General features: G+C 71.6%; 86 protein-coding genes and 1 pseudogene. 43 read left to right on the top strand and 44 right to left on the bottom strand.

Annotated elements, in window-relative coordinates; translation table 11 throughout:
* From AB0C26_RS44945 to AB0C26_RS44930, 4 genes are all read left to right on the top strand, one after another.
* On the top strand, positions 1-100 hold a 100-nt coding region (locus AB0C26_RS44945; RefSeq protein ID WP_139338182.1), incomplete at its 5' end, for an integrase core domain-containing protein.
* 512 nt (positions 101-612) lie between these two features.
* Positions 613-942, top strand: coding sequence for a transposase (locus AB0C26_RS44940; protein ID WP_360261088.1), 330 nt, complete (start codon positions 613-615; stop codon positions 940-942).
* Between the two features lie 442 nt (positions 943-1,384).
* A complete protein-coding gene (locus tag AB0C26_RS44935) occupies positions 1,385-2,578 on the top strand; it encodes a VWA domain-containing protein (RefSeq protein ID WP_360261097.1) in 1,194 nt (397 codons plus the stop codon).
* Positions 2,578-3,279, top strand: a complete 702-nt coding sequence (locus AB0C26_RS44930; RefSeq protein WP_360261086.1) for a peptidase — start codon at positions 2,578-2,580, stop codon at positions 3,277-3,279. Before AB0C26_RS44935 ends, AB0C26_RS44930 begins: the two co-directional genes overlap by 1 nt.
* A 17-nt stretch (positions 3,280-3,296) precedes the next feature.
* On the opposite strand, the gene AB0C26_RS44925 is transcribed toward AB0C26_RS44930, so the two are convergent.
* Together AB0C26_RS44925 and AB0C26_RS44920 are read right to left on the bottom strand one after the other, a co-directional pair.
* Positions 3,297-6,044 (bottom strand): AAA family ATPase, encoded by a 2,748-nt coding sequence (locus AB0C26_RS44925; protein ID WP_360261084.1) that lies wholly within the window; start codon positions 6,042-6,044, stop codon positions 3,297-3,299.
* A gap of 43 nt (positions 6,045-6,087) precedes the next feature.
* Positions 6,088-6,675: a TetR family transcriptional regulator gene (locus AB0C26_RS44920; RefSeq protein ID WP_360261082.1), complete on the bottom strand. Its 588-nt coding sequence runs from the start codon at positions 6,673-6,675 to the stop codon at positions 6,088-6,090.
* 96 nt (positions 6,676-6,771) lie between these two features.
* Here AB0C26_RS44920 and AB0C26_RS44915 point away from each other — a divergent pair, with 96 nt between their 5' ends.
* Both AB0C26_RS44915 and AB0C26_RS44910 read left to right on the top strand, forming a co-directional pair.
* Positions 6,772-7,899: an NAD(P)/FAD-dependent oxidoreductase gene (locus tag AB0C26_RS44915; RefSeq protein ID WP_360261080.1), complete on the top strand. Its 1,128-nt coding sequence runs from the start codon at positions 6,772-6,774 to the stop codon at positions 7,897-7,899.
* A gap of 42 nt (positions 7,900-7,941) precedes the next feature.
* Complete coding sequence (locus tag AB0C26_RS44910) at positions 7,942-8,544, top strand: DUF402 domain-containing protein (RefSeq protein WP_360261078.1); 603 nt, start codon at positions 7,942-7,944, stop codon at positions 8,542-8,544.
* Here the strand turns inward: AB0C26_RS44910 and AB0C26_RS44905 are convergent.
* The 4 genes from AB0C26_RS44905 to AB0C26_RS44890 form a co-directional block, all read right to left on the bottom strand.
* The gene (locus AB0C26_RS44905; protein ID WP_360261076.1) at positions 8,489-8,797 is read right to left on the bottom strand and encodes a hypothetical protein; all 309 of its coding nucleotides are present in this window, start codon (positions 8,795-8,797) and stop codon (positions 8,489-8,491) included. The genes AB0C26_RS44910 and AB0C26_RS44905 overlap by 56 nt on opposite strands.
* Before the next feature lie 18 nt (positions 8,798-8,815).
* On the bottom strand, positions 8,816-10,873 hold the full coding sequence (locus AB0C26_RS44900; RefSeq protein WP_360261074.1) for a M1 family aminopeptidase: 2,058 nt from the start codon (positions 10,871-10,873) through the stop codon (positions 8,816-8,818).
* 240 nt (positions 10,874-11,113) lie between these two features.
* Complete coding sequence (locus tag AB0C26_RS44895; RefSeq protein ID WP_360261072.1) at positions 11,114-11,767, bottom strand: PhoU domain-containing protein; 654 nt, start codon at positions 11,765-11,767, stop codon at positions 11,114-11,116.
* A gap of 54 nt (positions 11,768-11,821) precedes the next feature.
* Complete coding sequence (locus AB0C26_RS44890) at positions 11,822-13,003, bottom strand: helix-turn-helix transcriptional regulator (protein ID WP_360261071.1); 1,182 nt, start codon at positions 13,001-13,003, stop codon at positions 11,822-11,824.
* 110 nt (positions 13,004-13,113) lie between these two features.
* Here AB0C26_RS44890 and AB0C26_RS44885 point away from each other — a divergent pair, with 110 nt between their 5' ends.
* A complete protein-coding gene (locus AB0C26_RS44885) occupies positions 13,114-14,424 on the top strand; it encodes an SGNH/GDSL hydrolase family protein (RefSeq protein ID WP_360261069.1) in 1,311 nt (436 codons plus the stop codon).
* On the opposite strand, the gene AB0C26_RS44880 is transcribed toward AB0C26_RS44885, so the two are convergent.
* From AB0C26_RS44880 to AB0C26_RS44865, 4 genes are all read right to left on the bottom strand, one after another.
* On the bottom strand, positions 14,417-14,968 hold the full coding sequence (locus tag AB0C26_RS44880; protein ID WP_360261066.1) for a GNAT family N-acetyltransferase: 552 nt from the start codon (positions 14,966-14,968) through the stop codon (positions 14,417-14,419). The genes AB0C26_RS44885 and AB0C26_RS44880 overlap by 8 nt on opposite strands.
* Positions 14,969-14,984: 16 nt before the next feature.
* Entirely contained in the window at positions 14,985-16,091 is a 1,107-nt protein-coding gene (locus AB0C26_RS44875) for a hypothetical protein (RefSeq protein WP_360261063.1), read from the bottom strand.
* A 113-nt stretch (positions 16,092-16,204) separates the two neighbouring features.
* On the bottom strand, positions 16,205-16,396 hold the full coding sequence (locus AB0C26_RS44870; RefSeq protein ID WP_360261061.1) for a hypothetical protein: 192 nt from the start codon (positions 16,394-16,396) through the stop codon (positions 16,205-16,207).
* Between the two features lie 298 nt (positions 16,397-16,694).
* Positions 16,695-19,490, bottom strand: coding sequence for a glycosyl hydrolase (locus tag AB0C26_RS44865; RefSeq protein WP_360261058.1), 2,796 nt, complete (start codon positions 19,488-19,490; stop codon positions 16,695-16,697).
* A 148-nt stretch (positions 19,491-19,638) separates the two neighbouring features.
* Between AB0C26_RS44865 and AB0C26_RS44860 the strand changes: the two genes are divergently transcribed.
* Entirely contained in the window at positions 19,639-20,829 is a 1,191-nt protein-coding gene (locus AB0C26_RS44860; RefSeq protein WP_360261055.1) for a SpoIIE family protein phosphatase, read from the top strand.
* Positions 20,830-21,053: 224 nt separating this feature from the next.
* On the opposite strand, the gene AB0C26_RS44855 is transcribed toward AB0C26_RS44860, so the two are convergent.
* On the bottom strand, positions 21,054-22,349 hold the full coding sequence (locus AB0C26_RS44855; protein ID WP_360261052.1) for a hemolysin family protein: 1,296 nt from the start codon (positions 22,347-22,349) through the stop codon (positions 21,054-21,056).
* A gap of 114 nt (positions 22,350-22,463) precedes the next feature.
* Between AB0C26_RS44855 and AB0C26_RS44850 the strand changes: the two genes are divergently transcribed.
* The gene (locus tag AB0C26_RS44850; protein WP_360261049.1) at positions 22,464-22,727 is read left to right on the top strand and encodes a GlsB/YeaQ/YmgE family stress response membrane protein; all 264 of its coding nucleotides are present in this window, start codon (positions 22,464-22,466) and stop codon (positions 22,725-22,727) included.
* Here AB0C26_RS44850 and AB0C26_RS44845 read toward each other — a convergent pair.
* Both AB0C26_RS44845 and AB0C26_RS44840 read right to left on the bottom strand, forming a co-directional pair.
* Positions 22,693-24,027, bottom strand: coding sequence for a HAMP domain-containing sensor histidine kinase (locus tag AB0C26_RS44845; protein WP_360261047.1), 1,335 nt, complete (start codon positions 24,025-24,027; stop codon positions 22,693-22,695). The genes AB0C26_RS44850 and AB0C26_RS44845 overlap by 35 nt on opposite strands.
* The gene (locus AB0C26_RS44840) at positions 24,024-24,686 is read right to left on the bottom strand and encodes a response regulator transcription factor (RefSeq protein ID WP_360261044.1); all 663 of its coding nucleotides are present in this window, start codon (positions 24,684-24,686) and stop codon (positions 24,024-24,026) included. Before AB0C26_RS44840 ends, AB0C26_RS44845 begins: the two co-directional genes overlap by 4 nt.
* 99 nt (positions 24,687-24,785) lie before the next feature.
* Here AB0C26_RS44840 and AB0C26_RS44835 point away from each other — a divergent pair, with 99 nt between their 5' ends.
* The 4 genes and pseudogenes from AB0C26_RS44835 to AB0C26_RS44820 all read left to right on the top strand — a co-directional run.
* On the top strand, positions 24,786-25,889 hold the full coding sequence (locus tag AB0C26_RS44835; RefSeq protein WP_360261042.1) for an LCP family protein: 1,104 nt from the start codon (positions 24,786-24,788) through the stop codon (positions 25,887-25,889).
* A gap of 24 nt (positions 25,890-25,913) precedes the next feature.
* Positions 25,914-27,251: a potassium transporter TrkG gene (locus AB0C26_RS44830; RefSeq protein ID WP_360261039.1), complete on the top strand. Its 1,338-nt coding sequence runs from the start codon at positions 25,914-25,916 to the stop codon at positions 27,249-27,251.
* A complete protein-coding gene (locus AB0C26_RS44825; protein WP_360261037.1) occupies positions 27,244-27,906 on the top strand; it encodes a TrkA family potassium uptake protein in 663 nt (220 codons plus the stop codon). Before AB0C26_RS44830 ends, AB0C26_RS44825 begins: the two co-directional genes overlap by 8 nt.
* A 347-nt stretch (positions 27,907-28,253) precedes the next feature.
* A pseudogene (locus tag AB0C26_RS44820) lies at positions 28,254-28,370 on the top strand (transcriptional regulator); the annotation flags it as partial.
* A gap of 303 nt (positions 28,371-28,673) precedes the next feature.
* Here AB0C26_RS44820 and menC read toward each other — a convergent pair.
* The 10 genes from menC to AB0C26_RS44770 form a co-directional block, all read right to left on the bottom strand.
* Positions 28,674-29,780, bottom strand: a complete 1,107-nt coding sequence (gene menC / locus AB0C26_RS44815) for an o-succinylbenzoate synthase (RefSeq protein WP_360261034.1) — start codon at positions 29,778-29,780, stop codon at positions 28,674-28,676.
* The gene (locus AB0C26_RS44810; RefSeq protein ID WP_360261031.1) at positions 29,777-30,634 is read right to left on the bottom strand and encodes a GNAT family N-acetyltransferase; all 858 of its coding nucleotides are present in this window, start codon (positions 30,632-30,634) and stop codon (positions 29,777-29,779) included. Before AB0C26_RS44810 ends, menC begins: the two co-directional genes overlap by 4 nt.
* Entirely contained in the window at positions 30,627-31,712 is a 1,086-nt protein-coding gene (locus tag AB0C26_RS44805) for a M20 family metallopeptidase (RefSeq protein ID WP_360261028.1), read from the bottom strand. The genes AB0C26_RS44810 and AB0C26_RS44805 overlap by 8 nt, the downstream gene beginning before the upstream one ends.
* Positions 31,712-34,942, bottom strand: a complete 3,231-nt coding sequence (locus AB0C26_RS44800) for a serine hydrolase (RefSeq protein WP_360261025.1) — start codon at positions 34,940-34,942, stop codon at positions 31,712-31,714. Before AB0C26_RS44800 ends, AB0C26_RS44805 begins: the two co-directional genes overlap by 1 nt.
* A gap of 335 nt (positions 34,943-35,277) precedes the next feature.
* The gene (locus AB0C26_RS44795; protein WP_360261022.1) at positions 35,278-36,870 is read right to left on the bottom strand and encodes a helix-turn-helix domain-containing protein; all 1,593 of its coding nucleotides are present in this window, start codon (positions 36,868-36,870) and stop codon (positions 35,278-35,280) included.
* 10 nt (positions 36,871-36,880) lie between these two features.
* Complete coding sequence (locus tag AB0C26_RS44790) at positions 36,881-37,576, bottom strand: ATP-binding cassette domain-containing protein (RefSeq protein ID WP_360261018.1); 696 nt, start codon at positions 37,574-37,576, stop codon at positions 36,881-36,883.
* Complete coding sequence (locus AB0C26_RS44785) at positions 37,564-38,850, bottom strand: serine hydrolase domain-containing protein (RefSeq protein ID WP_360261015.1); 1,287 nt, start codon at positions 38,848-38,850, stop codon at positions 37,564-37,566. Before AB0C26_RS44785 ends, AB0C26_RS44790 begins: the two co-directional genes overlap by 13 nt.
* Entirely contained in the window at positions 38,847-40,670 is a 1,824-nt protein-coding gene (locus AB0C26_RS44780; protein WP_360261012.1) for a dipeptide/oligopeptide/nickel ABC transporter permease/ATP-binding protein, read from the bottom strand. The genes AB0C26_RS44785 and AB0C26_RS44780 overlap by 4 nt, the downstream gene beginning before the upstream one ends.
* The gene (locus AB0C26_RS44775) at positions 40,670-41,614 is read right to left on the bottom strand and encodes an ABC transporter permease (RefSeq protein WP_360261009.1); all 945 of its coding nucleotides are present in this window, start codon (positions 41,612-41,614) and stop codon (positions 40,670-40,672) included. The genes AB0C26_RS44780 and AB0C26_RS44775 overlap by 1 nt, the downstream gene beginning before the upstream one ends.
* A gap of 4 nt (positions 41,615-41,618) precedes the next feature.
* Positions 41,619-43,130: an ABC transporter substrate-binding protein gene (locus AB0C26_RS44770; protein WP_360261006.1), complete on the bottom strand. Its 1,512-nt coding sequence runs from the start codon at positions 43,128-43,130 to the stop codon at positions 41,619-41,621.
* Positions 43,131-43,283: 153 nt separating this feature from the next.
* On the opposite strand from AB0C26_RS44770, the gene AB0C26_RS44765 reads away from it, so the two are divergent.
* The 5 genes from AB0C26_RS44765 to AB0C26_RS44745 all read left to right on the top strand — a co-directional run bounded on the left by AB0C26_RS44765 (position 43,284) and on the right by AB0C26_RS44745 (position 48,073).
* Positions 43,284-44,474: an EAL domain-containing protein gene (locus tag AB0C26_RS44765; RefSeq protein ID WP_360261003.1), complete on the top strand. Its 1,191-nt coding sequence runs from the start codon at positions 43,284-43,286 to the stop codon at positions 44,472-44,474.
* A gap of 73 nt (positions 44,475-44,547) precedes the next feature.
* Positions 44,548-45,162: an ECF RNA polymerase sigma factor SigK gene (gene sigK, locus AB0C26_RS44760; protein ID WP_360261000.1), complete on the top strand. Its 615-nt coding sequence runs from the start codon at positions 44,548-44,550 to the stop codon at positions 45,160-45,162.
* A complete protein-coding gene (locus AB0C26_RS44755) occupies positions 45,159-45,887 on the top strand; it encodes an anti-sigma factor (protein ID WP_360260997.1) in 729 nt (242 codons plus the stop codon). Before sigK ends, AB0C26_RS44755 begins: the two co-directional genes overlap by 4 nt.
* 72 nt (positions 45,888-45,959) lie before the next feature.
* A complete protein-coding gene (locus tag AB0C26_RS44750) occupies positions 45,960-46,601 on the top strand; it encodes a fasciclin domain-containing protein (protein WP_360260995.1) in 642 nt (213 codons plus the stop codon).
* Positions 46,601-48,073, top strand: coding sequence for a molybdopterin-dependent oxidoreductase (locus AB0C26_RS44745; RefSeq protein ID WP_360260993.1), 1,473 nt, complete (start codon positions 46,601-46,603; stop codon positions 48,071-48,073). The genes AB0C26_RS44750 and AB0C26_RS44745 overlap by 1 nt, the downstream gene beginning before the upstream one ends.
* Here the strand turns inward: AB0C26_RS44745 and AB0C26_RS44740 are convergent.
* The 5 genes from AB0C26_RS44740 to AB0C26_RS44720 all read right to left on the bottom strand — a co-directional run bounded on the left by AB0C26_RS44740 (position 48,070) and on the right by AB0C26_RS44720 (position 52,455).
* Positions 48,070-48,528 (bottom strand): hypothetical protein, encoded by a 459-nt coding sequence (locus tag AB0C26_RS44740; RefSeq protein WP_360260991.1) that lies wholly within the window; start codon positions 48,526-48,528, stop codon positions 48,070-48,072. The genes AB0C26_RS44745 and AB0C26_RS44740 overlap by 4 nt on opposite strands.
* A 50-nt stretch (positions 48,529-48,578) precedes the next feature.
* A complete protein-coding gene (locus AB0C26_RS44735; protein ID WP_360260989.1) occupies positions 48,579-49,355 on the bottom strand; it encodes an amino acid ABC transporter ATP-binding protein in 777 nt (258 codons plus the stop codon).
* 7 nt (positions 49,356-49,362) lie between these two features.
* Positions 49,363-50,157 (bottom strand): amino acid ABC transporter permease, encoded by a 795-nt coding sequence (locus AB0C26_RS44730; RefSeq protein WP_360260986.1) that lies wholly within the window; start codon positions 50,155-50,157, stop codon positions 49,363-49,365.
* Positions 50,157-50,975 (bottom strand): basic amino acid ABC transporter substrate-binding protein, encoded by an 819-nt coding sequence (locus tag AB0C26_RS44725; protein WP_360260984.1) that lies wholly within the window; start codon positions 50,973-50,975, stop codon positions 50,157-50,159. Before AB0C26_RS44725 ends, AB0C26_RS44730 begins: the two co-directional genes overlap by 1 nt.
* A 613-nt stretch (positions 50,976-51,588) precedes the next feature.
* Entirely contained in the window at positions 51,589-52,455 is an 867-nt protein-coding gene (locus AB0C26_RS44720; protein WP_360260981.1) for a winged helix-turn-helix domain-containing protein, read from the bottom strand.
* A gap of 134 nt (positions 52,456-52,589) precedes the next feature.
* Here AB0C26_RS44720 and AB0C26_RS44715 point away from each other — a divergent pair, with 134 nt between their 5' ends.
* From AB0C26_RS44715 to dhaK, 5 genes are read left to right on the top strand one after another with little or no spacing between them, the layout of a single operon-like run.
* The gene (locus AB0C26_RS44715; protein ID WP_360260979.1) at positions 52,590-53,315 is read left to right on the top strand and encodes a LuxR C-terminal-related transcriptional regulator; all 726 of its coding nucleotides are present in this window, start codon (positions 52,590-52,592) and stop codon (positions 53,313-53,315) included.
* A 20-nt stretch (positions 53,316-53,335) separates the two neighbouring features.
* Positions 53,336-54,196 carry a class II fructose-bisphosphate aldolase gene (locus tag AB0C26_RS44710; protein WP_360260976.1) on the top strand — a complete coding sequence of 287 codons (861 nt, stop codon included), beginning with the start codon at positions 53,336-53,338 and terminating at the stop codon, positions 54,194-54,196.
* Positions 54,193-54,954: an HAD-IA family hydrolase gene (locus AB0C26_RS44705; RefSeq protein WP_360260974.1), complete on the top strand. Its 762-nt coding sequence runs from the start codon at positions 54,193-54,195 to the stop codon at positions 54,952-54,954. Before AB0C26_RS44710 ends, AB0C26_RS44705 begins: the two co-directional genes overlap by 4 nt.
* A complete protein-coding gene (gene dhaL / locus AB0C26_RS44700) occupies positions 54,951-55,586 on the top strand; it encodes a dihydroxyacetone kinase subunit DhaL (protein ID WP_360260972.1) in 636 nt (211 codons plus the stop codon). Before AB0C26_RS44705 ends, dhaL begins: the two co-directional genes overlap by 4 nt.
* Entirely contained in the window at positions 55,583-56,578 is a 996-nt protein-coding gene (gene dhaK / locus AB0C26_RS44695) for a dihydroxyacetone kinase subunit DhaK (protein WP_360260970.1), read from the top strand. The genes dhaL and dhaK overlap by 4 nt, the downstream gene beginning before the upstream one ends.
* A gap of 12 nt (positions 56,579-56,590) precedes the next feature.
* Here dhaK and AB0C26_RS44690 read toward each other — a convergent pair whose 3' ends face one another.
* Complete coding sequence (locus AB0C26_RS44690) at positions 56,591-57,193, bottom strand: response regulator transcription factor (RefSeq protein WP_360261095.1); 603 nt, start codon at positions 57,191-57,193, stop codon at positions 56,591-56,593.
* 47 nt (positions 57,194-57,240) lie between these two features.
* Positions 57,241-58,575 carry a sensor domain-containing protein gene (locus AB0C26_RS44685; RefSeq protein WP_360260968.1) on the bottom strand — a complete coding sequence of 445 codons (1,335 nt, stop codon included), beginning with the start codon at positions 58,573-58,575 and terminating at the stop codon, positions 57,241-57,243.
* Positions 58,576-58,684: 109 nt separating this feature from the next.
* Between AB0C26_RS44685 and AB0C26_RS44680 the strand changes: the two genes are divergently transcribed.
* From AB0C26_RS44680 to AB0C26_RS44670, 3 genes are read left to right on the top strand one after another with little or no spacing between them, the layout of a single operon-like run.
* Positions 58,685-59,407 (top strand): hypothetical protein, encoded by a 723-nt coding sequence (locus AB0C26_RS44680; RefSeq protein ID WP_360260965.1) that lies wholly within the window; start codon positions 58,685-58,687, stop codon positions 59,405-59,407.
* Entirely contained in the window at positions 59,407-60,285 is an 879-nt protein-coding gene (locus tag AB0C26_RS44675) for an ATP-binding cassette domain-containing protein (protein WP_360260962.1), read from the top strand. The genes AB0C26_RS44680 and AB0C26_RS44675 overlap by 1 nt, the downstream gene beginning before the upstream one ends.
* A complete protein-coding gene (locus tag AB0C26_RS44670; protein ID WP_360260960.1) occupies positions 60,282-61,874 on the top strand; it encodes a hypothetical protein in 1,593 nt (530 codons plus the stop codon). Before AB0C26_RS44675 ends, AB0C26_RS44670 begins: the two co-directional genes overlap by 4 nt.
* Positions 61,875-62,068: 194 nt before the next feature.
* Here AB0C26_RS44670 and AB0C26_RS44665 read toward each other — a convergent pair whose 3' ends face one another.
* A complete protein-coding gene (locus AB0C26_RS44665; RefSeq protein ID WP_360260958.1) occupies positions 62,069-62,857 on the bottom strand; it encodes a maleylpyruvate isomerase family mycothiol-dependent enzyme in 789 nt (262 codons plus the stop codon).
* Between the two features lie 9 nt (positions 62,858-62,866).
* On the bottom strand, positions 62,867-63,487 hold the full coding sequence (locus tag AB0C26_RS44660; RefSeq protein WP_360260956.1) for a hypothetical protein: 621 nt from the start codon (positions 63,485-63,487) through the stop codon (positions 62,867-62,869).
* A gap of 212 nt (positions 63,488-63,699) precedes the next feature.
* Between AB0C26_RS44660 and AB0C26_RS44655 the strand changes: the two genes are divergently transcribed.
* The 3 genes from AB0C26_RS44655 (at position 63,700) to pepN (ending at position 69,052) form a co-directional block, all read left to right on the top strand.
* The gene (locus AB0C26_RS44655; RefSeq protein WP_360260954.1) at positions 63,700-64,878 is read left to right on the top strand and encodes an anti-sigma factor RsbA family regulatory protein; all 1,179 of its coding nucleotides are present in this window, start codon (positions 63,700-63,702) and stop codon (positions 64,876-64,878) included.
* Between the two features lie 189 nt (positions 64,879-65,067).
* Positions 65,068-66,582: a cellulase family glycosylhydrolase gene (locus AB0C26_RS44650; protein WP_360261093.1), complete on the top strand. Its 1,515-nt coding sequence runs from the start codon at positions 65,068-65,070 to the stop codon at positions 66,580-66,582.
* A gap of 55 nt (positions 66,583-66,637) precedes the next feature.
* Positions 66,638-69,052, top strand: a complete 2,415-nt coding sequence (gene pepN, locus AB0C26_RS44645) for an aminopeptidase N (protein WP_360260952.1) — start codon at positions 66,638-66,640, stop codon at positions 69,050-69,052.
* A gap of 2 nt (positions 69,053-69,054) precedes the next feature.
* Here pepN and fxsT read toward each other — a convergent pair whose 3' ends face one another.
* Both fxsT and AB0C26_RS44635 read right to left on the bottom strand, forming a co-directional pair.
* Complete coding sequence (gene fxsT / locus AB0C26_RS44640; protein ID WP_360260949.1) at positions 69,055-71,433, bottom strand: FxSxx-COOH system tetratricopeptide repeat protein; 2,379 nt, start codon at positions 71,431-71,433, stop codon at positions 69,055-69,057.
* Between the two features lie 22 nt (positions 71,434-71,455).
* Positions 71,456-71,827: a hypothetical protein gene (locus AB0C26_RS44635; RefSeq protein ID WP_360260947.1), complete on the bottom strand. Its 372-nt coding sequence runs from the start codon at positions 71,825-71,827 to the stop codon at positions 71,456-71,458.
* A gap of 380 nt (positions 71,828-72,207) precedes the next feature.
* Between AB0C26_RS44635 and AB0C26_RS44630 the strand changes: the two genes are divergently transcribed.
* Both AB0C26_RS44630 and AB0C26_RS44625 read left to right on the top strand, forming a co-directional pair.
* Complete coding sequence (locus AB0C26_RS44630; protein WP_360260945.1) at positions 72,208-75,330, top strand: N,N-dimethylformamidase beta subunit family domain-containing protein; 3,123 nt, start codon at positions 72,208-72,210, stop codon at positions 75,328-75,330.
* A gap of 157 nt (positions 75,331-75,487) precedes the next feature.
* The gene (locus AB0C26_RS44625) at positions 75,488-75,844 is read left to right on the top strand and encodes a nuclear transport factor 2 family protein (protein WP_360260943.1); all 357 of its coding nucleotides are present in this window, start codon (positions 75,488-75,490) and stop codon (positions 75,842-75,844) included.
* Here AB0C26_RS44625 and AB0C26_RS44620 read toward each other — a convergent pair.
* Positions 75,841-76,446, bottom strand: a complete 606-nt coding sequence (locus AB0C26_RS44620) for a TetR family transcriptional regulator (protein WP_360260941.1) — start codon at positions 76,444-76,446, stop codon at positions 75,841-75,843. The two genes, AB0C26_RS44625 and AB0C26_RS44620, sit on opposite strands and share 4 nt — an antisense overlap.
* 85 nt (positions 76,447-76,531) lie before the next feature.
* Here AB0C26_RS44620 and AB0C26_RS44615 point away from each other — a divergent pair, with 85 nt between their 5' ends.
* The 4 genes from AB0C26_RS44615 to AB0C26_RS44600 all read left to right on the top strand — a co-directional run bounded on the left by AB0C26_RS44615 (position 76,532) and on the right by AB0C26_RS44600 (position 80,857).
* Positions 76,532-77,683: a glycosyltransferase gene (locus tag AB0C26_RS44615; RefSeq protein ID WP_360260939.1), complete on the top strand. Its 1,152-nt coding sequence runs from the start codon at positions 76,532-76,534 to the stop codon at positions 77,681-77,683.
* 12 nt (positions 77,684-77,695) lie between these two features.
* Positions 77,696-78,004, top strand: coding sequence for a helix-turn-helix transcriptional regulator (locus AB0C26_RS44610; RefSeq protein WP_360261090.1), 309 nt, complete (start codon positions 77,696-77,698; stop codon positions 78,002-78,004).
* Complete coding sequence (locus AB0C26_RS44605) at positions 78,001-78,603, top strand: hypothetical protein (RefSeq protein WP_360260937.1); 603 nt, start codon at positions 78,001-78,003, stop codon at positions 78,601-78,603. The genes AB0C26_RS44610 and AB0C26_RS44605 overlap by 4 nt, the downstream gene beginning before the upstream one ends.
* A 247-nt stretch (positions 78,604-78,850) precedes the next feature.
* Positions 78,851-80,857, top strand: coding sequence for a glutamate decarboxylase (locus tag AB0C26_RS44600; protein WP_360260935.1), 2,007 nt, complete (start codon positions 78,851-78,853; stop codon positions 80,855-80,857).
* 11 nt (positions 80,858-80,868) lie between these two features.
* Here AB0C26_RS44600 and AB0C26_RS44595 read toward each other — a convergent pair whose 3' ends face one another.
* The gene (locus AB0C26_RS44595; RefSeq protein WP_360260934.1) at positions 80,869-82,386 is read right to left on the bottom strand and encodes a hypothetical protein; all 1,518 of its coding nucleotides are present in this window, start codon (positions 82,384-82,386) and stop codon (positions 80,869-80,871) included.
* Between the two features lies 1 nt (position 82,387).
* Positions 82,388-84,424 (bottom strand): hypothetical protein, encoded by a 2,037-nt coding sequence (locus AB0C26_RS44590; protein WP_360260932.1) that lies wholly within the window; start codon positions 84,422-84,424, stop codon positions 82,388-82,390.
* A 120-nt stretch (positions 84,425-84,544) separates the two neighbouring features.
* Between AB0C26_RS44590 and ligD the strand changes: the two genes are divergently transcribed.
* Positions 84,545-85,495 (top strand): non-homologous end-joining DNA ligase, encoded by a 951-nt coding sequence (gene ligD, locus AB0C26_RS44585; RefSeq protein ID WP_360260930.1) that lies wholly within the window; start codon positions 84,545-84,547, stop codon positions 85,493-85,495.
* Positions 85,496-85,499: 4 nt separating this feature from the next.
* Here ligD and AB0C26_RS44580 read toward each other — a convergent pair whose 3' ends face one another.
* From AB0C26_RS44580 to AB0C26_RS44560, 5 genes are all read right to left on the bottom strand, one after another.
* On the bottom strand, positions 85,500-86,801 hold the full coding sequence (locus AB0C26_RS44580) for a lipase family protein (protein ID WP_360260928.1): 1,302 nt from the start codon (positions 86,799-86,801) through the stop codon (positions 85,500-85,502).
* Between the two features lie 98 nt (positions 86,802-86,899).
* On the bottom strand, positions 86,900-88,066 hold the full coding sequence (locus tag AB0C26_RS44575; protein WP_360260926.1) for a cellulose-binding domain-containing protein: 1,167 nt from the start codon (positions 88,064-88,066) through the stop codon (positions 86,900-86,902).
* A gap of 73 nt (positions 88,067-88,139) precedes the next feature.
* Entirely contained in the window at positions 88,140-89,099 is a 960-nt protein-coding gene (locus tag AB0C26_RS44570) for an ABC transporter substrate-binding protein (protein ID WP_360260923.1), read from the bottom strand.
* A 54-nt stretch (positions 89,100-89,153) separates the two neighbouring features.
* A complete protein-coding gene (gene murQ / locus AB0C26_RS44565) occupies positions 89,154-90,059 on the bottom strand; it encodes an N-acetylmuramic acid 6-phosphate etherase (RefSeq protein ID WP_360260921.1) in 906 nt (301 codons plus the stop codon).
* Entirely contained in the window at positions 90,056-90,937 is an 882-nt protein-coding gene (locus AB0C26_RS44560; protein ID WP_360260919.1) for a MurR/RpiR family transcriptional regulator, read from the bottom strand. Before AB0C26_RS44560 ends, murQ begins: the two co-directional genes overlap by 4 nt.
* 38 nt (positions 90,938-90,975) lie before the next feature.
* Between AB0C26_RS44560 and AB0C26_RS44555 the strand changes: the two genes are divergently transcribed.
* Positions 90,976-92,007, top strand: coding sequence for a BadF/BadG/BcrA/BcrD ATPase family protein (locus AB0C26_RS44555; RefSeq protein ID WP_360260916.1), 1,032 nt, complete (start codon positions 90,976-90,978; stop codon positions 92,005-92,007).
* Here the strand turns inward: AB0C26_RS44555 and AB0C26_RS44550 are convergent.
* Together AB0C26_RS44550 and AB0C26_RS44545 are read right to left on the bottom strand one after the other, a co-directional pair.
* Positions 91,947-93,239 (bottom strand): DUF1343 domain-containing protein, encoded by a 1,293-nt coding sequence (locus AB0C26_RS44550; RefSeq protein WP_360260914.1) that lies wholly within the window; start codon positions 93,237-93,239, stop codon positions 91,947-91,949. The genes AB0C26_RS44555 and AB0C26_RS44550 overlap by 61 nt on opposite strands.
* Complete coding sequence (locus AB0C26_RS44545; protein WP_360260912.1) at positions 93,236-94,954, bottom strand: glycoside hydrolase family 3 N-terminal domain-containing protein; 1,719 nt, start codon at positions 94,952-94,954, stop codon at positions 93,236-93,238. Before AB0C26_RS44545 ends, AB0C26_RS44550 begins: the two co-directional genes overlap by 4 nt.
* 109 nt (positions 94,955-95,063) lie before the next feature.
* On the opposite strand from AB0C26_RS44545, the gene AB0C26_RS44540 reads away from it, so the two are divergent.
* The 6 genes from AB0C26_RS44540 to AB0C26_RS44515 all read left to right on the top strand — a co-directional run bounded on the left by AB0C26_RS44540 (position 95,064) and on the right by AB0C26_RS44515 (position 101,593).
* Positions 95,064-96,713 (top strand): serine hydrolase, encoded by a 1,650-nt coding sequence (locus tag AB0C26_RS44540; RefSeq protein WP_360260910.1) that lies wholly within the window; start codon positions 95,064-95,066, stop codon positions 96,711-96,713.
* Positions 96,714-96,722: 9 nt separating this feature from the next.
* The gene (gene ngcE / locus AB0C26_RS44535) at positions 96,723-98,123 is read left to right on the top strand and encodes an N-acetylglucosamine/diacetylchitobiose ABC transporter substrate-binding protein (RefSeq protein WP_360260907.1); all 1,401 of its coding nucleotides are present in this window, start codon (positions 96,723-96,725) and stop codon (positions 98,121-98,123) included.
* A 1-nt stretch (position 98,124) separates the two neighbouring features.
* The gene (locus tag AB0C26_RS44530) at positions 98,125-99,030 is read left to right on the top strand and encodes a sugar ABC transporter permease (protein WP_360260905.1); all 906 of its coding nucleotides are present in this window, start codon (positions 98,125-98,127) and stop codon (positions 99,028-99,030) included.
* Positions 99,031-99,912: a carbohydrate ABC transporter permease gene (locus AB0C26_RS44525; RefSeq protein ID WP_360260903.1), complete on the top strand. Its 882-nt coding sequence runs from the start codon at positions 99,031-99,033 to the stop codon at positions 99,910-99,912.
* Positions 99,913-100,156: 244 nt separating this feature from the next.
* Positions 100,157-101,029 carry a PLP-dependent aminotransferase family protein gene (locus tag AB0C26_RS44520; RefSeq protein WP_360260900.1) on the top strand — a complete coding sequence of 291 codons (873 nt, stop codon included), beginning with the start codon at positions 100,157-100,159 and terminating at the stop codon, positions 101,027-101,029.
* Between the two features lie 225 nt (positions 101,030-101,254).
* Complete coding sequence (locus AB0C26_RS44515; RefSeq protein WP_360260897.1) at positions 101,255-101,593, top strand: DUF6082 family protein; 339 nt, start codon at positions 101,255-101,257, stop codon at positions 101,591-101,593.
* Positions 101,594-101,665 lie beyond the last annotated feature (72 nt).

The following is a 101,665-nucleotide window of genomic DNA, read 5'->3' as shown; positions in this document are numbered from 1 at the left end:
GGCCTTCCTGCATCACTACAATCACCACCGACCCCACTCAGCAATCGGTGGCCTACCACCCATCACCAGGTTGACCAACGTCCCTGGACAGCACACCTAGCCCGTGTTTCGTAGTGCGTGGAGCCATTGGTTGACGGCGGCGATGGTGAGGGTGGCTTCGTAGCGGACGGCAAGGTTGTCGTACCTGGTAGCCATGGCGCGGTGTTGTTTGAGCCGCGCGCTACTCGGAGTTTGGTCGGCACAGCAACGAATGCCGGTCAGGTCGTGTCGCCTCGCTGCCCCTACGCCCGGCACGAGGTCTCCGGTGTGCACCCGGTAGGCCGCTGACGGGACGTGGGCGCGGATGAAGGCCCAGGTCATCGCACTCGCCGAATTCGACGACGACATTGGGGCTGACCGTTGCCGAAGCGCGGGCACGTGAAAGCATCGGCCGGTCCCGCGGCGGGCTGACCACGAAGGTCCACACCCTGGCCGACGGGCGCGGCCGGTCCCTGGCCACGCTGATCACGCCAGGCCGGGCAGCCGACACCCGGCAGTTGATTGCCCTGCTCGAGCAGGTCCGCGTGGCCGGGCCCGGCGGAATCGGACGGCCCCGTACCCCGGCCGAGCTCGGTGACCGGCGACAAGGCGTATTCGTCACGCGTAAATCGGCAGGCCCTGCGCGGCAAGCGGATCCGCACGACAATCCCGGAGCCCAACGACCAGATCGCCAACCGGAAACGCCGAGGCTCGCACGGTGGTCGGCCACCTGCGTTCGGTCCCGGCGCCTACCGGCACCGCAACCAGGTCGAACGTGACTTCAACCGGCGCAAACACTGGCGCGGACTGGCCACCAGATTCGACAAGCTCGGCGTCAACTATCAAGCCACCCTCGACCTGGTTGAGATACTCGACTGGCTACGCGCCGTCCCCGACGAACATGATCCGCGAGACAGAACCTAGACGAGGTCACCCACGCGCAAGCCCGGGCAGACGAAGGCAAGGCGAGGATGCGTACAGCAAGCCTTGCCCTACAAACCCGCGCAACCGGCCTGGAATTGCCGCCCAGCCCCCCACCCAGCAGGCCCGCCCGACAAACGCACCCACCCGAACCCCCACGCGGCAGCGAACCCCACCCCGCACCCAGGCGCAAGGTGACCACCCACCCCTCGTACCACCAAGCAGCCCCCAACCCACGACTGGCCGGCACCGAAACCCCACGCAAGGTTGAGGGCCGGGTGTGGCCGACCCAGACGTCAAGCGCTCCCCAGCCAGTCAGGGTCGGCCACACCCGGCCCTCAACCGTCCCAGCGCAACCAAGCCCCCCACCACACCCCCAGAAACAAAGCCTTTATGATCTTGCCGCGTGATCCATAAAAGACTGTCCATATTGGCATTAGTCGGGATGATCGCTACATCCTGGTTAATGGGCGCAACGCCCGCCCAGGCCGACGAAACCGAAGTAGCCCCCCAAGTGGAGCTGGTCCTGGACGTCAGCGGCTCCATGCGCGCCAAGGACATCGACGGCCAAACCAGGATCGCCGTAGCCAAGCGGGCCTTCGGCCAGGTAGTAGACGCCCTGCCCGAGACCACGCAGCTAGGCATCCGCGTGCTGGGCGCCACCTACCCCGGCGACGACAAGAAGAAAGGCTGCCTCGACACCCAGCAGATCGTCCCCGTAGGCCCCGTCGACCCCACCGTCGCCAAGGCTGCGATCGCCGCCCTCAAACCCACCGGCTACACCCCCATCGGCCTGGCCCTGCGCGCCGCCGCCAACGACCTCGGCACCGGTGAAGGCGCCCGGCGCATCGTTCTCATCACCGACGGCGAGGACACCTGCACCCCGCCCGACCCGTGCGCTGTTGCCCGCCAGCTCGCCGCCCAGGGCACCAAGCTGGTCGTCGACACCCTCGGTCTCACCCCCGACGAGAAGACCCGCAAGCAGCTTGTCTGCATCTCCACCGCGACCGGCGGCACCTACGCCTCGGCGCAGAGCGAGCAGGAACTGACCGACCGGGTTCAGCAGCTTGTCGATCGGGCCGCCGTGCCGCCGCCGGTGACGCCGGCCGTGGTCACCGGCACCGAGTCGTGTGACAAGGCGCCCGTGCTGTCCCCCGGTGTCTACAGCGACCGGGAGCGGATCGGCGAGCACCGTTACTACCGGGTTCCGTTGCGGGCCGGTGAGGAGCTGCGGGCCTCGGTCAGTGTGGCCCTCGACCGTCCCGTGAACCGGGACTACGGCGTACTCCTGAAAGCAGCGACCCCGAACGGCCGTGAGCTGGTACGGGGTCTGGACGCCGCCAGCGGGCGGGCCGATGTCATCTCGGCCGGGCTGCGCTGGTCGTTCGCCGAGGACGAGGAGACGGCCGCCGTCTGCCTGATCGTCAGCAACTCGTTCGCGTCCGCCACTTCGGCCGGCGCCCCCGGCATGCCGCTCGAGCTCAGCATCGACACCGTCGCCGCCTCGACCGCGCCGGACGCTCCCGGTCTGGGCCGCGGCTGGCTGCTTCTGCTGGTTCTGGCCGTGGCCGGACTGATCGCCGGCGTGCTGGCCGGCTGGCTGACCCGCTGGTGGGTCGCCACCTGGAGGGAGAACTGATGTCCATCATCCTCGCCGCGCTACTTCTGGCGCCCGGCAGCGCCGGCACCTCCTATTTGACGGCGACCCCGGTCGACGCCACGAAACCGGTCCAGGTCTCGGCGGTCACCGGCGACTACCTGTACTGGTCTTTCCCGGCCACCGCCGGGCAGCAGCCCGAGCTCAGCGCCAAGGTCACGCTGCCGCCGGCGGCCGACCGGCACGGCTACCAGGCGTGGACGATCGAGGTCTTCGACGGTCTGCGCCGCCGGCAGCCGTGTGTGGCCGGGGAGCAGAGCCCGGTCGTGGCCGGCAATGCCACCGAGGTCGCCCTGGGCTGCAAGCTGCGGCAGGTGCGTTCGTGGGCCGAGCCGTCGGATCAGGACCCTCTTCCCGGTACGTACTACGTGCGCCTGTCGTCGACGGCGCTGCCCGAGCAGGATCTGGGCCTGCCGGTGAAGGTGGATCTGACGCTCACCGCCGAGAACGGCGACACGGGCGCCGACCAGGGCAAACTGGCCGCTCCCCTGAACCCGGTCGACCAGCCCGGCCGGGTGGTGACCGAGGTGCCCACGCCGACGGCTTCGGCGGCGCCGAGTGAGGCGTCGGACTTCGTGCCCGAGTTCTCGTCGCGCTGGGTGTGGACGGCCGCCGGCGGTGTCCTGGCCGCGATCGCCGGCCTGGTCGGCTTCTCGTTCACCCGCCGGCGGCGCCGGGCCTGACCGTCCGCTCGCCCGGGCTACGGCCCGGGCGAGCTCGCCGGGTCGCGTGGGAGGGCTTCGCGCAGCTGGCGGCGGGAGGTGACGCCGAGCTTGGCGAAGACCTTGCGCAGGTGCCATTCGACAGTGCGCGGGCTCAGGAACAGCCGCTCGCCCACTTCGGGGTTGGAGAAGCCGTCCCGGGCCAGCACCGCGATCTGCCTTTCCTGAGCGGTCAGTTCGTCATGGACGGAGCTTTCGCCGGTACGCTTGCGGACCGCCTCGCCCGTGCCCAGGAGCTCCCGCCGGGCGCGCTCCGCGAACGCCTCCAATCCCATCGCGGCGAACATCTCGTGTGCCGTGCGAAGGTGGTCGCGGGCCTCGCCCGGCTGCCGGTCGGCGCGCAGCCGTTCGCCGTACAGCAGCTCGGCCCGGGCCAGCTCGGCGCGCAGGCCGGTGCGCCCCAGGTGCTCGATGGCCGTACGGAAAAGGGCTGGAGCCTCCGCCGCGTCGCTCAGAAGGGCCCGGCACCGGGCCAGCGTGGCCTGCGCCCAGTCGGTGTCGCACGGCTCCGTGACCTCGGCCAGCCTGGCCAGCGCCTCTCTCGCGACGTCGAGCTCGCCCGCCCGTACGGCCGCCTCGACCAGCTCGGGCAGTGACCACTCGGCCACCCAGATCACGGTGGTGCCGGCGGCGACCCGGGCCGCCGCCATCGCCTCGGCGAACCGGCCCAGCCCGTTGTTCAGCACCGCCGCCGACCACTGGGAGATCGCCACGCCCAGCGCCTCGCCTTTCGCCTCGGCCCGGGCCACCGTCTGTGCGAGCAGTGCCGACGCCTGCGGTTCGCGGCCGCGCAGGGCGGTCAGGCGCAGCCGGACGAACGGGGAGAGGGGCAGGCCCAGCGCGCCGGCCACGGTCTCGGCCTCGGCGGCGAGCGAGGCGGCCCGCTCGAGGTCGCCGGTGAACGAGGTCGCCATGCCCGCGGCGGTCAGGTCCAACGGCAGGTGGGCCAGCGCGCCGGCGGCCCGGACGACCTCGACCTGACGGTCGGAGAGCGCGCACATGGCGGCGTCGTCCCAGATCGACGGTGGTACGGCGTTGGCCACCCACCCCCACAGCATGGCGTCGGCCACCGGCAGGCCGATCACCAGGGGCGTGGCCCGGCGCAGCAGCCGCACCGCCTCGGACCGGCGGCCGATCAGCAGTTCGGCGTAGCCGTCGAGGACCAGGTCGAGCGCGCGCGGCCCGCCCTCGCGCGGCGGCAGCAGCGCCGTGGACCGGGCGGTCGCCTCCAGCGTCGGCCGGTCGCCCGCCATCAGGGCCGCGCCCCAGGCCAGCAGGTACGTCTCACGGGCCAGGTCCAGGTCGTACGGCTCGAGCCGCTGGGCCGCGGTCAGCAAAGCTCGGGGCGCCTCGCGCGTACGGCCGGAGGAGAACGCGATGTGGCCACGGATCAGCTCGGCCCGGGCCCGCGGGAAATCGTCGTCGGCGTCGCGCCGGGCCAGGCCGGCGAAGCGGCTCGCGGCCTCGAAGTCGCCGGCGGCCAGGGTGGCCTCGGCCGCCGCCAGCGCCCGCCGGACACGCTGCCGGGGGTCGAGGGTGAGCTGCACCGCCCGCTGCCGGAAGGCGGCCGCCGCGGCCTGCCCGCCGCGCGCCTGGGCCCGGCCGGCCGACCGTTCGAGCTCGGCCGCCACCTCCTCGTCCGGGCCGGGCGCGGCCGCCGCCCGGTGCCAGGCCCGGCGGTCCGGGTCGGTCGTCTCGTCGGTGACCTCGGCCAGGGCCAGGTGCACGGCCCGGCGCAGCCTCGGCTCGCCCGCCTGATAGACGGCCGAGCGCACGAGCGGATGCCGGAAGGTGACCCGCTCGTCGATGGCGAGCAGCCCGTCGGTGCCCTCGGCCAGCGCCGCCGCCGGGTCGACGCCGAGCCGCTCGGCGGCCGCCCACAGCAGCACCGGATCGCCGAGCGGCTCGGCCGCCGCGATCAGCAGCAGGGTCCGGGCCGCCTCGGACAGGCCGCCGATCCGGTTGAGGAAGCTCTGCTCGATGTGCCCGGGCAGCGACGCGCCGGATCGCAGCAGGCCCAGGCCGCCGGCGATCTGGGTGAGCGACAGCCCGCGCGGCAGCTCGACCAGGGCCAGCGGGTTGCCGCGGGTCTCGGCCACGATCCGGTCGCGGATGGACCGGTCGAGCCCGGCGTGGGTCAGCGAGCTCAGCAGGGCGTGGGCGTCGTCGTCGCGCAGGCCGGTGATCTCCAGCTCGGGCAGGCCGATCAGCGCCGGCTCGCGGTCGCGGCTGGCGAACAGCAGGGCCACCGACTCGGCCAGCAGCCGCCGGGCGACGAAGCTGAGCGTCTGGGCGGAGGCCCGGTCGAGCCACTGCGCGTCGTCGACGACGCAGAGCAGCGGGGTCTTCTCGGACGCCTCGGCGAGCAGACTGAGCACGGCCAGGCCGACCAGGAACCGGTCGGGCGGGGTGCCGGAGCGCAGGCCGAGCACCGTCTCGAGCGCGTGGCGCTGCACCTCGGGCAGCCGGGGCAGCAGGTCGAGCAGCGGGCCGCAGAGCTGGTGCAGGGCGGCGAAGGCCAGCTCCATCTCGGATTCGACGCCGGCCGCCCGCAACACCCGCATCCCGGCCCGGTCGCGGCGGGCGTATTCGAGCAGCGCGGTCTTGCCGACGCCGGCCCCGCCGCGCAGGACCAGGACGCGACTCTCCCCGGTCCGCACCGCGGCGATCAGCCGGTCGATCGTTTCGCATTCCTGGCGCCGTCCCAGCAGCTCCACCCGGATCATCCTCGCCGAGCTTCGCCGGGATGAGAATCGTGCGTAAGGCGGATCACACGCCGGACCCGGCCTGGGTCTCTTCCGCCACTGTGCCGCTCAGGTAGTGCCGCACGGCGGGCGCGGTCCAGTCCACCAGCTCGGCCCTTTCCATGGCCACGAGGGGCGGAAGCCGCAGCACGTAACGGCACAGGGCGAGACCGAGGATCTGCGAAGCGACGAGCCCGGCGCGGATCCGCGGCCGATCGGGCGAAAGCCGCTCGGCGACCGGCACGAGCTGCGCGGCGAAGATCTCCCGCATCCGGTCGGCCGCGGCGGGGTTGGTCACACCGGCCCGCAGAAGCGCCATCAGGGTCTCGTCGCCCTCCCAGCGCTCGAGGAAGTGGCCGACGAGGACGGTCGCCACTTGCTCGGGCGGTACGTCCTCGAGGGCCGGCAGGCGCAGATCGAACTCGGCCGCGGCCGCGAACAAGCGCTCCTTGCTGCCGTAGTACCGCATCACCATCGAAGGGTCGATGGCCGCGTCGGCCGCGATGGCCCGGATGGTGGCCCGCTCGTAGCCGTCGGCGGCGAATCGCTCGCGGGCCGCTTTCAGAATGGCCGCTCGCGTGCCGTCGGAGCGGCGAGGCTGTTCCGCACTCATGCCCACAACTGTAGGCCAACGCCTGTTGACTTATCCGTCCGACCGGCGCTACCTTTGCCAACATATGTTGGCAAACAAATGTTGGCAGGTGAGACCATGCTTCCCGCGACCACTGATGTCCTGGTCGTCGGCGCCGGCCCGGTCGGGCTGGCCACCGCGACGGCCCTGGCCCTCAACGGAATCGACGTCACCGTCGTCGACCGGGCGGCGAGCGCCGCCCACACCAGCCGAGCCGCCGTCGTGCACGCCCGCACCCTCGAAGCCCTCGACCGCGTCGGCGCCGCGGCCCCACTGGTCGCGGCCGGTGTCCCGGCCCCGCGCTTCACCATCCGCGACCGCGACCGGGTACTGGTGCCGGTCGACTTCGACGGGCTCGCCACCCCGTTCCCGTACGCGTTGATGGTCCCCCAGTCAACGACGGAAGCCGTCCTGAACGACCGCCTGACCACCGCCGGCGGCACCGTCCTCCGCGGCCGGGAGGTGGTCGGCCTCGACGGCGCCACCGCCACGTTCGCCGGCGGCGCCCGGATCAGAGCGCGCCGGGTGGTGGCCGCCGACGGCATGAACAGCACCATCCGCCGCCTGGCCGGCATCGGCTTCGGCGGCCCGGCGCCCGCGGGCGAGTCCTTCACGCTGGCCGACATCAAGGTCGACGGCGGGCCCCCGCGCGACGAGGTCGTCCTCTACTTCTCGCGCGCCGGCATGCTGGTCTGGGCCCCGCTGCCCGACGGCACGGTCCGCATCGTGGCGGCCGTCGACGACGCACCCGAACAACCGGGCGCCGAGTTCACCCAGGCGCTCCTCTCCGCCCGCGGCCCGGCCCGCGAGCCGGCGCGGGTGGCCGGGGTCGTGTGGGGCTCCCGCTTCCGGGTTCACCACCGGGTCGCCGACGCCTTCCGCGCCGGCCCGATCCTGCTGGCGGGCGACGCCGGGCACGTGCACAGCCCCGCCGGAGGCCAAGGCATGAACCTGGGCCTGCGCGACGCCCTGGCCCTGTCGGACGCCCTCGTCGACGGCTCGGACGCCGCCCTCGACCGCTACGCCGCCGGCCGCCGCCGCGAGGCCCGGCAGGTGGTCCGCTTCGCCGGCGGCCTGACCCGGCTGGCCACCGTCCCGGCCCCCGCCCGGCCGCTCCGCAACGCCGTCCTGTCGGCCCTCGCCGGCGTGCCGGCTTTCCGCTCCAGCCTGGCCCACCGCCTGGCCGGACTGTCCGACCGCCCCTGACCACCCGTCACCCGCCACCCGGCCGGGTCAGAGAATGCTCCCATGCGTTCGGTGCTGCTCCGCTACCTGTATCACGACGGCGCTCCACAGGCGGCGTTCCCCATGCGGGTCGTCGAGGACGACGGCGACCGCGTGGTGGCCTGGCTCGCGCCGGACACCGAGATCATGTACTGGGCACTGCCCGGCGGCGCCGACCCGCGGAGCCTCCCGCTCGACGCGCGATTCTCGGCTCCGCTGACCACCGCGCGGCGCCGCTGGCAGGGAGGCGGAGTACTGCGCGCCGTCCCCCTCGACGAGCCGTTCCAGGTGGTGCATTTCTGGAACGAGAAGGGCGACTTCGCGGGCTGGTACATCAACCTGGAGGCCCCCAAGCACCGCGCCGGCGACCGGATCGATTCCGTCGACTGGCACCTGGACCTCTGGATCAGCCCCGACCGCGAGCCCACCTGGAAGGACATCGACGAGGCGGAGGCCGCCCTGGCCGCCGGCCACATCACCCGCGACGAGCTGGCCACGGCCTGGCGCCAGGGCAACGACATCATCCACAACCTCGCCGACTGGCCCGCCCCGATCGGCGACTGGCGTTCCTTCACCCCACCGCCGCGGTGGGAACCGTTGCCGCTGCCATCGGACTGGGCGTCGTAGTAGCCGTCGCCGCGCCGCCCGACCGGCCCAATTGGCGCCGCCGGCTCCCATACTCGTCGAAGATCTTCGCCACGCCGTTGTGCTTGGCGCGCCGCTGAAGGAACTCGTCCAGCAGCCCGAACAGCGCGCCGACGGCGACCTCGTTGAGGGCGGGGTTCCGCGCCAGCTCCTCGCGGTCCGGTCCGGGCGACTGTTCCGGGAAGGCCAGGCGCATCACCAGCGCCTCCCAGACCAGGTTGTCACCGCCGTCCAAGCGAGTGATCAGCCACTCTCAGGAACGCCGGGCGATCGAGGTCTTGGCGGCGAACGACGCGGTGGGCGCAACGGCGGCGGGCTTGGACGGGGTGTAGAGCCAGGCGGTGAACAGGTCGTCCAGTTGCTGGCCGGAGACGCGTTCGGCCAAGGCGATGAACTGGGCCGTCGTGACGTTGCCGCCGGCGTGGGTGGTGGCCCACTGTTTGATCAGGCGGAAGAACGCCGGGTCGCCGATCCGCCGGCGCAGGGCGTGCAGGGTCATGGCGCCCCGGTCGTACACGGCGCCGTCGAAAAGGTTGTCGGGGCCGGGGTCGCCGACGCGCAGGGTCCAGAACGGGTCGTCGGCCGGTGTGCCGGCGTACGTGGCGTCGAAGATCTGCTGGACGGTGTCGCGGCCCTCGTGTTCGCTCCACAGCCACTCGGCGTAGGTGGCGAAGCCCTCGTTGAGCCAGATGTCGCTCCAGTTCGTGAGGGCCAGGCTGTCGCCGTACCACTGGTGGGCCAGCTCGTGCACGACAACGCTGTCGCCGCGGACCGGATCGGTGAAGAACTCGCGGGCATACACGGGACGGGTCTGGTTCTCCAGGGCGAAGCCCAGACCGGCCACGTCGTCGACGATGCCTCCGGCGGATTTGAAGGGGTACGGGCCGAAGAGGCCGGACTCGAACTGGATGATCTCCGGCTCGCGGGCCAGGGAGCGGGCGGCCAGGTCGCCGGTGGTGGTGGGCTCGTCGGCGACGGTGCCGGCCGTCCACGGGCCGGCGCCGGGCGCGGTGCCGGGCGGCGGGCCGGTCGGGGTCCAGCCGTCGAACTGGTTGCCGTCGGGCTCGAAGGATGTGGTGCCCGGGCCGGTCGAGACCACGATGTCGTCGACGAAGACGCCGGGCGGGGAGTACGACGGGTCGTTCTCGTACGACAGGGAAAGCTCGACGCTCCTGCCGGCATACCGCGACAGGTCGATCGACCACTGCTCGTAGCCGTCGCTGACGCCCGTGGCGCCGTTCCAGGACGCGGTGCCGCTCCCCGAGCAGTTCAGATAGCGCACGAGGAACGGGTGGACGTCGGGCGCGTAGTCGCACAGGTTGCCGGTGCCGGTGCTGGTGTGCCCGTTGGCGTCGGGCAGCGTGGTCCAGTCGTCCCCGCCGGCGGTGCGCGCCTCGACGAAGAAGTAGTCCCAGTCGGTCTCGGTTTCGCGGCTGACCCAGAAGGTCACTTTGCCGCCGCCCGCGGGCACATCGACGGTGCGGGTGAGGCGTTTGTACGCGGGTTCGCCCACCCCGCTGATGGCCAGGTGCGAGCCGGTGCGGGCGGGCGGGCGGACGAACAGGTCCGGGTCGATCGCGTCGAAGAACGTCAGGCCGTTCTTGACGTACGAGGTGGTGCGGAACTCGCCGACATCAGCCGTGGCCAGATAGGACGCCATGGGCGCGCGCTCATCCCACAGCCAGGTGGTCCAGGCGCCATGGGTGGTGTGGCTGATCAGCTTGCCGTTGGACACCGCCTCGAGCCCTTTCGGGACGGTCACCCGCACGGTGTAGGCGGCCTTGTCGCGGGGGTGGTCGTTGACCGGGAACCAGGTGGAGGCCACGAACGGCTGACCGACGATGACCATGCCGTCGTCGGTGTGGAAGACGCCCCCGTCGCCCAGGCTCTCGTTGGTGATGAGGCCGGGCACACCGTCGTACCGGACGACCGCGGTGAAGGCGCGGCCCGCGCGCAGCCCGCGCGCCGGGGTGACGGTGAGTTCGTCGCCGCCGCGGGTCCACCGCGCCGGGCGGCCGTCGACGGTCACCGACCGTACGGAAAGACCGTGGAAGTCGAGGTTGAACCGCGACAGGTCCTGCGTGGCCCGCGCCGTGATGTCGGCGGTCCCGGCCAGGCGATCGTCGCCCGGCGTGTAGCGCAGGTCGAGCCCGTAGTGCCGCACGTCGTAGCCACCGTTACCGGCGAGCGGGAAATACGGATCGCCGATGCCCGGCGCGCCGGGCCGGAACGTGGGCTGCGCCTGGGCAGGCGCACCGTAGAGCAGAAGAGCAAGCACGGCAGCAACGACAAGCGCGAATCTACGGGCCATTTCGTCACGCTAGGCCGCCACCGTGCGGCACCCATCCGCCGAACAGTCATCGACTTCAGCCGATCTTACGAGAGGGGCGCGTCGCATGACGCGACAGGCGGCCCGGGACCGGGTGCCGGTTCCGGCGATCACCAAGTTGCCGACCGCGGCCGCCCTGGTACTCGTTCACCTTCGATCAGATCGACGAGGCGTACGGGGTCTTCGGCAACGCCGCCGCCCACGCGGCCCTGAAGGTCGTCATCACGCCCGCGTGACACCGGCCGGATCGGCGGCCAGGTCCACGACGTGACGGCCGACGTTGACGGCGCGATCCGCGAACCGCTCGTAGTAGCGGCCGAGCAGCGCGCCGTCGATGGCGGCCTCCACGCCCAGCGGCCACTCGGGGCTGAGCATGACGCTGAACAGGCGGGTGTGCAGCCGGTCCATCTCGTCGTCGTCGCCGTCGAGCTGGGCCGCCAGCACGGCGTCGCGCCCGGCCAGCGCGGCCACGATCTTGCCGGCCAGTTCGTCGGCCACCCCGTTCATCGCCTGGAACAGACCGGCCAGTTCGGGCGTGACCGCCGGCGCCGGGTTACGGCGCAGGGTCGCGCGGGCGACGTGCACGGCCAGCTCGCCCATCCGCTTCAGGTCGGCCGCCACGTTCACCGCGGTGATCACCATGCGCAGGCCGGCCGGGGCCGGACGGCGCCCGGCGACCAGGTCGTACGCCCGGTCCTCGGCCACGCGGTGCAGCACACCGATCTCGACGCCGCGGTCGACCGCCTGCTGGGCCAGGGTGGGGTCGGCGGCCAGCAGCGCGGCCCCGGCCTGCCGCATCGTCTCGCGGACGGCCCGGGCCATGATGACGAGGGTGCCGCTCACCCGGGCGAACTCGTCGTGAAGATCCTCGCGCACAGCCCGCTCCCGCCGGTTTCCGTTTCGCAGAGACTCTACGGTGGCGGTGGGGTCTCAGGCGACCTGCATGCGGGCGCTGAGGCCGCGCAGCTCCCCGCCGCCGGCCTGGCGGCGGGAGCGTTCCAGCAGCTCCTGCACGGTCTGGAACACCTCGGCCGAGCGGTGCACGTGCTGCGGGGCGATGCGCTCGGCGGTGAGCAGCAGCCGGATGGCCTCGCGATCCTTGCGCAGGGCGGCCAGCGCGCGGGCCGTGTCGGCGTAGTAGTAGACCTGGCGCAGGCCGATCGGCAGGGCGGCCGGCCTGACCTGGCGGGCGATCTCCAGGGCGTGGCCGGGGTCGCCGTCCTCACCCTCGATGCTGATCCGCCACAGCCCGACGTTCGTCGGCCCGAAGTAGAGGCCGAGCGTGGTGGTCTCGCCGGTGCGCCGGGCCAGCTCGGCCGCCTCGGCTGACCAGGCGCGGCTCTCGTCCAGCCGTTTGCCGCCCTGACTGGCCAGCGCGCACACCAGGTGCAGGCACCCGAGCACCGCGGCCGCGCCGGGCCGGGCCAGATGGCCCCGCAATTCGCCGGCCGCGCGCTCGGCCAGGGTGAGGCCCCGCTGCCAGGAGCCGGCCACCGTGGCCGCGCTGGCCCGCGTGTAGGCCGCGTACCCCCGGAGAACCGGATCGCCGCAGGCGTCCGCGGCCTCCCGGCAGCGTTCGGCGGCCAGCCACGCGTCGGCCGGCAACTCGAGTACGCGCAGCACCGAGGACGCGGTGGAGGCGACGGTGCAGAGCAGCGCCAGGGCCCGGTTCGCGTCCGGCCCGGCCGTCTCCACGTGCAGGTCACGCAGCAGGCCGGGCAGGACCCGGGTGACACCGGCGTAGTCGCACCCCTGCAACAGCGACTCGGCCAGGTCGGCCGTCCGGGCCAGCAGCCCGATCGGCGGCGCCATCCCGTCGCTCGGCTCGGTCAGATCAACATCAATGAGAGCTTGCCGTACGGCCTGAGCCCCGGCCACCGCGGCCAGCACTTCCCGGTCGGCGGCCGGGACCGGCGCCCCCACCAGATCGCCCGGCGAGCATTCGAGGGCGGCCGCGATGCCGCCGAGGGTGATCCGGTTGTCGGCCGTCTGCAGCCCCCGCTCGATCCGGCTCCACGTGGCGTGCGAGACGCCGGCCCGGCTCGCCGCGTACCGGACGCTCCACCCGCGCCCGAGCCGCCGCGCCCGGATCCGCTCACCGACCTCGTCCATGCGCCGACCGTAGCCCGGCCCGCCGCGGGTGCGGTACATCCCCGTACCACCTTGTCCCGGCGCACAGGGCCGCGCATGATAGCGATGACTATCGATGAACGGAGAGTGGCATGCTCCGGAGAACCGCAATCGCCTCGATCGCCCTCGTCCTGCTGACGCCGGTGGCGGCCAGCGCTCATCAGCCCCGGAGCTGGGCCGGCGCGTGGACCGCCTCGGCGCAGGGCGCCTACCCCGACGGTTACGCGGTCGGCCAGCCCGACCTGACCACCGTCCTGCCCGGCAACCAGGCCGAGAACCAGACCCTGCGCCTGATCGTGGCGCCGAACTCGGCCGGCACGAGCTGGCGGGTACGGCTGACCAACGAGTACGGCACCAAGCCGGTCACCTTCCGCAACGCGTACGCCGGCCTGCAGTCCAGCGGCGCCAACCTCGCCCCCGGCACCAACCGGCCGCTGTCCTTCGACGGCCGGCGATCAGTCACCGTCCCGGCCGGACGGACGGTGCTGAGCGACCCGGTCGCGGTACGGGTGACCGACGCGCGGGCGCAGCGCCTCGCGGTGAGCGTGCACGTGGCCGGCGCGAGCGGACCCATGACGTGGCACGCGGCCTCGTTCACCACGTCGTACCTGACCGGCCCGAACGCCGGCGACCACACGGCCGACGTCGCCGACCTGGCCTTCCCGTACACGACGACGTCGTGGTTCTTCCTCTCCGAGGTGCTGGTCCAGAGCCGGGACACGGCCACGGTGGTGGCCTTCGGCGACTCCATCACCGACGGGTTCTTCTCCACCATCAACGGCAGCGACCGGTGGCCCGACGTCCTGCAACGCCGCCTCGAGCTGGCACACAGCGACCTGCGCGTGGTGACCGAGGCGATCGGCGGCAACATGGTCACCCGCATCGGCCGTACGCCGGGAGGCTGCACCCCCTGCGACGGACCGCCCGCCCTGGACCGGCTCGACCGCGACGTGATCAACCGCCCCGGCGCCCGCGTCATGATCCTGCTCGAGGGCATCAACGACCTCGGCGGCGGAGGCGCCACGGCGGACCAGGTGATCGCCGGCTACAAAGAGATCATCCAGCGGGTGCACGCCCGCGGCATCAAGATCGTAGGCGCCACGCTGACCCCGTCCGCGGGCACCGAGTTCGGCCTCTACGGCACCCCGGAGACCGACGCCGAACGCCGAGCCGTCAACAACTTCATCCGAACGAGCGGCCAGTTCGACGGCGTGGCCGACTTCGCCGCGGTCACCGAGGACCCGGCCCGCCCCGGCCACCTGCTCCCCGCGTACGACACCAACAGCAGCGTCGGCGGCCCCGGCGACCACCTGCACCCCAACCGCGCCGGCTTCCTGGCCATGGCCGGCGCCATCGACGTGGCCCAGCTCGAACGCCTGGCCCGGGTCCCCGCCCTCAGGTGAGCGCCTTGACGTAGTACACCAGCGTCCACGTCCACTCCGGCCGGTGTTCGCGGCCGGTCTCGCGGTAGCCGAGGCCTTGGTAGAACGCCATGGCCTCGGGCTGGTTGGTCGCCGTGTCCAGGCGCGCCGACCGCAACCCGTCGCCGGCCGCACACCGTTCCAGCGCGCCCATCAGGGCCCGCCCGATCCCCCGCCGCCGCAGAGCCGGATGCACCCGCACCCGCAGGATCTCGGCGCCGCCCTCACCGTCCGGCCGGTAGCCGCCCATGCCGACGAGGTTCCCGTCCAGCTCCACGACCAGAAACTCGCCGCCCACCGTCAGGAAGCCCGCTTCGATGTCGGCCAGGTCGGAAAACGCGGCCGGCGGCCCGGCCGCCGGCGGCAACGGAACCGGCACGGCCGGATCCGCCGTCCGGCCGATGTTCGGCAGAGCGTTCAACGCCCACAGCACCCGGGCGTCCCCACCCCGAAACCTTCGCACCGTCACCACGTCGCCGACCTTGCCCTGGTCGAGGACACCGAGGCCACCGAATATGCCAACCACCGGCCGGCGTATCGGATCAATCGGTGTCGCTGAGAACGCGCAGTGCTCCTTCGGCGAGGACGTGTCCCGTCCTGACCGCGACGGTCAGATCGGGCGCGTTCAGCCAGTCGGGGTCGTGGCTCTCGTCCCACGCGACGATGTCCGCCGCCGCGTCGAGGGCCTGGCCGTCGCGGGTCCGCACCAGCGCATCGGCGAGCCGCAGGTAGGCGCCCGGTCGGGTGCCGTCGAGCTCGTACGCCATGCTGGTGATCTGATCGCCGATCCGGCGCCCGTGGTGGGGAAACAGGGCGGCCAGGCAGGCCAGCGCGAACCTCACCGCCGGCGGCTCGGTCTCCCAACGGGTGAGCAACGCCGGCACCAGCTCGTCAACGGCGAAGTGAACGTCCAGGCTCCAGGTCGCCGGCCGGGGCGGACGCCCCTCGGCGGCAGCGCGGTCGGCGTCGGCGAGCAGGCCGTCGGCCCACCGGTCAGCGGCGACCAGCAACCACACGCAGAGATCGAGCCGTTGCTTGGCGGGCAGCGCCCCAGAAGTGATCATGCGCGCGAGGAAAGGCAGCGCGGGCGGGGTGGCCGAGTAGCAGGTGCCCTGGTGCAGAAGGTCGTCTCCGAGCAGCTCGTCCAAGGTCTGGTCCCAGTCGCCGAAAGGGTCGGACAAAGCCCGCAGCAAGTCGGGGATGCCCTCGGCGCTGCCGTGGGCGTGGGAGAGCTCCGCCCAGGGGATCCCGTCGAGGCCGGACACGTCGATGGGCGTGTCCTCAGCGTGGTCGGGGATCAGGGAGAGAGGTGCGGACGGCGGCGGCTCGACGACAACGATGGTGGGCGCCGGGGGCCGTGCGCCGGGGTTGGTGAGTACGATCGGCGCGGCGGGACCGTGGAGGATCCGCACCAGGCTCACGTCGCAGCGGCTGCCGCCCTCCGGATAGCCGCCGTACCGGCGGGCGATGTCGGCGGCGGCCCGCCCGACCGCGTCGATCATCCGATGTCCGGTCACGTCGACCGGATACGGCCCTTCGTCGACGGCGCTCACCCTCCATCCCCCGGTCGACGGCCGAGCGGCGACGTAGGCGAAACCGTGCAGCGACAGCGCTTGAGCCAACTCGCGGGCGCGCGTGTCGTCAGGCACGACGAAATCGTGGGTACCCGCCATCGCCGACCAGCCGGTCATGTCGTCGCCTCCGATTGCCGGAATCGCCTCGGCAAGGCTGCCATGACGACCGCGATCCCGGCCGGGCCACCCTAGCGGCCCCTCCCGCCCTCAGCCGCGACAGCCGCGACAGCCGCGACAGCCGCGACAGCCGCGACGACCATCACGACCAGATTCCAGCCGCCCACGCCGCCCACGCCGCCCACGCCGCCCACGCCGCCCACGCCGCCCACGCCGCCCACGCCGCCCACGCCGCCCACGCCGGATGATCCAATATTGTCCACAAAAGAGGCGAAAACTTCGCACTCCTCATAGCGGCGCGCGCTCGGGCTGGGAAGGCGTCGACGAGCTCTCGGGCTGCATCGAGCCCACCACCAGCCGGTTCGACTGGACCTGCGGGACGACATGGTCCTGGGAGAGGCGGCGTTCCAAAGACGCACATCCCAGCGAAGGCAGAGTTCTAGCGAAGGGCGGAGTCTCAGGGAAGGCGGAGTCCCAGCGAAGGCGGAGGCCCAGGGACGGCGGAAGCCCAGGGAAAACACGGCCCCGCCGCCGTGGAGGTGGGGGCGGGGCCGGTGGGGGTCAGCAGGTGTAGACGCGGAACTCCCAGAGGGAGTAGCCGTATGGAGTGGCTCGTTCGGTGCCGAACATGCGGATGTAGCGGGCGGTGCCGCTGAGGGCGTGTGTCGTCTGGCCGCCCGCTCCGGTGCCGGTCACCGTGACGGCCGGGGTCCACGTGGTGCCGTTTGCGGAGGTTTCGATGCGGTAGGAGCGGGCGTGGGCCGCCTCCCAGGTGAGTTCCGCGCGAGTCAGGGTGCGTGCGGTGCCCAGGTCGATCTGGACCCACTGCGGGTCGGTGAAGGCGGACGACCAGCGGGTTCCCGTGTCGCCGTCGACCACGTTGGTGGCGGGGAAGGCGGCCGACTCCGTCGAGGACGCGGTGGCCGGGCGGCCCTGGGAGGCCAGGGTGCCGGTGCCGCAGCCGGTCGGGGGCGGGTCGGTCGGGGGCGGGTCGGTGCGGGTGCCGCCGGCGTTGCCGCCCGACCAGTTCGCCGCGCCGCCGGCCACCGTGCGGCCGGGTGGCAGCGACAAGGTTCGGCCGTCGGAGAACGTGACGGTTTGTGCGGCGTTGGTGATGTTCGAGGCCACGTACGTCCTGGCCCCGTTTTTGACGAAGACCTTGGCCAAGGGGTGGTTGGCCGTGACCGTGGTGTCGACCTGGCCGAGCGCCGCCAGGTTGCGGATCCAGTGGAAGGTGTGCGCCTTGCTCTCGCCCTCCTCCGGGGTGTACGACGGGTCGGCCCGGAACCGTGACAGCGCGCCGTCGGGGTCGCCCAGGGCCAGGTACTGCCAGAGCATGTCGCGCCACAGGGTGGGTTCGCCGCCGTTGTTGCGGACCAGTTCGGCGTACGTGCCCCGGACCGCCGCCGGATGGTCGCCCAGGTAGAACTGGCCGCCGGTGATCGGGAGCATGTTGATGCCGACGATCATCTCGTGTTCGCCGGAGAACCAGGTCGCGTACGCGCCGCCCGAGCCCCACACGATGGCCGAGTAGTTGTGGCCCCAGTTCGCCGGGAAGTTCTCACCGCGTACGTCGAACCAGTATTCGTTTATCGCCGCGGCCTGGGTCGTGTAGATCCAGACGCCGGCGTCGCGGACCGCCGTGTTGCCTGTGGCCTGGCCCCACTGGATCAGCGCGTTGGCGAAGTTCTGCCCCTCCGACGAGGACTCCTGGTTGTTGCCGGCGCCGAACGAGCCGTGCCCGGACGCCCAGTCGTGTCCCTCGTAGATGTCGAAGTCGCGCAGGTACGGGAAGCGGCTGTCGGCGCGGTCGTAGTTGTTGGCGTCCCGGATCAGCAGGTCGACCATGCCGCCGTACCGGGCGTTGGAAGCCCAGGCCGGATCGAACTTGGCGAGGGTGGCCGCCGCCGCCACGAAGTAGCCGTAGTGGAAGTGATGGTCGTTGAGTTCCTGGTCGGAGCCGTACGAGGCCGGATAGCCGATCAGCGTGCCCCAGTCGCGGTCGTAGTAGAACACCCGTGACGTCTTGCCGGCCGTCGCGGTGAACCAGTCGGTGAGCCGCGTCCGGATGACGTTCAGCGCCGAGTCGCGCACGGCCGTCAGGTTCAGCTGGTCGGCGATCTCCGCGATTCTCGCGGCCCGGCCGAGACCCTTTCCCGTCCAGTACGTGTCGTCGCCGCGGAAGTCAGCCGGGTTGGTCAGCTCGTTCGTGAGATAGGTCGTGATCGTGGTGAGGTCGGCCCCCGCGGAGTCGCCGGCCGCGGGGATCTCCGGGAGCACCCCGGTGTACGTCATCGACGTACTGAACTGGCCGCCGGTGACGATGCGCATGGCACCCCGGGGTGAGACGTAGGTCGGTGCGAGCGGTGTCGAGCCGGTCAGGTACCGCCACTGATGGGGGTAGAGCGCGATCACCGTGCCGGTGCCGCCGCCCTCGCGGGCGGTGGTCGTCACGGCGTACGTCGAAGTGACCGTGCCGTTGTTCTGGTTGTAGGAGTACGAGAGGCGGCTGCCGGTGACGTGGTTGTGCGCGTACGGGGTGAAGCGGTCGGCCAGCGCGATCTTGTCGGCCGTGCTGGTCCCGCTCGTGGTGGGCAGAACGGCCACCGAGAGGTAGCCGCGACCGGCCAGGCTGGAGCGGATGGTGGTGCCGCTCAGCGACCAGGTGGCCCCGGTGGGCGCCCAGGCGACGTAGTCGTGGCCGCCGATCGAGAAGCCGATCCGGTTGCCGCTGTTCGACCAGGCGGTGGGCGGGCCGGCGATGGTCAGGACGGCGTCGCCGCCGGTCACCTGGTAGTACGACAGGGGCAGGCCGCGGCCGATGGTGGCCCGCAGGGTGCGGCCGCCGCCGCTGAGCAGGGTGCTGACCGTCCAGTCGCTCCAGTCGTCGACCAGGGCCTGGCCGGCGGTGAGGCCGTCGACGCCGACGCGCACGTGTTCCGCGTACGGGTAGTGGTATTCGCCGGTTCCGGTGGCGGAGCCGCTGATCGCGGCGTCGGTCTGGTAGGACAGGCCCATCCCGCCGGCGCCGGGCTGGTAGGCGGCGGGGCCGGCGAACAGCGGCGTCGAGAACTGGCAGTCGACCCGTTTGAACAGCAGCGAGGACCACCAGTCGTTGGTGGGTACGGGGCCGGCCGGGGCGTTGCCGGTCACGTACTGCCGGGGGTTGGTGGAGATCGAGCCGCAGCCGGTGGGCAGGCTGCGCCCGGCCGGGAGGGTTTCGGTGTAGCTGCCGGCGCCGACCGGGGCGGCCGACGCGCTTTCGGTGTGCGCGGCTTCAGTGAGCACGGCGACGCCGCCGGCCGTGACCAGAGCGAGCAGGGCGGCGAGCCCTCTGGGGGGACGAGGTCGTGTCATGGACGGGCCTCCTTGGGGATTCCCGGAGGCGCGAACGGGGGAGAGAGCGCTCTCCGAGTCCCGGAAGGCTAACCGGGGCAGGGAAGTTCGTCAATGTCATGCATCCCGAGGGTGAACAATCGGGGGCCGCGATGGAAGATGGTGGACGATGCTCTCGTCGATGGAGGCCGTACGCCGGCTCATGGATCTGCGGCACCGCGGGCGGGCCGAGGACCTTCCGGCGGTGCTGGCCGAGGCCGCGCCCCTGCTCGGCGCCGAGGCGGCCGGCGTGCTGCTGGTCGACTACGGGCAGGTGGCGCTGCATCCGCTGCGCGGGACGGCGCCCGGCACGGCCACCACCCAGCCGGTGGAGGACACGGCCGCCGGGCGGGCCTTCACGACCGCCGAGCCGCAGTGGCTCGAAACCGACGACGGCGGCAAGCTGTGGCTGCCGCTGCTGCACGGCGCCGAACGGCTCGGCGTACTCGAATTCCAGGTCAAGGCCTATCCCCCGGCGTCCACCCGGCACGACCTCGAGGTGATCGCGGCGCTGGTGGCCGAGCTGATCGCCAGCCGGCGCTTCTACGGCGACGCGGTCGAGCACACCCGCCGCCGGCTGCCCATGCAACTGCCGGCCGAGATCATCTGGAACCAGCTGCCGCCGTTGACGTTCGCGGTCGACGGCACGATGGTCACGGCCGTGCTCGAACCCTGCTACGAGGTGGGCGGCGACGCGTTCGACTACGCGGCCAACGGCGACCTGCTGCACGTGGCGCTCTTCGACACGGTCGGGCACGGGATCAGCGCGAGCGCGCTCACGACGCTGACCCTGAACACGTACCGCAACGCCCGCCGGTCCGGGCTCTCCCTGATCGACACCTGCCGCTCGATCGACAAGTGGGTGCACGCGCAGTACCCGGGCGCGTTCGTCACGGCCCTGCTGTCCGAGCTGGACATACCGACCGGCACCTACCGCCGGATCAGCGCCGGTCACCCCGCGGAGATCTTCCTGCGCGACGGCCGTACGCTGCCGCAGCTACCCACCCCGAACACGCTGCCGCTGGGCCTCGGCCACATGCTGGGCCGCCCGCCCGAGGTCGTCGAGGAGCAGCTGCACCCGGGCGACGCGCTGGTCTTCTACACCGACGGGATCACCGAGGCGCGGGACGCGTCGGGCGCCCTGTTCGGCGTCGAACGCCTCGGCGAGTTCATGCTGGAGGCGCTGGGCGAGGGCCGACCGGCGCCCGAGACGATGCGCCGCTTGATTCAGACCATCGTGTCGTACGAGGACGGCGAGCTCCGCGACGACGCCACGGCGGCCATGCTGCAATGGCGCCGCCACGACAAAGACCCTGGGTAAGGTGGACGCCCGGATGCCGGCGCCGTGGTCAAACCCTCGTCCAAAAGGATTCGGCGCCGGCATCCGTGCGCTGTGATCAGTATTCCGGCGCCCCCACCCCCAGCGGCAGAGCCACATGTCCCGATCCACCCCAACCAAGATCCGCCCCCACGGGCGAATCGGCCATTCCGCCCGGCCATCAGATCAGAAATTTCCGATTTGTCCGCGCGAAGCGGGAGCGGCACTTAGGATGCCGGTTCGGGCTCGGGTTCGGCGGCGTGGATCGGGCGTAGGCGGATCTGGGTGATGGCTCGCCCGGCGATCTGGGTCACCTCGGCGGTGTGGCCGTCGACGGTGACGATCTCGCCGGGGGCCGTGGGAATGTGGCCCAGCTGGGCCAGGACCAGGCCGGCGACTGTCGTGTAGTCGTTGTCGGTCAGCTTCTCGGTGTCCACGCCGATGTCGGGCAGGTCGTGGATCGGGAACGTGCCGGGCAGCAGCATGGCGCCGTCCGGCTCGCGGACCACCGACTGCACGTCACGGTCGGTCTCGTCGTAGATCTCACCCACGACCTCCTCGACCAGGTCCTCCATCGTCACGATGCCGTCGATGGCTCCGCGCTCGTCCACCACCAGGGCCAACTGCTGGCGGCGGCCGCGCATCTGCATCATCGCGTCCGAGACCTTCAGGCTCTCGGGCAGGAACTGGGCGTCGAACATGTGGTCGCGCACCGGGCCGGTCGCGTCGATCAGGTCACGCAGATGCACCACGCCCAGGACGTCGTCGAGGCCCATCGGGCCGGTCACCGGGGCCCGCGAGTGGCCGCCGGCCGCCAGCCGGGCCAGAGCCTCGCGGGCGGGCGTCTCGGCCGGGACCACCAGCACGTCGCGGCGGGGCACCAGGATCTCGCGCAGCACCCGGTCGGCGATCTCGAAGGCGCCGCTGATGATGGTCCGCTGCTCGGGGGTGAACTCCTGCTGCTGGGTCACCAGGTCGCGGATCTCCTCGGTGGTGACCTCCTCCCGGGCGGCGTTCGGGTCGTTGCCGGTCGCCCGTACCAGCAGATCGGTTGACTTGCCCAGCAGCCACACCACGGGGCGGGAGAGGGCCGAGAGCGTGTCGAGCGGGCGGGCCACCATCAGCGCCCAGCCCTCGGCCCGCTGCATCGCGATCCGCTTCGGGGCGAGTTCGCCCACCACCAGCGTGAAGAAGGTCAGCACGATGGTGACCAGCACGATCGAGACCGGCTCGGCGGCGCCGCCCAGGAAACTCAGCGGGCCGGTCAGCGGCTTGGCCAGCGACACCGCGGCCGACGCCGAGGCCAGGAAGCCGGCCAGCGTGATGCCGATCTGAATGGTGGCCAGGAACCGGTTGGGGTCGCGGGCCAGCTTGGCCAGCGTCGCCCCGGTGCGCGACTGCCGTTCGAGGCGCTGCAACTGGCTGTCGCGCAAGGAGATGAGGGCCATCTCACTGCCCGAGAACGCCGCGTTCAGCAGAACCAGAATCACCACGAGGATGATTTGCCACCCGTAGCCGCCCATCCAGGGCTCACTCCTTTGCCATTTCGAATTAACAGGGGTTCCGACTGTAGCCGATGTTTCGGTAATGGTCGCCGATGGTAATTGGCGATCGACACCCCCGAGCAAGGAGCGACCGTGGAAATCTCCGGAATCATCACCGCCGTCATCATCGGCCTCATCGTCGGCGCGCTGGGACGGCTGGTGGTGCCCGGCAAGCAGAACATTCCGATCTGGCTGACGATCGTGATCGGCATCATCGCCGCCATCATCGGCACGTTCATCGCCGCCGCCATCGGCGTGGACGACACCCGCGGCATCGACTGGATCGAGCTGATCATCCAGGTCGTGCTGGCCGCGGTCGGCGTCAGCCTGGTGGCCGGCCTGCGCGGGCGGCGCTGAACCACACGACGGCATCCATCCCCGTGGGAGTGGCGGCGTCCAGCCGGACGCCGCCGCCACCGGCCCGGGCCAGCTTCGACACCAGCGCGAGGCCGAGGCCGGTGCCCCCGCGAGGCGCGCCGGGCGCGCGCCAGAACGGCTCCAGGGCCTTCTCCCGCTGGTCGGCGGGGAGCCCGGGGCCGGCGTCGATGACGTGCACCTCGACCCGATCGGGCGCCGTTCCGGCCGCGGCCAGCGTGATGACGCTGCCGTCCGGGGCGGCGTTCAGCGCGTTCGAGACCAGGTTGTCCAGGATCTGCTCGATCGCCCCCGGCATCGCCGTCGCCGGCAGCGGCCCCTCGACGTCGGCGCGCAGGGTGATTCCGCGTTCGGCCGCGAGGGGCTGCCAGATCCCGGCCCGTTCGGTCACCTCGGCGGCCACGTCGACCGCCTCCGGCGCCTCGTCCCGCCGATCGATCAGGGTGAGGTCGAGCAGCGTGTTCACCAGCTTGTCCAGGCGCTCGGTCTCGTTGAGCGCGGCCTCCAGGCTCTCCGTCCCGGCCGGCCCGACATCCGGTTCCAGGTTCTCCAGGCGCAGCCGCAGGGCGGCCAGGGGACCCTTGAGCTGGTGTGAGGCGTGGTCGGCGAACGCGCCCCGGGCCGACAGCACGCTGTGCAGGCGCTGCGCGGTCCGGTTGAACGTGGCGGCGAGCCGTCGCAGCTCCGGCGGTCCCCCGGTGATCCGTACCGGCGTGGGCCCGGTGTCGTCGGCCAGCTGGCGCGTGGCCTCCTCGAGGGCCTTCACCGGGCGGACGATCCAGCGGGCCAGGGCCAGGGCGATCGCGGCGCCGACGGCCAGCACGAGCAGGCAGGCGGCCGCGAGCAGGGCCCAGACCCGACGCACCTGCTCGTCGGCGGCGGCCGTGGGGACGGTCAGGCGCACCGAGCTCGAGGCGGGCAGGGACACCGAGACGGCCATCACCCGTACGCCGTCGACCTGGGCGAAACCGTGGTGGATCCCCTCGGGCACGGCGCCGGCTCCGGGCACCGTGCTGTACGTCAGCCGGCCGGCGGCGTCGAAGACCGCGATCCGCCCGTTCCAGCGGCGGGCCACGGCCGAGGCGATGTCCTCGACCTGGTCGCCGTCGTCCTCGCCGAGCTCGGCGTCGACGTAGGCGGCGACGATCTCGGCCTCGCGCTCCAGCTGCCGGAACGTCTGGTCCCGCTCGCTGCGCTGGTAGAGGTAGCCGAGCGGCACGGCCAGGCCGGTCAGGACGGCCAGGACCAGCGACAGGTACGTGACGACCAGGCGCCGGGTCACGGGACGACGAGCCGGAAGCCGACGCCGCGCCGGGTCTCGATCCAGGACGGGTCGCCGAGCTTGCGGCGCAGGGCCGCGATGTGGAAGTCGAGGGTCTTGCTGCGCGCGTCGGCCGTGGCCCAGATCCCTTCGAGCAGCTTCTGCCGCAGGATCATCGTGCCGGGCTTGGCCGCCAGCATCTCCAGCAGGTCGAACTCCTTGGGGGCGAGGGCCACCGGCTTGCCGTCCACGGTCACCTCCCGGGTCGTACGGTCGATGACCAGCGACCCGAGCACGCGCGTGTCGGGCTCGGCCGGCTGGGCCCGGGTGGCCCGGGACCGCCGGTCGACGGCCCGGATCCGGGCCACCAGCTCGCGCAGGCTGAACGGCTTGGACAGGTAGTCGTCGGCGCCGCCCTCCAGGCCCCGGACCAGGTCGGCCTCGGCGCGGCGGGCGGTCAGCATGATGATCGGCACGCCCTGGGACCGGCTCAGCGCCCAGCACACGTCGACGCCGTCGATGTCGGGCAGGCCCAGGTCGAGCAGCACCAGGTCGGCCGGCGGCGCGGCCAGCGCGGCCGAGCCGGTGGCCACGTGCTCGGCCTCGATGCCGAAGCGGGCCAGACCCTGCACCAGGGGAATCGCGATCGAGTCGTCGTCCTCGACCAGTAGCACCCGCATGCACCAATGATTATCACGCCGCGGTCCCTGGCGGAAAACTTACTGTTCCCTTTAAATGTCCTTCACTTATTCCCAGAATTGCCGCCGATCATGAACGCCGTGCGCAGGAAATCACCTTTATGGGCCAAACTGACGACCGCTTTCGGCATCGTGCTGGCGTTGACCGGGGGCGGCGGTCTCGTCGCGGTGAAATACTTCCTGAACCAGCTCACGTCGAACATTCAGACCACGTCCAGCGTGCTCGATTCCGCCGGCCTGGGAAACACCGCGGCCACGTCCGGCGAGTTGCCGGCCGGCGCGATGAACCTGCTCCTGCTCGGGCTCGACTCCCGGGCCGGCTGGGAGGAGGAGGGCAAGGCCTCGCGCTCGGACACGATCCTGATCCTGCACATCACCGCGTCGCACGACCGGGCGTACATGATCTCGGTCCCGCGTGACATGGTCGCGAAGATCCCGGCCGACGAGTCGCGGGGCTTCGGCGGCGCCACCACCAAGATCAACGCCGCTTACGCGTACGGGTCGGCGAACGGCGGTGGCTGGCAGGGCGGCGCCAAGCTGGCTACGAGCGCGGTGCACGAGCTGACCGGCATCGAGTTCGACGGCGTCACGGTGATCGACTTCGACGGCTTCCGCGGCATCATCGAGGCCATGGGCGGCGTGCACCTCTGCGTCGACAAGGACATGTGGTCCAGCCACTACGTGGTGAACAACGGCAAGGTCGAGTACGCGCACGGCGCCGACCCCAAGACCCCGCCGAAAAACGCCCTGTGGTTCCGCAAGGGGTGCCGCGACATGAAGCCGTGGGAGGCGCTGGAGTTCTCCCGGCTGCGCCACTCGGCCAACGGCGACTACGACCGGCAGCGCCACCAGCAGCAACTGCTGCGCGCCATGGCGCGCAAGGCCGGCAGCGCCGGCATCATGGGCAACCCGGCCAAGGTCTCCAAGGTCCTGGCCGCGGCGGGCAGGTCGCTGCGGATGGACACTCACGGCGTACCCGTGGAGACCTTCATCTTCGGCCTCAAAGGGCTGGCCGCCGGTGACCTGATCCCGATCAAGACCAACGGCGGCACGTTCGCCACCGGCGCCGGCGGTGGCGAGGGTGTCACCGAGGACACCCGCGGCCTGTTCGCGGCCACGTCGGCCGACCGGCTGCCCGAGTTCCTGCTCCGCCACCCCGAGATGCTGATCTCCGACGGGGCCTGACCGGCCGTACGGTATAAATCTCTGATGCGCCCGGCCCGCCCCCACCCGGCGCGGACCGTGTCGCTGGCCTTCGTGGCCGCGATCGCGGCCGGAGCCGTGCTGCTGATGCTTCCCGTCTCGCGGGCCGGCGACGGCTCGGCGCCGTTGCTGACCGCGCTGTTCACCTCGACCTCGGCCATCACCACGTCGGGCATGTCGACGGTCGACACCGCCACGTACTGGTCCGGCTTCGGCCACGTGCTGATCGCCCTGCTGACCCAGACCGGCGGCTTCGGCATCACCACCGGCGCGACCCTGCTCGGCCTGCTCGTGTCGCAGCGGCTGGGGCTGCGCGGCCGGATGATGGCCGGCGTCGAGACCAGCACCGGGCTGGCCCACGGCGACTTCCGGCGGGTGCTGATCCTGGCCGCGGCGGTGATGTTCGCCTGCGAGACCGTGATCGCCGGCATCGTCACGGCCCGGCTCTGGCTCACCTACGACGTGGCGTTCGGGCCGGCCCTGGCCGAGGGCGCCTTCAACGCCGTGCAGGCCTTCAACAACTGCGGCTTCTCGCTGCGCAGCGACGGGCTGACCGGTTTCGCCGGCGACTGGTGGATGTGCGTCCCGCTGACCCTGGGCGTCATCGCCGGTGGCATCGGCGTGCCGGTGCTGTACGAGATCGGCCGCCAGCGGCGCGGCCCGGCCGCCTGGTCGACGCACACCCGGCTGACCGTGTGGGGCTCGCTGGTGCTGCTGGCGGTGGGTTTCGCCGCGATCCTGGCCCTCGAGTGGCGCAACCCGGGCACGCTGGGACCACTCGGGGTGCCCGGCAAGATCCTGGCCGCCTTCGTCCAGGGCACCATCCCCCGCTCCGGCGGCTTCAACACGGTCGACTACGGCGCCATGAACGAGGACACCTCGGCCATCGTGGTCGGCCTGATGTTCATCGGCGGTGGCAGCGCCAGCACCGCCGGCGGCATCAAGGTGACGACGTTCTTCCTGCTCGGGTACGTCATCTGGACCGAGGTCCGCGGCGAACGCGACGTGGTGATCGGCCGCCGCCGCATCGCCGAGGCGACCCAGCGTCAGGCCACCGCGGTCGCCCTGCTCGGGGTGGCCACGGTGGCCGTCGGCACGCTGACCCTGCTCGCGGTGACCGGCGGGGTGTCCTTCGACCGGGCGCTGTTCGAGGTCATGTCGGCCTTCAGCACGGCCGGGCTGACGAACGGCCTGACCGCCGAGCTGTCACCGGCGCGCCAGCTGATCCTCAGTGTGATGATGTTCGTCGGCCGTGTCGGCACGATCGCCGTCGCCTCGGCGCTGGCCCTCAACACCCGCCACCGCAAGTACCGATACCCGGAGGAGCGACCGATCGTTGGCTGACAACCAGGTGGAGAACGTCGTCGTGATCGGCCTGGGCCGGTTCGGCGGCCAGGTGGCCGAGTCCCTGCTCAAGCTCGGCCACGAGGTGCTCGGCGTCGACGAGGACGCCGAGCTCGTCCAGCAGTGGTCCGACCAGCTCACCCATGTCGTGCAGGCCGACTCGACCGACGGCGACGCGATGGAGCAGGTCGGCATCAAGGAGTTCACCCGCGCCGTGGTCGGCATCGGCAGCGACATCGAGGCCAGCGTGCTGACCGTGCTGACGCTCAGCGAGCTGGGCCTGGGCGACATCTGGGCCAAGGCGGTCTCGGTCAAACACGGCAAGATCCTCCGCTCGGTCGGCGCCCACCACGTCATCTACCCCGAGGCCACGATGGGCGACCGGGTGGCCCACCTGATCGCCGGCCGGATGCTCGACGTCATCGAGTTCGACGACGGCTTCGCGGTCGCCCGCACCCGGATCCCCCGCGACGCCGCCGGGCGCACCCTGGCCGAGCTGGGCCTGCGCTCGAAGTACGGGGTCACGGTGATCGGCTTCAAGACCCACGGCGCCGAGCTTCTGTACGCCGAACCCGGCGCCGTCGTCCCCGACGGCGCCGAGCTGATCGTGGCCGGCCCGCTCGAGGAGGTTCAGCGCTTCACGGCCGACACCTAGCGCCCGTTTCGCACCTGGAGGATCCAGGTCACCCCGAAGCGGTCGGTGAGCATGCCGAAGCCCGGGCTGAACGGGGACGGCCCGTACTTCTCGACGATGACGGCACCGTCGGCGAGCCGGTCCCACAGGCCGCCGACCTCGTCGGGGTCTCGCCGGCGGCTACCGGCTGCGCGCCGGCACCGAACTGCCGCCGCTGCTGTTCGACGACGAGCAGGCGGTCGCCCTCACCGTCGCCCTCCAGGTCGCCGCCACCACCTCGGACGACGCCCTGGCCGACGCGGCGGGCCGGGCCCTGACGACGATCTGGCAAGTCCTGCCGGCTCGTCCTCGACCTGCCGGCCGCCACGGTGGCCCTTCACACCCGCGACGGCGTCGTCGAGGAGGCCGGCCCCGGCCGCTGCCGCCTCACCACGGGCTCCTGGTCGTGGCCGGCCCTGGCCGCCACGATCGCCCGCTTCGACGCCGACTTCGAGGTGATCGGCCCGCCCGACCTGGCCGAGGCCTTCGCCCACCTGGCCGCCCGGTTCACCCGTCGGCAGACGCCTCCTGCGGACGGCTTGCTCGACGAGCCGCGGCCGGGCCGGCCGCGGACGGTCACCGACGACCAGGTCGAGCAGGTGATCGCTCGGACACTAGAGTCGTCGGACTGTATCTCGACCCACCCGAACGGGCGGTAGATCCAGGCCATCGACCGCACCGCACCGATGCTGCCGATACCGCCCGGCGGGCCGGCCCGCGCGGCACCCGACCACCAGCTGGGTGACGACCTACAACGGCAGCCACTCCGAGTTTGTGGTGATCTCGGTGAGGACGTCGGGCAGGGGCTCGACGCCGAGGCCGGGGCCGGTCGGTACCGGCAGGTGGCCGTTGTCCAGGATGAAGGGGGGCGTCACGTCCGTACGGAAATAGCGGTCCGAAGCCGAAGTGTCGCCCGGCAGGGTGAAGCCGGGCAGGGCGGCCAGCGCGACGTTCGCGGCCCGGCCCAGGCCGGTCTCGAGCATGCCGCCGCACCAGACCGGGACGCCGTTGGCCGCGCAGACGTCGTGGATGCGGCGGGCCTCCAAGTATCCGCCGACCCGGCCCGGCTTGACGTTGACGATGGCGCACGCGCCCAACCGGATGGCGTCGGCCGCCGCGCGGGCCGACACGATCGACTCGTCCAGGCAGATCGGTGTCCTCAGCCGCCGGGACAGCTCCGCGTGGCCGAGCACGTCCTCCTCGTCGAGCGGCTGCTCGATGAGCAGGAGGCCGAACGGGTCGAGGGCCGCCAGCAACGGGGCGTCCCCCACGGTGTACGCCGTGTTGGCGTCGACCTGGAGCAGCACGTCGTCGCCGAAGCGTTCGCGGACCGCGCGGACCGGCGCCACGTCCCAGCCGGGCTGGATCTTCAGCTTGATCCGGACGTAGCCCTGCGCGAGGTAGCCGCCGACCGCGTCCAGCAGCGCCGGGATCGAGTCCATGATGCCCACCGACACCCCGCACGGCACCCGGTCGCGGGTCGCGCCCAGCTCCCGGGCGAAGCTGCGGCCCGAGCCGCGCAGTTCGGCGTCGAGCACCGCCGTCTCCAGCGCCGCCTTGGCCATCCGATGGCCTTTGAACTTCCGCAGGGCCGGCGCGACCGCCGTGGCCGCTCCCGGCGGCTGGGCGGCCAGCGCCGGCACCAGGTAGCGGCGCAGCACGTCGGCCGCCGCCGCCACGTATTCGCTGGAGTAGAGCGGGTCGCTCATCGCCACGCACTCCCCCCATCCCTCGGCCTCGTCGGTGACCGCCCGCAGGAGCAGGACGTCGCGTTCGGTCTCGGTGCCGAACGACGTGCGGAACGGCGCCACCAGGGGCATCCGGATCCGGCGCATCTCGATGCCGGTGAGTTTCATCGGTTCTCCCTGTCCAGCACGTACCAGCCGGCGCGGTCGAAACCCCGTACCGTCGCCCCGTCGTCGATCAGCGGCCCCAGCGTCTCGCGCACCGCGACCCGCCAGCGGCGGGCACACGCCGGGTCGGTCCGGCGCAGCGTTTCGATGTCGGCGGGAACGGCGATCAGCACCGTACGGCCGTCGGCCGTCCCCTCGACCGGCTCGTTTCCCGGCGTACGGCCGAGGGCCGTGACCGCACCCGACCGGCGCAGCGCGCCCACCTCGCATCCGGGCCGCCGTTCGCCCCGGGCCGCCCGGTCGACGTGCGGCGCCGCGAGGTTCCAGTGGAGCAGCAGCCGGTCCGTGTCGTCGTCGCCGTTGATGGCGTCGCCCATCGGGCCGTAGAAGTCGGGCAGGTACTGGGCCGGATCGGCGCCCAGCTTGACCACGTTGAAGTACGCGTTGCGGCTGACCAGCGGGTCGAACGTCCAGCTGATCCGGGTCACGCCGTGCCCGAGCGCCCAGGCCCGCTGATGCAGTTTCAGGGCGCGTCCCACGTCCCGGCCGCGGGCGGCCGGCACCACTCCGGCGACGTGGCTGTGCACCTCACGGCGTTCCGGCGCGGCGAAGAAGCCCACGCACGCCCCGACCATGCCGGTGCCGTCGTAGGCGCCGGCCACGTAGTTGCCGGCTTTGCTCATGGCGCGCAGCATCTCCCGGCTGACCGGCGCGTGCGCCGCGCCGGAATGCCAGATGCCGTCGAAGAGCCGGTACACGCCGTCCAGGTCCGCCAGTTCGGTGAGCAGCCGGATGCGCACACCGGCGGCGCCGGCGGCCAGATCGGCGGCCGAGGCGGGAGTCAGCAGGTCACTCATGGCAGCGGAGCGCCGTCTGGCACAGGGCGGCGACCAGGGCGGCCCGGCGCGGCAGTTCGGCGATGACGACGTGCTCGTCGGCCGCGTGGGCGCCACCGCCGACCGCGCCCAGCCCGTCCAGGGTGGGTACCCCGACGCCGGCGGTGAAGTTGCCGTCCGAGGCGCCGCCGACCGCGGCCCGCGCCGGCGGCGTCAGGCCCAGTCGACCGGCCGCCGCCACCGCCCGTGCGTAAAGGTCGCCGGAAGCCTCGGCCGCCAACGGCGGACGGTTGGGGCCGCCCTCGATCGTGAGGCGCGCCCCCGGCAGAACCGGCGTGAGCGCCCGTAGCGCCGCGTCCACGCGCAGCTGCTCGGCCGTGGTCCGGCAGCGGACGTCGATCGCGAACTCCCCCGCCGCCGGGACGGTGTTGGTCGTGGTGCCCGCGGTCATCCGGGTCGGCACCACCGTCGTACCGAGCGCGGGATCGGCCAGGGCTTGCACAGCAAGCACCTGATGGGCCAGTTCCACTGTGGAGTTGACGCCGGCCTCGGGGGCGAGCCCGGCGTGGGCGGCCCGGCCGGTTATCCGTACCCGGTAGAGGGAAACGCCTTTGCGCTCGGTCTTGAGCGCGCCTCCGTCGGCCGAGCCCTCCAGCACCAGGGCGGCCGCGCATCCGGCCGCCTCCTGCTCGATGAGCTCGCGCGAGGTCGGCGAGCCCAGCTCCTCGTCGCCGGTGACGAGCAGGGTGACGCCCGACCGCTCGGGCAGCGCGGCGATCGCGTGCAGGGCCTGCACGACGCCCGCCTTCATGTCGAAACACCCGGGGCCACGCAGGATCTCACCGCTTGTCTCGTACGGATGACGCGCCAGCGTCCCGACCGGCCAGACCGTGTCGTGGTGTCCCAGCACCAGGACCCGGGCCGGGCCGTCACCGAAACGCCAGCGCAGGTGGGTGCGGCCGTCCAGGACGATCCGCTCGGGCCACACGCCGAGCCGCCGGTGACCGATGCCGGCGAGGACGCCGGCGCAGCGGGCCACGGCGGCCCGGTCGTCCGAGGGCGACTCGCAGTTCACGAGCTCTTCGATGTCGGCCAGCATCAGGCCACCTTCGGGGTGGCGCGCACGCCCAGGTGCAGATAGCGCTCGCCGGTCGGCAGCCGGTAGAAGAAGGCCGGGATCCAGTTGACGCTCCCGGGCAGGCGCACGAGATACAGGTCGTCGTCGACCGCGACCATCGGCAGCTCGTGCACCGGCTCGGGGCTGAGCTCGGCGAGCGGACCCGTCGTGGTCATCCTGAGAAGGGGTCCCTGGAGTACCTCGAGCCGCGCGCTGGCCCGCTCATAGGTGCCCAGGTGCGGTGTGATGTCGGCGTCGACCGGCGGCTCGGGCGGGGTGAGCGGTCGCGGCATCGTCAGGCCGGCCACCTCGGCGAAGATCTCGCGGAACAGGTCCTCATAGAGGTCGCGGGCGCCCTCGCCGTTGGTCAGCAGGGTGACGGCGAGATCCTGCTCGGGCAGCAGCCGCAGGAACGCCGACTGGCCGATGGTGTTGCCGTCGTGCCCGATGAGCCGGTGCCCGTCCCAGCCGAACCGGATCCAGCCCAGCCCCCACGAGTCGCCCAGCGTGTGCTTCTCGGGCAGCTCGACCTGCTCGGCGGCCATCGCGGCGGCCCCGGCCTCGCTGATCAGCCGGGTGCCGTCCGGGGCCAGCCCGCCGGCCAGATGCAGCCGGGCGAAGGCCAGCAGGTCGGCCGCGGTCGAGGTGATCAGCCCGGCCGGCCCGAGCGCCCGCGGCAGCGTCCACACCGGAGCGACCGTAGGCCCGGGCAGGTGACCGGTGGCGGCCCGGTGCAGCAGCGCCTCCTCCGGCAGCGTGCCGGTGCGGCGCAGGCCGAGCGGCGTGCCGATGCGGTCGCGGACGGCCTGGTCCCAGGTGCCGCCGGTGAGCTTTTCGACGACCCGGCCGGCCAGGACGAAACCGGAGTTGCAGTACGACCAGGTGGCGCCCAACGGGTGGTTCCGGGCCACGTCGCGCAGCCCGTCGACGTACTTCTCCAGGCAGTCGTCGCCGCGCCCGGTGTCGGTGAAGACGTCGCCGTCGAGGCCGCTGGTGTGCGTCAGCAGGTGGCGCATGGTGAGCTTGGCGTCGGCCAGCGGCAGCTCGGGCAGCACATCGACGATCGGGGCGTCCAGTTCCAGCCTGCCCTCGTCGACGAGCTGCTGGACCAGGGTGGCCGTCCAGACCTTGCTGATCGACCCGATCTGGAACACCGAGTCGGTGGTGGTCTCCACCCCGGTGTCCACGTTGAGCACTCCGTACGCGGCCTCGATCTGCTCGTCCCCCCGGGAGATGCCGAGGACCGCTCCCGGCACGCCGTGCCGCTCGGCCAGCACGGCCAGCCGCCGCTGCCAGTGGTCGCCGTCGATTCGGCGGATCCCGCGTACCCAGGTGGCGATCCGGGTGTTGAAGTCGATGCGCTGACTCGGCGGCCCCTCGAGGATGAACAGGTGCGAACCGCCCGGATAGAGCACCAGCTCGGCCGGGACGCCCCGCTCGCGCAGCGCGGTGTGCCACTGCTGGGCCTGGCCGACCGGGCAGCGCAGGTCGGCGTCGCCCTGCAGGATCAGGGTCGGGGTGGTGACCTGGGCGACCCGGGTCAGCGGCGACATGGCGGCGTACCGCGCGGGCTCCTCCCAGGGCCGCCCGCCGAGTTCGAGGGCGGCCAGCAGATGCCCGTCGTCCGAACTGCCGGCCATGCTGGTCAGATCGCTGACCACCCCGCCGGCCACCGCGGCCGCGAACCGCCCGTCGATGGCGGTGAGATAGCAGGTCATGTAGCCGCCGTAGCTGTAGCCGGCCACGGCCAGCCGTTGCGGATCGGCGGTCCCGTCGGCGACGAGCTGGTCGAGCGGCTCGAGGAAGTCGCGGGCGTCGGCCCCGCCCCAGGCGCCGAGGGCGGCGGTGAAGAACCGTTCGCCGTAGCCGTCGCTGCCCCGGGGGTTGAGCAGCAGCACGTTCCAGCCCCGCCCGGCCAGTTCCTGGTGGTAGAGGTGGACGTCGTCGGCGGCCCCGTTCCAGGCGTTGTGCGGCCCACCGTGAATGTCGAGCAGCAGCGGCCGCGGCCCGGTGGCCGCCGGATCCCGGATCAGCCAGCCGTGCACCACGGTGCCGTCGGAGATCGTGAACTCCCGCTCGACCCGGGGGAACAGCTCGACGTCGGTCTCGTTGTGCGTGGTACGCACGGTCTCCGTGCCCGAGACCACGTCGACGGTGACGATTTCCCCGTACGAGGTGGGTGTGGCCAGAACGACGGCGGCGGTGTCACCCACGACCGACATCCCGGAGACGACCCGCCCGGCGCCGGCCACGATCGGCCGGGGTTCCCCGCCATCCAGGGAAACGGCGTAGAGATGGGAGCAACCCCGGTCCCGTACGCAGAAAAGCACCGTCCGCCCGTCGGCGGCGAACCGCGGAACCGCGCCCGGATAGCCCGGCCCGCCGGCCATGACGTTCCGGTCGAGGCCCGCGGCGAGATCACGCACCGCCCCACCGTCGAGCGGCACATGAAGCAGCCGCGCGTGCCCGACGGGTTTCCCGGTGGTGCCGACGACAATGAGCGCGTCCCCCCGCGGCGTCCACACGGCCGGCCCGGCGAACCCGTCGGCCAGTCCCGCCTGCTCCGGCCGGGCCTTGGGATCGGTGACGTCCAGAACATGCACCGGAGCACGAAGCGTCAGATCGGCGTCCTTGCCGGTGGCGGCGGAGAACGCCAGCCGAGTCGAGTCGGGCGACCATTCGGGCTCGCCGGCGTGCCAGTCCCCCTCGGTCACTTGCCGGCAGTCACGCGCCCCCACATCGAGCACGAACAGATGCTTACGCCGGTCCCGCAGCAGCCCGGCCCCATCGGCCCGGTAGTCGAGCCGCTCGGTGACAACAGGCGCGTTCGCGCCCGCCCCGCCGATGGCCACCGGCGCGGCAAAGGCGATCTTCGTACCGTCCGGGCTCCACCGGGGCGCCCCCGCCCCCAACGGCAGATCGGTGACCGGCTCGGCCTCCCCACCGTCGGCGGGAAGCAGCCACACTTGCGCCGCCCCGTCCCCACCACGGAGAAACGCCAGCCACCGCCCATCCGGCGACCACGCGGGCGCCGTGTCGGCCGGCCCCCGGGTCAGCCGCCGCCCGGAACACCAGATGCCACGGGTGACCCGGTCCGCTTTCCGGTCGGCGCCCCGCAGCACATAGGCCACCCGGCCCCCGTCCGGACTGAGGGCGGGCTGCTCCGGCGTCTCCACGGCCACCAGATCCTCGATCAGCGCCCGACGTGTCACGGTCTACCCCCTAGGCTCGCGGCTCCCTGCGCGAAGCCTGCCCGCCGGGGCCCACCGGTGTCATGGTGCGCGACGACGAGACGAAGCCGCCCATCTCGTCCGCTACACCGAGGCGGCCCCGCGAACGTCCGTCCAGCACGCGGACGGCAGAGTCCTGGGCATCGAGGTCAAGCTGGCCGACCGCGTCGAGGAGGCCGATGTGAAACATCTCCGCCGGCTGCGCGAACGGATCGGCGAAGACCTGGCCGACGCCGTCGTCGTCTACGCCGGGGAGCGGGCCTGTCGCCGGTCTGACGGCGTCGCCGCTGTTCCGCCGGCGCTGCTCGGCCCGTCAGTCAGGGGAAGAGGCGCAGCTGGAGCATGACGCCGAAGCGGGAGTCGGGGTCGGTGAGGTCCAGGTCGCCCACCTCGGCCAGGCGGCGCAGGCGGTAGCGGAACGTGTTGGGGTGTACATGCAGGGCGGCTGCGGCGGCCACCGCGTCGCCGAAGGCGTTCAGCCAGGCGGATAAGGTTTCGACCAGGTCGGCGTTGTGTTCGGCGTCGTAGGCTCGCAGCCGGGCCAGTGGGCCCGTGGGGGTGTCGCCTCTGGTGGCTACCAGGTCGCGCATTTCCAGGACCATCGCCTTGGTGTAGACGTCGCTCAGGCGGGCCACCCGTTGGCCGCAGCCGGAGCGCAGCACCCGCAGCGCACGGTCGGCGCTTGCCCGGGCGGCGGCCAGCACCGCCACCGTGGGGGCGGACGGGCTCACTCCCACCAGGGCCGGCACCCGGTCGCCCACGCGGTCCAGGAACTCGGTGGCCACCCGTACCGCCCGTTCCTCGGTCACCGCCGGCAGCAAGCCGTAGGCCACGTCGCCCAGCAGGGCCACGGCGCTTCCCGCGTGGACCGCGCTCAAGTGCATGGCCAGCGCGTCCGTCAAGCGCTGGCGGTCGGCGGCCAGGGCGGACCGGTCGGCGGCCGTCTCGGGGGCGGCGGGGGCCAGGGCCAGCACCACCAACGGCTGGTCGGCCAAACCCAGGCGGGCCAGCGACTCCCGGGCGCCGGGGCCACCCTCCAGCGCGGTTCCCACCAGTTCGGTGCGCAGGCGGCGTTCGACGTCGGCGCCGGCCCGCAAGCGCAGCATGTGCAGGGCCACCAGCTTGGCCGCGTCGCTGAAGGCGCGGGAGCGGTCGGGGGTCAGCGGCTCGCGGACGGCGGCCCAGATCGAGCCCAGGAATTCGTCGCCGGCCCGGACGGCCACGGCGGCTCGCGGGACCGAGAAGTCCCCGGGGCCGCTGGAGGGTGGGGTCACGTACACCGGTTCGGTGCTGCGGTGCAGGTCCCGGTGTACGCCGGCGCGGGTCAGCAGGCGGGCGAAACGTTCCGGCACCTGGCGGCCCAGGATGGTCTCCACCCGGGACTCGTCGGCCTCCTCCTGGCGGCCCGAGAAGGCCAGCACCCGGCTGTCCGGGTCTTCGATCGTGACCGGCGCGTCGACCAGGGCGGCCACCGCGTTGGCCAGCGCGAACAGGTCGCCCGAGGGCAGGCCGCCGAGGGTTTCCGGGCCGCCCACGTCGCCCTGGCTGAGCATCGAGCGCAGCAACGCGGCCAGCTGGGCCCAGGACGCTCCCCGGGTCAGGGCCAGCAGCGCCACCCCGGACTCGTCGGCGGCGGCGCGGACCTCGTCGGTGGCGGCGACCGGGGCCCGTACGATCAAAGCCGCGTGACCGCCCAGCGTGCGCAGCAGCGCGGCGATGTCGGACGGCGCGTGCAGGCCCACCCCGAGCACCAGCGCCGGCGTGGGCAGGTGCGGTTCGTCGAACGGGTCGTGGATGGCGATGCCGGCGATCGGCTCGGGTGCGCCGGCGTCGCCGTGCACCAGGTCGAGCAGCGTGGCGCCCAGGTCGTCGAGGACCCGGCCGAGGCTGGCGCGCGGCAGCTGGCTCATGCTGGCCACCCTAAGCGCGGGGGACGGCATCCAGCAGCTCCCGCGTGTACTCGTGCTTCGGCGCCTCCAGGAGCGAGACCGGGCCGTACTCGACGATCCGGCCGTGGCGCATCACCGCCACGATGTCGCTCACGTAGCGGACCACGGCCAGATTGTGCGAGATGAACAGCATCGTGAGGCCCATCCGCCGTTGCAGGTCGCGGACCATGTTGAGGACCGCGCCCTGAAGGGAGACGTCGAGGGCTGAGGTGATCTCGTCGGCCACGATGACCTCGGGGCGGCCGGCCAGGGCGCGGGCCAACCCCACCCGCTGCCGTTGGCCGCCGGAGAGCTCGCCGGGGCGGACCCCGGCCCGCTCCGGCGGGATGCCGACCAGTTCGAGGAAGTGGGCCACGTCCGTACGGCCGTGGGCGACCTCGGCGATGGAGGCCCCGATGGTCATGCGCGGGTCCAGGGCCGAGTACGGGTCCTGGAAGACCATCTGCACCGGCCCGCCCCCGCGCGGGTGGGGGAGGATCCGGCCGGCGGTGAGCGGAACGAGCCCGACGGCGGCCCGGGCCAGCGTGGACTTGCCCGAGCCGGACTCGCCGACCAGGCCGACCACCTGGCCGGCCGGCACCATCAGGTCGACGCCGTCGACCGCGACCGTGCCGTGCCGGCGGGAGCCGAACCGGACGGTCACGTTCTCGAAGGTCAGCTCGCGCATCGCGGGGTGGCCCGGGCGCCGAAGTGCAGGTACTGCTCGCCGGTGGGCAGCCGGTAGAAGGCCGCCGGCAGCCAGTTGCCGGTCTCCGGGTCCTGACAGACGAACAGGTCGGGCTCCACCGCCACCATCGGGTAGTCGACCGGCTTCTCCTGCAGCACCTCGGCCATCGGCCCGGTCACGCTGATCCGCAGCACCCCTTCGGGCAGCACCTCCTGGCGGATGCTGGCCCGCTCGTAGACGCCGGCATGCGGGCTCACGGGCACGTCGACGGGCGTCTCCGGCGGGCCGAGCGGATGCGGCACGGGCACACCGGCGTACGACTCGAAGATCTCCCGGAACAGCTCCTCGTACAGCTTGGCCGCGTTGCCGCCGTTGGTCAGCAGCGTCACCGCGAGCCCGTGCGAGGGCAGGACGCGCAGGAACGCGGACTGCCCGATGGTGTTGCCGTCGTGGCCGATCAGCCGGTGCCCGCCCCAGTTCAGGCGTTCCCAGCCCAGGCCCCAGGAGTCGCCCAGCAGGTGCGTCTGCGGCAGGTCGACCTGATGCTCGGCCATCTCGGGAAGCGTGCCCGACACAGCGAACCGCAGCACGTCGCCCACTGTGGACACGATGGCACCGGCCGGTCCGGCCGAGCGCGGAATGCCCCAGACCGGGGCCAGCACCTGTTTGCCGTCGTCGGTCACGTGGCCGGCGGCGGCGCGGTGCATCAGCGCCTCCTCGGGCAGGGTCACGGTGTGCTCGAGCCCGAGCGGGGTGATGATCCGCTCGCGCAGGGCGGCGTCCCAGGTGCCGCCGGTGAGCTTTTCGACGACGCGGCCGGCCAGGGAGAAGCCCGAGTTGCAGTACGACCAGGTGGCCTCGAGCGGGTGGATCTGGGCCGCGCCGGCCAGCTCCGCCGCGTACTTCTCCAGGCAGTCGTCGCCGCGGCCGGTGTCGGTGAAGACGTCGCCGTCGATGCCGCTGGTGTGGGTCAGCAGGTGGCGCATGGTCACCTTGGGGTCGTGCAGCCGCAGCTCGGGCATCACCTCGACGAGCGGCGCGTCCAGCTGGATCTTGCCCTCCTGGACCAGCTGCATGACCAGGGTGGCGGTCCAGACCTTGGTGATCGAGCCGATCTGGAACAGCGAGTCGGTGGTCACCGGCACGCCGGTACGGAGGTTCAGGACCCCGTACGCGGCCTCGATCCGCTGTTCGCCGTGGGAGATGCCGAGGGTCGCGCCGGGCACGTGATGGCGCTCGGCGAGCTCGGCCAGGCGTTCGGTCCACTGTGTCACGATGCTGCTCCTTCCAGATGGGCTTCGGCGTGCCAGCAGGCTACGCGGCGGCCGTCCTCGTGAACGGTCAGCGCCGGGTCCTCGGTGCGGCACCGGCCGGTGGCGCGCGGGCAGCGCGGGGCGTAGGCGCACCCGGCCGGCAGCGCGTGCGGGTCCGGCGGGCGTCCCGGGATCACCGCGAGCGGACGGTCCCGGTCGGTGGTCATCGAGGGGACGGCCGCGACCAGAGCCCGGGTGTACGGATGACGGGCGTCCCGGGCCAGCGACGCGGTGGGCAGGTCCTCGACGATCCGGCCGGCGTACATGACCAGCACCCGGTCGCAGACCTGGCCCACCACGGTGACGTCGTGGCTGATGAACAGCAGGGCGGCGCCCTCGGCGGCCCGCACGTCGGCCAGCAGCTCGAGCACCCGCCGCTGCACGGTCACGTCGAGCGCGGTGGTCGGCTCGTCGGCGATGATGAGCCGCGGGCTGGCCATCACGCCCATCCCGATCATGGCCCGCTGCCGCATGCCGCCGGAGAGTTCGTGCGGCAGTTGCCGGGCGCGGCGCGCGGCGTCGGGGATCCGCACGGCGCCGAGCCGGTCGACGGCGCGGCGCCAGGCCGTACGCCGGTCGGCGCCCTGATGTTCGCGGACCACCTCGGCCAGTTGACGGCCCACCTTGTGGGTCGGATTGAGGGAGGTCATCGGGTCCTGGAAGACCATGGCGAGTGAGGTGCCGAGCAGTTCGCGGTGGTCGCCGTGGCGCAGATCCGCGCCGAGGAATTCGAGCCGGTCGGCGTCCACCCGGCCCGGCGACTCGATCAGCCGGGCGATGGCCAACGCGGTCAGGCTTTTCCCCGAGCCCGACTCCCCCACGATGCCCACGGCCTCGCCGGGGCGCAGCGCGAGGCTCACCCCGCGGACCGGAGTCACATGGCCATAGCTGACCCGAAGGTTCTCGACGTGGAGCAGGGAGCCTTCCCCGACCGGCGCCGGCGTACCGGCGACCACACCGCGCGGTTTGTCCGGGTCCATGGCGGCGAAGCCGCGCGCCACCGCCTCGCCGGTCAGGTTGAACGCCATGGCGGCCACCACCACGGCCACCCCGGCGGCCAGGGCTCCCGCCGGATGAATGTAGATCTGAGCCAGCCCCTCCCCCAGCAGCCGCCCCCAGTCGTAGCCGGGCGCCTGAACGCCGAGCCCGAGGAACGACAGACTCGCGAAGGCCAGCAGCGCGCTCCCGGCCGCCATCGTCGCCGACACCACAAGCGGCTCGGCGATGTTCGGCAGCACGTGCCGCACCAGCACCCGGACGCGGCCCACCCCGGCGATCCGGGCCGCCGCGATGAAGTCGCGCCCCGAGACGGCCGCGGCCATCGTCTGTGTCAGCCGGGCGAACGCGGGCGCGGTCGCGAAGCCGATCGCCAGCACCGCCCCCTTCGCACCCACTCCGAAGATCACCGCGAAGAAGAGCGCCAGCAGCAGCGTCGGGAACGCCACCGCGATGTTGACGACCGCCGTGATCCACCGCCCGGCCCGGCGCCCGAGCAGCGTCGGCGCGGTGCCGAGCAGCAGACCCACGCCCACCCCGATCCCGGTCGCCAGCAGCGCCAGCCCCACCGACAGCCGGGTCGCGACCAGCACTCGGGCCAGGATGTCGCGGCCGAGCAGGTCGGTGCCGACCGGATGGGCGGCCGAGGGACCTTGCAAGATCTCAGTGGGGTGTACGGCGTCGGCCCGCTCCTGCCACAGCAGCGGCGCCATCAGGGCCAGTCCCAGGACCAGGACCAGCAGCACGGCGGCGGTGACACCGAGGGGCTTCTTGAGCAACGCCATCAGCTCTCCCGGATCGCCGAGCGCGGATCGAGCACGGCCAGCGCCACGTCCACCACCAGATTGATTCCGAGCACGCCGATCCCGTACACCAGCACCACGCCCTGGACCGTCGGGTAGTCCTTGGCCAGGATCGACTGGACGATCGTGCCGCCCAGCCCGGGCCAGGCGAAGATGTTCTCGATCAGCACCGTGCCGGCGACCAGCGTCCCGAGCAGGAGGCCGCCGACGGTCAGGGTGGCCGTGATCGCGTTCGGCAGCGCGTGCCGCAGGTAGATGGCCGCCGGTCGCAGGCGCTTGGCTCTCGCCGTACGGATGTAATCGGCCCGCAGCACGGAAAGCAGCTCCACCCGGATGATCCGGGCCAGCATGAAGGCCGGGCCGATGGCCAGGGCCAGGACCGGCAGCACGTACGAGGACGGCCCCGACCGCCCGGCCACCGGCGTCCATCCGAGCTGGACGCTGAACACGAACACCAGACCGACCGCCATCAGGAACTCGGGGATGGTCGCGACCACGACGCCGGCCGAGGTGAGGAACCAGTCGCGGTTCCGGTTGCCCCGGGCCAGGACGGCCATCAGCGTGCCGAGCGGCACCGAGATCACCACCGCCACCGCGAAGGCCAGCAACGCCATCTCGACGGTGGAGCCGAGCCGCGACGAGATCACCTCGTCCACCGGCAGCCCGGACGTCATGGACACGCCCAGGTCGCCGGTGACCAGGTGGCCCAGGTAGTGCGCGTACTGCAGCCACAGCGGGTCGTCGAGCCCCATCGCCGCACGCCGCTGCTCGATCAGCGAGAGCGGGGCGGTGGGGCCGAGCGACGCGCGGACCGGGTCGCCCGGCAGCACGTGGATCATCAGGAAGGCGGCGGTCACCAGCACCCACACCGACAGCACCAGCCGTCCCGCCCGGCGGGCCCCGAATCGCACCCAGGTGGCGTCCACGGGGTCAGCCCAGCATGCGGATCGACGCCGGATCGATGTCGCCCTCGGTCAGTTCGAGCGCGGCCCCGCGGGCGACGACCGGCACGTTGGAGTTGGCGTACGGCACCAGATCCAGGTTTTTGATCACCGCCTTCTCGGCCGCGTCCCACTGCGGGCAGCCGCTGTCCCCGGTCAGCTTCTGGGCGGCGGAGACGGCCTGGGCGTACGCCTGGTTGTCGAAGGCCGCGAAGTTGGCGCCCTCGGGCGGGGTCGGGCCGGACAGGAACGGCACCAGCTGGCTCGGCAGGGTCACGCCGATCGGGAACATCGCCACGTCCCAGGCGAGCTGCCCGGCCGCGATCTGGCCGACCTGGGTGGTGGTGACCGACTTCAGCTCGGCCTGGACGCCCGCGGCCCGCCACTGCTGCTGCAGCAGCTCGGCGGCGGCCTGCGCGCCCGGGCCGCCGGTGTTGCCCCAGGCGACGGTGAGCTTCAGGGCTCTGCCGGACAGCGCCGCCTTGCCCGCCGCCGCGTCGAAGCCGGGCACGTTGCCGGTCACGTTGTCGCCCTTGCACGGGGTGTTGGCCGGCACGACCAGGCCGGTCGGGGCGGCGCCGCGGCCGCTGGTGAAGACCTGCTGCATCTGCTTCAGGTCGAGCGACTGGACCAGCGCCGTGCGGACGGCCGGGTCGGCCGTGGACAGGCCCTTCTTCTGGTTGAACCAGATCTCGCCGGTGGGCGCCAGCACGTCGCGCTTGAGGAAGCCGTCGCCCTGCAGCCGCTGGCTGTCGGGCCCGGTGAAGCGGGACGCGTTGACCTCGCCCGACAGCACCAGGTTGGCCGTGGTGGTCTCGTTGGTGATGACCCGGACGACCACCTTCGCCGGCAGGCCGACCGGGCCGGTCACGTCCTTGCGGCGGGTCAGCGTGTAGTGGTCGTCCGGCACGGCCTCGGCGACCGTGTACAGGCCGGTGCCGTCGGACGACTGCTTCAGCCGGGTGCGGTCGGCCATCCCCTTGGCGCAGACGATGGGCAGCGCGCCCAGGTTGCGCTCGAGGAAGGCGTCCGGGGTCGGCGAGGTCACGCTGACCGTGCCGGCCGTGTCGTCGGCGGTGGCCTTGGCGCCCGCCGGCACGTACAGGCCGATCCGGGTCGAGGAGTTCTTGGCGTCGCCCACGAAGGTGATGTTCGCGGCGACCGTGGCCGCCGTCAGCGGTGTCCCGTCGGCGCAGGTCACACCCTTGCGCAGGGTGAACGTGGCGGTCGTGCTGGTCGATTCCCACTTCTCGGCCAGCCCGGCCCGGGTCTTGCCGTCCGGCTCGAAGCCGAGCAGCGAGTCGTAGAGGAACCGGTCGACCTGCCCGGTGACCGACAGGGAGGTGAAATGCGGATCGAGGTTGCCGGGGTCACCCGCCACCGCCATCGTGAACGTCTTGCCGTCGACCGGCCGGCCCCCGCCCGCCCCGCCGCCGTCGTCACCGCAGGCGGCCAGGAGCACCACAGCTCCCGCCGCGGCCGCGCATCGCAAAGCCTTCATAGTGCCTCCACGTGCTGCGTGTGCCGAAAGACTGCCGATCACCCGCCCCGCTTGTCTTTGGCCCGGCCGACAACATGAAGACGATCGATTCGTCGCGCGGCACGACTCGTACTCCTCAAGTCGCCCGTCTCCCGGCCGATCAAGCAGCCCGTGATGAAACAGCGTGACCTGGCGGCGGAGCAGGTGGCCGGCCTGTTGCGGACCGCCCGGCGGTCGCTGGGCCTCAACTTCGCCTTCCTGAGCCGGATGGACGGGACCACCCAGCACCTCGAGGTGGTCGACACCCCGCTTCCCAAGTTCGTCCTCGACGGCCTCGAGCGGGCCCAGGACACGTCGTTCTGCCAGGCGATCCGGGACGGGCGGCTGCCCTCGGTCATGCCGAACGTCAAGGACTTCCCCGAGGCGATGAAACTGCCGGCGGCGCGGATGCCACGCATCCGCAGCTTCATCTCGGTGCCGGTGGTCCTCAGCGACGGCAGCGTGTACGGCACGTTCTGCGCCGGCGGTTTCACCGCCGACGACAAGCTCTCCGAGCGGGACGAGGCCCTGATGACGGTGCTGGCTCACGCCGCCGCGGTCATCATCGAGCCGGACATCACCAAGCGGCGCCGCAACGCCGAGCTGGAACAGCGCTTCCTGCCCCTGATCGACGCCGGCGGCCCGGCCGTCCTGTTGCAGCCGATCATCGATCTCGCCACCGGCCGCCGGGTGGGCGCCGAGGCGCTGAGCCGCTTCCCCCGCCAGTGGAACGCGGCTCCGGACACCTGCTTCGCCGACGCGGACCTGATCGGCGAGCGGGACCGGCTCGAGATCCAGGCGCTGCGCTCGGCCGCGGCCCATCTGGAGCGGGTCTCCGGTTACGTCGCGATGAACGTCTCCCCGGCCACCCTGCTGACCGGGCCGTGCCAGGAGACCCTGGCGGCGATGCCGCTGGCCCGCGTCGTGCTGGAGCTCTCCGAGCACGACCCGGTCGAGGACTACGACGCGCTGCACGCCGTACTGGCACCGCTGCGCGCGCTGGGCATGCGCCTGGCCATCGACGACGTCGGCGCCGGTTTCTCGTCGCTGCGCCACATCGTGGCGACCAGCCCCGACGTCATCAAGCTGGACCGCAGCATCGTCACCGGCCTGGGCGACGACCGAGTGCTGCCGGTGGTCGTCCGGTCGCTGACCGACCTGGCCGGCGCGGTGAACGCGGTCGTGGTCGCCGAGGGCGTGGAGACCGCCGCCGACGCCGCCACCCTGGCCACGCTCGGCGTCAGCCTGGGCCAGGGCTGGCACTTCGACAAGGCCGTCACCCCGGAGGAGCTCCGGGAGTCGTACGGCGTGATGGCCCCGGTCTGAATCCGGACCCATCCGCGAGAGCCACGGCACCGAATCGCTTTCTGGAAGATTCGATCCGCGGAGAGGCGACACCATGGCAGAGCGCGGCATCGGCCGCCGCCCGGAGCACCTGGCAGCGGTGCCCGGGCCGGAACCGCAACCGGACGCGGGCACCCTGCTGGCCGCGGTGGCCCGGGGCGACGAAAAGGCGTTCGACCGGCTGTACGAGCTGGTGGCGCCCCGCGTCTACGGGCTGATCCGGCGGGTGCTGCGAGACCCGGCGCAGGCCGAGGAGGTCGCGCAGGAAGTGCTCGTGGAGGTGTGGCGCTCGGCGGCCCGGTTCGACCCGGCCCAGGGGTCGGCGACCGCGTGGGTCTTCACGATCGCCCACCGCCGGGCGGTCGACCGGGTGCGGTCGGAGCAGGCGGCGGCGGACCGGACCCTCAAGGCCGGCGCGGCGGCGATCGACACGCCGTTCGACGAGGTGGCCGACGAGGTGGCGGTGCGGCTGGAACGGCGTCAGGTGCGTCACTGCCTGGACGGCCTGACCGAGCTGCAACGGCAGGTGGTCACCCTGGCCTACTACCACGGGCACAGCTATCCGCAGGTGGCGGAGCTGTTGGGGGCGCCTCTACCGACGGTCAAGACACGGATGCGGGATGGGCTGATCCGCCTGCGGGACTGCCTCACGACGGGAGCCGTGGCATGAGCGACCAGGTGCACACCCTCGTCGGGCCGTACGTGCTGGACGCGGTCGACGACCTCGAACGGGCCGCCTTCGAGCGGCACCTGCGCGACTGCGAGGCGTGCCGGGCCGAGGTCGGCGAACTGCGGGAGGCCGGCGCGCGGCTGGCCGACGGCGCCTGGTCGGTGCCGCCGCCCCGGCTGCGGGAGAGCGTGCGGGCCGAGATCCGCAACACCCGTCAGCTCGGCCCGCCGGCCCGGGTGCGTGCCGCCCGCCGCCGGTGGCCGGTCGTGGCCGCCGCGGCCGCGGTGCTCTTGGCGGCCGGTACCGGAACGGCGGTCTATCAGGTGCAGGACCAGCGGGTACGCGACGAGCGGGCGGCCGCCGTGGCCGCGCGGGCGAGCGAGGCGCGGGTCCGGGCCATCCTCACGGCGCCCGACCTGGTGGTCCGCGAGGAACCGCTGAACAGCGGGGGCCGGGTCACCGTGGCCACCTCGCGGCTCAACGACGCGGGCGTGATCATGCTGGCGGCCGGGGCGGCGCCGGCGGGCGGACGGGTCTACCAGCTCTGGACGATCCGCTCGGGACAGGACCCGGCCTCGGCCGGCGCGCTCGGCGTGGGCCAGTCGGCGACCGTACGCATCGTCGAGGGCCTGCCCGGCTCGTCCGCGGTGGGCGTGAGCGTCGAGCGGGCACCGAGTTCCGTCACCCCGACCACCCCGCTGGAGGCGCTCGTGAAATTAACCTGAGTTCCGACCAATCCGGCGCATGACCTGTTCCGAATCAAAGGTGTACGAACCCGATCCGGAGGAGTAAAACTCATGCGTGCACCGAAGCTCGTGGCCCTCACCGCGGCGACCCTGTTCACCATCTCGCTCGCGGCCTGCGGCAACGACGACTCCACCGACGGCGCCTCGGCCGCCGCGCCGACCATGACCAGCGCCGCGCCGGACATGACCAGCGCGGCGCCGAGCATGGCGGCCGACGTCAACTTCGGCAGCGGCTGCGCCGCCGTGCCGGCCGACCCGGCCAACAAGGGCAGCTTCCAGGCGATGGCGCAGGTACCGGTCGCGACCGCGGCGTCCGGCAACCCGCTGCTGTCGACGCTGGTCTCGGCGGTCAAGCAGGCCGGGTTGGTCGACTCCCTCAACTCGGCCGACGGGGTCACCGTCTTCGCGCCCACCAACGACGCCTTCGGCAAGATCCCGTCGGCCGACCTGAAGAAGGTGCTGGCCGACAAGAAGACGCTGACCGACATCCTCACCTACCACGTGGTGCCCGGAAAGCTCACCCCGGCCGACCTGGCCGGCGACCACAAGACCCTCGAGGGCAAGGACCTGATGGTCGCCGGCTCCGGCACCGACTTCAAGGTGAACGGCGCGGCCTCGGTGATCTGCGGCAACGTGCAGACGGCCAACGCCAACGTCTACATCATCGACTCCGTCCTGATGCCGAAGAGCTGATGCGCGGCCACCTGCGCGGCGCCGCCGCCGGGGTGCTCGCCGCCGGGCTCGGGATCGCGGTCGCGGAACTGTTCGCGGCCGCGGCCCGGCCCGGGGCCGGGCCGCTCGTGGCGGTCGGCGGCGCGGTCATCGACGCGACACCCACGGCGGTGAAGGAATTCGCCGTACGCGAGCTCGGCACGAACGACAAGCCGGTGCTCCTCGGCGCGGTCGGGCTGGTCCTGGCCGGGCTGGCCGCCCTGACCGGCGTCCTCGGACTGCACCGCCGCGCCCTGGTGGCGGCCGGCGCGGCGGTGCTCGGGCTGGCCGGCGCGGCCGCGGCTCTGTCGCGGCCCGCCGGCACGCTCCCCGACGCCATACCGTCCCTGCTGGCGGCCACCATCGCCGGCGCCACCCTGTGGTGGCTGCTGCACTCGCGCCCCACCACAACGCCCGCACCCAGCGGCGATCGGCGCGCCTTTCTGCGGGGCGCGGCGCTCGTGGCGGGCGCGGCGGTGCTCGCCGAGGGCGGCGCTCTGGTCGTCCGGCGGACGATCGGCCGGGCCCGCACCGACCTTCGGCTCCCCGCCCCGGCGTCGGCGGCCAAGCCGTCGAGCCCCGGCCTGGCCACCCCCACCGGCGACTTCTACCGCGTCGACACCGCGCTGACCGTGCCGCGGATCGACCCCGGCACCTGGTCGCTGCGCGTGCACGGCCTGGTCGACCGCGAGCTGCGGCTCTCCCTGGACGACCTGCTGCGCCGGCCGCTGATCGAGCGGGACATCACCCTCAACTGCGTCTCCAACGAGGTCGGAGGCCCCTACATCGGCACCGCGCGCTGGCTCGGCGTACCCCTGGGTCCTCTGCTGCGGGAAGCGGGCCTGCGGGATGGCGCCGACCAGATCGTGGCCCGCTCGGCCGAGGGCATGACCATCGGCACGCCGGTCGCCACCGCGCTCGACGGCCGCGACACCATGCTGGCGGTCGCCATGAACGGCTCGCCGCTGCCGCCCGAGCACGGCTTCCCGGTGCGCATGCTGACCCCCGGGTTGTACGGGTACGCCGGCGCCTGCAAGTGGGTGAGCGAGCTGGAGCTGACCACGTTCGCCGCGTTCGACGCCTACTGGGTCAAGCGCGGCTGGGCCCGGGCCGGCACGGTCCGCACCGCCTCCCGCATCGACAAGCCGCGCCCGTTCGCCCGCCTCGCCGCGGGCCCGGTCACCGTCGCCGGCGTGGCCTGGGCCCAGCGCCGGGGCATCTCGAAGGTCGAGGTCAGCGTCGACGGCGGCCCGTGGCGGCGGGCCGAGCTGCTACCGGTGCCCTCGGTCGACACGTGGGTGCAGTGGCGCTACAGCTGGCCGGCCACGGCCGGGCCGCACTCCCTGGCGGTCCGCGCCACCGACGGCGACGGCGCGGTACAGACCGAGGACCGCGCCACCCCGTTCCCGAGCGGCGCCACCGGATGGCACACCATCACGGTCACCGTTTCCTAAGCGCGCTTGACGGCCACTGTCACGCGGTGGGTGGTGGCGAAGACCGTACCGGCCCAGCCCTGGTCCTGGCGGAAGGCCAGGCTGGTCGTCTCGGCGGCGGCGCGGTCGGCGAGCAGGGTGAAGGCGCCGCGGGAGAGCTCCCGGCGGTAGAAGGAGAGCACCGCCTGCGGGTCCGGCGCGCTCAGCACGAACGAGGCGCCGGACTCGGGGTCGGACAGGCTGGTCACCCGGCTGCCGGGCGGCAGCGGGAAGGCGGCCGGCACGTTCCTCGGCGCGACGGCCGCCGGGGCGCCGGCCTGCAGGTCGCGGCCGACGGTGCGGGCGCCGGAGGCGGGGACCGGGGCGATCGCGGCCGGCTCGTCGCGGCGGGTGTCGGTGGCCGTGCCGCCGCAGGCGCCCAGGCCGGGAACGGCGAGCAGCGTGGCCAGAACAGTGACGATCCGCTTCGCGAACATAGCCCAGATTATCGCCTACCCGGTCCAGGCGCCGGCCGGAACGCCTCGCTCTAGTCGGTCAGGTGGGCGCCGATCTCCGTTTCGCTGACTCGGGTGGGCTCGAGAACCCGGTGGAGGAATTCCCGCGTACGGGCCTCTCGGGGTTTGTTGAAGACCTCCGCCGGCGGGCCCTGTTCGACGATGACGCCGGCGTCCATGAAGACCACGCGGGAGGCCACCTCGCGGGCGAAGGCCATCTCGTGGGTGACCACCAGCATGGTCATGCCCTCGGCGGCCAGGCCGCGCATGACGGCCAGGACCTCGCCCACCAGTTCGGGGTCGAGGGCGCTGGTCGGCTCGTCGAACAGCATCAGCTTCGGGTCCATGGCCAGCGCCCGGGCGATCGCCACGCGCTGCTGCTGGCCGCCCGAGAGCTGGGCCGGGTAGGAACCGGCCTTGTCGGTCAGGCCGACCCGGTCGAGGTTGGCGGTGGCCACGCGGTTCGCTTCCGTACGCCCCCTCTTCAGCACCCGGCGCTGCGCGATCGTGACGTTCTCGCGGACGGTCAAATGGCCGAACAGGTTGAACTGCTGGAAGACCATGCCGATGCCCCGGCGTACCTCGTCGATGTCGGTGTCGGGGTCGGTGACCTCGACACCGGCCACCCGGATGGAGCCGGCGGTCGGCTCCTCCAGCAGGTTGACGCAGCGCAGCAGCGTGGACTTGCCCGAACCGGACGGGCCGATCACGCAGACGACCTCGCCCGGCTCCACCTTCAGGTCGATGCCGCGGAGGACCTCCAGCTTGCCGAACGACTTGTGCAGGTCACTGATCTCGATGGTCGACATCGTCGCCTCACCTCTCCCTCGCGGCCCGGCGCTCCAGCGCGCGGACCACCTGTGACAGCGGCAGGGTGATCACCAGGTAGAGCAGCCCGGCCACGACCAGCGGCGTCGGGTTGACCTTGGTGTTGAGGGTGTCGCCCGCGAACTTGGTGAGCTCGATCGTCGCCGGGGTGACACCCAGGACGTACACCAGGGAAGTGTCCTTGGTCAGCAGGATGATCTCGTTGGTGAGCGGCGGGATGACGATCCGGAACGCCTGCGGCAGCACGATGGAGATCATCGCCCGGGTGTGCGACATGCCCAAGGTCCGTGCGGCTTCGAGCTGCCCCTTCGGTACGGCCTGGATGCCGGCGCGGATGGTCTCGGCCATGTACGCGGCGGCGGTCAGGCCGAGGCCGACAGTCACCGACCCGTACACCCCGCCCGGAATCTCCCGATCGGGAAAGGCCAGAGGTACGCCGTAGCCGACCATGAAGAGCACGAGCAGAGCCGGCAGACCACGGAAAAGTTCGATGTACGCCGTGGCGGCCCACCGGTACGGCAGGATCGACGAGAGCCGCATCAGCGCCAGAACGAGCCCCATCGTCAGGCCGAAGAAGAAGGCCAGCAACGTGTAGATGATCGTGTTGCGCAGCGCGACAGTGATCGCCTCGGGGAACATGCCGCGGGCGACGTCGCCCCGGAAGAACGCGTCGGACAGCCGACCCCAGTCGGCGGCGGTGATCACGACCAGAACGGCCGCGAGGAAGACGGCGTAGCCGGCGACGCGGACGAGCCGCTGTCGCCGGCGGCGGCTGAGTTTCATCAACTGGCCGGCTTCTCGCCGATCCATTCCTTGTAGATCTTGTCGTACGTCCCGTCGGACCGAGCCGCCGCAAGAGCGTCGTTCACGGCCTTCAGCAACTCGGCGTTGCCCTTCTTGACCGCGAAGCCGTACTGCTCACCGGTGTCGAAGCCGGCCGCGACGACCACCTTGCCCGGGTTGGCCTTGATGTACTCGTTCCAGACGGGAAGGTCGTTGACGGCGGCCGCGACCTGGTTGGTGGCCAGCGCCTGCTGCAAGGCGGCCAGGTCCTTGTAGGAGACCACCTCGATCTTGAGGTTCTTCTCCTTGACCTGCTTGTTGATGTACTCCTCACCGGTGGTGCCGCCCTGCACGCCGAGCCGCTTGCCGACAAGCTCCTCGAGCGTCTTGACCTCCTTACCGGTCTGCACGGCGAGCGCCTGCGTGGCGTCGAAGTACGGGTCGGAGAAGTCGATGACCTTCTTACGCTCATCGGTGATCGTCATACCGGCCGCGGCCACATCACACTTGCCGGAGTTGAGGTCGGCGCCGGACTTGATGCCCTCGAACGGCGTGTCCACGATCTCCTGCTTCACCGACAGCTTCGTAGCCACGAGATCGATGAGCGCGACATCGAAGCCGACAACCTTGCCACTGTCGTCCTTCGACTGGAACGGCGCGTACGGAAGGTGCGTGCACGTGGTCAGCGCACCCGACTTCACCAGCGCGACGCCACTTTCAGTGGTACTCCCGGTGTCCTTCTTGGCGCAGCCACCGACCGCGATCATGGCCACGGCCACCAGCGCGACCGCCGCACGGGCATGTCCCAGCTTCTTCATAGGAGCCAGAGTAATTCATCTCGATCAATCGTGTCCCGCCCGCCCTCCACCCTGCTCAGCCCCACCCTGACAACGATGTCGCCGGCGGTGCACACCCCGTTTGCCCCGCTCCACAGCAGAGCCCCGACAGCCCGCTGACGTTTTCATGCGCTCCAGGCCACAGCCCGTAGCGACAGGACCCAAGGCGGCCCGGCTGACAACGATGTCGCCGCCCGGCAGGCAGTCGCCCAGCCAGGCCGCATGACCGCAAGGACTCACAGCGGTCGAGCTGACAACCATGTCGCGATCCCGCACCCGATCCCCACGGCGGTCGAGCTGACAACGATGTCGCGATCCCGCACGCGATCCCCACGGCGGTCGAGCTGACGACCATTTCGCGATCCCGCACGCGATCCCCACGGCGGTCGAGCTGACAACGATGTCGCCGTCCGGCCGGCAATCGCCCAAGCCAGGCCAGGCCGCATGACCGCAAGGATCCACGGCGGTCGAGCTGACGACGATGTCGCCGCCGGGGCCGACCGCTCCCTACACTCCATGTCCGGACGCAAGACAACTCCGCCCCGTTACGGCCCGCCCCGCCACGGCCCGCTGACAACGATGTCGCGGAATGCGGCTACGGAATCGTAGGCGGGAAGAGGTCGTGCCCGTCCCACGGATCGACCGGCTCGGCGTAAGAGGGCTCCGCCCGAGATTCGCCATTCGACTGGGCTTGCGGGCGCTCAACGCGAGTGGCTTCGGATCGCGAGGGCTCAACAGGGGTGAATCCGAGACGCGCGGACTCCACCCGGATGGATTCGAGGCGCGCGGACTCGGCCCGGGTGGGATCGAAACGCGCGGACTCGACCCGGGTGGGATCGAGTGCGGGGCGTTCAACGCGCGTCGGGTCGAGAGGCGGCGGCTCGGCGCGGGTGAAGGCCGACGGCTCGGCGCGAGGAGAGGCGGGCTCGGGGCGGGGGAAAGCGGCTGACTCTTCGCGAGAGGAAGCGGCAGGCTCTTCGCGAGAGGAAGCGGCCGCGGAGCGGGCCGGGGCGGTGGGTGGCTGTGTGGTGAGGCGGGCTCGTTCCTCGTTGAGGTGGGTGCGGGCGGACTCGAAGACCGGGCCGGTGAGGCCGGACAACGGGTTGCCCTGCCAGAGGGCGGCCGCTCGGGTGGCGTCGCCGCTGGCGGCCGCGGCTTTGAAGGCTGTGGCGTCGAGGGCGTTCTCGGCGGGGTTCACCACGTAGCCGGTGTCGGTCAGGGTGATCACGGACGGGCCCAGGGCTCGGCGCAAGCCGCCTATGAAACGGTAGACCGCGTCGGTGGCGTTCGGGGGTGGGTCGCCGTTCCAGAGGGCCGCGATGATCTGGGGTAGCGGGACCGGGCGGCCGGCGTTCAGGAGCAGGAGGGCCAGCAGCGCCTGTTGTTTCGGCGGTCCCAGGTCCACCGGAGCGGCGTCGCGGTAGGCGCGGACCGGGCCGAGGATCTCGAACCGTACGCCCATGTGCCGAGCCTATCGGTCCTCGGCTGGGGCGCCGAGGGCGGCGGCGTGTCCTCCCCGTACGTGTGCTCGCCGCACAGGACGATCAGACGCCGTTCGATCAGGGGATACGGCGCTCGGTGCGCTATGTTCGGCGGGTGGCTCCCGGAGAGGAGTTCCGGCTTGCGGAGGCGGTGGCCGACGTCTACGGCGACCTGCGGCTCGAGGCTGTGCTGCGGCGGCTGCTGCGGCACACGGCGCGGCTCACCGGGTCGGCCGCGGGCAGCGTCTCGCTGATCGACGCGGCCGGCGGTTTCTACACCAAGGCCGCCGAGTACGGGGCGTTCTGCCGCCTCGGCGACACGTTTCCGCTGGACGAGGGGGCGACCGGGCGGGCGTTCGGCCGCCGCCGGCCGGTGGTGATCCCCGAGTACGGGCAGTTGCGCTCCGGGCATCTGGTCTCGGCCGACCGGGTGCGGCGCGGCTCGGCGGCGGCCGTGCCGATCTGGTGGCGGGGCGAGGTGGTCGCGGTGAGCGTGACGTTCGCGCCGGCCTTCTCGCCCCGGAACGTGGACGATCTGGAGACGCTGACCCAGGCGGCGGCCGCGGCCCTCGTCCGTACGGCCAAGCTCGCAAGCCCCGGTCTTCCGCCGGCCGCCCCGGCGCCCCTCACCTCCCGTGAGCTGGGAGTTGTCGAGCTGATGCGGCAGGGCCTGACCTACCGCGAGATCGCGTCGCGGCTCGGGCTCTCCCCCAAGACGGTGGAGAAACACGTGGGCGCGGTCCTGCGCAAAACGGGCACCCGCAACCGTACGGCCGCCGTCGTCACCGCTTTGGAAAGCGGCTGGCTCGTGGGGGATTCACCCCATACCGCGACCGGGTGATCGGTGGCTTGACTGGGCTCATGCCCGTCGTGCCGATGAAAGAGATCCTCGATCGCGCGCTGGCCGGCCGTTACGGGGTCGGCGCCTTCAACATCGTCAACGATCTGAGCGTCGAGGCGGTGGTCGCGACCGCCGTCGAGGAGCGCGCGCCGGTCATCCTGCAGACCTCGGTCAAGACCGTTTCGATGTACGGGCGGAGGCAGCTCCACGACATCGTCCACGCGCTCGCCCGCGACGCCGACGTGCCGGTGACCCTGCACCTGGATCACTGCCCCGACCGTACGGTCATCTCGGACTGCCTGGCCGGAGGCTGGAACTCGGTGCTGTTCGACGCGCATGAACTCGACGTCGCGGAGAACCTGCGGCAGACCACGGAGGTGGTCGCCGAGGCGAGGCGCGCGGGCGCGCATGTCGAGGGCGAGATCGAGGGCATCCAGGGTGTCGAGGACGACATCGGCTCGGACGAGGCGTCCCGCATCCAGTCGCTGGAGGTGGCGGTCGACTTCATCAAACGTACGGGTGTCGACTGTTTCGCGCCGGCCATCGGCAACGCGCACGGCCAGTACAAGAAGGCGCCCACGTTGGACGCCCGGCGGGTCAGCGATCTGGTGGCGGCGACCGGGGTGCCGATGGCCCTGCACGGCGGTACCGGCCTGTCCGACGAGCAGTTCAAGGACCTGATCGCGCGCGGCTGCGCGAAGGTGAACATCTCGACGGCGCTCAAGGAGAGCTACATGCAGTCGAGTCTGGCGTTCCTGAGGGAGGCCGCCGAGCGGAGCAAGTGGGATCCGCCGGCACTGTTCCGGCATCAGCGGGCCGCGGTGATGGAGATGGCCCGGCGGCACATCCGCCTCTTCGGCAGCGCGGGGCGGGCCTGGTGACCGCCCTGATCTTCGACTGCGACGGGGTTCTGGCCGACACGGAGCGCCACGGGCATCTGCCGGCGTTCAACGCGACGTTCGAACAATTCGGCCTGCCGGCCCATTGGAGCGAACAGGAGTACGCCGAGAAGTTACGGATCGGCGGCGGCAAGGAACGGATGGCGAGCCTGTTCGACGATCCGGCGTTCGCAGCGGCGGTGGGCGACTCCGACCGTACGGAAAAGCTGGTGACCTGGCATAAAGCCAAGACCGCGGCCTTCAGGAAATTGGTGGCGGAGGGCCGCATACCGCCCCGCCCAGGAATAGCGCGCGTCATCCGGGCGGCCCAGGCGGAGGGCTGGACGGTGGCGGTGGCGTCGACGTCGGCCGAGGAGTCGGTACGGGCGGTCCTGGAGAACGCGATCGGCCCCCACACGGTGCCGGTCTTCGCCGGCGACGTGGTGCCGGCGAAGAAGCCGGACCCGGCGATCTACCAGCTGACGATCGACCGGCTGAACCTGTCGCCGGCCGACACCTTGGTCGTCGAGGATTCCCGGAACGGTTTGCTGGCCGCGACGGGCGCCGGACTCGGCTGCCTGGTGACGGTGAACGGCTACACCCGCGACGAGGACTTCACGGAGGCCACGCTGGTGGTCTCGGAGCTGGGCGACCCCGGCCGCCCCCCGATCGAGGTGCTGGCCAACCGGTCCGCCGCCCACATCGGCGACTTCATCACCCTCGACGACCTGCGCGCCTGCCTTCCCGGAGGAACCCCATGACCATCGAACGCACCGAGTGGGTGGTCCGAACAATCGCCGAAACGGCCCTGGAGAACGAGAAATACTTCGGCGACTTGGATTCGGTGGTAGGCGACGGCGACTTCGGCTACTCCTTGGCCCGAGGCTTCGAAAAGCTCCAGGAAACCTGGACCGACCTGGACCGTTCCTCCTCGGGAGCTTTCCTCAAACGCACCGGAATGACATTGGCTTCTCGCATAGGCGGCACTTCGGGCCCGATCTGGGGTACCGCTTTCCTCCGAGCCGGCGCAGCCGCGGCCGACGCGGACGTGACCGCCGATCTGGTGGTCGCGATGCTGCGGGCGGCCATCGAGGGGATCAAGGCGCGCGGGCAGTCCGACGTCGGCGACAAGACGCTGTTGGACGCCTTGGTGCCGTTGACGGATCGTCTCGCTCTCTCCTTAAGCGAGGGCGCCGCGGCCGAGGAGGCGGTCCGCGCCGCGGCGGCCGCCGCCCGGGAGGCCGCGGACGCCACGAGCGGCATGGTCGCCAAGCGGGGACGCGCTGCGTACACCGGCGAACGCAGCAGAGGCTCGGTCGACGCCGGCGCCATGGCGGTGGCGGTCATCGCCGAACGGATCAGCGAGACCTGGAAGCAAGGAGCGGCGTCGTGAAGAAGTTCGTGAACGATCCGAAGAGCTACGTCCCGGAAATGCTCGAGGGTGTGGCCCTGGCCAACCCGAACACCCTCAAGTACATCCCCGCCTACAACCTGATCATGCGCGCCGACGCCCCGTCGGAGTCGAAGGTCTCGATCGTCCAGGGCTCCGGCTCCGGACACGAGCCGGCCCACGTGATGGCGGTGGGCAAGGGAATGCTCGACGCCGCCTGCCCCGGCGACGTCTTCGCCGCCCCGCCGATGGACTACGTCTACGAGACGGCGAAGCTACTGGCCTCCCCCAAGGGCGTCCTCCTCCTGGTGAACAACTACACCGGCGACCGCATGGCCTTCGACATGGGCAAGGAGATGGCCGAGGCCGACGGCGTACGCTGCGAAATCCTCACGATCAACGACGACGTAGCCGTCCAGGACTCCCTCTACACAGTCGGCCGCCGAGGCGTAGCCGGCAATTTCTTCGTCATCAAAGCGGTAGGCGCCGCCGCCGAACAGGGCGCCTCCATAGACGACCTCCTCCGCATAGGCCGCAAGGTCAACGACGTCACCCGCACCATGGGCGTGGCCCTGACCGCCTGCACCCCACCGGCCAAGGGTTCGCCCTTGTTCGAGCTCGGCCCCGACGAAATCGAGTTCGGCGTAGGCATCCACGGCGAACCGGGCCGCGAACGCCGCAAGCTGGCCACAGCCGACCAGATAGTCGACGACATGCTCAACGCCGTGGTACCCGACCTCCCCTACGAATCCGGCGACCGCGTAGCCCTCATGATCAATGGCCTGGGCGGCACCCCCATCAGCGAGCTCTACATCCTCTACCGCCGAGCCCACCAGCGCCTGGCCGACCAGGGCCTCACCATCGGCCGAAGCTACGTCAACGAATACTGCACCTCCTTGGACATGGCCGGCGCCTCCCTGACGCTGGTACGCCTGGACGACGAGATCGAACCCCTCCTGGCGGCCCCCGCCGAAGCCGCCGTCCGAGTCTTCTGACCCTCCGGTGATCTAGCTGTCGTGCGTCGAGTCGCTGCGCAGGTAGGCCAGGACGGCGAGGACCCGCCGGTTGGTGTCGTCGGTGGGCGGCAGGTCGAGTTTGGCGAGGATGTTGCCGACGTGCTTGCCGACCGCCGGATCGGAGAGAACCAGCGTGCGGGCGATGGCGGCGTTGGATTGCCCCTCGGCGATCAGAGCAAGCACCTCGCGTTCCCGTGACGAGAGTTGAACGATCGGATCGCGATGGCGGCGCAGCAGTTGCCGCACCACCTGGGGGTCGACGACTGTGCCGCCACCGACCACCCGCCGCACGGCGGCGACGAACTCCTCGACGTCGACGACCCGATCCTTGAGCAGGTAGCCCACGCCTCGCCCACCATGCGAGTCGAGCAGGTCGGCCGCATACCCCTGCTGCACGAACTGACTGAGCGCCACGACGGCCAGCCCCGGATACTCGCGCCGTAACTGCACCGCCGCCCGCAGGCCCTCGTCGGTGAAGGACGGTGGCATCCGGATGTCGGTCAGCACGAGGTCGGGCCGGTGTTCCCGAACGGCGGCACGGAGCGCAACCGCGTCGCCGACAGCCGCCACGACGTCAAAGCCGAACCGGCCCATCAGCCCGGTAAGCCCCTCCCGCAGGAGCACGCCGTCCTCGGCCAGGACTACTCGAATTGGTCGCTCGGTCGACAAGGGATCTCCACCCGAATCAGGGTCGGCCCGCCCGGCGGGCTCGACAACAGCATGCGTCCGTCCGCGACCGCCACCCGGTCGGCCAGGCCGGTCAACCCGGTGCCGAGAGCCGGATCGGCCCCACCCCGGCCGTCGTCAAGGATCTCGACGATCAGGTCGCCGTCCTCCTCGGCGGCCGTCACACCGGCGGTCGTGGCCCGGCTGTGCTTGAACACGTTGGTGAGCGCCTCCGCCGCCGCGAAATAGGCCACCGACTCGACGCCGGGCGGCGGTCGCGCCGGCAGATCGACGCGGACCCGTACCGGTAGAGGAGCCTGATCGGCCAGTTCCCGCAACGCTCCCGGCAGGCCGAGCTCGGTCAGGGTCTGTGGTCTGATGCCGTGGATGAGCTCGCGAAGCTCGGCCATGAGCAACTTGGCCTGCTCATGCGCGCCCGCGACGGCCTGAGCGGCGGGCGAGTCGCCCGGCAGATCGACGCGGGCCAGCCCGAGCTGCAAGGTCAGGCTGACCAGCCGCTGCTGGGCGCCGTCATGCAGATCGCGCTCGATGCGACGGCGCTCGGCCTCGAAAGCGTCGACGAGCCGCACTCGTGACCGCTCCACAGCGGTCAGCTCGGCCCGCAGATCGGTACCGGTGGTCGCGGACAACAAGAGCCTCGCCGCCGCGGCGTGCGCCCCGGCGGTGGCAGCGAGCAGATAGGGCACGGCGGGCAGCAACGTGATACCGAACAGTGCCCACGGCAGAGCGTCGCTGACCGTCGTCACGGTGCCGACGCCGAGCGAGACCGCGCTGTGGCCGTCGACGAGGAACGGGCCGGCCACCGCCACCGCGACGACCACCAGCAGGATCAGCACCGCGCCGTACCAGACCGGCACGGCGCCGACCAGCAGGATCGCGTAACAGAGGGCGCGCCAGGTGGCGGCCTCGGTGTAGCGGACGCGCAACCAGCCGACCGGGTCCGACCCCGGCGCCGGACGATGAGACGACCGCACGGGCCTGGTGTCGACCAAGCCCAGCCGTCGCCGTTCGAGAGCGGCCGTCGGCACCGCCACCAGCGGACCGAGCCCCACGACCAGCAGACCACCACCCAGTAGTAAAAAGGCCAACGAGGCGAGCGGCGGATCGTCCCACGTCACGACCCGCCGCAGCAGGATCGCCCACGGCAGGCCCAGCAGCACCATCGGAACCGCCACGAGGGCCGCCACCGGGCCTGTGGTCAGCATGTAGGCAACGGCTCGCCAGGGCCACCCGGACGCCAGGAATCGGCGGCGGGTGACCGCTTCCAGCGCGGTGTGTGGCGTCGACATCTGGCTCACGCTAGTTGTCGGCGCGCCGCCGCGCGGTATGGCTAGGCATACTCTTTTCCGGTGCCTAGCCGTAGTGCCCGGCATGCCCGCTCGATGATCCAGTGAGCACATGCGACTCACGCCTCTGATCCCACTGCTCCTGCTGGCATCGCTCACCGGATGCGCCGACCTGGGCGCGATCGACGAAACGAACGAGGACCGGCACGAGTTCGCCCTGGACGGCCAACGACTGATCATCGACAACGACGGCGGCGACCTGCGGCTCGTCGCCGGCACGGGCGACGCTGTCGTGGTGCAGCGGTCGCTGACCGGCAAAGCCACAGTCGACGGTAACGCCGCCTGGTCGCTCAGCGACGACACTCTCCAGCTGCGCGTCACGTGCAGCGGCTTCGTCCCCGACTGCGGCGGCCGGCACGTCGTGGCCGTGCCGCCCGGGGTCGCCGTCACCGTGACCAGCGACTCCCCCGTCCGGGCGGTCGGTCTCGACGCCGCCCTCACCGCGACGGTGTCCGACTCGTGGGTCCGCGTCGAGAGTCCGTCCGGTCCTCTCCGGCTTGACGCCGGGCTGAACGCCGAGGTCATCGGCGCCCGTTCGGCCGACGTCGTGGTGTCGTCCCGCGACGGCCGGGTGCGCCTGAGCTTCACCACCGCACCCCAGCACGTGTCAGCCAGGGCCGGCGGGTCGGTCGACGTCGTCCTGCCCGCCGGCCCGGAGACCTATCGGGTCGCCGGGCCCGGCCGTCCGGGTCTGCGCAGCGATCCCGCCAGCAAGCGCGCCGTCGAGGTGGCTGCCGGCAGCGACGGCACGGCTCAGGTTCGGAAGGCACACTGATGTTCGAGCTGATCGATGTCACGAAGGTGTACCGGGGCGGCAAGCGCGCCGTCGACGGGGTGACCATGAGCCTCGGTCCTGGTGTGCTCGGCCTGCTGGGCCCGAACGGCGCCGGCAAGTCGTCGCTGATGCGGGTGGCCGCCACCGTCACGAGGCCGACCAGCGGGCGGGTCCTGTTCGAGGGCACTGACGTGGTCGCCAGGCCCGATGTGCTCCGCCGCCGCCTCGGCTACCTTCCGCAGGACTTCGGCGTCTACCCGCACCTGACCGCGCGGGAGTTCCTGTCCTACCTGGCAGCGGTCAAGGGCTTGTCCGCCCGGGTGGCCCGCGCCCGTATCGACGAGCTGCTGACACTGATGCATCTCACCGAGGCGGCCAAGCGCCCGCTCGGCGGTTACTCGGGCGGCATGCTGCGCCGGGTGGGCATAGCGCAGACGCTGCTGACCGACCCACGGGTGCTGATCATCGACGAGCCCACCGCCGGTCTCGACCCGGAGGAGCGCGTCCGGTTCCGTAACCTGCTCAGCGAGCTCGCGGCCGACCGGCTCGTGCTGCTGTCCACCCATATCGTCTCCGATATCGAGTCGGTGGCCGGTGACATCGCCATCGTGGCCCACGGACGCGTCCTCCGCCGGGGCAGTCCGGGCGATCTGGTGCAGACCGTGGCCGGCCAAGTGTGGGAGTTGATCGTCCCGCCGTCGGCACTTGCCGCGGTCCAGGCCCGGCACACGGTCAGCCGGATGGTGCGTACGGCCGAGGGTGTGCGGCTCCGGCTGCTCTCCCCCGATCCGCCGGCGCCCGATGCCGTGTCGATCCGGCCCGACCTCGAGGATGCCTACCTGGCCGTGATCGGCGACGTCCGCGAGGTGGTCCGATGAGGCCGGGGACGTGGGCCGCGCTGGCGGTCGCCGACTTCCGTGAGCGGGCGCGACGCCCGGCCTACGCCATCGTTCTTCTCGCGGCCGTCGGGCTCGGCTATCTCGCCGTGCCGGCCGCCGGCGACCACTGGACGATCGTCAACGCCGGCTCCTACCGCGGGGTCTACAACAGCGCGTACGTCGGTACTGTCACCGCGCTGGCCGGAGCACTGTGGCTTTCCGCCGGGGGCTTCTACGTCATACGTACGGCCGTCGCCCGTGACCGGCAGACCGGTGTGGGCGAGCTGTTGGCCGCTACCCCGATGCGTACCGTCGACTATCTGATCGGCAAGTTCCTCAGCAACTTCCTGGTGCTCGCCTCGATGGCCGCCGCACTGGCCGTCGCCGCGCTGGCCATGCAGTTGGCGCGTGGCGAGTCCCGCGCCGTCGACGTGGTCGCCCTGCTGACACCGTTCCTGCTCTGCACCCTGCCCGTGCTGGCGGTGTGCGCGGCGGCGGCGATCGTCTTCGAGACCACGCCTGTGCTGCGTGGCGGTCTGGGCAACATCATCTGGCTCTTCGTGTCTCTGGTCGCCGTCATCGCAGGTCAATCGGGGGCCGCTCCCCTGGGCGGCCTGGGCGTCAACGCCTTCGCCGAGTCCCTGCGCGGCGACCTGGCCGCTGAGGGGTTCAAAGTCACCGACCTGGCGCTCGGTTTGATGTACCTGGACAGTCCGCCCCGCCCGGTCCCCTGGTCCGGTGTCGACTTCACGGCGGCTTTCGCCGCCCAGCGTCTTCTGCTGGTGACTCTGGCTGCTGCCGTCGCTCTGCTGCCGGCCTTCTGGTTCGACCGCTTCGACCGGGCTCGCCGCCACACCGGCACACCCCGGTTCACCATGACGCCGCCGGATCCCGGAGCAGCACTGACCGCCGGGATCGCACCACCTGACGTGACACAGCCGCCCGCTACCACCGTGCAGGTTCCGGGCATCACCCGGCTGGCCCAGCTCGAAGGCGGTCCGGCTCGGCGTGGATGGGGCTTCGGGCGGGTGGTCGTCGGTGAGGTACGCATTCTCATCGGCGGTGTATCGAAGTGGTGGTGGCTCGCGACGCTGGCGCTCGTCGTGGCCGGTATTGCCGCGCCGGCAGCGTCGTCGGGGCTTCTCGCGGCGGCATGGATCTGGCCGGTGCTGATCTGGTCACGGCTCGGCTGCCAGGCCCGCGAGCATGGCGCCGAGGGGTTGCTCGATGCCTGCCCCGGGCCGGTGGTCCGCGTGCTGGCGCAATGGTTGAGCGGTGTCGCGCTGACAGCCGTGGTGGGGATCGGTCCGGGTCTCGCCATGGCGGTGGACGGTCGCCTCGCGGAGTGGCTGGCCGGGGCCCTCTTCATCCCGGCGCTGGCCTTGGCCCTGGGCGTCATCAGCCGGACGCAACGCTTCTTCCAAGCCGTCTACCCACTGCTCTGGTACCTGGTGATCAACGATGTCGGGGGGCTCGACTACATGGGACTCCTGCCCGACGGACCTCGCCCCGGCACGGTCGTGACCGCGACGACGCTCCTGCTGGTGTCGGCGCTTACCGCTGTCGGTGTCCGGCAGCGCCTCCGCTGAACGGCATGCCGCGGCGTTAGCTGCCCCGCACCGATCCGATCAGTTTGGCTCCAGCGCGGCCGAGCGGGAGGACGCCACCTTCCGCGTCTCTGACCCGGCAGGAGGCACCGCCAGCAGCCGCCGGGCGCGCTCGGCACAGCGCACCGACGGCCGCACCCGTGTCCGCGCCTGTACCCACGGCGCTCTGCGTGGTGTCAGAAGCCGGGGAAGACGGCGCGCAGGTCGTCGAGGGTGATGTTGCCGGTCACCTTCACGGCAGTGGGGGTGTGTGGTGGGGTCAGGCGGCCTACGAGTAGGCGCATGGCGGCCTCCAGCGGGCCCTCGAACGTTGCCGTTGCGGGGGTCTCGTCAGTGGTGAAGTGGGCGCCGTCGTTCAGGACGATGCGGTACGGGGTTGTGCTGATCTCGATGACGGCGGGGGTGGTTACCGCGTCGGTCTTGGCGATGAAGCCCAGGAAGAAGCTCAGGCCGCCGGCCAGGTGCTCGGCCAGCAGGGCGGCCGGGGCGTCGGCCAGGGCGGCCGTGGGGTCGGCGGCCACGCGGACGTCCCAGTCGTGGTGGACGACTTCGGTGAGGCGCATGGCGGCGAAGGAGGCGAGCGGAATGGGCTGCGGCAGGAAGCCGAGGTTGATCGTCAGCTGGTCGTGCTGTTCCGGCGTCAGGGCCTCGAAGGCGGCTACCAACGTGGCGTTCGACTCGATCGCGCCGGTGGCCTGGGCTTCGGGGGTCAGGGCGTTCCACCGGTCCCACACGCTCTGGTTGAAGCCGGGGCCGGGGGCCTCGGCCTCGCCGGTGGCGCCTCGGAGGACGGCCAGGTTGATCTCGGCGCCGCTGCCCAGGTGCGACAGCACCTCGGCGACGGTCCAGTTGGAGGCGCCGGACGGGCCCTCGATCTGGGCGGGCGTGAAAGCGGCGACGGCCGCCGCGAGGTCGTCGTGCTCGGTGCGGAGGGCTGCGATGGTGCGGGCAGCAAGAGAAGTCATGAACGAAGCCTAAATCGGCCCCACCTGGAAGAGAGTGCGACCGTTGACGGTGATGGCCATGGAACCGTTGGCCCTCAGGAGCAGGAGCGCCCCGGGGTTGCCGGCGGTGCCGCTGCTCCACACGGTGCTGTTCGCGGCGTCGTACAGGACCAGGTGTCCGTCGTTCTGCATGACCAGCTTGACGCCGGTTGTCGTGTTGGTTCGCCAGACCGGACGGCCCTGGTCGCGGAGCACCAGATCGCCGCCGGGGGTCACGGTGAGGGCCAAACGGTTCGTGGACCAGCTCTGGCCGGAGGTGAGAACGCTGGTGCTCGTGATCGTCCGCTCCGTCCAGGCCGGGCGGGCGGGCCGCCGTGTGGTGGGCGCGGTGGAAGGCGACGTGGGTGGCGAACCGGGCGATGGGGACAACCGGGCGGAGGACGCTGGTGGTGGTGACAACCGGACCGCGGAGGAAGCGGAGGGGGACGCCGGCGCCGGGGCCACGGAGACCGGGACCGATGGGTAGCCGGCCGGTTCGATCGGGGACGGCACGGGCTGGGTGGTGACGCCCAGAGTGCGGTCGTCGTCGTGACCGAGCTGGAAACCCGCGTACACCGACACGCCGAGGCTGAGAAGGATGGCTGACGCCAAAAGGACCACCGTCCCGTTGACGCTCCGGTCGTGGCGATTCATGAGATCCTTTCGCGTCCGGGCGCTCAGGAGCGTACGTCGCCGTGTGGCACGCCCACTCCGCCGTTCGGACGATGCCGATCGTGTGACCTGGTTGCATAGGAGCCGGGTATCGGGCAGCGTGGCCGCATAGACGTCGCCGACAGGGCGACACGACCTCCGGACGTAGCCACATGGGATCGGGCGCAGCCGCAGGGCAAGGCCACACGGGAGAAGACCCAGCCGCCGGGCACAGCCGCACAGGAGAAGACCCAGCCGCCGGGCACAGCCGCACAGGAGAAGACCCAGCCGCCGGGCACAGCCGCACAGGAGAAGACCCAGCCGCCGGGCACAGCCACACGGGACAAGACCCAGCCGCCGGGCACAGCCACACGGGAGCGGGTGCGGGGCGTGGCCGCATAAGGTCGGGGGCGGCGGCCGGGTATCGCGGGTGTTTTCACGAAGCCGCCTTCTATGACTCCGACCAGGCTTTTCTTGACGTCGTCGTTCCGTTTCTGGCCGGGGGGCTCGAAGCCGGTGAGCCGGTTGTCGCGGCGTTTGCGAGCCATAACCAGGCGCTGGTCGCCGACGTCTTCGGCGGCGGGATCAGATATGTCGACGCCGAGCTTCAGTTCGCGCGGCCGGCCTCCGCCATCGACCGCTACCGGCGGATGCTCAGGGAATACGCGAATGCCGGGTCCGCGCAGGTTCGCGTCGCCGGTGAGGTGCCGCATCCGGGGACCGGGGTGCCGTGGGAATGGTGGGCTCGGTACGAGGCGGCCGTCAACCGGGCGTTCGACGACTTTCCCGTCTGGGGTCTCTGCCCGTACGACACGCGCATCGCTCCGGCCGAGGTGATGGCTGACGTGCGGAGCACACATCCGTTCCTCGTCGAGGGCTCGGCGCATGAGGAAAATCCCGGCTTCGTCGTTCCTGAAACGTTTCTGGGCGGGCGCCGGTCGGCCTGGCGTGACCCGTTGGAGGGCACCGCGCCGGTGGCGACGTTCCGCGACCCGTTTCCCGCGCAGGTGCGGGCCGCGATCGCCCGGGCCGGCCGGGCGACGGCGCTGGCCGAGAACGACGTCCGCGGGCTCGTGCTGGGTGCCTCCGAGGCGGTGTCCAACGCGATCCACCACGGGACGCCACCGATGACGGTCCGGCTGTGGAGCTCACCGCAACGGATGCTCGTCACCGTGGCCGACGCCGGGAACGGGCCCGACGCGCCGTTCGCCGGCCTCTTCCCCACCTCGGCCGCCGCCTCCCGCGGCGGGCTGGGCCTGTGGCTCGCCTTCCAGTCCTGCAGCCTCGTCACCTTCGGTCAGAGTCCCGACGGGTTCACCATCCGCCTCGTCGCCGGACAGGCCCGGCCGTAGCCGGCCGACGCCGGCCTGGCCACCCTCGAAGCCGCCGCCCCCGGGCTTTGGCGCGCCGCCGCACGTTCCTATTGCCCTGGGAGCGCTCCCATGTAACGATGCCTATCACTGGATTGAATGGAGTGACCAGTGTCAGCATTGAAGAGGAAGCTCGCCCTCGTCTGTCTGGTCGCGGCCGGCCTCACGGCCGTGCCCGCCGCCGCGCCCGCTGTCGCCGCGGCCGGCGGGACCGGCACCGGCTACCTGCACACCAGCGGAAACAAGATCGTGGACAGTACGGGCGCCACCGTCCGGCTGACCGGTATCAACTGGTTCGGCATGGAGACCGACAACAAGACCTTCCACGGTCTGTGGTCGAGCAACCCGTGGCGTTCCCAGCTCGACACCATGGCCCGCCTCGGCTACAACACGCTGCGGGTGCCGTTCTCCGACGACGCGCTCAAGAGCGGCGCCACCGCGAGCGGCGTCAACGACTTCGTCAACCCCGACCTGGTCGGGCTGTCGCCGCTGCAGATCCTCGACAAGGTCGTCGACTACGCCGGCGGCAAGGGCATGCGGATCATCCTCGACCGGCACCGGCCGACCGCCGCCGGGCAGACCGCCCTCTGGTACACCTCGGCCGTTCCCGAGTCGACCTGGATCGCCAACTGGCAGGCGCTGGCCCGCCGCTACGCCGGGAACACCACCGTCATCGGCGCCGACCTGCACAACGAGCCGCACGCCGAGGGCACCAACCCGGCCGCCACCGGTTCCTGCTGGGGTTGTGGCGACCCGGCCCGCGACTGGCGGCTCGCCGCCGAACGGGCGGGCAACGCCATTCTGTCCGTACAACCCAATTGGCTCATTTTCGTGGAGGGTGTGAGCTGTCCGAGCGGTGGCCTCTCGAACGTCTGGGACAACGACCCCAGCAATGACGAGGACTGCGGCTGGTGGGGCGGCAATCTTTCCAAGGCCGGGCAATTTCCCGTACGTCTCGACGTCGCCAACCGCCTGGTCTACTCGCCGCACGAATACGCGACTTCCGTCTTCCACCAGAAGTGGTTCGACGATCCGTCCTATCCCGCCAACATGCCGGCGATCTGGGACCGGTACTGGGGTTATCTGTACAAGCAGAACATCGCCCCCATCATGATCGGCGAATTTGGCAGTACCCTGCAGAGCGACGTCGACAAGGTGTGGCTGCAGCGTCTGCTCGCCTACACCGGCACCGGCGCCGACGGGATGTCGTTCACCTACTGGTCGTGGAACCCGAACTCGGGGGACACCGGCGGTATCGCCAACGACGACTGGACGACCATCAACACCGCCAAGCAGGCGATCATCCAGCCGTACCTGATCGCGCCCGTGGGCGGCGGCGGTGACGGCGGCCCGACCACGCCGCCGCCGGTGCCGGCCGGGGCCTGCACGGCCACCTACAAGCAGGACAACGCGTGGCCGGGCGGCTTCCAGGGCTCCCTGACGATCAAGAACACCGGCACCGCGGCGGTCAACCCGTGGACGGCGACCTGGGCGTGGCCGGCCGGCGTGACCCTGGGCAGCGGCTGGAACGCCACCGTCACCCAGTCCGGCACCACCGTCACCGCGGCCGCTCCCGGCAGCAGCCCGGCCCTGGCCGCCGGGGCCTCCGTGACGATCGGCTTCGTCGCCAACGGAACCGCCACGCCGCCGAGCACGGTCAAGCTGGGAACCGCGGCCTGCGGATGACGGCCGCGTTTTAAAGGGGCGCGAGACTCCGGGGGTGCCGCCTAATATCGGGCGGATGGACCCCCGGAGTCTCACCCAGGCCGAAGCCGAGCAGCGGGCCGCGCTGATCGCCGTCGAGCGGTACGACATCGCGATCGACTTCACCGAGCTGCCCACCGGACCCGGCGTGACCTGCGTGTCCACGGTGACCTTCACCTGTCGTGAGCCCGGCGCGTCCACCTTCGCCGACTGCGTCGCACCGGTCCTCTCGGCGACCCTGAACGGCAAGCCGCTGCCCGAGGCGGAGGAGGGCCGGATCCTCCTGTCCGATCTGGCCCAGCGCAACACGCTGCGCGTCGAGACCCGGCAGACCGACACGGCCGACGGGCCCGGTGTGCACAAGTCGGTCGACCCGGCCGACGGCGAGGTCTACGTCTGGACCACCTTCGCCCCGGACGAGGCCCGCCACCTGTTCGCCTGCTTCGACCAGCCCGACCTCAAGGCGCCGCACGCCTTCACCGTGACCGCTCCCGATCAGTGGATCGTCGGCTCCAACACCGGCGACCCCGAGATTCACGAGCTTGCGGGCGTACGCGTGTGGGCCTTCCCCGACACTCCGCCGCTGGCCACGTACAACACTGTCGTCAACGCCGGCCCGCTGCACGAGATACGGCGGGAGGCCGGTGGCCACGACCTCGGGTTGTTCTGCCGGCGCTCGCTCGCCGCGGTGCTCGACCGGGACGCGGATGAGATCTTCACCGTCACCGAGCAGGGTCTGGCCTTCTTCGCCGACGTCTTCGGCATGCCGTTCCCCCAGCGCAAGTACGACCAGATGTTCATGCCCGACTTCGGCGGCGCCATGGAGAACTGGGGCTGCGTCACCTGGGAGGACTCGTTCCTGCGGCGCTCCGAGCCGACCCCGGCCGAGCGGGAGACGCTGGCCGTCGTGCTGCTGCACGAACTGTCGCACATGTGGTTCGGCAACATCGTCACCATGCGCTGGTGGGACGACCTGTGGCTGAACGAGGCGTTCGCCGAGTTCGCCTGCTACTGGGCGGCCGAGCGCGCCACCCGCCACACCGACGCCCGGGTGGGCATGCTGGCCAGCGACAAGCTCATCGCGTACCTGGCCGACCAGGGCCCGATGTCGCATCCGATCCGCCAGCCGATGCGCGACGTGGCCGAGGCCGCGTCCATCTTCGACGCCATCACGTACCCCAAGGGCGCCGCGGTCCTCTACCAGCTCATGGTCTACGTGGGCGAGGAGCGGTTCGTGGCGGGCATGAAAAGCTACTTCGCCCGGTACGCGTGGGGCAGCACCACCCTGCAAGATTTGATGGACGTCCTGGCCGAGGCGTCCGGTCGCGACCTCGACGCGTGGCGGGCCGGATGGCTCGAGACGGCCGGCACCGACCGTTTCACCTTCGACGGCCGGACGCTGACCGGGACGGGCCCGGCCGGTCCCCCGCGTCCTCAGGTGCTGGCCGTCGGGGCGTACGACCGGGGTCCGGCGGGTTTGACCCGGACCGCTCTGGCCCGGGTCGACGTGCGGGGCGGAAGCACCCCGGTGACGCTGCCCGAGGGAGCGGACCTCTACCTGGTGAACGACGAGGACCTGACGTTCGCCACCACCCGCCCGTCGGCCACCGACCGGCCGGCCTTGATCGACGACGCCGGCGCGCTGCCGACGCCGGTGTCGCGCGGCGTCGCCGTGGCCACCGTCTGGGACATGCTGACGAACGCCGAGGCGACCCCGGCCGAGACGGTCCGCTGCGTCGCGTCCGTGCTGGCCGTCGAAACGGCCGACACGGTGGTCGAGCCGTACCTGCGCCTGGCCGGCGACGCCGCCGAGTACTGGGCCGGCGACACCGACCGCCCGGCGCTGATGGCCGAGTTCTTCGCGCTCTGCGCCCGCCTGGCCGAGCAGCCGGCCCGCCGCCAGGTGGCCCTGCGCGGCCTGGCCCGCTCGGCCCCCGACCTCGACGCGGTGGCCATGCTGCAGTCCGGCGCCGACGTCGACCTGTCGTGGCGCCTGCTGATCCGCAAGGCCGAGCTGGGCGGCGAGACCCAGGCCGAGGTGGACGACCTGCTCAAGCGCGACCCCGACCCGGACGCCTCGCACCGCGCCCTGGCCGTGCGGGCGGCCCGCCCCGACGCCGCCGAGAAGTCCGCGATGTGGCAGATGCTGGCCGTCGACCGGGCCGTCCCGCTCAGCGCCGTGCGCACGGTGACCACCGCTTTCTGGCGGCCCGGCCAGAACCATCTGCTGTCCGGCTTCGGCCCGAGCTACCTGTCCCTGCTGCCCACCTTCGACCGCGGCGGCATGGTTCCGTCCATGGTCTACTCGGGACGCCTGCTCCCCCGCTTCGCCATCGACGCCGACTTCCTGACCCGAGCCGACCAGACCGCCGCCGGCGTATCCCCGGTGGTACGCCAGACGGTCCTGGAGGTCACCGACGAACTGCGCCGCATGCTCCGCACCCGGCGCTGACATCACCGAGTGTGGTCTGAGTCCTCCCCGGCTTGGCCACGCCAGCAATCGAGGTTGTCGAGGGTGTTCAGGGGGCCGGGGTGGTCGGGTCCGAGCACGCGCATTTGGTCGTTCAGGAGCTGTTGGAAGGCGGTGGCGGCGCCGACCGCGTCCCCGGCGCGGCCGCGCCAGGTGGCGAGGTTGCTGCGGGTGACCAGGGTGTCGGGGTGGTCGGGTCCTTGCACGCGCAGCTGGTCGCCGAGCAACTCCTCGGTGGCGGTGGCGGCACCCGCCGGGTCCCCGGCCTCGCCGCGCCAGGTGGCCAGGTTGCCCCGAGTGGCCAGGGTGCCGGGATGGTCGGGTCCGAGCACGCGCAGCTGGTCGCCGAGCAACTCCTCGGTCGCGGTGGCGGCGCCGGCCGGGTCCCCGGCGCGGCCGCGCCAGGTGGCGAGGTTGCTGCGGGTGTCCAGAGTGTCGGGGTGGTCGGGTCCCTGCACGCGCAGCTGGTCCTCGAGCAGGTGTCGGAAGGCGGCGACGGCGCCGGCGGTGTCCCCGGTCCAGCCGCGCCAAGAGGCAAGATTCTTGCGGGTGTGCAGAGTGGCCGGATGGTCGGGTCCGAGCACCCACAGTTGATCGTCGAGCAACTCCTCGGTGGCAGTGGCGGCGCCGGCCGCGTCCCCGGCCTCGCCGCGCCAGTGGGCGAGGTTGCCCCGAGTGGCCAGGGTGTCGGGGTGGTCCGGTCCGAGCACGCGCAGCTGGTCCTCGAGCAACTCCTCGGCGGCGGTGGCGGCGCCGGCCGGGTCGCCGGCCTTGCCGCGCCAATGGGCGAGGTTGTTGCGGATGGTCAGAGTGTGGCGGTGGTCGGGTCCGACCACCCGCAGCAGGTCGTTCAGTAGCTGGTGGAAGGCGGAGGCGGCACCAGCGGCGTCGCCGGCCTCGCCGCGCCAGTGGGCGAGATTGCTACGGGTGGTCAGGGTGTCGAGGTGGTCAGGTCCGAGTACCCGCAGCAGGTCGTCACGAAGTTGCTCAAAGGCTTTCATCGCGGCAGCCGGGTTCCCCGATTCGCCGAGGCTGCGGTTGACTTGATTGACGACCGGGTGAGGGCTGGGTTGAACCAGGCTGTCGCCGGCGTGGTGGCGCACGGTTGTGGTGTTGCTGCGCAGGCGTTGAGCGTGGGCGGTGTCGCGTTCCACGTCCGGCCAGATTTCGGTGAGGGCGTCGGCGGCTGCCCAGGCGGTGTCGGCCAGGGTGTCTTGAGTACAGGTGTCGCGGGTGGCGCGTTGGACCAGGGCGTGCACGGTCACCGTTTCGGCAGTGGCGGTGATGAGGTTGAGCCGGTGCAGGACTTGCAGGCCGGAGCGCACCGTCCTCTCGTCGACGAGGGGTGAGGTGCGGCCGCACCGGTAGCTCAGCCAGTTGCCGGCCGCGGTGGTGGTGAACACCGAGGTGGGGATGCCGGCGGGATCGAGCACGCTGGCCAGCTCGAGTAGTGGGCGGGCCAGGCCGGCCGGGCGGGTGGCGTCGGCGGCGTCGATGGACAGGGCGAGGGTGGCGGCGACGGTGCGCTGGTAGTCATCCGGCAGCCCGGTCGACCCGCTCGGATCGGGGACCAGGTCGTCGAGGCGGGCGCGGCTGTCGGCGAAACGCCGCCGGTATTCCGAACAGGTCACCCGTTCGTCGCGCAGGAACGCGGCGGCCTGGGCCAGGGCGAGGGGCAGGCGGCCGAGATCGGCGGCGACGCCGGCCGGGTCATCGGCCAGGCGGGTGTCGCCGAGCCTGGCTCGGAGGTAATGGACGGCCTCCTCGTGGGAGAAGGTGCCGACCGCGATCAGCCGACGTTCGGGGCCGTCGAGTCCGGCGCCGCGCAACCGGGTCGTGACCACGGTACGACCGGAGCGTCGGCCGGGCGGCCACAGCTGCTGCAGGTCGGCCGTGGCGGTCAGGTCGTCGAGCACGACCAGCCACCGCCGGTCCGTGCTGGCCAGCCAGGCATGGAAACGAGCCGCGTCCTGCTCGATGTCGGCACCGGTCACACCGCGCAGCGCCAAGTCGGCCGCGGCCTGGGCGTATCCGGTGATGATCGATTGCCGGGAACCGGCCGCTACCCATAGCAGCAGATCAATCTGGTTGCCGCTCCACAATCGCTCGGCGAGATGAATCGCCAGCTGGGTCTTGCCGACCCCGCCCAGACCGGACAACAGCCGGGTGCCCGCCCCAGCCGCTGGGGAGGTGTGGAGTTCGTCGGCCGTCGACCGGCCCTGAAAGGAGGCGGCCGGTTGCGGGACGATCCCGACCCGGACCGGCCACTCGACTGGCTCTTGACCGGAGAAGAAGTTGTTCTGGGTGTTGCCGTCACCGACCTGCACGCCCTTCGCGTCCCGGGCGTCCACCTCGGCCCGCATCGGCGGAGGCGATGGTTCGGAATCAGGAGAAGGTGTTGTGCTGGGTGTTGTGGTCACCGACCTGCACACCCTTCGCCTCGCGCGCGTCCACCAGGAACTTGCCGGCCGCCGAGCCGTCCGGATCGACCAGTGCCAGCAACCGCCGCGCCACGGTCAGGACCTCTTCGTCCTCGACAGCGCCGGACGCGTCCAGTTCGTCGCCGATCAGGGCCTCCCACACGTCCGGCTCGGTCTCGTCGGCCTCCAACGCCTGCCGCGCGTCGCCGCGCAACCACGGCCGCAGCACGCGTTTCAACCCGGAGTAGGCATCCTTCACCGCCGCCGACGCGGTGTCTTTCATCCCCGCCGTCGCCCCGGCGGCCAGCGCCGCCGCAATCACCTCACCCGCCGGCATCTCCACTCCTTCCCATCGACACTACCCATTCTCACCGGCGACGGCCGCTTGATCGCAACAGGCAGGCGCCTACCCGACGCAGCCGCACGGTAGGGCGAGACCGAAGACTGAGCGTCCCCCGCGAGAAGAGAAGCGGAGATCCAGGCCCACGCGCTCGGCCTGTCCGAGACGAAGGACCACTGTGGGGCCGCCGGCGCGCCCCGAGAAAAGGCGGAATCCTCTGATCGGCGGTAATTGGGTCCGGTCCGGTCAGCGCCGCGGCGCTGACCGGGCCGACTAGTTGCGCACTTCGCCCACGCCGGACACGCGTGTCGCCGAGCCGACAGTTCGGGGGTCGGCGCGTTCGCATGCTTTGCGTCTGCGTTTGGGAGGCGATACGCGTGCGTACACTCAGGACGTTTCTAGTTCTCGCCCTCGCCGTCACGGGGTTGTCCGTGGCCGGGGCCGAGCCGGCCGCCGCTGACGCGTGTGCGCCGCTGATCAATCCGATCGCTTGTGAGAACAGCAAAGCGGGCACGCCGAAGAGCACCTGGGACATTTCCGGGTACGGCAGTTCGGCCCTGCAGGGCTTCCCGACGCAGATCAGCGTCAACGTGGGCGAGACCGTGCAGTTCAAGATCGACTCGTCGGCCGCCTCGTACCGGGTCGACATCTACCGGATGGGCTATTACGGCGGGAGCGGCGCGCGGCTCATCACGTCGGTCAATCCGGTCGGGGCGCAGAGCCAGCCGGGCTGCATGAGCCAGGCCGCGACCGGGCTCGTCGACTGCGGGAACTGGGCGGTCTCGGCCTCCTGGCCGGTGCCGGCGAACGCCGTCTCCGGCATCTACTTCGCCCGGCTCGTCCGGACCGACGGCACCTCCGGGGCCAGCCACATCCACTTCGTGGTGCGTGACGACGCGAGCCACTCCGGGATCGTCTTCCAGACCTCGGACTCGACCTGGCAGGCGTACAACCAATATGGGGGTAACAGCCTTTACGTCGGCTCGCCGGTGGGGCGTGCCTACAAGGTGAGCTACAACCGGCCGATCACCACGCGCGGGACCGGGGCCGAGGACTACGTCTACAACGCCGAATATCCGATGGTGCGCTGGCTCGAGGCCAACGGGTACGACGTCAGCTACATCGCCGGGGTCGACGCCGACCGCAACGGGGCGCTGCTCCGGAACCACCAGGCGTTCCTGTCGGTCGGTCATGACGAGTACTGGTCGGGGCAGCAGCGGGCCAACGTGGAGGCCGCCCGCGACGCCGGGGTCAACCTCGCGTTCCTCAGCGGAAACGAGGTGTTCTGGAAGACGCGCTGGGAGAACTCGTACCGGACCATGGTCACCTACAAGGAGACCCACGCCAACGGGAAGATCGACCCGGATCCGGCCTGGACCGGCTCGTGGCGTGACCCGCGGTTCAGCCCGCCGGCCGACGGCGGCCGGCCCGAGAACGGGCTGACCGGCACGATCTTCAAGGTGAACGCGGGCACGGTGAACCTTCAGGTGCCGGCCGCGGACGGCAAGATGCGGCTCTGGCGCGGCACGACCGTGGCCACGCAGGCGGCCGGCGCGACCGCGACGCTGGGCACCGGGACCGTCGGCTACGAGTGGGACGAGGACGCCGACAACGGCGCGAGGCCGCGCGGGCTGATCAAGCTGTCCACGACCACGGCGTCGGGCCTGGACGTGTTGCAGGACTACGGTTCGACGTACGCGACGGGCAGCGCCACCCACAATCTGACGCTCTACCGCGCGCCCAGCGGCGCCCTGGTCTTCGGCGCCGGCACCGTGCAGTGGTCGTGGGGCCTGGACAGCAACCACGACCGGGGTTCGGGCGCGGCCAGCACACCGATGAGGCAGGCCACGGTCAACCTGCTGGCCGACATGGGCGTGCAGCCCGGCACCCCGCAGCCGGGGCTGACCGTGGCCACCGCCTCGACCGACACCGTCGGGCCGGCGGCGGCCGTGACCGCGCCCGCCGGGGCGACCGTGCCGGTGGGTTCGCCGACCGTCGTCTCGGGCACCGCCACCGACACCGGCGGCGGGGTGGTCGGCGGCGTCGAGATCTCCACCGACAACGGCGCGACCTGGCATCCGGCGTCCGGGCGAGCCACCTGGTCCTACACGTGGCGGCCGGGCACGACCGGGGCGGCCACGATCCGGGTCCGGGCCACCGACGACAGCGGCAACGTCGGCGCCGACGCGACCCGCGCGGTGACCGTCGGCTCGCGGACCTGCCCGTGCGGCATCTGGAACGCCACCGTCACCCCGGCCACCCCGGCCGATCCGGACAGCACCGGCACCGAGATCGGCACCCGGTTCCGCACCGACGTGGCCGGGCAGGTGACGGCGATCCGGTTCTACAAGAGCAGCGCCAACACCGGCACCCATGTGGGGCGGCTCTGGTCCAACACGGGCACGCAGCTGGCGCAGGTCACCTTCACCGGCGAGTCCGCGTCGGGCTGGCAGCAGGCGAACCTGTCGGCGCCGGTGACGCTGACGCCGAACACGACGTACGTGGTCTCGTACTACGCGCCGAACGGCCACTACGCCGCCGACACCGACTACTTCGCGTCGCAGGCGTACGACAACGCGCCGCTGCACGCCCTGCGGGACGGCGCCGACGGGGTCAACGGCGTCTACCGCTTCGGCACCGGCTTCCCGACGCTGGCCTGGCGCAGCGCGAACTACTACGTGGACGTGGCCTTCACCCCGGGCACCGCCGCGCCCGACACCACCCCGCCGGCCGTGACCAGCCGCAGCCCCGAGCCCAACGCGACCGGCGTGGCCACGTCCATCAGGCCGAGCGCCACCTTCAACGAGCCCGTGTCCGGCGCCGTGATGGCGATCGCGGGCGTCAGCGGCGCCACCACCTACAGCGATGGCGTGGCGACGTTCACCCCGTCCACAAGCCTCGCCCCGAATACGACATATACGATTTCGATCAGCGGGGCGCGCGACACGGCGGGCAACACGATGAGTTCGACAAGCTGGTCGTTCACCACCGGCGCCGCGCCTACGACCACCACGTACTCGGTCTGGCCGGCCACGGCGGTTCCCGGAACCCCGGCCGATCCGGAGACCTCGGCCGTCGAGCTCGGCCTGCGCTTCCGCTCCGACGTCGCCGGCCAGGTCACCGGCGTCCGCTTCTACAAGGGCAGTGGCAACACCGGCACGCACCTGGGCCGGCTCTGGTCGAACAGCGGCACCCAGCTGGCGACCGTCACCTTCGCCGGCGAGTCGGCGTCCGGCTGGCAGACCGCCACCTTCTCGTCGCCGGTGACGATCACTGCGAACACCACGTACGTCGTCTCCTACTACGCGCCGGTGGGCCGCTACGCCGCCGACACCGGCTACTTCGCGAACAACGGCGCCGACAACGGCCCGCTGCACGCCCTGGCGAACGGCGTCGACGGTGCCAACGGCCTGTACCGGTACGGCACGGGCGGGGGCTTCCCCACCAACACCTGGCAGTCGGCCAACTACTGGGTCGACGTCGTATTCGCCGCCTCCTGAAGGGGAGCACGTCGAGAAAACTGGCGATGGTCCTGGCAGTTCCAGCGTCGGCGTTCCTGTCAGCCGGTGCGTTCCGTCGACGGCCCACGCGCTACGTGAGCAGCGCAACCCCCCGATCGAAGGCCATGACGGCATTGTGCCGCCTATTGTGTCTGCCATGGCCGACCAGAGGATCGAACTCGCCTTTCGCAATCTGCTCGAGGTCTTCGGAGAGCGTGACCCCGAGAAGAGGGCCACGGCCATTCGGGAGATTTACGCCGAGGACGTGACCTTCGCCGACCCGGACGAGGTGGTCGTGGGGTGGGACGCGCTGGACCGGAAGGCGCAGGGGCTGCTCGACAAGGCGCCCGGGTTCGTCTTCGCGGCGGTCGGTGAGGTCCGGGTCGTGCAGGATCTGACCATGCTCGCCTGGCAGTTCGGGCCCGAAGGGGCGGCGCCCGCGGTCAGCGGGGTCGACATCTGCCTCGTGGCCGACGGGCGCATCACGAGCCTCTACACGATGCTGGACGCTTAGTCGTTCAGCAGGGCACGGACGGCGGTCTCGTACAGCCAGGCCGCCGCCTCGCCGGGGGTCCACGTCGCGTCCCGCAGGACGCGCGGCCAGGCGTACAGGCCGAAGAAGTACCAGAGCACGTCGGTGGCCCGCTCCCGGTCGACGCGCAGGACGCCGAGCTCGTCCAGGCGCTCGGCGGCCTTGGCCAGGGCCGAGCGGAAGGACTCGACGGCCTCCTCCCGCAGGCGCTGGGCCACGGGCTCGTGCGACGCGGTGTCGATCAGCAGGGCGATCACGGTGTCGTGCCGGCGGTAGGCCGCGCCGGTGCCCTCGGCGATGGCCAGCACCACCTCCTCGCCGGTCTCGGCCCGGGCGACCCGGTCGAGGCTCTCGGCGACCGCCGCGTCCCGCATGCCCCGGCGCACCAGTTGTTCCAGGAGTACGGGCTTGCCGCCGACGCTGGTGTAGACCGTGGCCACCGCGACGCCGGCCGCGGCCGCGATGTCGTTGACGGTCGCGCCCGCGTACCCGTCCTCGGCGAAGCAGCGCCGGGCCGCGCCCAGAATCAGTTCCCGCGTCTCGGCCGCCGCCTGCGCGCGCCGGGTGCCTCGTGCCGTGGTCATGGGGCCCTTTCCTCGCCGCTCATGGTAGCTGTTCCCTCGATCACAAGAACGTCATTCTGATGAACGCAACAATATGCTGATGAGCATGAAGGTTCTCTTCTCAGCCGTGCCTTCCCAGGGGCACTTCTATCCACTGCTCCCCCTCGCCCGCGCGTTCGCCCGCCGCGGTGACCAGGTCGCCGTCCTGTCCGCCGCGGCGCTGGCGGACGACGTGGCGGTCGAGGGATTCGAGCACCTCCAGGCCGGCCCCGCCCCCGACGCCCTCTTCCTGGAGGCCGCCCGCCGCACCGGAACCGACGCGGCCGCCGGCACCTCGCCGGCCGCGGTGGCCGAGTTCTTCGCCGGCGCGCGCCTGGACCTGGGCGGGGACGCCGCCCTCGAACTGGCCCGCGCCTGGCAGCCCGACCTGATCGTCAACGAGATGTTCGACCTGGTCGGCGTGTTCGTCGCGGCGGGCCTGGACGTGCCGCTGGCCACGGTCTCGACCGGACCGGGCGTCCCGCCGGAATTCCTGGGCGCCATCGCCGCCAACGCCGCGCCGCGCTTCGACGCGCGCGGTTTCACCGCGCCGACGGCGCTGCCGGCCGGCCGCTGGCTCCTCGAGACCTGCCCGCCCGACCTGGGCGCCTCCCGGACGCCGACCACGGCCGAGCGGTGGACCCTGCGCCCCGAACCCCACCAGGGCCCGGCCACCGCCGGACCGGTTCCGGCCCCGACGCCCGGCCGGCCCCGCGTGCTGGTCACGCTCGGATCGCACTTCGCCGCGCCGGACGTCGTCGGCAAACTGCTGGACGACCTCACCGGCGGCGACGACCCGCTGGCGGTCGACTTCCTCGCGACGACGCTGCCCGGAACGGACGCGTCGGCGGTTCCGCACAAGTCTCCGCACGCGACCGTCCTGCCCTTCCAGCCGCTGGCCCAGCTGCTCCCGGGGGTCTCGGCGGCGCTGATCCACGGCGGCGCGGGAACCACCCTCGGCAGCCTCGCCGCGGGCGTGCCGCTGGTGGTGTGGCCGCAGGGCGCCGACCAGCCGGTGCAGGCCGCCGCCGTGAACCAGGCCGGCTGCGGCATCGGCCTGGCCCCCGGCCCGGTCGACCCGGAGACACTGCGCGAAGCCGTCCGCAAGGTGGTGACGGACCCGGCCTACGCCGCCGGAGCCGCCCGCATCCAGGGGCAGATCGCCGACATGACAGCGCCCGAGCAGGTGGCGGCCGACCTGACAGCACGGTTGACGTAACCCACCTTCCTCATCCTGACCGCGCTCGCAGCCCAGCCGCTGCACGGGTACGGGATCGTCCAATCCGTCGCCGAGCTCTCCGAGGGCGAGGTGAAACTGCGTCCCGGCACGCTGTACGGAGCCCTCGACCGGCTCGACCAGCAGGGCCTGATCGCCGTCGACCGGGAAGAGGCGGTCAACGGCCGCCTGCGCCGCTACTACCGCCTGAGCGACAGCGGCGCGGCGGCCCTGACCGCCCAGGCCGACCGCCTGCGCCGCCGCTCGGCCGCCGTCGACCGCCAGCTCGCCCTGCGCCCGCGCCCGGCCGGCGGTGCGGCGTGACGTACAAGGCTCTGCTGGTCGCGTATCCGGCCTGCCTCCGCTGCAAGCACGGCCCCGAACTGATCGAGACGATGCTGGAGATGGCCGGCCCCGGCGGCGCCCCCGCCCGGGCCGACCGGCGCCGCCTGGTCCTCGACGGCCTGCGCGAGCGCTTCCGCCCACCGGTCCACCGTCCGCTGGCCCGGGCCGCTGTCGTCGTGTCGCTGCTGATCGGGGCCGCGCTGGGCGCTGCCGCCGGCTCCGGGCTGGCCACCCTCGCCTACGCCCCGCGGCCTCAGCCGACCACGCTGGGCTTCACCACGGGCTCCACGTCGGACCACTACCTGTGGGGCGAGAACCACCTTTTCCCAAGCGCGGACGCCGGATCGCTCGCCCCCGGCGCGAACGCCGGGTCACTCGCTCCCGGTGCGAACGCCGAGCTGGACGCCGGATCGAGGGCCGGTGGATCGGGCGCTCGGCAGGCCGCCGAGCGGAGCCGGGAGCGGCTGGCCGCCGAGGGCTGGGCGACCGGGCCGCTCGCCGACGGGAACGGCTCGGACGGCGTTCTGGCCAACGTCCACTTCGCGGCCGAGGCCAACGGCGTTCATCTCGACGTCTAAGTAGCCGGCTCGGGAAACACGCTGCAGCGGCCGGCTCGCGAAGCGCCCCGCGGCAGCCAGCTCGGTCTCAGCCGAGTCGGGAAGCGAGCTGCGGCGGCCGGCTCGGCTGGAAACGCGCCGTGGTGGGCGGCTCGGGAAGCGGGCTGCGGTGGGCGGCGGGGTGGAGCGTGGCGTGGGTCATCCGTGAGGGGTGATGCGGTGGTGGGGGGTGGCGGCATTGCATTGAGGGGACGAAGCTGTCGACGACGTGGGGGCGGGAGTGCGGATTCGTCCGAAGCGTCTCGACGCTGCGATCGGTGGGCTCTTCGTGGCCGGGGCGGCCTGCTTCGTTGTGGCGTCGGTGCCCGCGTACGCCGATGCGGTCGGGGCCGACGCCGATGCTCTGACGTACTTCGTGGGGTCGATCTTTTTTACCGGGGCCTCGTTTCTTCAGTTGCTTCAGGCTCAGACGCCCGCTGGTGACGGTGGGCCGTTGCGGCTCGTGTTCTGGGGGCCCCGGCCCCATGACCGGAACTGGCTGGCGGCGGCCGTTCAGTTTCCGGGGACGCTTCTTTTCAACGTCAGCACTCTGGTCGCGCTGGCCCATAATCTCTCCGTTCAGCAGCAGGATCGGCACGTCTGGCGGCCCGACGTGTTCGGATCGACGCTGTTTCTCGTCGCCAGTGTGTTCGGGGTGCTCGCCGTCGCCGGTGTTCCCCGGTGGCGGCGGGCCTGGTGGATCGCCTGGCTCACCATGGCCGGCTCGGTTCTTTTCATGGGCGCGGCGCTGGCCGCCTTCGTACTGCCCAGCACCGGCGATGTGATCGACCTGCGCGCCGATCTCGCCGGGACCCTGCTCGGCGCCCTCTGTTTCCTGGTCGGGGCCGCACTGTTGATTCCGTTCCCAAGGAGAGCACATGACCGGCATGAGCGACGCCGACCTGTACGGCAACCGGTTCGCCACGCACGAGGTGCCGACCCGGACGTTTCCGGTGGGGGGGGGATGACGGCGCAGGACGCCTTCCGTCTCGTCGCCGAGGATCTGGCCCTGGAAGGTGACCCGGCCCGGAATCTGGCCACCTTTGTGACCACCTGGATGGAGCCGGAGGCGCAGCGGATCATCGCCGAGAACCTGCACCGCAACTTCATCGACCACGCCGAGTATCCGCGGACGGCCGAGATCGAGCAGCGGTGCATCCGGATGCTGGCCGACCTGTTCCACGCCCCGGGCGCGACCACCGGAGCGCGGACCCAGGGGTCGTCCGAGGCGATCATGCTGGGTGGGCTGTCGCTGAAGTGGAACTGGCGTAAACGGCGGGGCGCCGCCACCGCCGTACCCAATCTGGTCTTCGGTGGTGACGTGCATGTCGTGTGGGAGAAGTTCTGCCGGTACTTCGACGTCGAGCCGCGGATCGTGCCGCTGCGGCCGGGCAAGTACACGATCGGGCCCGACGATGTGGAACCGTTCGTCGACGAGAACACCATCGGGGTCGCGGCCGTCCTCGGCACGACGTTCACCGGGCACAAGGACGACATCGCCGGCATCAACGAGCTCCTGCTGCGGATCAAGAGCGAGCGCGGGCTCGACGTGCCACTTCATGTGGACGGGGCGAGCGGCGGTTTCGTGTGGCCGTTCCTGTACCCGGACACCGCCTGGGATTTCCGGCTCGAGCAGGTCCGCTCGATAAACGTGTCGGGGCACAAGTTCGGGCTGGTCTACCCGGGCATCGGGTGGCTGATCTTCCGGGAGAGCGCCGACCTGGCCGACGAGCTGGTCTTCAAGGAGAACTACCTCGGCAAGACCGACTCGACCTTCACCCTGAACTTCTCCACCGGCTCGGCCATGGTGCTGGCCCAGTATTACAACCTGGTGCGCTACGGCCGGACCGGCTACGCGTACATCATGAAGAACATGCAGGCCAACGCCCGGGTGCTGGGCGAGAAGCTGGCCGCGATGGGCCTGTTCGAGCTGATCGGGCCGGACGAGGAGCAGCTGCCGCTGGTGGCGTTCCGGCTGGCCGCCGACAACGGGTTCGACGAGTTCGACGTGGCCTGGCAGCTGGCCGCCGAGCGGGGCTGGATGGTGCCCGCCTACACGCTGCCGCCGAACGCGCAGCACGTGACGATCATGCGCGCTCTGGTCAAGGAGACGATGAGCCGCGAGCACGTCGACACGCTGGCCCGCGACATCGAGGAGGCGTGCGCGACGCTGGCCAAGAAGGGCGGCGCGCACGAGCTCGAACGGCACAGGATGGTGCAGGGGCCGGGGCACTGAGCTCCGGCCGGTCAGGTGGAGACGCCGGCGTAGGTGAGCCAGCGCTCGCGCGGTGACAGGCGCAGGCGGATCTTGCTGGGGTCGAGGCAGCCGAGCAGGGGCAGGCGCTCGCGGACGCGGTACTGGGCCGCCTCGGTGGCGTCGGTCAGCAGGCGCTGCACGGCGGCGTGGTCGCGGTGTTCCTCCGAGAGCATCACGACCAGTTTGGCCCGGCCCCGCACGACGTCACCCCGGCACAGGCGCGACTGGGCGTAGGCGACCTCGCACCGCCGGGTGTGCGGGCGCAGCGCGGCCTGGACCTCGGAGAGCAGGGCCGGGGTGTCGACCGTGCGGTGCGGCAGCTGCCACCACAGCCAGATCGGGTAGGGGACGCGGCCCGTGATGGTGGCGCCGGTCTGCTGGCTCGACGGCGGGTAGGTGCAGCGCATGGCCGGGCTGACCGCGACCTTCCAGTCGTCGATCAGACTGTCGCCGGTCTCCTCGGCCGCCGGCGGGTGGCCGGTGCAGGCGCTCAGCCGGGGCAGCGCGTCGAGCCAGCCGCCCGACCACTGCGGCATCAGGCGGGGCGCGCCGGCCGCGACCGGCAGCATCAGGTTGATGAAGGTGGTCTTGCGCATGCTCGAGATGGAGGCGGCCAGCACGCCGATCCCCCGGGCCCGCAGCGCGGCCACCGCGGCCGCCGTCGTGCCGGTGCGGGAGGGGCCGACCACGCTGGCGATGACCGCGCGGCGCGGGGTCAGCGCGGCGGCGTCCGGGAAGAGGCGGTTGCGGGCCTGGCGGTAGCGCTCGCGGTCGAATCCGCGGATCGTGAACCACTCACCCCGTACCCGGTTGAACCGCTGGTCGCTCAGTTTCAGGCCGAAGCCGTACTCCTCGGCCAGCGCCGCCAGCTCGGTCTCGAAGTCGAGCCGGGTGCCGGACAGCGCCGGGTCGACCCCGACCGAGAACCGCAGGCAGGGACCGATCGCGTCGCGCAGCCGCTCGATCGAGCCGTCGCCGCGCTCGGCCTTGCTGGTCTGCGGCACCGGGGCGACCGGGGTGTGCAGGTGCAGCACCGGGGCGTCGCGCTCGGCGGCCAGGCCGGTCAGCTTCTCGATGATCAGCGCCTGCATCAGGGCCTCGCGGTAGGTCGGTGACCAGTGCGTGGTGCCCAGCGTGATGATGACCTCGACCTTGCGGGTGGACTGGTTGAGGAAGCCGGGGTTCGGCACGGCGTAGCCCGAGTACGAGTACGTGTCCCGCTGCCCGGCGCCCTCCTCGAGGCCGATCTGGACCCGGCCGCTGAACGCGGTCATGGCCGACGGCCAGGTCGACGTGGACACCGACAGGCCGGCCGCCGAGAAGTGGCAGAAGTCGGTGGGCCAGCCGTTCGGGTCCTCCTTGTCCGGTTCGATGGCCGGCGCCGGCACCGACCCGTTGGCGGCCCGGTGGGTGAGGGTGAACTGCACCGAGGAGAAGTGGGTGCCGGCCGCCTCGGCCGCGATCCGGGCCAGTTCCGACGACTTGGTGGAGCTCGCGGGCTGGGTCATCTCACACCTCGCCGCGCGCGTCGAAGAAGTCGTCCGGCTCGACCGGATGGCGGGTGGAGCGGCGGGCGTCGCGCAGCCAGCGCGGCACCTTCGTCGAGCGGGGCACCGAGCTGCCCCGGTGGATCCGCCGGGCGTAGAACTCGCACAGGCAGCAGACCAGGATGCCGAGCAGGACGGCCAGGGCGAGCTGGAACATCCGGGTCATCTCCCGGTCGGACTGCACCGTGCCGACCACGATGGCCAGCGCGGTGGTCACCACCACCGAGGCGGCGGCCAGGGTCCGCTGGAACCGGTGCAGCTGACCCAGCACCGATTTCGTGCTCGGCAGGTCGAGCCGGGCCAACAGCAGGCCGGGCACCAGCAGCAGGACCGCGACCACGGCGTCGGCCTGCTCGGGCACGAACTGCTCGGACACCTCGGCCGAGTACAGCCACGCTGTCCCGCCCGACAGCAGCGTCCCGATGCCCAGGACGACCAGGGCCAGCCCGGCCACCATGCGGGTGATGCTCTCGATCAGGGCCGGCGCCTCGTCGGCCAGGGCCATGTAGGCGAACACGCGCACCGGCTCGGTCGACTGCGGGCTGAGCTCCACCGAGGGCCGCCGCCAGTGCGCGTGGGCGCCGTGCTCGCGCGGATCGTTGTCGGTGATGACGTCCCGGCCCACCTGGGACGCGCGCAGGCCGGCCGCGATGTTCAGCAGGGCCGGCCCGGCCAGCAGGCTCTTGGCCAGATGTTGCAGGCCGTCGGCGGCGTAGTGGGCGCAGAACGCGGCCAGCACGTCGAGCGAGCAGTCGCCGCGTGACAGCGCCTCGAGCACCTGGGCCGAGGTCAGCCGGGCCGGCGGCGGCACCGAGCCCGGGCCGACCGGGATCGGCAGCCGGGCCAGGTAGGCCTCGTAGCCGGTCAGGTCGACCAGGCGCCGGCGGCCCAGCTCGGCCAGCCGCGAGGCGATGCTCTGCATCTCCAGTTCGAGCAGCTTGTGGTGGTCGCCGAGCCGGGCCGCGCGCCGGGCCACCGACTCCAGGTCCTGGGCCAGCACCTCGACGAACTCCTCGTCGACGTCGCTGGACATCAGGAACCGGCGCACGCTGATCTCCTGCCGGACCTCCAAGGTCAGGTGGTACGCCTTGACCGAGCGCGGGATCTCGGTCTGGTACTCCACCACGAACTCGCGGTTGACCGGCAGCACGTTCTTGGCCAGTGTCTGCAGCGGGGCCGGCCGGTGCTGCGCCGGCAGCAGCGGCGCCTCCCAGGTCAGGAACCGGCGCGGGCGGTCCAGGCCGAGCTGAGCGACCAGGATGTCCTGCCGTACGGCCAATTGCAGCAGCCGCGCGAACGGCACCTGTTCCTCGCCGGGGAAGAGCACGTCAAGACCGGCGAGCGCCAGGTCCCGTACGGAATGAGAGCCGCCCTCACGCGCGACCGGCGCCGCCAGCTCCGCGTGGTCGACCGGCGTGCGCAGCCGGGGCCCGGCCGGCGAACCCACCATGATCAGCTCGGTGATCGCCGTCTCGATCAGCCACCGCGAGCGCTGATGGGTGTGCCGCAGCTGGTGGATGGGGCTGGCCGGCGCCGACACGTCCTCATGCGCGTTGATCAGCATGAACAGCAGCTTCACGAAGGCGGCCGCGGTGACCCGGTTGGCGTCGCGGTGCGACAGCCGCGGCACGACCTCACCGTTCGACTCGCGGATGACCACCGGCGCCAGGTCGCGCCGGCTGTACCGGGACACCGGCACCCACAGCGACGACCCCTCGCCCGGCACCATCAGGGTGTCGCGCAGCCGCCCCGAGATGAGGTCGAGGTCGACGTCGACGCTGATGGTCCGGCTCATGTGCCCGCGGTCCATCAGCGTCAGATGCTCGGACAGCCGGGGCAGATGGTCGAGCCGGAACGACAGGTCCATCAGGGCCAGCCCGAGCGCCGCCTCCCGACTCGGAAAGGTCACCGGCGCGGTCGGCACCGGCAGCGCCCGGATCATCGTGCGCAGATGATCGAGCGGCCCGTCCCCGGCCCGCCCCCGCAGTTGGACGCTCATGTCCCTCCCTCATCGTCATCTTGGTCGCGCCGGGCGGATCGACGGCTGATCTGTCGCCATGACGACTGGATTCCGCCGGTTCGCCTGCGGTACGCCGGACCTCCGCCCGACGATCACGGGGTGCCGACCCCGATCGCTCCCATGCTGGCCACGCCGGGGCCGGTCCCGACGGGCGAGGGCTGGGCGGCGGAGATCAAACACGACGGGATGCGGGCCTGCGTGACGGCGAACGGCGACCGGTGGCGCGTGCACAGCCGCACCGGCCGGGACGTGACGGGAAACTTCCCCGAGCTGGCCGCGCTGCCGGAGCTGCTGGGCGGGCGGCGGGCCGCGCTCGACGGCGAACTGGTGTGCCTGGACGCGGCCGGTGTCACCGATTTCTCCCGGCTCCAGCAGCGGATCGGCGTGTGCGATCCCGGCCCCCGGCTGCTCCGGGCGGCGCCGGTCACCCTGTACCTGTTCGACCTGCTGGTGCTCGGCGACGAGGAGCTGCTGGAGACGCCGTACAGCAATCGCCGGGGTTTGCTCGAGGAGCTCGACCTGCGGGGCGCCGGAGTCCAGACGCCGCCCTCCTTCCCCGGAGCCACGGCCGAGGTGTACGCGGCCGCCCGGGAACACGGGCTGGAAGGCGTCGTCTGTAAGCGGCTGGCCTCGCCGTACACGCCGGGTCTGCGCAGCAAGACGTGGGTCAAGACGGTCATCCCGCACACCGCGGACGTGGTGGTGTGCGGGTGGCTGCCCGGCCGGGGCCGGCTGCGCGACACGATCGGCGCCCTGATCGTGGGCGCCTACGACCGGTCCGGGCGCCTGCACCTGGTCGGCCGCGTCGGCAGTGGACTGTCCGGCGCCGCACGACAGCAGCTCGAGCGCCGGCTCACCCCGCTGCGCCGGGTCCGCCCACCCGCGAGCCACGCCGAGCTGACGGCGATGGCCGAGGCCACCTGGGTCGAACCCGAGGTGGTGGCCCGCATCGCGTACCGCTCGTGGACGGGCGGAACCCAGCTGCGCCACCCGGTCTACCGGGGAGTGCTCGACGACCACGACCCGTCGTGCGCTCAACTACCCGACTGAGGGCTCACGGCTGTACGGGCAGGATCGCGCAGGTGGAGAGGGCGGGGAGGCCGGACAGGCGGTGGGTGAGCCAGTCGACGGCGGTGCCCTGGTCGGTCAGCAGGGGGCCGAAGTGGTTCAGCAGGGCGCTGCCCGACTCGAGCTGGGCGATCGGGGCGTAGACGACATTGCCGCCGAGGCGGCACCAGTCTGCGGCCATGGTACGGGCCTGGCCGTGCGGCACGAGGTTGTCCCGGACGCCGGTGGCGACCCGGACGACGCCCGTGGGCTTGCGGGTGCCGATGCGCTGGTCGTCGATGAAGGCGCGCAGGACGGGCTCGGCCGCGGTGACCTCGGCCAGGGACTGGCCGGACGTGGTCCACGATGAGCTCTTCCGGCCGGCGTAGCCGAAGATGCCGTCCCCGACACACATCGTCGACATGGACTTCAGCGCGGCCCGGCCGGCGTCGCTCAGGTACTTGTCGACCAGCGGCCGCAGGGCCGGCTCCGACTGCACGAAACCGTTCACCGACCAGCCCAGGGCGGCCGCGAGCTCACTGCCGTCGATGGCCGCCGTGACCGCGGCCAGGTCGGCCGGCGGAGCACCCGAGTAGGTGGCCTTCAGGCGGACGTCCGGCGCGTACGCCGACTGGAGCTCCGCCGCCGAGGCGACCGCACCGCCGCCCTGGCTGTATCCGTAGAGGCCGACGAGGGACGCCGCCGTGAGCGAGGTGTTCGGGAGCGCCCGGGCCGCGCGGGCCGCGTCCAGCACGGCGTGCCCCTGGTCGACGCGGTTGACGTACGTGTGCACCCGGTCGGGCGTGCCCAGCCCCGGATAGTCGGTCTGCACGACGGCGATGCCCTTGGCCAGGAGCCGGTACAGGGCCAGCACCTCGTACCCGATGGAAATGGTCGTCTGCCCCTGCTCCTGCCCCAGGATCAGGCCCCGTTGCAGGGCCAGGGAGGTGGAGCACTGGTCGCCCTGCCCCATCGTGCCGGGCGCGAGGACCACCAGCGGCCGGGCGCCCGGCCCGCGCCAGGCCGTGGCCGGTTCGACGTAGGCGCCGGTCACGGCGACGGGCCGGCCGGACGCGTCGGTCGACTTGTACATGATCCGGGTCGCGCTGCCGGGCAGGGTTCCACTGATCCCCGGCAGCGACAGGGCGAGCGGCAGCGGCTCGGTGCGAACGAGCGCGCCGTCGGCCGCCGGCAGCGTCGCCGGCGGCGTGTAGAAGGCGGGAATCGTGACGGCGGCGGCCCGCGCGGGCGTGGGCACGGCGATCGAGACGGTGAGCAGAACGGCGGCGGTGAGGGTGCGTTTGAGCATGTCCGGCCTCCACGGGGCTCTGGTTACCGGAAGGTAACTAGAGCACCCGAGACAAACCAGGAGGCGGAACTCTCACTTGCTTTCCCGTACGGCGGTGGTCAGCAGCCGTTTCGTGCGGCGCTGACGGCCACGTCGTCGTACCACAAGGTGTCGGCGCCCTCGCCGTAGCTTTCCCAGCCCAGGCGCAGGTCGGTCAGGGCCGGGCGCCAGGTGCGGTTGAGCCACTGGCTGTCGATGTCGTGGGTCGGTACGCCGTCCTCCCGGAGGCCGGGGACCGAAGTGCCGTTCAGCCAGGTCTCGATGGTGCCGTTGGCGCCGTCCACCTTGTACTCGACGCAGTTCCAGGTGTTCACCGGCAGCGGGGCGGAGAGGGCGACGCCGGCCGGGCTCTGCTCGGGCAGGGTGGCGTCGTCGGAGGCGCGGTTGAACTGCAGCGCGCCGTTCTGGCCGCCGAAGCGCAGGTCGCGGCCGCCGTCCGCCGAGTCCCGCATGGCCACGGCGGTGACGTGCGAGGCCGGGAGGGCGGTGGTGTGCCGCACCCAGAAGCGCACGTACCAGGCCGTTCCGGCGCCGGCGAGGAGCTGGGTGTTGCGGACGAAGACGTGGTTGCAGTAGCCGGCGGCGCCGTTCACGCGCAGGGACGCCGAGCCGCTGTGCGCGACCGCGCGGTCGATGGCGGCGGTGCCCGCGCCGGAGCAGTCCGGGTAGGTGACGGCCCAGTCCCCCGACGGGACGCTGCCGGCCTGGTTCTCGAACCCGTCGCCGGGGCCGGTCGAGGTCGGCGGCGGCGAGGTGGGCGGTGGGGTGGTGGGCGGCGGGGTGGTCGGCGGCGGGGTGGTCGGCGGCGGGGTGGTCGGCGGCGGGGTGGTGGTCTCCTCGTTACAGGAGACGCCGTTGAAGGTGAAGGCGGTGGGTGCGGTGTTGGTTCCGGAGTACGTGGCCTGGAAGCCGAACCGGGCCGACGCGCCCGTCGCCAGCGGGCTGTTCCAGCCGGCGCTGGTCGCGGTGACGACCGGGCCGGACTGGGAGACCGTGGCGTTCCAGCCGTTGGTGATCCGCTGGTCGCCGGCGAAGGTCCAGGACAGGGTCCACGACGTGACCGGCGCCCCGCCGTTGGTGACCTGGACGTCGGCCGTGAATCCGGTGGACCACTGGTTGGCGGTCCATCCCACCGTGCACGCGGGCGCCGCCGACGCGGCCGGCGCCCGTACCACCACCAAGCCCGCCGCGGCCAGAACCACCGCCATCGCGATCCGAGTCCTCACGACTACCTCCTCAACGTTGGGAGCGCTCCCATACATTGATGACTGTAGTTGTGTCGAGTGGTTCGGGGAAGCGTCAGGGCAGCAGGGCGTCGAGGTTCGGCGGCGCGGTCAGCAGGCCGTCGGCCTGAGCCAGGCCGGCCAGGGTCTCGACCGAGGCGCGGTTCACCTCGGACGGCCAGCGGGGCAGGACCAGGGCGGCCCGAGTCTCGGGCGGGATCTTGGTGTAGTCGCCCAGGGCCGCGCGCACCTCGTCCGGGTGCTCGTCGGCGTACGCCAACGACTCCTTCATCGCCTCGGTGAACCGCCGGACCAGGTCGGGATCGCGGGCCAGGAGCTCCTGCGAGGTGAAGTACATGGCCACGGTGAGGTCGGGCGCGACGTCGACATAACTGGAGGCGATCCGGCGGGCGCCCGCGGCCAGCGCCGCCTGCTGGAACGGCTCCACCACGAAGATGGCGTCGACCTGCCCGCTCTGCAGGGCCGGCAACTGGTCGGGGAAGGCCAGCTCGGCGAAGCCGACCTTCGCGGCGTCGCCGCCGGCCTTGCGGACCGAGGCGCGCACGCTCGTCTCGACGATGTTCTTCAAGGTGTTGGCGGCGACCTTGCGGCCGGCGAGGTCCTTGGCCGTACGGATCGGGCTGTCGGCCTTGACGAACAGCCCGGCGAAGTCCTTCCCGTCCACGCCGGTGGAGTTGTTGCCGTTCGAGATGGCCTTGATCGGCACCTTGCGGCTCTGGGCGAGCAGCAGCGAGATCGTGTTGCTGAAGCCGAACTGGAACTCGCCGCTGAGCACGGCCGGCACGATGGCCGAGCCGCCCTGGGCGGTGGTCAGGGTGAGGTCGATGTCGCGCTTGCTGAAGAAGCCCTTGGCCTTGCCCAGATAGATGGGCGCGACGTCGACGATGGCGATGACGCCCGCGTTGACCTTGTCCGGCCCGGCCGAGGCGTCGTCGGGATCGTCGCCGGAGCCGCCGCACGCGGTGACCACGAGGACCGTCGCGACCAGTGCCGCGAGAAGAGGTGAGCGTCGCATCGGAACTCCGTCCAGCCGGCTCCCTGGCAACTTAGATCGACGCGTACCGATCGGTCAACGCAGATGGCGCAACGCCCGGTGAATGTGGCCGCCCGTCTCGGCCAGCGCCCGGCCGGCCGCCTCGGCGGTGACCCCGGCGATCAGCGTCACCACGGCCACCTTCGCGTCGCCGCCGGCCTCGCCCAGCGCCCGCCGGCACGCCTCCGCGTCGGCGCCGGTCGCCTCGGCCAGGATGCGCAGCTGCCGGTCGCGCAGCTTGGCGTTGCTGGCCAGCATGTCGGTCATCAGATTGGAGTACGTGCGCCCGAGCCGGACCATCGTCGCGGTGGAGAAGGCGTTCAGGACCAGCTTCTGCGCGGTTCCGGCCTTCATCCGGGTCGAGCCGGTCAGCACCTCGGGCCCGGTGTCCGGCGCGATGTGCACGTCCACGCCGGAGGCGAGCGGCGAGGCCGGGTTGGCCGACACCAGCACGGTGTGCGCCCCGCAGGCGCGCGCGGCGGCCAGGGCGGCCCGGACGTACGGCGTACGGCCGCTGGCCGTGACCCCGACGACCAGATCACCCGGCACGATCTCGCCGGCCGTGGCCGCCCCCGCGATCTCGTCGTCCTCGGCGTCCTCGGCCGGCCGGGTCAGCGCGTGCGCCCCGCCGGCGATGTGCGCCACGACCCGGCCCGGCTCCAGCCCGAAGGTGGGGATCAGCTCGGCCGCGTCCAGCACGGCCATCCGCCCCGAGGTGCCGGCCCCGACATAGTGCACCCGGCCGCCGCCGGCGAGCGCGGTCACGGCCAGCTCGACCGCCGCCGCCAGCTCGGGCAGCACCTCGGCCACCGCGGCCGGCACCCGCTGGTCCTCGTCGTTGATCAGCGTCAGCAGGTCGAGGGTGGCCATCTGGTCGATCGCGGCGCTGTGCGGGTTGCGCTGCTCGGTGCGCGACAGCGGCACCTCGTCCACCGGCCTCACCCGCGGCTCCGCTCGGCGCCGATCCGCCGGCCCCGCACCGCCGCGTAGGTGGCGTCGAGCGCGGTGCGGGTCTCGGCGTACGTGCGCTGGGCGACGCCGACGAAGACGCAGTCGATGACGGTGAGCTGGGCCAGGCGGCTGGCCATGGCGCCGGAACGGAACGTGGTCTCGCGGGCCGCGGTGGTCAGCACCAGATCGGCGGCCCGGGTGATGGGCGACTTGGGAAAATTGGTGAGCGCGACCGTCCGGGCGCCGCGCCGGCCGGCCTCGGTGAACGCGTCGATGGTGTCGGAGGTCGTGCCGGTGTGCGAGATGCCGAACGCCACGTCCCGCTCGTCGAGCAGGGCGGCGCTGGTCAGGGCCAGGTGGGTGTCGCTCCAGGCGTAGGCGACCCGCCCGATCCGGTACAGCTTCTGCTGGAAGTCGGTGGCCACGAAGGCGCTCGCCCCGACACCGTAGATGTCCACCCGCCGTGCCCCGGCGACCAGGTCGACCACCTGCTCCAGCACGGCGATGTCGATCTGCGAGGCGGTCTCCTCGACCGCGCGGGCGTCGGCGAAGGCGATCTTCTTGACCACCTGGGCCAGATCGTCGCTCGCGCTGATGTCGCTGCCGACCGGCTCCCCGCCGGGAACCGAGCGACCGGCCTCGGCGGCCAAAGTCAGCCGCAGCTGCGAATAGCCGGCGAAGCCCATGGCCCGGCAGAACCGGATCACGGTGGTCTCGCTGGCGCCGGCCCGCACGGCCAGATCGGTGATGGTGAGCCCGGCCGCGGTGGCCGCCTCGTCGATCACCACCCGGGCCACCCGCTGCTCGGCCGGGGACAGCGACGGCAGCAGCCCGCGCGCCCGGACGATCGTTTCCGCTCCTGATGGCATCGTCAGTCTCTCCACGGGCGAGGTACGGTCAGCGGACTATGAGCGCGACGACGGTCGCCGGCCTCGACGCGGGCGCCACGACGACAAGATGCGTGATAGCCACCCTCGACGGCACGGTGGTGAGCCGCGGCACGTCCGGCGGCGCCAACCGGAACAGCAGTCACGGCGAGATCGGCGCGACGTTGGCGGCGGCGCTCACCGGGGCGCTGGCCACAGTCGACCGCTCGGCGGTACGGATCGGCGTGCTGGGCGGGGCCGGCTCGGCGGGCGCCGGCCGGGAGGCGTTCCGGGCCGCCGCCCGCCGGGCTTGGCACAGTGCCGGCCTGACCGGCGAGGTGGTCACGGTGACCGACCTCGAGGTGGCGTACGCGGCGGGCACCACCGCTCCCGACGGCGTGCTCCTGCTCGCGGGCACGGGCGCCCTGGCCGCCCGCTTCACGAACGGGATCCTCGCCCACCGCTGCGACGGTTACGGCTGGCTCCTGGGCGACGAGGGCTCCGCGGTGTGGATCGGCGTACGGGCTTTGCGGGCCGCCCTGGCCGCCCTGGACGGCCGAGGCGAGGGGACCGCGATGGTGGAGGCCGCCGAGGCCCACTTCGGGGTGGGAACAACACAGAACGCCAGCGCCGAGCGGCGGGCGCAAGCCCTGGTGTCCGCGGGATTCGCCGCCGCCCCGGCGCGGCTCGGTGTGCTGGCGCCGGCGGTCGGTGCGGCGGCGGAGGCCGGGGATGCCGTGGCGGCGCGGATCTGCGCCGAGGCGGCGAATCGGCTGTTGCACACCTACGACAGCGTCGGGCCGCCACCCGGCGCTGTCGTGGTGCTGGCCGGGTCCGTGCTGCTCGGGCCCGGACCGGTCGGTCGCGCGGTGCGGGCCGGCCTGACGGCCCGTGGTGTCACACGGCCCCGGCCGGCGCTCGACGGCGCCGGCGGGGCCGCGGCCCTGGCCCTCGGACGGCTCACCGGCGCCCCCGTGCCCCCGGTGGTGCACGCCCGCCTGACCAGCAGCCTTCACGACCCGGACCGCGCGCCGAGCGAACCAGACCCGGTGGGCGAGGAGGGGCGCGGGTAGAGCAGGTAGGGGCGGCGCTGTTTCTGGAAGGCGGCCAACTCCGCCGCCCAGGCGCCGGTCACCTCGGCCGGGGTGGCGCCGGCGTCGATCATGGTGCGGAGGCGGGCGGAGCCGGTCAGCAGGTCGATCCAGTGCCGGGTGCCGTCCAGGCGCCAGCTGAAGGCCGGCTCCTTGCGGGCCTCGACCAGCATGGCCACCGCCGTACGGATGGGGTCGAACCCGGCTTTGCCGGTTACCTTCACCTCGACGCCGGCGCACAGGACGTTCGTGAACTTGTTGAACGTCGGGGTGAAGTACGCCTCGCGGAACTCCACGCCGGGCAGGCCGTGCGCGGCCACCCGGTCGCCCCAGCGGTGGTCGAAGCCGGGGCCGCCGATCAGTTCGAACGGGCGGGTCGTGCCGCGGCCCTCGGACAGGGCCGACACCCCCTCGACCATGCCGGTGCCGGGGTAGACCTCCGCCGTGTCCGGCGTCGGCATGTTCGGGCTCGGCAGGACCCACGGGACGTCGGTGTCGCTCGCGTGCAGGCCACCGTGCCAGCCCGTGCAGGTGATCACCTCGAGGTTCACCGCGCCGGACAGGAACTCGCCGTTGTAGAAGCGGGCCAGCTCGCCGACCGTCAGGCCGTGCTGCTGGACGATCTTCAGGCGGCCCACCCCGGACGTGTAGCCGTCGGTCATCATCGGGCCGTGGGCGCGCCCGCCGATCGGGTTCGGCCGGTCCAGCACCACGTAGCGCAGGCCGAGCCGGGCGGCCGCGGCCATCGAGTCGTACAGCGTGTAGATGTAGGTGTAGAAGCGGGCGCCGACGTCCTGGATGTCGAAGACGACCGTTCGCACCGCCGAGGCGGTGAACATCGACATCCACTTCTCGAGCGAGGCCAGGTACGCGTCGTAGACCGTCAAGCCGGTGCGCGCGTCGACGCCGGTGCCCTCGCTGCCACCGGCCTGCGCCGAGCCGCGGAAACCGTGTTCGGGCCCGAAGACGCCCCCGATGGTCACGCCGTCCTCGTGCATCCGGTCGACCAGATGCCGGTAGTCGCGGTCCACTCCGGTCGGGTTGGAGACGACGCCGACGCGCGAGCCCTTCAGCCTGTCCCAGCCGGAGGCGGCCAGCCGGTCCATGCCGGTCCGCACCCGCGCCCGTGTCCCGGCCGGTGGAGAAGCATCGGCCGCGGCCGGAACCGACACCGCCGCCAGCCCGGCCACGGTGAAGACCGACCGGCGCCTCACCGGACGCTCCAGGTCAGCCCGTGCCCGAACGGGTAGGCGCCGGGAATCTCGACCGGCAGTTTGCCGCGCGGCGGCACCACCCCGAGCAGCACCTTGGCCAGCGACTCCATGGAGACCACCGAATAGCTGTACGTGGCCAGGGACGTACGCGCCTCGGGCAGCGCGGCGACGTCGTACGGATCGCGGACCGGTACCAGAACGACCGGCTTGCCCGTCGCCACCAGGGCCCGGACCAGGGCCTGCTGCCGCCCGCCCGGATCGGCCGTGGTGGTGTCCCAGGCCCGGCTGGTCAGCACCACCGTCAGATCGTGCGTCCCCGCCGCCGCCACCGCCTCGGCGATCTTCGCGTCGTTCGGGACGCCCGTGACCAGACCGGTGCCGCCCAGCGCCGTGGCGAGCACCCCGATGTTGTTCGTCGCGCTGGAGTTCCACCCGGTCACCAGCACCGACGTGCCGCGCGTGAACGGCAGCACCCCGTCGTCGTTGCGGATCGCCGTGATCGTGCGGTCGGTGACGCTCCGCGCGACCCTCAGGTGCCCGGCCGATCCGACGATCCGCGCGGCGGCGGCCGGGTCGACCGGTTGCCACGACAGCAGGCCGCGCTTCTGCTTGAGCTTGAGGATCCGGCGTACGGACTCGTCGATCCGGGCCTCGGTCAGCTCACCCGACGCCACCGCCGCGAGCACCGCGTCGTAGGCCACCGGCATGTTCGGCGGCATCAGCAGCATGTCCACGCCGGCCTTCAGGGCCAGCACCGGCACCCGCTCGTCGCCGTACTTCTGCCGTACCCCGGCCATCTCCAGCGAGTCGGTGACCACCACGCCCCGGTAGCCCAGCTCGCCCCGGAGCAGCCCGGTGATGATCGGCTTGGACAGGGTGGCCGGGTCGCCGGCGGGGTCGAGCGCCGGCACCACGATGTGCGCGCTCATGATCGCGTCGGCGCCGGCGGCGATGGCGGCCTTGAACGGCGGCGCGTCGATCCTCTCCCACTCGGCCCGGGTGTGGGTGATCACCGGCAGGCCGGTGTGGCTGTCGGTGGCCGTGTCGCCGTGTCCCGGGAAGTGCTTGGCCGCGGCCGACGTGTTCGCGCCCGTCTGGAGTCCGGCGATCTGGCTCACGGTGAGCGCCGCCGCCAGCCTCGGATCGCTGCTGAACGAGCGCACCCCGATCACCGGGTTGGCCGGGTTGACGTTCACGTCGGCGTCCGGGGCCCAGGCCTGGGTGATGCCGACGGCGCGCAGCTCGGCCCCGGTGACCTGCCCGGTACGGTAGGCGTCGATCGGGTTGCGCCCGGCCCCCAGGGCCATCCCGCCCGGGAACTGGGTGGCCGGCGCCGGCATCCGGGTGACCACGCCGTGTTCCTGGTCGGTCGAGATGGACAGCGGCACCCCGGTGGCCGCCGCCTGGAGCCCGTTGCTGAGCGTGGCGATCTGGCTCGGGTTCTGCAGGCTGTTCGTCCAGGCGAAGTAGATGACCCCGCCGAGGTGGTATTTGGCGACGACCTCGGCCGGCGTGCTCACCCCGTACAGCCGCTGGTTCTCGGCTGACGGCGTCGACGCGTCGCCGCCGTAGACGTACGTGGTGAAGAGCTGCCCGACCTTCTCCGGCAGCGTCATCCGGGCCAGCGCGGCCTCGACCGGTGAGGCCGTCGGCACCCCGGCGGCCGGCACCCCGAGGGCGGCAACGGCGAGAAAAGCGACCGTACGCGTTCGCATGTTGTCGGAAGGTAGCCGGGTCACGGAGCGATGGCAATAACCTTCGCCCCTCTTGCAAGTCACGAAGGAAACCTCCATCCTCGACGAATCGACGTATTGAGGAGCGTTGATGATTACAGCTCTCGTCGCACCCCTTCTGCTGGTGGCGTGCCTGGTCACACCGGCCGACATCCACTTCCGGCACGACGTGCTGCGCCCCGGCACGGCACGCCAGGCCGGCCTGTCGCCCGGCCCGATCGCCGCCCTGCCCGGCATCGCCGAGTCGTATTTGCGACCCACGGCCGACCACCCCGATCACCCCACGTACGCGGGCGCCACCGTGCTCGCCGCGCACCACGGGGTCGTGGTGTCACGCTTCGCGGTCGGTGACGCGGTCCGCTACACCGCGGGCCCCTCCGAGCTTCCCCCCCAGCAGCGCGTCCCCGCCCGTACCGACACGCTCTGGGACCTGGCTTCGATCTCCAAGCTCTTCACCACGATCGTCGTGCTCCAGCAGGCCGAGGCGGGCCGGGTCGATCTGGACGCGCCGGTCGCGAACTACGTCCCGGAGTTCGCGGCCGGCGGCAAAGAGGCAGTGACCATCAAGCAATTGCTGACGCACACCTCGGGCCTGCCCGCCTTTCTGCCGTTCTATTCGCTGTACAAGACTCCCGAGGAACGTTTCGCGGCCGCGCTGGCCACGCCGATCACCCCCGGCCGGAAATACGTCTACTCGGACATCGGGCTCATCGCGCTCGGCGTTCTGGTCGAGCGGGTCACCGGCAAGACCCTCGACCGGGCCGTACGGGACGGCGTGACCGGCCCGCTGCGGATGCGCGACACCGGATACAACCCGGGGCCGGAGCTTCGCCCGCGTATCGCGGCCACCGAATACCAGCCGTACGTCGATCGGGGTCTGGTCTGGGGTGAGGTGCACGACGAGAACGCGTGGTCGCTGGGCGGCGTGGCCGGGCACGCGGGTGTCTTCTCCACCGCGGACGATCTCGCGATTCTGTGTCAGACCCTGCTCAACGGCGGCAGTTACCGGGGAAAGCGGATCCTCTCCACCGCAATGGTCCGGCGGGCGCTGGTCAACTACAACGCCGACCTGCTCGAGCAGAATCCGGAAAGCGCGCGCGGGCTCGGCTTCGAGCTGTCCAAGTACTGGTACATGGACGGCATGACCTCGCCGGTCACGTTCGGGCACACCGGATTCACCGGTACGTCGATCGTCATCGACCCGCTCGACCAGTCGTTCCTCATTCTGCTCAGCAACCGCGTCCACCCGGACCGCGCCTGGGGAAGCAACAATGTCGCCCGGCGCGCTCTCGCCCGCACCTTCGCCGGCGCCCATCCCGTCAAAGGCCACGGCTGGCGTACGGAATTACGCGACAACGCCACCATGACGCTTACCGCCCCTCTGCGGCAGCCGGCGGGCGAGCGGGCCCGAGCCTCCTTCCATTTGTGGTACGACACGGAGCCGAACCGCGACATCCTGACCGTCGAGTCGTCGGCGGACGGCGTGGCCTGGACGCCTCTGCCCTTCAGCCTGAGCGGCGACGGCACGCTCAGCGGTTTCGGCGGCCGCCGCTGGTGGCCGGCCGGCGCCGCCATTCCGGCCGGCACGACTCAGGTGCGTTTCACCTACCGCACCGACGCCAATTCGCAGGGCCGCGGCGTCCGGCTCGACCGGCTCCGCGTTCACGAGCCCGGCACGATTCTCGTCGACGGCCGCACTCCCCTGATCGCCGACGGCTGGACCTCGTCACCGACCGCATAGGAGCCGAGCATGGAACACACGATCAGCCGGCGTGGGCTTCTCCAGGGCGCGGCGGGCGTCACCGCCGCGAGCGCGCTCGCCGGGTGCGCGATGGGCGGCGACGACGCCGAGGGCGACGCCAAGGGTTCGGTGAGCGCGGGCAACCCGCTCGGCGTGAAGGAGGACGCCCCGCTCGAGGTGGTCATCTTCAACGGCGGCTTCGGCGAGGACTACGCCAAGGCCCACGAGGCCATGTACAAGCAGCGCTACCCCCAGGCGGAGATCAAGCACTCGGCCACCCAGCAGATCGCCGAGACGCTTCAGCCCCGTTTCGTGGCCGGCGATCCGCCCGACGTCGTCAACAACTCGGGCGGCAGCCAGATCGACTTCAACGGCCTGGTCTCGCAGGGCGCCCTGGCCGACCTCGGCGAGCTGCTGGACGCGCCGAGCCTCGACGTCCCGGACAAGAAAGTGCGGGACACCCTGCTTCCCGGCATCGTCGACGTCGGTTCGTACGACGGGAAGTTCCTGTCGTTGAATTACGCCTATTCCGCGTACGGCATCTGGTATTCGCAGAAGCTGTTCGACGCCCACGGCTGGACGTATCCGAAGACCTGGGACGAGATGATCGCCCTGTGCCAGCAGATCAAGGCGGCCGGCATCGCGCCCTGGACCTATCCGGGTAAACACGCGCGTTACCTGAGCTGGCCGATCATCGCGGCCGCCGGGAAGATGGGCGGCCTCGAGGTCATCAAGGCCATCGACAACCTCGAGCCGAACGCCTGGAAACACGAGGCGGTCAAGACCGCGGCCGAGGCGTACTACCAACTCGCCGTCGACGGATTCCTCGAACCCGGCGCCGAGGGCATGGACCACGTCCAATCGCAGACCGAATGGTGCCGGGGCAAGGCCGCCTTCCTTTCCTGCGGATCGTGGCTCGAGAACGAGCAGAAAGCCGTCACCCCGCCCGATTTCCGGATGGCGGTCGCGCCCACGCCGAGCCTCACCACGAGCGACAAGATGCCGTACGAGGCGTTCCGCGGCACCGGCAGCGAACCGTTCGTCGTGCCGTCCAAGGGCAAGAACGTGCGCGGCGGCCTCGAATACCTGCGCGTCATGCTCTCGCAGAAGGGCGCCTCCGATTTCACCCGCAAGGTCAGCAGCCTCACGGCGGTTCAGGGCTCCAGCGCCGGCATCGAACTCGGCCCGGGCCTGACCTCGGTCCAGAAACTGATCGACGCGTCCCAGGGCACCGCGTTCACATGGCTCTACTCGTCGTATTACCGCAAGCTCGAACGGGAACGGGTCGACGCGGCCAGCGCCGAACTGTTCGCCAAGCGCATCACGGCCGCCCAGTGGTGCGACAAAATCCAGAAATCGGCCGACGAGTTCGCCCAGGACCCCGCGATCAAGAAGTACAAGCGGTCCTGACGTGCCCGGCAAACGCCTGTTCATCGCCGTCTTCCTGCTACCACCCCTGCTGCTGTACGGGATTTTCGTCGTCTCGCCGTACGCGCAGGCGTTTCCGATCGCGGGAACGAACTGGAGCGGGCTCTCCCCCACGTACGACTTCGTCGGGCTCGACAATTTCCGGCGGCTGCTGAGCGACGGCTATTTCTGGAACGCGCTGCGGCACAACGGATTGCTGCTCGTGCTGCTGCCGGTGGTGACGATCCTGCTCGGCCTCTTCTTCGCCTCGATGATCAGCGTGGGCGGGCGGGCCGACCGGGTGGGCGTCCACGGCGTACGGGGGGCGGGTTTCTACCGGGTCGTCTACTTCTTTCCGCAGGTGCTGTCGGTGGCGATCGTCGGCGTCCTCTGGAAGGAGATGTACGCCCCGCACACCGGCCTGATCAACGGCTTCCTCCGCGCGGCCGGCCTGGACGGCCTGGCGGTGGCCTGGCTGGGCGACCCGCGGTTCTCCTTCTGGTGCGTGATGGCCGTGATGATCTGGATGAACGTGGGTTTCTACGTGGTCCTGTTCAGCGCGGCCATGCAATCCCTACCCCGCGACCTGTACGAGGCCGCCCTGCTCGACGGCGCCGGCCGGCTCACCACGCTGGTGCGGCTGACTGTGCCGCTGGTGTGGGACACGATCCAGGTCGCCTGGGTGTACCTGGCCATCATCGCCATCGACGGCTTCGCCATCGTGCAGATCGTCACCGACGGCGGCCCGTCGTCCTCGTCGGACGTGGTGGGGTTGCGGCTCTACAAGACGGCGTTCGCCGACGGCCAGTTCGGCTACGCGTCGGCCATCGGGGTCGCGATGTTCTTCCTGACCCTCACCGTGGCGGCGATGTTCCTGCGGGTGACCCGGCGGGAACGGGTGGAGTTGTAGATGGCCGTGCTGACCCGCCCGCGGGCGCCCGTTCAGTCGCCCGCCCGGCCTCGCTCCTCGCCGCCCGTGCTGTCCCACCTGTTCCTCGCCGGCTGGGCGTTGCTGACCACGCTGCCGCTGCTGTGGGCGGTGGTGAGCTCGTTCAAAAGCGACGACGAGATCCTCACCAGCCCGTGGAGCCTGCCGTCGAGGCCGCGCTGGGAGAACTGGGCGCGGGCCTGGAACGAGGCCCACATCGGCCGCTACTTCCTGAACAGCGCGATCGTGGTGACCGGCGCCCTCATCCTGACCATGCTGTTCGGCGCCATGGCGGCATACGTGCTGGCCCGCTACAAATTCCGGGGCGGCCGGGTCGTCTACTACGCCTTCGTGGGCGGCATGATGTTCCCGGTCTTCCTGGCGCTGGTGCCGCTGTTCTTCGTCGTACGAGATCTGGGAATGCTCGGCACGTTGCCCGGCCTCACGCTGGTGTACGCCGCGTACTCCCTGCCGTTCACGGTCTTCTTCCTGACCGCGTTCTTCCGCACCCTGCCGACCGCGGTAGCCGAGGCGGCGATGGTCGACGGGTGCGGCCACTTCGGCCTGTTCTTCCGCGTCATGTTGCCGATGGCCCGCCCCGGCCTGGTCAGCGTCGGCATCTTCAACTTCCTGTTCCAGTGGAACCAGTACGTCCTGCCCATAGTCCTGATGCAGGGCGAGGGCGCCGACCAGAACTGGGTGCTGGCCCAGGGCTTGACCGCGCTGGCCGTCAACGAGGGCTACCAGGGCGACTTCAGCGGCCTGTTCGCCGGCATGACCATAGCCATGCTCCCCGTCCTGGCCGGCTACCTCCTCTTCCACCGCCAGGTCCAGAGCGGCCTGGCCGCCGGCCAGCTCCGCTGAGAACGGCGGCGCTCGCGCGGTTCCGAGGTGGCCGGCCGGTCGGTGCCCAGAACGAACGTGGTCTGCCCGATTGCCACGGCGAGGTGCTTCACGCGCCCGGTGTCCGGTTGCCTTCCTCCCGTGAACTGGTGTCGTGGTCGCGCCCCGCCCTGTTCCGAGGCCCCCGCTGAGCCTGACGCCGGTATCGTCGTTCCGCCGGACCGTGGCCGGTTTCGATCTGCGTCCGGGGCTTCCGGATCTGTCGATGTTTCCTCGCAGATTCTGTGCCGCGCTCTCGATCGGGGCGCCTCCGCCGTCGCCTTCGAGGACCCCACCGTGGCCGACTACCCGGCTCAGGCCGAGAAGGCCGGCCCGCGCGCCCACCGCATCCTCGTGGACCGGGCCGGTCCGCGTCGACCGGCTCAGCGACGAGGTAGCCGCGGTCGTCACCCCGGCCCACCAGTTCCCCGTCGGCGTCACCCTCAGCCCCGAACGACGTGTGGCCCTGATCGACTGGGCCCGGCGCACCGGCTCCGTCGTCGTCGAGGACGACTACGACGGGGAATTCCGCTACGACCGCCAGCCGGTCGGTGCGCTGCAGGGCCTCGATCCCGACAGCGTCGTGTACACCGGGACGGTCAGCAAGACCATCGCGCCCGGCCTGCGGATGGCCTGGCTGGCCGCGCCCACCCACCTGATCCCCGCCCTCTCGCACGCCTTGCGCTTCGACGAGAGCCACGTCAACACAATCGACCAGCTCGTCCTCGCGCGCCTGATCGAGCGCGGCGACCTCGATCGGCATCTGCGCCGCTGCCGCACCCGATACCGGCACCGCCGTGACCAGCTGGGGAAGACCGTCGCCGCTCGGTTGCCCGGCGCCCGGCTGACCGGAATCGCGGCCGGCCTCCACGCCGTGCTGCACCTGCCCGGAACCGCGAACCACGAACCCGAACTGCTCGACCGGCTGGCCGAGCAGGGCGTCGCCACGGAAACGTCGAGCTCGTTCCACCACCGACACGCGGCGGCCTCCCTCGGCCTCGTCGTCGGCTACGGCACACCACCACAGCACGCCTACGACGGCGCGATATCCGCCCTCGTCACGGCCGTCCGAGCACATCTCGGACAGACGACGCCGTAGCACGGCACCGATGCGGCCGGTCCGGGTGCATGATGTTCCTGGGTCTTCCCGGCCGCGTTCCCCCGCAGCCTGCCCACCGCCGTGGCCGAAGCGGCGCCGCCTTCCCGCCCAGGTGCCGGGGCGCCGGTCGCCCAGACACCTCGACTACAACGGGTCGCGCTTGGCGTCGCATGACATCGTTGGCTCTGGAGTCCGTGGCGGTACAGGCCTCAGCCAGGAGATCGCATGAATCGTCGAAGCCCTTTCTTCAGGATTGCAGCATTGGTGATGGCAGGGCTGTCCGGATTCCTTGCGATAATCTTCTCCCCGTTGATTTTGTCAAGGCTTAACCGCCTTGATCGAGGGCACTGGGAGACGCTCAGCAACGTCGGGCAGGCCTACGGTGGGATATCGGCCATCCTGACCGCACTGGCCTTGATCGGAGTCGTCGCTTCGCTCTTCCTGCAACGGCATCAGGCCGAAATAGCTCGGACCCAGGCGATCCGAGCCTTCCAGCTTCAAATGCTTGCCCTGTGTCTCGACCGTCCGGAAACGTACTACCGGGTCTGCTGCACAGATAGGTGACATCTGAGATGGCTTGCCGTGACGGCGGGCTGGAAGGATGTTGCTGTGCCCAAGCCCTACCCTCGTGAGTTC

It is taken from the genome of Actinoplanes sp. NPDC048796 (genome assembly GCF_040650035.1).
Taxonomy (GTDB): domain Bacteria; phylum Actinomycetota; class Actinomycetes; order Mycobacteriales; family Micromonosporaceae; genus Actinoplanes.
This window is presented reverse-complemented; position numbering and strand designations above follow the sequence as displayed.

Excerpts from the sequence above, each read along its gene's own strand:
- AB0C26_RS44935 (WP_360261097.1), top strand. The coding sequence starts at position 1,385 with ATGATCGCTACATCCTGGTTAATGGGCGCAACGCCCGCCCAGGCCGAC.
- AB0C26_RS44930 (WP_360261086.1), top strand. The coding sequence starts at position 2,578 with ATGTCCATCATCCTCGCCGCGCTACTTCTGGCGCCCGGCAGCGCCGGC.
- AB0C26_RS44925 (WP_360261084.1), bottom strand. The coding sequence starts at position 6,044 with ATGATCCGGGTGGAGCTGCTGGGACGGCGCCAGGAATGCGAAACGATC.
- AB0C26_RS44920 (WP_360261082.1), bottom strand. The coding sequence starts at position 6,675 with ATGAGTGCGGAACAGCCTCGCCGCTCCGACGGCACGCGAGCGGCCATT.
- AB0C26_RS44915 (WP_360261080.1), top strand. The coding sequence starts at position 6,772 with ATGCTTCCCGCGACCACTGATGTCCTGGTCGTCGGCGCCGGCCCGGTC.
- AB0C26_RS44910 (WP_360261078.1), top strand. The coding sequence starts at position 7,942 with ATGCGTTCGGTGCTGCTCCGCTACCTGTATCACGACGGCGCTCCACAG.
- AB0C26_RS44900 (WP_360261074.1), bottom strand. The coding sequence starts at position 10,873 with ATGGCCCGTAGATTCGCGCTTGTCGTTGCTGCCGTGCTTGCTCTTCTG.
- AB0C26_RS44890 (WP_360261071.1), bottom strand. The coding sequence starts at position 13,003 with ATGGACGAGGTCGGTGAGCGGATCCGGGCGCGGCGGCTCGGGCGCGGG.
- AB0C26_RS44885 (WP_360261069.1), top strand. The coding sequence starts at position 13,114 with ATGCTCCGGAGAACCGCAATCGCCTCGATCGCCCTCGTCCTGCTGACG.
- AB0C26_RS44865 (WP_360261058.1), bottom strand. The coding sequence starts at position 19,490 with ATGACACGACCTCGTCCCCCCAGAGGGCTCGCCGCCCTGCTCGCTCTG.
- AB0C26_RS44860 (WP_360261055.1), top strand. The coding sequence starts at position 19,639 with ATGCTCTCGTCGATGGAGGCCGTACGCCGGCTCATGGATCTGCGGCAC.
- AB0C26_RS44855 (WP_360261052.1), bottom strand. The coding sequence starts at position 22,349 with ATGGGCGGCTACGGGTGGCAAATCATCCTCGTGGTGATTCTGGTTCTG.
- AB0C26_RS44840 (WP_360261044.1), bottom strand. The coding sequence starts at position 24,686 with ATGCGGGTGCTACTGGTCGAGGACGACGACTCGATCGCGATTCCCCTG.
- AB0C26_RS44830 (WP_360261039.1), top strand. The coding sequence starts at position 25,914 with ATGCGCCCGGCCCGCCCCCACCCGGCGCGGACCGTGTCGCTGGCCTTC.
- menC (WP_360261034.1), bottom strand. The coding sequence starts at position 29,780 with ATGAAACTCACCGGCATCGAGATGCGCCGGATCCGGATGCCCCTGGTG.
- AB0C26_RS44810 (WP_360261031.1), bottom strand. The coding sequence starts at position 30,634 with ATGAGTGACCTGCTGACTCCCGCCTCGGCCGCCGATCTGGCCGCCGGC.
- AB0C26_RS44805 (WP_360261028.1), bottom strand. The coding sequence starts at position 31,712 with ATGCTGGCCGACATCGAAGAGCTCGTGAACTGCGAGTCGCCCTCGGAC.
- AB0C26_RS44795 (WP_360261022.1), bottom strand. The coding sequence starts at position 36,870 with ATGAGCCAGCTGCCGCGCGCCAGCCTCGGCCGGGTCCTCGACGACCTG.
- AB0C26_RS44790 (WP_360261018.1), bottom strand. The coding sequence starts at position 37,576 with ATGCGCGAGCTGACCTTCGAGAACGTGACCGTCCGGTTCGGCTCCCGC.
- AB0C26_RS44780 (WP_360261012.1), bottom strand. The coding sequence starts at position 40,670 with ATGGCGTTGCTCAAGAAGCCCCTCGGTGTCACCGCCGCCGTGCTGCTG.
- AB0C26_RS44770 (WP_360261006.1), bottom strand. The coding sequence starts at position 43,130 with ATGAAGGCTTTGCGATGCGCGGCCGCGGCGGGAGCTGTGGTGCTCCTG.
- AB0C26_RS44765 (WP_360261003.1), top strand. The coding sequence starts at position 43,284 with ATGAAACAGCGTGACCTGGCGGCGGAGCAGGTGGCCGGCCTGTTGCGG.
- sigK (WP_360261000.1), top strand. The coding sequence starts at position 44,548 with ATGGCAGAGCGCGGCATCGGCCGCCGCCCGGAGCACCTGGCAGCGGTG.
- AB0C26_RS44755 (WP_360260997.1), top strand. The coding sequence starts at position 45,159 with ATGAGCGACCAGGTGCACACCCTCGTCGGGCCGTACGTGCTGGACGCG.
- AB0C26_RS44750 (WP_360260995.1), top strand. The coding sequence starts at position 45,960 with ATGCGTGCACCGAAGCTCGTGGCCCTCACCGCGGCGACCCTGTTCACC.
- AB0C26_RS44745 (WP_360260993.1), top strand. The coding sequence starts at position 46,601 with ATGCGCGGCCACCTGCGCGGCGCCGCCGCCGGGGTGCTCGCCGCCGGG.
- AB0C26_RS44740 (WP_360260991.1), bottom strand. The coding sequence starts at position 48,528 with ATGTTCGCGAAGCGGATCGTCACTGTTCTGGCCACGCTGCTCGCCGTT.
- AB0C26_RS44735 (WP_360260989.1), bottom strand. The coding sequence starts at position 49,355 with ATGTCGACCATCGAGATCAGTGACCTGCACAAGTCGTTCGGCAAGCTG.
- AB0C26_RS44730 (WP_360260986.1), bottom strand. The coding sequence starts at position 50,157 with ATGAAACTCAGCCGCCGCCGGCGACAGCGGCTCGTCCGCGTCGCCGGC.
- AB0C26_RS44725 (WP_360260984.1), bottom strand. The coding sequence starts at position 50,975 with ATGAAGAAGCTGGGACATGCCCGTGCGGCGGTCGCGCTGGTGGCCGTG.
- AB0C26_RS44720 (WP_360260981.1), bottom strand. The coding sequence starts at position 52,455 with ATGGGCGTACGGTTCGAGATCCTCGGCCCGGTCCGCGCCTACCGCGAC.
- AB0C26_RS44710 (WP_360260976.1), top strand. The coding sequence starts at position 53,336 with ATGCCCGTCGTGCCGATGAAAGAGATCCTCGATCGCGCGCTGGCCGGC.
- dhaL (WP_360260972.1), top strand. The coding sequence starts at position 54,951 with ATGACCATCGAACGCACCGAGTGGGTGGTCCGAACAATCGCCGAAACG.
- AB0C26_RS44690 (WP_360261095.1), bottom strand. The coding sequence starts at position 57,193 with ATGGGCCGGTTCGGCTTTGACGTCGTGGCGGCTGTCGGCGACGCGGTT.
- AB0C26_RS44685 (WP_360260968.1), bottom strand. The coding sequence starts at position 58,575 with ATGTCGACGCCACACACCGCGCTGGAAGCGGTCACCCGCCGCCGATTC.
- AB0C26_RS44680 (WP_360260965.1), top strand. The coding sequence starts at position 58,685 with ATGCGACTCACGCCTCTGATCCCACTGCTCCTGCTGGCATCGCTCACC.
- AB0C26_RS44675 (WP_360260962.1), top strand. The coding sequence starts at position 59,407 with ATGTTCGAGCTGATCGATGTCACGAAGGTGTACCGGGGCGGCAAGCGC.
- AB0C26_RS44670 (WP_360260960.1), top strand. The coding sequence starts at position 60,282 with ATGAGGCCGGGGACGTGGGCCGCGCTGGCGGTCGCCGACTTCCGTGAG.
- AB0C26_RS44665 (WP_360260958.1), bottom strand. The coding sequence starts at position 62,857 with ATGACTTCTCTTGCTGCCCGCACCATCGCAGCCCTCCGCACCGAGCAC.
- AB0C26_RS44655 (WP_360260954.1), top strand. The coding sequence starts at position 63,700 with ATGGGATCGGGCGCAGCCGCAGGGCAAGGCCACACGGGAGAAGACCCA.
- pepN (WP_360260952.1), top strand. The coding sequence starts at position 66,638 with ATGGACCCCCGGAGTCTCACCCAGGCCGAAGCCGAGCAGCGGGCCGCG.
- fxsT (WP_360260949.1), bottom strand. The coding sequence starts at position 71,433 with ATGCGGGCCGAGGTGGACGCCCGGGACGCGAAGGGCGTGCAGGTCGGT.
- AB0C26_RS44635 (WP_360260947.1), bottom strand. The coding sequence starts at position 71,827 with ATGCCGGCGGGTGAGGTGATTGCGGCGGCGCTGGCCGCCGGGGCGACG.
- AB0C26_RS44625 (WP_360260943.1), top strand. The coding sequence starts at position 75,488 with ATGGCCGACCAGAGGATCGAACTCGCCTTTCGCAATCTGCTCGAGGTC.
- AB0C26_RS44620 (WP_360260941.1), bottom strand. The coding sequence starts at position 76,446 with ATGACCACGGCACGAGGCACCCGGCGCGCGCAGGCGGCGGCCGAGACG.
- AB0C26_RS44615 (WP_360260939.1), top strand. The coding sequence starts at position 76,532 with ATGAAGGTTCTCTTCTCAGCCGTGCCTTCCCAGGGGCACTTCTATCCA.
- AB0C26_RS44595 (WP_360260934.1), bottom strand. The coding sequence starts at position 82,386 with ATGACCCAGCCCGCGAGCTCCACCAAGTCGTCGGAACTGGCCCGGATC.
- AB0C26_RS44590 (WP_360260932.1), bottom strand. The coding sequence starts at position 84,424 with ATGAGCGTCCAACTGCGGGGGCGGGCCGGGGACGGGCCGCTCGATCAT.
- AB0C26_RS44580 (WP_360260928.1), bottom strand. The coding sequence starts at position 86,801 with ATGCTCAAACGCACCCTCACCGCCGCCGTTCTGCTCACCGTCTCGATC.
- AB0C26_RS44570 (WP_360260923.1), bottom strand. The coding sequence starts at position 89,099 with ATGCGACGCTCACCTCTTCTCGCGGCACTGGTCGCGACGGTCCTCGTG.
- AB0C26_RS44560 (WP_360260919.1), bottom strand. The coding sequence starts at position 90,937 with ATGCCATCAGGAGCGGAAACGATCGTCCGGGCGCGCGGGCTGCTGCCG.
- AB0C26_RS44555 (WP_360260916.1), top strand. The coding sequence starts at position 90,976 with ATGAGCGCGACGACGGTCGCCGGCCTCGACGCGGGCGCCACGACGACA.
- AB0C26_RS44545 (WP_360260912.1), bottom strand. The coding sequence starts at position 94,954 with ATGCGAACGCGTACGGTCGCTTTTCTCGCCGTTGCCGCCCTCGGGGTG.
- AB0C26_RS44540 (WP_360260910.1), top strand. The coding sequence starts at position 95,064 with ATGATTACAGCTCTCGTCGCACCCCTTCTGCTGGTGGCGTGCCTGGTC.
- ngcE (WP_360260907.1), top strand. The coding sequence starts at position 96,723 with ATGGAACACACGATCAGCCGGCGTGGGCTTCTCCAGGGCGCGGCGGGC.
- AB0C26_RS44525 (WP_360260903.1), top strand. The coding sequence starts at position 99,031 with ATGGCCGTGCTGACCCGCCCGCGGGCGCCCGTTCAGTCGCCCGCCCGG.
- AB0C26_RS44520 (WP_360260900.1), top strand. The coding sequence starts at position 100,157 with ATGTTTCCTCGCAGATTCTGTGCCGCGCTCTCGATCGGGGCGCCTCCG.
- AB0C26_RS44515 (WP_360260897.1), top strand. The coding sequence starts at position 101,255 with ATGAATCGTCGAAGCCCTTTCTTCAGGATTGCAGCATTGGTGATGGCA.